Annotated in this window: 112 protein-coding genes and 2 tRNA genes (2 of these 114 only partly in view); 57 read left to right on the top strand and 57 right to left on the bottom strand. The window is 65.1% G+C overall.

The window, feature by feature from the left end; genetic code table 11:
• From ACLB0R_RS07845 to hpnJ, 3 genes are all read right to left on the bottom strand, one after another.
• Positions 1-26, bottom strand: partial view of an alpha/beta hydrolase gene (locus tag ACLB0R_RS07845; RefSeq protein WP_416642710.1) — the 5' portion only. Its footprint begins 949 nt before the window's first position; the window shows 26 of its 975 coding nt (coding positions 1-26); it begins with the start codon at positions 24-26; its stop codon lies off the left edge, out of view.
• Between the two features lie 66 nt (positions 27-92).
• Positions 93-1064, bottom strand: coding sequence for a lysylphosphatidylglycerol synthase domain-containing protein (locus tag ACLB0R_RS07840; RefSeq protein WP_416642709.1), 972 nt, complete (start codon positions 1062-1064; stop codon positions 93-95).
• 206 nt (positions 1065-1270) lie between these two features.
• On the bottom strand, positions 1271-2698 hold the full coding sequence (hpnJ, locus tag ACLB0R_RS07835) for a hopanoid biosynthesis associated radical SAM protein HpnJ (RefSeq protein ID WP_416642708.1): 1428 nt from the start codon (positions 2696-2698) through the stop codon (positions 1271-1273).
• Positions 2699-2890: 192 nt separating this feature from the next.
• On the opposite strand from hpnJ, the gene hpnA reads away from it, so the two are divergent.
• The 7 genes from hpnA to ACLB0R_RS07800 all read left to right on the top strand — a co-directional run bounded on the left by hpnA (position 2891) and on the right by ACLB0R_RS07800 (position 11151).
• Positions 2891-3901: a hopanoid-associated sugar epimerase gene (gene hpnA, locus ACLB0R_RS07830; RefSeq protein WP_416642707.1), complete on the top strand. Its 1011-nt coding sequence runs from the start codon at positions 2891-2893 to the stop codon at positions 3899-3901.
• Positions 3902-4061: 160 nt separating this feature from the next.
• On the top strand, positions 4062-5195 hold the full coding sequence (locus tag ACLB0R_RS07825) for a glycosyltransferase (RefSeq protein ID WP_416642706.1): 1134 nt from the start codon (positions 4062-4064) through the stop codon (positions 5193-5195).
• The gene (hpnC, locus tag ACLB0R_RS07820) at positions 5192-6040 is read left to right on the top strand and encodes a squalene synthase HpnC (RefSeq protein ID WP_416642705.1); all 849 of its coding nucleotides are present in this window, start codon (positions 5192-5194) and stop codon (positions 6038-6040) included. Before ACLB0R_RS07825 ends, hpnC begins: the two co-directional genes overlap by 4 nt.
• Positions 6037-6876, top strand: a complete 840-nt coding sequence (gene hpnD / locus ACLB0R_RS07815) for a presqualene diphosphate synthase HpnD (protein ID WP_416642704.1) — start codon at positions 6037-6039, stop codon at positions 6874-6876. Before hpnC ends, hpnD begins: the two co-directional genes overlap by 4 nt.
• Positions 6873-8123, top strand: a complete 1251-nt coding sequence (gene hpnE / locus ACLB0R_RS07810; protein WP_416642703.1) for a hydroxysqualene dehydroxylase HpnE — start codon at positions 6873-6875, stop codon at positions 8121-8123. The genes hpnD and hpnE overlap by 4 nt, the downstream gene beginning before the upstream one ends.
• A 30-nt stretch (positions 8124-8153) precedes the next feature.
• Complete coding sequence (gene shc, locus ACLB0R_RS07805) at positions 8154-10109, top strand: squalene--hopene cyclase (protein ID WP_416642702.1); 1956 nt, start codon at positions 8154-8156, stop codon at positions 10107-10109.
• A 298-nt stretch (positions 10110-10407) separates the two neighbouring features.
• On the top strand, positions 10408-11151 hold the full coding sequence (locus ACLB0R_RS07800; protein WP_416642701.1) for a phosphorylase family protein: 744 nt from the start codon (positions 10408-10410) through the stop codon (positions 11149-11151).
• Positions 11152-11278: 127 nt separating this feature from the next.
• Here ACLB0R_RS07800 and hpnH read toward each other — a convergent pair whose 3' ends face one another.
• Together hpnH and ispH are read right to left on the bottom strand one after the other, a co-directional pair.
• Complete coding sequence (hpnH, locus tag ACLB0R_RS07795) at positions 11279-12424, bottom strand: adenosyl-hopene transferase HpnH (protein ID WP_416642700.1); 1146 nt, start codon at positions 12422-12424, stop codon at positions 11279-11281.
• An 11-nt stretch (positions 12425-12435) separates the two neighbouring features.
• The gene (gene ispH, locus ACLB0R_RS07790) at positions 12436-13392 is read right to left on the bottom strand and encodes a 4-hydroxy-3-methylbut-2-enyl diphosphate reductase (protein WP_416642699.1); all 957 of its coding nucleotides are present in this window, start codon (positions 13390-13392) and stop codon (positions 12436-12438) included.
• A 404-nt stretch (positions 13393-13796) separates the two neighbouring features.
• Between ispH and ACLB0R_RS07785 the strand changes: the two genes are divergently transcribed.
• Together ACLB0R_RS07785 and ACLB0R_RS07780 are read left to right on the top strand one after the other, a co-directional pair.
• Entirely contained in the window at positions 13797-14402 is a 606-nt protein-coding gene (locus ACLB0R_RS07785; protein WP_416642698.1) for an ABC transporter substrate-binding protein, read from the top strand.
• Between the two features lie 68 nt (positions 14403-14470).
• A complete protein-coding gene (locus ACLB0R_RS07780) occupies positions 14471-15550 on the top strand; it encodes an MlaA family lipoprotein (protein ID WP_434953812.1) in 1080 nt (359 codons plus the stop codon).
• Between the two features lie 4 nt (positions 15551-15554).
• Here ACLB0R_RS07780 and ACLB0R_RS07775 read toward each other — a convergent pair whose 3' ends face one another.
• From ACLB0R_RS07775 to dxs, 3 genes are read right to left on the bottom strand one after another with little or no spacing between them, the layout of a single operon-like run.
• Positions 15555-18155 carry an MMPL family transporter gene (locus ACLB0R_RS07775; RefSeq protein WP_416642696.1) on the bottom strand — a complete coding sequence of 867 codons (2601 nt, stop codon included), beginning with the start codon at positions 18153-18155 and terminating at the stop codon, positions 15555-15557.
• Complete coding sequence (locus ACLB0R_RS07770) at positions 18152-18607, bottom strand: DUF2141 domain-containing protein (protein WP_416642695.1); 456 nt, start codon at positions 18605-18607, stop codon at positions 18152-18154. The genes ACLB0R_RS07775 and ACLB0R_RS07770 overlap by 4 nt, the downstream gene beginning before the upstream one ends.
• 4 nt (positions 18608-18611) lie before the next feature.
• Entirely contained in the window at positions 18612-20537 is a 1926-nt protein-coding gene (gene dxs / locus ACLB0R_RS07765; RefSeq protein WP_416642694.1) for a 1-deoxy-D-xylulose-5-phosphate synthase, read from the bottom strand.
• A 132-nt stretch (positions 20538-20669) separates the two neighbouring features.
• Between dxs and ACLB0R_RS07760 the strand changes: the two genes are divergently transcribed.
• The gene (locus ACLB0R_RS07760; protein WP_416642693.1) at positions 20670-21470 is read left to right on the top strand and encodes a 16S rRNA (uracil(1498)-N(3))-methyltransferase; all 801 of its coding nucleotides are present in this window, start codon (positions 20670-20672) and stop codon (positions 21468-21470) included.
• Positions 21467-22840, top strand: a complete 1374-nt coding sequence (locus ACLB0R_RS07755) for a glutamate--cysteine ligase (protein WP_416642692.1) — start codon at positions 21467-21469, stop codon at positions 22838-22840. Before ACLB0R_RS07760 ends, ACLB0R_RS07755 begins: the two co-directional genes overlap by 4 nt.
• A 20-nt stretch (positions 22841-22860) precedes the next feature.
• Here ACLB0R_RS07755 and ACLB0R_RS07750 read toward each other — a convergent pair whose 3' ends face one another.
• The 3 genes from ACLB0R_RS07750 to ACLB0R_RS07740 form a co-directional block, all read right to left on the bottom strand.
• Positions 22861-23376 (bottom strand): lipocalin-like domain-containing protein, encoded by a 516-nt coding sequence (locus ACLB0R_RS07750; protein ID WP_416642691.1) that lies wholly within the window; start codon positions 23374-23376, stop codon positions 22861-22863.
• 277 nt (positions 23377-23653) lie between these two features.
• Positions 23654-24940, bottom strand: a complete 1287-nt coding sequence (locus ACLB0R_RS07745) for a methyltransferase family protein (protein ID WP_416642690.1) — start codon at positions 24938-24940, stop codon at positions 23654-23656.
• An 85-nt stretch (positions 24941-25025) separates the two neighbouring features.
• Complete coding sequence (locus ACLB0R_RS07740) at positions 25026-25463, bottom strand: nuclear transport factor 2 family protein (protein WP_416642689.1); 438 nt, start codon at positions 25461-25463, stop codon at positions 25026-25028.
• 189 nt (positions 25464-25652) lie between these two features.
• Between ACLB0R_RS07740 and ACLB0R_RS07735 the strand changes: the two genes are divergently transcribed.
• A tRNA-Gly gene (locus ACLB0R_RS07735) sits at positions 25653-25726 on the top strand.
• A 101-nt stretch (positions 25727-25827) separates the two neighbouring features.
• Here the strand turns inward: ACLB0R_RS07735 and ACLB0R_RS07730 are convergent.
• Positions 25828-25902, bottom strand: a tRNA-Gly gene (locus ACLB0R_RS07730).
• A gap of 204 nt (positions 25903-26106) precedes the next feature.
• Here ACLB0R_RS07730 and ACLB0R_RS07725 point away from each other — a divergent pair.
• From ACLB0R_RS07725 to ACLB0R_RS07715, 3 genes are read left to right on the top strand one after another with little or no spacing between them, the layout of a single operon-like run.
• Positions 26107-27003: a tetratricopeptide repeat protein gene (locus tag ACLB0R_RS07725; protein ID WP_416642688.1), complete on the top strand. Its 897-nt coding sequence runs from the start codon at positions 26107-26109 to the stop codon at positions 27001-27003.
• Positions 27003-27644, top strand: a complete 642-nt coding sequence (locus tag ACLB0R_RS07720) for an LON peptidase substrate-binding domain-containing protein (protein ID WP_434953811.1) — start codon at positions 27003-27005, stop codon at positions 27642-27644. The genes ACLB0R_RS07725 and ACLB0R_RS07720 overlap by 1 nt, the downstream gene beginning before the upstream one ends.
• Positions 27641-27823, top strand: a complete 183-nt coding sequence (locus tag ACLB0R_RS07715) for a hypothetical protein (RefSeq protein WP_416642686.1) — start codon at positions 27641-27643, stop codon at positions 27821-27823. Before ACLB0R_RS07720 ends, ACLB0R_RS07715 begins: the two co-directional genes overlap by 4 nt.
• Here the strand turns inward: ACLB0R_RS07715 and ACLB0R_RS07710 are convergent.
• On the bottom strand, positions 27820-29037 hold the full coding sequence (locus ACLB0R_RS07710; RefSeq protein ID WP_416642685.1) for a UbiH/UbiF/VisC/COQ6 family ubiquinone biosynthesis hydroxylase: 1218 nt from the start codon (positions 29035-29037) through the stop codon (positions 27820-27822). The genes ACLB0R_RS07715 and ACLB0R_RS07710 overlap by 4 nt on opposite strands.
• A gap of 138 nt (positions 29038-29175) precedes the next feature.
• Between ACLB0R_RS07710 and ACLB0R_RS07705 the strand changes: the two genes are divergently transcribed.
• From ACLB0R_RS07705 to ribA, 4 genes are all read left to right on the top strand, one after another.
• Positions 29176-31470 (top strand): DNA translocase FtsK, encoded by a 2295-nt coding sequence (locus tag ACLB0R_RS07705; protein WP_416642684.1) that lies wholly within the window; start codon positions 29176-29178, stop codon positions 31468-31470.
• A gap of 78 nt (positions 31471-31548) precedes the next feature.
• A complete protein-coding gene (locus ACLB0R_RS07700) occupies positions 31549-32175 on the top strand; it encodes a LolA family protein (protein ID WP_416642683.1) in 627 nt (208 codons plus the stop codon).
• A gap of 244 nt (positions 32176-32419) precedes the next feature.
• Positions 32420-33214 carry an exodeoxyribonuclease III gene (locus tag ACLB0R_RS07695; protein ID WP_416642682.1) on the top strand — a complete coding sequence of 265 codons (795 nt, stop codon included), beginning with the start codon at positions 32420-32422 and terminating at the stop codon, positions 33212-33214.
• On the top strand, positions 33211-34281 hold the full coding sequence (gene ribA / locus ACLB0R_RS07690; RefSeq protein WP_416642681.1) for a GTP cyclohydrolase II: 1071 nt from the start codon (positions 33211-33213) through the stop codon (positions 34279-34281). The genes ACLB0R_RS07695 and ribA overlap by 4 nt, the downstream gene beginning before the upstream one ends.
• Here the strand turns inward: ribA and ACLB0R_RS07685 are convergent.
• Both ACLB0R_RS07685 and ACLB0R_RS07680 read right to left on the bottom strand, forming a co-directional pair.
• Positions 34278-34958: an HAD family hydrolase gene (locus ACLB0R_RS07685; protein WP_416642680.1), complete on the bottom strand. Its 681-nt coding sequence runs from the start codon at positions 34956-34958 to the stop codon at positions 34278-34280. The two genes, ribA and ACLB0R_RS07685, sit on opposite strands and share 4 nt — an antisense overlap.
• The gene (locus ACLB0R_RS07680) at positions 34955-35623 is read right to left on the bottom strand and encodes a YggS family pyridoxal phosphate-dependent enzyme (RefSeq protein ID WP_416642679.1); all 669 of its coding nucleotides are present in this window, start codon (positions 35621-35623) and stop codon (positions 34955-34957) included. Before ACLB0R_RS07680 ends, ACLB0R_RS07685 begins: the two co-directional genes overlap by 4 nt.
• A 73-nt stretch (positions 35624-35696) precedes the next feature.
• Between ACLB0R_RS07680 and ACLB0R_RS07675 the strand changes: the two genes are divergently transcribed.
• Positions 35697-36188 (top strand): thiamine phosphate synthase, encoded by a 492-nt coding sequence (locus tag ACLB0R_RS07675; protein ID WP_434953810.1) that lies wholly within the window; start codon positions 35697-35699, stop codon positions 36186-36188.
• Between the two features lie 16 nt (positions 36189-36204).
• Here ACLB0R_RS07675 and ACLB0R_RS07670 read toward each other — a convergent pair whose 3' ends face one another.
• Positions 36205-36912 (bottom strand): porin, encoded by a 708-nt coding sequence (locus tag ACLB0R_RS07670; RefSeq protein ID WP_434953809.1) that lies wholly within the window; start codon positions 36910-36912, stop codon positions 36205-36207.
• A gap of 216 nt (positions 36913-37128) precedes the next feature.
• On the opposite strand from ACLB0R_RS07670, the gene ACLB0R_RS07665 reads away from it, so the two are divergent.
• Genes ACLB0R_RS07665 through holA form a run of 4 tightly spaced genes read left to right on the top strand, consistent with a single transcriptional unit; the run spans position 37129 to position 41639 of the window.
• Entirely contained in the window at positions 37129-37566 is a 438-nt protein-coding gene (locus tag ACLB0R_RS07665; RefSeq protein WP_416642676.1) for a DUF3576 domain-containing protein, read from the top strand.
• 16 nt (positions 37567-37582) lie between these two features.
• The gene (gene leuS, locus ACLB0R_RS07660) at positions 37583-40117 is read left to right on the top strand and encodes a leucine--tRNA ligase (protein ID WP_416642675.1); all 2535 of its coding nucleotides are present in this window, start codon (positions 37583-37585) and stop codon (positions 40115-40117) included.
• The gene (gene lptE, locus ACLB0R_RS07655) at positions 40114-40626 is read left to right on the top strand and encodes an LPS assembly lipoprotein LptE (RefSeq protein WP_416642674.1); all 513 of its coding nucleotides are present in this window, start codon (positions 40114-40116) and stop codon (positions 40624-40626) included. The genes leuS and lptE overlap by 4 nt, the downstream gene beginning before the upstream one ends.
• Positions 40623-41639, top strand: coding sequence for a DNA polymerase III subunit delta (holA, locus tag ACLB0R_RS07650; RefSeq protein WP_416642673.1), 1017 nt, complete (start codon positions 40623-40625; stop codon positions 41637-41639). Before lptE ends, holA begins: the two co-directional genes overlap by 4 nt.
• Positions 41640-41655: 16 nt before the next feature.
• Here holA and ACLB0R_RS07645 read toward each other — a convergent pair whose 3' ends face one another.
• From ACLB0R_RS07645 to ACLB0R_RS07620, 6 genes are read right to left on the bottom strand one after another with little or no spacing between them, the layout of a single operon-like run.
• Positions 41656-42555, bottom strand: a complete 900-nt coding sequence (locus ACLB0R_RS07645) for a ParB/RepB/Spo0J family partition protein (protein WP_416642672.1) — start codon at positions 42553-42555, stop codon at positions 41656-41658.
• The gene (locus ACLB0R_RS07640; protein WP_416643039.1) at positions 42552-43346 is read right to left on the bottom strand and encodes a ParA family protein; all 795 of its coding nucleotides are present in this window, start codon (positions 43344-43346) and stop codon (positions 42552-42554) included. Before ACLB0R_RS07640 ends, ACLB0R_RS07645 begins: the two co-directional genes overlap by 4 nt.
• On the bottom strand, positions 43343-43963 hold the full coding sequence (rsmG, locus tag ACLB0R_RS07635; protein WP_416642671.1) for a 16S rRNA (guanine(527)-N(7))-methyltransferase RsmG: 621 nt from the start codon (positions 43961-43963) through the stop codon (positions 43343-43345). The genes ACLB0R_RS07640 and rsmG overlap by 4 nt, the downstream gene beginning before the upstream one ends.
• Entirely contained in the window at positions 43960-45795 is a 1836-nt protein-coding gene (gene mnmG / locus ACLB0R_RS07630) for a tRNA uridine-5-carboxymethylaminomethyl(34) synthesis enzyme MnmG (protein ID WP_416642670.1), read from the bottom strand. Before mnmG ends, rsmG begins: the two co-directional genes overlap by 4 nt.
• Positions 45796-45851: 56 nt before the next feature.
• Positions 45852-47138, bottom strand: a complete 1287-nt coding sequence (mnmE, locus tag ACLB0R_RS07625; RefSeq protein ID WP_434953808.1) for a tRNA uridine-5-carboxymethylaminomethyl(34) synthesis GTPase MnmE — start codon at positions 47136-47138, stop codon at positions 45852-45854.
• An 11-nt stretch (positions 47139-47149) separates the two neighbouring features.
• A complete protein-coding gene (locus tag ACLB0R_RS07620; protein WP_416642669.1) occupies positions 47150-47386 on the bottom strand; it encodes a DUF6489 family protein in 237 nt (78 codons plus the stop codon).
• Between the two features lie 49 nt (positions 47387-47435).
• On the opposite strand from ACLB0R_RS07620, the gene ACLB0R_RS07615 reads away from it, so the two are divergent.
• Entirely contained in the window at positions 47436-47906 is a 471-nt protein-coding gene (locus ACLB0R_RS07615) for a methylated-DNA--[protein]-cysteine S-methyltransferase (RefSeq protein WP_416642668.1), read from the top strand.
• A 30-nt stretch (positions 47907-47936) separates the two neighbouring features.
• Here ACLB0R_RS07615 and ACLB0R_RS07610 read toward each other — a convergent pair whose 3' ends face one another.
• From ACLB0R_RS07610 to hemE, 4 genes are all read right to left on the bottom strand, one after another.
• On the bottom strand, positions 47937-48569 hold the full coding sequence (locus ACLB0R_RS07610) for a YjbE family putative metal transport protein (protein ID WP_416642667.1): 633 nt from the start codon (positions 48567-48569) through the stop codon (positions 47937-47939).
• Positions 48570-48744: 175 nt separating this feature from the next.
• Positions 48745-50001, bottom strand: a complete 1257-nt coding sequence (rho, locus tag ACLB0R_RS07605; protein ID WP_416642666.1) for a transcription termination factor Rho — start codon at positions 49999-50001, stop codon at positions 48745-48747.
• Positions 50002-50216: 215 nt separating this feature from the next.
• Positions 50217-50672, bottom strand: a complete 456-nt coding sequence (locus tag ACLB0R_RS07600; protein ID WP_416642665.1) for a CopD family protein — start codon at positions 50670-50672, stop codon at positions 50217-50219.
• On the bottom strand, positions 50669-51697 hold the full coding sequence (hemE, locus tag ACLB0R_RS07595; RefSeq protein WP_416642664.1) for a uroporphyrinogen decarboxylase: 1029 nt from the start codon (positions 51695-51697) through the stop codon (positions 50669-50671). Before hemE ends, ACLB0R_RS07600 begins: the two co-directional genes overlap by 4 nt.
• Before the next feature lie 303 nt (positions 51698-52000).
• Between hemE and ACLB0R_RS07590 the strand changes: the two genes are divergently transcribed.
• The 11 genes from ACLB0R_RS07590 to ACLB0R_RS07540 all read left to right on the top strand — a co-directional run bounded on the left by ACLB0R_RS07590 (position 52001) and on the right by ACLB0R_RS07540 (position 58945).
• Positions 52001-52816 carry a pyruvate, water dikinase regulatory protein gene (locus tag ACLB0R_RS07590; RefSeq protein ID WP_416642663.1) on the top strand — a complete coding sequence of 272 codons (816 nt, stop codon included), beginning with the start codon at positions 52001-52003 and terminating at the stop codon, positions 52814-52816.
• Positions 52813-53409, top strand: coding sequence for a Maf family protein (locus tag ACLB0R_RS07585; RefSeq protein WP_416642662.1), 597 nt, complete (start codon positions 52813-52815; stop codon positions 53407-53409). The genes ACLB0R_RS07590 and ACLB0R_RS07585 overlap by 4 nt, the downstream gene beginning before the upstream one ends.
• Positions 53406-54218, top strand: a complete 813-nt coding sequence (aroE, locus tag ACLB0R_RS07580; protein WP_416642661.1) for a shikimate dehydrogenase — start codon at positions 53406-53408, stop codon at positions 54216-54218. The genes ACLB0R_RS07585 and aroE overlap by 4 nt, the downstream gene beginning before the upstream one ends.
• Entirely contained in the window at positions 54215-54808 is a 594-nt protein-coding gene (coaE, locus tag ACLB0R_RS07575; protein ID WP_416642660.1) for a dephospho-CoA kinase, read from the top strand. Before aroE ends, coaE begins: the two co-directional genes overlap by 4 nt.
• Before the next feature lie 8 nt (positions 54809-54816).
• On the top strand, positions 54817-55509 hold the full coding sequence (gene dnaQ / locus ACLB0R_RS07570) for a DNA polymerase III subunit epsilon (RefSeq protein WP_416642659.1): 693 nt from the start codon (positions 54817-54819) through the stop codon (positions 55507-55509).
• Positions 55510-55568: 59 nt separating this feature from the next.
• Positions 55569-56186: a ribosome hibernation-promoting factor, HPF/YfiA family gene (hpf, locus tag ACLB0R_RS07565; protein ID WP_416642658.1), complete on the top strand. Its 618-nt coding sequence runs from the start codon at positions 55569-55571 to the stop codon at positions 56184-56186.
• Positions 56187-56326: 140 nt separating this feature from the next.
• Entirely contained in the window at positions 56327-56794 is a 468-nt protein-coding gene (locus ACLB0R_RS07560; RefSeq protein WP_416642657.1) for a PTS sugar transporter subunit IIA, read from the top strand.
• Positions 56769-57254 carry a PaaI family thioesterase gene (locus tag ACLB0R_RS07555; protein WP_416642656.1) on the top strand — a complete coding sequence of 162 codons (486 nt, stop codon included), beginning with the start codon at positions 56769-56771 and terminating at the stop codon, positions 57252-57254. The genes ACLB0R_RS07560 and ACLB0R_RS07555 overlap by 26 nt, the downstream gene beginning before the upstream one ends.
• Positions 57251-57592, top strand: coding sequence for a DUF1491 family protein (locus ACLB0R_RS07550; RefSeq protein WP_416642655.1), 342 nt, complete (start codon positions 57251-57253; stop codon positions 57590-57592). Before ACLB0R_RS07555 ends, ACLB0R_RS07550 begins: the two co-directional genes overlap by 4 nt.
• Before the next feature lie 184 nt (positions 57593-57776).
• Positions 57777-58391 carry a cell wall hydrolase gene (locus ACLB0R_RS07545; RefSeq protein ID WP_416642654.1) on the top strand — a complete coding sequence of 205 codons (615 nt, stop codon included), beginning with the start codon at positions 57777-57779 and terminating at the stop codon, positions 58389-58391.
• Positions 58392-58456: 65 nt separating this feature from the next.
• On the top strand, positions 58457-58945 hold the full coding sequence (locus ACLB0R_RS07540) for an MmcB family DNA repair protein (protein ID WP_416642653.1): 489 nt from the start codon (positions 58457-58459) through the stop codon (positions 58943-58945).
• Here ACLB0R_RS07540 and ACLB0R_RS07535 read toward each other — a convergent pair.
• Positions 58942-59553, bottom strand: coding sequence for an ankyrin repeat domain-containing protein (locus ACLB0R_RS07535; RefSeq protein WP_416642652.1), 612 nt, complete (start codon positions 59551-59553; stop codon positions 58942-58944). The two genes, ACLB0R_RS07540 and ACLB0R_RS07535, sit on opposite strands and share 4 nt — an antisense overlap.
• Before the next feature lie 81 nt (positions 59554-59634).
• Here ACLB0R_RS07535 and ACLB0R_RS07530 point away from each other — a divergent pair, with 81 nt between their 5' ends.
• From ACLB0R_RS07530 to ACLB0R_RS07520, 3 genes are all read left to right on the top strand, one after another.
• Complete coding sequence (locus tag ACLB0R_RS07530; RefSeq protein ID WP_416642651.1) at positions 59635-60231, top strand: SCO family protein; 597 nt, start codon at positions 59635-59637, stop codon at positions 60229-60231.
• Positions 60182-60670 carry a YcgN family cysteine cluster protein gene (locus ACLB0R_RS07525; RefSeq protein ID WP_416642650.1) on the top strand — a complete coding sequence of 163 codons (489 nt, stop codon included), beginning with the start codon at positions 60182-60184 and terminating at the stop codon, positions 60668-60670. The genes ACLB0R_RS07530 and ACLB0R_RS07525 overlap by 50 nt, the downstream gene beginning before the upstream one ends.
• An 80-nt stretch (positions 60671-60750) precedes the next feature.
• A complete protein-coding gene (locus ACLB0R_RS07520) occupies positions 60751-61368 on the top strand; it encodes a M48 family metallopeptidase (protein ID WP_416643037.1) in 618 nt (205 codons plus the stop codon).
• On the opposite strand, the gene ACLB0R_RS07515 is transcribed toward ACLB0R_RS07520, so the two are convergent.
• A complete protein-coding gene (locus ACLB0R_RS07515) occupies positions 61344-63467 on the bottom strand; it encodes a transglycosylase domain-containing protein (protein WP_416642649.1) in 2124 nt (707 codons plus the stop codon). The genes ACLB0R_RS07520 and ACLB0R_RS07515 overlap by 25 nt on opposite strands.
• 69 nt (positions 63468-63536) lie before the next feature.
• Positions 63537-63929 (bottom strand): peptide-methionine (R)-S-oxide reductase MsrB, encoded by a 393-nt coding sequence (gene msrB / locus ACLB0R_RS07510; protein WP_416642648.1) that lies wholly within the window; start codon positions 63927-63929, stop codon positions 63537-63539.
• Positions 63930-64156: 227 nt separating this feature from the next.
• On the opposite strand from msrB, the gene wecB reads away from it, so the two are divergent.
• Entirely contained in the window at positions 64157-65296 is a 1140-nt protein-coding gene (gene wecB / locus ACLB0R_RS07505) for a non-hydrolyzing UDP-N-acetylglucosamine 2-epimerase (RefSeq protein ID WP_416642647.1), read from the top strand.
• Positions 65293-66294, top strand: a complete 1002-nt coding sequence (locus ACLB0R_RS07500; RefSeq protein ID WP_416642646.1) for an SDR family NAD(P)-dependent oxidoreductase — start codon at positions 65293-65295, stop codon at positions 66292-66294. The genes wecB and ACLB0R_RS07500 overlap by 4 nt, the downstream gene beginning before the upstream one ends.
• Here ACLB0R_RS07500 and ruvC read toward each other — a convergent pair.
• The 5 genes from ruvC to ACLB0R_RS07475 all read right to left on the bottom strand — a co-directional run bounded on the left by ruvC (position 66279) and on the right by ACLB0R_RS07475 (position 68721).
• Complete coding sequence (gene ruvC / locus ACLB0R_RS07495; protein WP_416642645.1) at positions 66279-66767, bottom strand: crossover junction endodeoxyribonuclease RuvC; 489 nt, start codon at positions 66765-66767, stop codon at positions 66279-66281. The genes ACLB0R_RS07500 and ruvC overlap by 16 nt on opposite strands.
• Positions 66764-67333, bottom strand: coding sequence for an HXXEE domain-containing protein (locus ACLB0R_RS07490; protein ID WP_416642644.1), 570 nt, complete (start codon positions 67331-67333; stop codon positions 66764-66766). The genes ruvC and ACLB0R_RS07490 overlap by 4 nt, the downstream gene beginning before the upstream one ends.
• Positions 67330-68073 (bottom strand): YebC/PmpR family DNA-binding transcriptional regulator, encoded by a 744-nt coding sequence (locus tag ACLB0R_RS07485; RefSeq protein WP_416642643.1) that lies wholly within the window; start codon positions 68071-68073, stop codon positions 67330-67332. The genes ACLB0R_RS07490 and ACLB0R_RS07485 overlap by 4 nt, the downstream gene beginning before the upstream one ends.
• A gap of 47 nt (positions 68074-68120) precedes the next feature.
• A complete protein-coding gene (locus tag ACLB0R_RS07480) occupies positions 68121-68360 on the bottom strand; it encodes a DUF2312 domain-containing protein (protein ID WP_416642642.1) in 240 nt (79 codons plus the stop codon).
• Between the two features lie 61 nt (positions 68361-68421).
• Complete coding sequence (locus ACLB0R_RS07475; RefSeq protein ID WP_416642641.1) at positions 68422-68721, bottom strand: DUF1244 domain-containing protein; 300 nt, start codon at positions 68719-68721, stop codon at positions 68422-68424.
• 79 nt (positions 68722-68800) lie between these two features.
• Between ACLB0R_RS07475 and pyk the strand changes: the two genes are divergently transcribed.
• Positions 68801-70258 carry a pyruvate kinase gene (gene pyk / locus ACLB0R_RS07470; protein ID WP_416642640.1) on the top strand — a complete coding sequence of 486 codons (1458 nt, stop codon included), beginning with the start codon at positions 68801-68803 and terminating at the stop codon, positions 70256-70258.
• A gap of 303 nt (positions 70259-70561) precedes the next feature.
• Here the strand turns inward: pyk and ykgO are convergent, their stop codons facing one another.
• Positions 70562-70687 carry a type B 50S ribosomal protein L36 gene (gene ykgO, locus ACLB0R_RS07465; protein ID WP_003046794.1) on the bottom strand — a complete coding sequence of 42 codons (126 nt, stop codon included), beginning with the start codon at positions 70685-70687 and terminating at the stop codon, positions 70562-70564.
• Positions 70688-70843: 156 nt separating this feature from the next.
• Here ykgO and ACLB0R_RS07460 point away from each other — a divergent pair, with 156 nt between their 5' ends.
• Both ACLB0R_RS07460 and ACLB0R_RS07455 read left to right on the top strand, forming a co-directional pair.
• Positions 70844-71455 carry a DUF4136 domain-containing protein gene (locus tag ACLB0R_RS07460; RefSeq protein ID WP_416642639.1) on the top strand — a complete coding sequence of 204 codons (612 nt, stop codon included), beginning with the start codon at positions 70844-70846 and terminating at the stop codon, positions 71453-71455.
• The gene (locus ACLB0R_RS07455; RefSeq protein WP_416642638.1) at positions 71452-72570 is read left to right on the top strand and encodes a M14 family metallopeptidase; all 1119 of its coding nucleotides are present in this window, start codon (positions 71452-71454) and stop codon (positions 72568-72570) included. The genes ACLB0R_RS07460 and ACLB0R_RS07455 overlap by 4 nt, the downstream gene beginning before the upstream one ends.
• A gap of 94 nt (positions 72571-72664) precedes the next feature.
• On the opposite strand, the gene ACLB0R_RS07450 is transcribed toward ACLB0R_RS07455, so the two are convergent.
• From ACLB0R_RS07450 to ACLB0R_RS07425, 6 genes are all read right to left on the bottom strand, one after another.
• Entirely contained in the window at positions 72665-73984 is a 1320-nt protein-coding gene (locus ACLB0R_RS07450) for a hypothetical protein (protein WP_416642637.1), read from the bottom strand.
• A complete protein-coding gene (locus ACLB0R_RS07445; RefSeq protein ID WP_434953807.1) occupies positions 73984-74826 on the bottom strand; it encodes a hypothetical protein in 843 nt (280 codons plus the stop codon). The genes ACLB0R_RS07450 and ACLB0R_RS07445 overlap by 1 nt, the downstream gene beginning before the upstream one ends.
• Before the next feature lie 240 nt (positions 74827-75066).
• Positions 75067-77247 (bottom strand): catalase/peroxidase HPI, encoded by a 2181-nt coding sequence (katG, locus tag ACLB0R_RS07440; protein WP_416642635.1) that lies wholly within the window; start codon positions 77245-77247, stop codon positions 75067-75069.
• A gap of 141 nt (positions 77248-77388) precedes the next feature.
• Positions 77389-78171, bottom strand: coding sequence for a hypothetical protein (locus ACLB0R_RS07435; RefSeq protein ID WP_416642634.1), 783 nt, complete (start codon positions 78169-78171; stop codon positions 77389-77391).
• 126 nt (positions 78172-78297) lie between these two features.
• Complete coding sequence (locus tag ACLB0R_RS07430; protein ID WP_416642633.1) at positions 78298-79668, bottom strand: lipopolysaccharide biosynthesis protein; 1371 nt, start codon at positions 79666-79668, stop codon at positions 78298-78300.
• A 30-nt stretch (positions 79669-79698) separates the two neighbouring features.
• Positions 79699-80772 carry a glycosyltransferase gene (locus ACLB0R_RS07425; protein WP_416642632.1) on the bottom strand — a complete coding sequence of 358 codons (1074 nt, stop codon included), beginning with the start codon at positions 80770-80772 and terminating at the stop codon, positions 79699-79701.
• 822 nt (positions 80773-81594) lie between these two features.
• On the opposite strand from ACLB0R_RS07425, the gene ACLB0R_RS07420 reads away from it, so the two are divergent.
• Positions 81595-82188 carry a hypothetical protein gene (locus tag ACLB0R_RS07420; protein ID WP_416642631.1) on the top strand — a complete coding sequence of 198 codons (594 nt, stop codon included), beginning with the start codon at positions 81595-81597 and terminating at the stop codon, positions 82186-82188.
• On the opposite strand, the gene ACLB0R_RS07415 is transcribed toward ACLB0R_RS07420, so the two are convergent.
• The 3 genes from ACLB0R_RS07415 to ACLB0R_RS07405 form a co-directional block, all read right to left on the bottom strand.
• A complete protein-coding gene (locus tag ACLB0R_RS07415; protein ID WP_416642630.1) occupies positions 82160-83365 on the bottom strand; it encodes a glycosyltransferase in 1206 nt (401 codons plus the stop codon). The genes ACLB0R_RS07420 and ACLB0R_RS07415 overlap by 29 nt on opposite strands.
• A 55-nt stretch (positions 83366-83420) precedes the next feature.
• Positions 83421-84203: an SDR family NAD(P)-dependent oxidoreductase gene (locus ACLB0R_RS07410; RefSeq protein ID WP_416642629.1), complete on the bottom strand. Its 783-nt coding sequence runs from the start codon at positions 84201-84203 to the stop codon at positions 83421-83423.
• 120 nt (positions 84204-84323) lie between these two features.
• A complete protein-coding gene (locus ACLB0R_RS07405; protein ID WP_416642628.1) occupies positions 84324-85496 on the bottom strand; it encodes an acetyl-CoA C-acetyltransferase in 1173 nt (390 codons plus the stop codon).
• A 105-nt stretch (positions 85497-85601) separates the two neighbouring features.
• Here ACLB0R_RS07405 and ACLB0R_RS07400 point away from each other — a divergent pair, with 105 nt between their 5' ends.
• On the top strand, positions 85602-86267 hold the full coding sequence (locus ACLB0R_RS07400) for a nitroreductase (protein WP_416642627.1): 666 nt from the start codon (positions 85602-85604) through the stop codon (positions 86265-86267).
• 40 nt (positions 86268-86307) lie between these two features.
• On the opposite strand, the gene ACLB0R_RS07395 is transcribed toward ACLB0R_RS07400, so the two are convergent.
• The gene (locus ACLB0R_RS07395) at positions 86308-88017 is read right to left on the bottom strand and encodes a DEAD/DEAH box helicase (protein ID WP_416642626.1); all 1710 of its coding nucleotides are present in this window, start codon (positions 88015-88017) and stop codon (positions 86308-86310) included.
• Positions 88018-88363: 346 nt separating this feature from the next.
• On the opposite strand from ACLB0R_RS07395, the gene ACLB0R_RS07390 reads away from it, so the two are divergent.
• The gene (locus tag ACLB0R_RS07390; RefSeq protein WP_434953806.1) at positions 88364-90424 is read left to right on the top strand and encodes a S9 family peptidase; all 2061 of its coding nucleotides are present in this window, start codon (positions 88364-88366) and stop codon (positions 90422-90424) included.
• Positions 90425-90461: 37 nt separating this feature from the next.
• On the opposite strand, the gene ACLB0R_RS07385 is transcribed toward ACLB0R_RS07390, so the two are convergent.
• The 5 genes from ACLB0R_RS07385 to ACLB0R_RS07365 form a co-directional block, all read right to left on the bottom strand.
• Positions 90462-91298, bottom strand: a complete 837-nt coding sequence (locus tag ACLB0R_RS07385; RefSeq protein WP_416642624.1) for an alpha/beta fold hydrolase — start codon at positions 91296-91298, stop codon at positions 90462-90464.
• Positions 91299-91459: 161 nt separating this feature from the next.
• A complete protein-coding gene (locus ACLB0R_RS07380) occupies positions 91460-92767 on the bottom strand; it encodes an amidohydrolase family protein (protein WP_416642623.1) in 1308 nt (435 codons plus the stop codon).
• The gene (locus ACLB0R_RS07375) at positions 92764-94215 is read right to left on the bottom strand and encodes an amidohydrolase (RefSeq protein WP_416642622.1); all 1452 of its coding nucleotides are present in this window, start codon (positions 94213-94215) and stop codon (positions 92764-92766) included. The genes ACLB0R_RS07380 and ACLB0R_RS07375 overlap by 4 nt, the downstream gene beginning before the upstream one ends.
• Positions 94216-94419: 204 nt before the next feature.
• Positions 94420-95481 carry a hypothetical protein gene (locus tag ACLB0R_RS07370; protein WP_416642621.1) on the bottom strand — a complete coding sequence of 354 codons (1062 nt, stop codon included), beginning with the start codon at positions 95479-95481 and terminating at the stop codon, positions 94420-94422.
• Between the two features lie 127 nt (positions 95482-95608).
• Complete coding sequence (locus tag ACLB0R_RS07365; protein ID WP_416642620.1) at positions 95609-96892, bottom strand: S8 family serine peptidase; 1284 nt, start codon at positions 96890-96892, stop codon at positions 95609-95611.
• 103 nt (positions 96893-96995) lie between these two features.
• Here ACLB0R_RS07365 and ACLB0R_RS07360 point away from each other — a divergent pair, with 103 nt between their 5' ends.
• The 4 genes from ACLB0R_RS07360 to ACLB0R_RS07345 all read left to right on the top strand — a co-directional run bounded on the left by ACLB0R_RS07360 (position 96996) and on the right by ACLB0R_RS07345 (position 99531).
• Positions 96996-97484: an RNA polymerase sigma factor gene (locus ACLB0R_RS07360; RefSeq protein ID WP_416643036.1), complete on the top strand. Its 489-nt coding sequence runs from the start codon at positions 96996-96998 to the stop codon at positions 97482-97484.
• Positions 97481-98221, top strand: coding sequence for an anti-sigma factor family protein (locus ACLB0R_RS07355; protein ID WP_416642619.1), 741 nt, complete (start codon positions 97481-97483; stop codon positions 98219-98221). Before ACLB0R_RS07360 ends, ACLB0R_RS07355 begins: the two co-directional genes overlap by 4 nt.
• Positions 98222-98291: 70 nt before the next feature.
• On the top strand, positions 98292-99083 hold the full coding sequence (locus ACLB0R_RS07350) for a metallophosphoesterase (protein ID WP_434953805.1): 792 nt from the start codon (positions 98292-98294) through the stop codon (positions 99081-99083).
• A 16-nt stretch (positions 99084-99099) separates the two neighbouring features.
• Entirely contained in the window at positions 99100-99531 is a 432-nt protein-coding gene (locus ACLB0R_RS07345) for an acyl-CoA thioesterase (RefSeq protein ID WP_416642617.1), read from the top strand.
• A 4-nt stretch (positions 99532-99535) separates the two neighbouring features.
• Here ACLB0R_RS07345 and ACLB0R_RS07340 read toward each other — a convergent pair whose 3' ends face one another.
• The 7 genes from ACLB0R_RS07340 to ACLB0R_RS07310 all read right to left on the bottom strand — a co-directional run bounded on the left by ACLB0R_RS07340 (position 99536) and on the right by ACLB0R_RS07310 (position 104722).
• On the bottom strand, positions 99536-100315 hold the full coding sequence (locus ACLB0R_RS07340; RefSeq protein ID WP_416642616.1) for a crotonase/enoyl-CoA hydratase family protein: 780 nt from the start codon (positions 100313-100315) through the stop codon (positions 99536-99538).
• A 91-nt stretch (positions 100316-100406) separates the two neighbouring features.
• Positions 100407-101948 carry an acyl-CoA synthetase gene (locus tag ACLB0R_RS07335; protein ID WP_416642615.1) on the bottom strand — a complete coding sequence of 514 codons (1542 nt, stop codon included), beginning with the start codon at positions 101946-101948 and terminating at the stop codon, positions 100407-100409.
• Positions 101949-102029: 81 nt separating this feature from the next.
• Complete coding sequence (locus ACLB0R_RS07330; RefSeq protein WP_434953804.1) at positions 102030-102347, bottom strand: winged helix-turn-helix domain-containing protein; 318 nt, start codon at positions 102345-102347, stop codon at positions 102030-102032.
• Between the two features lie 51 nt (positions 102348-102398).
• The gene (locus ACLB0R_RS07325; RefSeq protein WP_434953803.1) at positions 102399-102641 is read right to left on the bottom strand and encodes a hypothetical protein; all 243 of its coding nucleotides are present in this window, start codon (positions 102639-102641) and stop codon (positions 102399-102401) included.
• Positions 102641-103621, bottom strand: coding sequence for a transposase (locus ACLB0R_RS07320; RefSeq protein WP_416642612.1), 981 nt, complete (start codon positions 103619-103621; stop codon positions 102641-102643). The genes ACLB0R_RS07325 and ACLB0R_RS07320 overlap by 1 nt, the downstream gene beginning before the upstream one ends.
• Positions 103609-104556, bottom strand: coding sequence for a hypothetical protein (locus ACLB0R_RS07315; protein ID WP_416642611.1), 948 nt, complete (start codon positions 104554-104556; stop codon positions 103609-103611). The genes ACLB0R_RS07320 and ACLB0R_RS07315 overlap by 13 nt, the downstream gene beginning before the upstream one ends.
• Positions 104557-104563: 7 nt before the next feature.
• The gene (locus ACLB0R_RS07310; RefSeq protein ID WP_416642610.1) at positions 104564-104722 is read right to left on the bottom strand and encodes a hypothetical protein; all 159 of its coding nucleotides are present in this window, start codon (positions 104720-104722) and stop codon (positions 104564-104566) included.
• A 134-nt stretch (positions 104723-104856) separates the two neighbouring features.
• Between ACLB0R_RS07310 and ACLB0R_RS07305 the strand changes: the two genes are divergently transcribed.
• The 6 genes from ACLB0R_RS07305 to infB all read left to right on the top strand — a co-directional run.
• Positions 104857-105297 (top strand): PaaI family thioesterase, encoded by a 441-nt coding sequence (locus tag ACLB0R_RS07305; RefSeq protein WP_416642609.1) that lies wholly within the window; start codon positions 104857-104859, stop codon positions 105295-105297.
• The gene (locus ACLB0R_RS07300) at positions 105294-105701 is read left to right on the top strand and encodes a PaaI family thioesterase (RefSeq protein WP_416642608.1); all 408 of its coding nucleotides are present in this window, start codon (positions 105294-105296) and stop codon (positions 105699-105701) included. Before ACLB0R_RS07305 ends, ACLB0R_RS07300 begins: the two co-directional genes overlap by 4 nt.
• A 120-nt stretch (positions 105702-105821) precedes the next feature.
• Entirely contained in the window at positions 105822-106379 is a 558-nt protein-coding gene (rimP, locus tag ACLB0R_RS07295) for a ribosome maturation protein RimP (RefSeq protein ID WP_416642607.1), read from the top strand.
• Positions 106380-106382: 3 nt separating this feature from the next.
• The gene (gene nusA, locus ACLB0R_RS07290; RefSeq protein ID WP_416642606.1) at positions 106383-108005 is read left to right on the top strand and encodes a transcription termination factor NusA; all 1623 of its coding nucleotides are present in this window, start codon (positions 106383-106385) and stop codon (positions 108003-108005) included.
• 116 nt (positions 108006-108121) lie between these two features.
• Entirely contained in the window at positions 108122-108814 is a 693-nt protein-coding gene (locus ACLB0R_RS07285; protein ID WP_416642605.1) for a DUF448 domain-containing protein, read from the top strand.
• A gap of 42 nt (positions 108815-108856) precedes the next feature.
• A protein-coding gene (gene infB / locus ACLB0R_RS07280; RefSeq protein WP_416642604.1) for a translation initiation factor IF-2 crosses the window boundary here: on the top strand, positions 108857-110787 show its 5' portion. 703 nt of this gene lie beyond the right edge of the window; only the first 1931 of its 2634 coding nucleotides appear in the window; it begins with the start codon at positions 108857-108859; its stop codon lies beyond the right edge, outside the window.

The raw sequence follows: 110787 nt of genomic DNA, 5'->3' as shown, positions 1-110787 counted from the left end.
GCGGCCAGCAAGAGCAAGCGACTCAAGGATTATCTCCGGCTATGGCGCCACCATCTAGCGTCGCCGGGCCGCGTGCAAGCGCCAGCGTAACGTTATGCCGGCCGCCCCAGCCCCCGCGCCTCGCTGACCTGCCACGCTACCACCACCGGCACCCCCACCGCGATATCGCGCGCGCGCTTGACAAGGCTGAGCGCAAGGCCTGCCGCCGGCGACAGGCCAAAGAGCGGCCCGAGCAGCGCATAAGCGGCTTCCTGCACGCCGACGCCGCCGGGGATGGCAAAGGCGACAGTGCGCAGGGTGAAGATGAGCGATTCGATCGTCAGCACACTCGTGACGGGCAGGCGGTGCCCCATGATCGCGAGCGCCACCCAAGCGCCAAAGGCCGACAGCACCCAAGCGATGAGGTGAAGCAGGAAAGCGATGATGACGCGCGCCGGGCGGGCATAAATCGCGTCGAGCTCATCGCGCAGCGCCGCCATCGTCGCGATGCTCCCAGGCAGCAGCCGACCGGCGAGCCCCTGCGCCATCTTGAGCACTGGCCGCTGCGCAAAAGCGAAGCCCGCCATGATCGCCGCGAGCACCGCCGTGCCCCCGAGCACCATCGGCAGCATGCTCGGGCCATGGCCACCGCTCGCCAGCGCGACGCTCAGCATCGCGACGCCGAACAGCGTGAAGGCGAGTTGCGCGGCAAGCTCGGTCGTCTGGTCGGCGATCAGCGAGGCATAGACAAGGCTATCGCGAATGCCGCCACTGATCGCCGCCCGCGCGCCGATGACGAGGCCGCCGAATTGCGAGAAGGGCAGCACATCTGTCGCGCCCTCACGCGCCGCCCGCGCCCAGGCGAAGGAGGCGAGCTTTTGACGCGGCACCCCCGGGGCAACCGCGAGCCATGCACCGCCAAGGATGACGAGGCAGGCGGCAGTGAAGCCGATCATCACCGCAAACCCCGCGACGCCGATGCTGGCGACGCCCTGCGCCACCTCGGCAAAGCCCGTGCGGCCGATGAACCACAGCGCGACCGCGAGGCCAATGGCAGTAAGGAGGAGAGCGAGGTATTTCAGCATGGCGGTTATGCGCCGCGCCCTCTCCTCTCCCCTTGAGGGAGAGGAGAGCGCAGCTTGGCGCTGCAAGCGCTTAGCGTAGCTTGGTGAGGGGGACTCACACGGTCGATAGCGCGGGATCCACCCCTCACCCAGCTCCGACTAGGCAGCAAGCTGCCAAGTCTGCGCAACCCTCTCCCGCAAGGGGAGAGGGTTTGGAAGGGCTCCAATTACGCCGCCTCGACGTTGCGGTTCTTGAGGAAGTTGAAGAACTCCACTCCTTCGCGCAGGCGGCGCTTCATCATTTGCGGGCTGGTCGCCATTTCGGCGACGATCGAGCCGACCTTGGAGGGGCGGAAGTAGAATTTCTTGTAGAATTCCGCGACCGCTTCGAAAATCTCGTCGCTGGCCAGATGCGGATACGTCAGCTGCGCGATCTGCCCGCCGCCGTCCGCAACCAGATGGTCGGTGCCGTCGAACCAGCCATTCTCGATCGCCTGCTTGTAGAGGAAGGTGCCGGGATAAGGCGCAGCCAGCGACACTTGAATGGTGTGCGGGTTCACTTCCTTGGCATAAGCGATCGTTTCCTGGATCGTTTCCTTGGTCTCGCCCGGTAGACCCATGATGAAGGTGCCGTGGATCTTGATGCCCAATGCGCGGCAATCCTTGGCGAATTGCTTGGCGGTCTCGATGCGCAAGCCCTTTTTGATATTGTGCAGGATCTGCTGGTTGCCGCTCTCATAGCCGACGAGCAGCAGCCGCAGGCCGTTGTCGCGCAGGATTTTGAGCGTGTCGTAGGGCACATTGGCCTTGGCATTGCACGACCAGGTGACGCCGAGCTTGCCGAGCTCCTTGGCGAGCGCCTCCACGCGCGGGCGATCATCGGTCAGCGTGTCGTCGTCGAAGAACAGTTCCTGCATCTGCGGGAACGCCTTCAGCACATATTTCACTTCCTCGATGACATGGCCGACCGAGCGCGTGCGGTAATTATGCCCGCCCACGGTCTGCGGCCACAGGCAGAAAGTGCAGCGGCTCTTGCAGCCGCGGCCGGTGTAAAAGCTGACATAAGGGTGCTTGAGGTACCCGATGAAGTAATTCTCCATCACCAGGTCGCGCTTGTAGATCGGCGAGACGAAGGGCAGCTGGTCCATGTCGGTCAGGACGTCGCGGTCCTCGTTATGGACGATCACGCCTTCGGAATTGCGGTAGCTGATGCCTTTGATGTCGCTCATCGGCATGTCTTTGGCGACGTCGAGGATGGTGAAGTCGAACTCGTTGCGCGCGACGAAATCCACCGTCGGCGCGTTCTTCATCGCCCAATCGGCATCGACCGCGACGGTCGCGCCGATGAAGCCGACTTTCAGGTTCGGGTTCAGCTCCTTGAGCATACCCGCCACCTTCACATCCTGCTTGAAACCGGGCGTCGAGGTGTGGATCACGCACAAGTCGCGCTCGGTCGCGTGGTGCTTGATGTCGTCGAAGGTCAGGTCGTGCGCGGGCGCGTCGATCAGCTTCGAATCGGGCACCAGTGCTGCGGGCTGGGCCAGCCAGGTCGGATACCAGAAGGACTTGATCTCGCGCCGCGCCTGGTAGCGCGATCCCGCCCCGCCGTCGAAACCGTCGAACGAGGGAGCCTGGAGGAAGAGCGAACGCATCATGGAACCGGAACCTTATCGCCTGACAAAGGATTGACTGCGCCGGTTAGCCGGAATTGTGGCCCTCGCCAAATTCTTTGTCGCAAGGGTGCGTCCGGGATCGGTGCGTTAGCGACTTGTGCGCCAGCATCATGGCGCGATAAAGGCAATCGGGCAGGCTTTGCGTTGCGCCATGCCAGCGGCTAGGGCGCGGCGATGACCTCTGCGGGGATCTTTGCAGGCCAACCGGTGCTGGTGACTGGCGCGTCGGGCTTTGTCGGCTCGGCCGTGGCGCGCGCGCTGATCGGGCGGGGGGCGAAGGTGCGGCTGCTGGTTCGCGCGACCAGCGACCGCACCAATCTGGCCGGCCTGGATGCCGAACTGGCCGAGGGTGACATTCGCGACCAGGCCTCGGTCGAGCGCGCAGCGGCTGGCGCGCGCTACCTGTTCCATGTCGCCGCCGATTATCGGATTTGGGCACCTGACCCGGAAGATATCGTCCGCAACAATCGCGCCGGCACGCTCGCCGTGATGAACGCGGCAAAAAGCGCAGGGGTGGAGCGGATCGTCTACACCTCCTCGGTCGCGACGCTGAAGCCGCTTGACGGCAGCGCTGCCGACGAGACGCGCGCAGCGACCCCCGAACAAGCCGTCGGCGCGTACAAGCGTAGCAAGGTCGTCGCCGAGCGACTGGTCGAGGCGATGGTGGCCGACGGCCTGCCCGCCGTCATCGTCAATCCCTCCACACCCATCGGCCCGCGCGACGTGAAGCCGACGCCGACCGGGCGCATCATCGTCGAGGCGGCGAACGGCAAGATGCCGGCCTTTGTCGACAGCGGCCTCAACCTTGCGCATGTCGACGACGTCGCCCAAGGGCATCTGCTCGCGCTGGAGAATGGCCGGATCGGCGAGCGCTACATCCTGGGCGGCACCGACGTGTCGCTCGGCCAGATGCTTGCCGATATCGCCGCGATCATGGGCCGCAAGCCGCCGACGATCCGCGTGCCCCGCGCGCCGCTGTTCCCGCTGGCGTGGGTCAATGAACAGATCGCGCGGGTGACGGGCAAGGACCCGTTCCTGACGATCGATTCGCTCAAAATGTCGCGGCACAACATGTATTTCACTAGCGCCAAGGCGGAAGCCGAGCTGGGATATCGCGCCCGGCCTTATGTCGAGGCGCTGCAAGACGCGATCGAATGGTTCCGCGCGGAAGGGCGGATCAAGTGAAGGCTGACGCCCTACTCTTCTTGCTTCCCCGGCAAAGGCCGGGGTCCAGTCGGCAGCACATTCTGCGCGACAGCGCAGAGCGCGCTACCGCGCGCCCTTTCCGATGGAGCTGGGCCCCGGCCTTCGCCGGGGAAGCTGGGAAATATGGGGGAGCGCACCCGTGATCTGGCTCGGTGCGCTCACCCTCGCGATCTGGGTCTATCTGATCGCGCTCCACGACGGTTTCTGGCTGACTGGCGAGCGCGACACCAACCCATTGTCCGAGGAACCGCTGCACTGGCCGCCGGTCATCGCGGTCGTCCCCGCGCGTGACGAGGCGGAAGTGATCGCGCGCTCGATCGGCAGCCTGCTCGACCAGGATTATCCCAGCGATTTCCATATCATCCTGGTCGATGACAATTCGAGCGATGACACCGCCCTGCTCGCGCTCAACGAAGCGGCGGGGATGGACCGGCTGACGGTGCTCAGCGGAGCCCCATTACCGCGCGGCTGGACGGGCAAGCTCTGGGCGGTCCATCAGGGGATCGAGGCCGCCGGCGATGCACCACAGTGGCTGTGGCTGACCGACGCCGATATCGCCCACGCGCCCGATACCTTGCGCACCCTGGTCCAGCGCGCCGTCGGCGACCACCGCGTGCTCGTCACGCTGATGGCACGGCTGCGCTGCGACAGCGTCGCGGAACGCGCATTGATCCCCGCGTTCGTCTGGTTTTTCCAGATGCTCTACCCCTTTGCGCGCGTGAACCGGCGGACGAGCAGGCTGGGCGCGGCCGCCGGCGGCTGCATGCTGGTCGAGCGTGAGGCGCTGGAGCGCGCCGGCGGTATCGCCGCGCTCCGGAACGCGCTCATCGACGATTGCACGCTGGGCCAGCTGATGAAGCGACAGGGGTCGGTTTGGCTCGCCCTAACCGATCGCTCGGTGTCCATCCGAGAATATCAGACATGGGAGTCGGTCGCGGCGATGATCTCGCGTTCGGCCTATGCGCAGCTCCATTATTCGCCGCTGCTGTTGGCGGGCACGGTGCTCGGCCTCGCGATCACTTATCTCGCGCCGCCCTTGCTTGCGCTGTTCGCCAGCGGCTATGCGCGCATCGAGGGAGCTTTGGCCTGGCTCATCATGGCAATCGCGTTTCAACCCATGCTGCGTTTCTATCGCCGCTCGCCGCTCTGGGGTGTGGCGCTGCCGCTGATCGCGAGCTTTTACGGCTGGTGTACGGTCGCGTCGGCGCGCGCGCATTGGCAGGGCAAGGGCGGCATGTGGAAAGGCCGCGCGCAGGCGGAGCTGGGCGCATGACCGCGATGGCGGCGGATGCGGCCGCGCTCGCCTCGGGCAAAGGGCATGAGGACGAGAATTTCCCGGTCGCCTCATGGGTGCTGAAGCCTCAGTACCGCGCGCCGATCATGGCGTTCTACCGCTTCGCGCGGGCGGCGGATGACGTCGCCGATAATGCGGCGGCCAGCGCGGATGAGAAGCTGGCGCTACTCGGCGCGATGCGGGCAACCCTCGATGGTTCCACCGACGCCAACCCCGAATCGCTAGCGCTCCGCCAGGTCTGTGCCGAACGCGGGCTGACGCCGCAGCACGGGCTCGATCTGCTGACCGCGTTCGAGCGTGACTGCACGATCCTGCGCTATGCCAGCTGGGACGATCTGATCGATTATTGCCGTTATTCGGCAATGCCGGTCGGCCGCTTCGTCCTCGACGTCCATGGCGAATCGCGCGAGCTGTGGCCCGCCAATGATGCGCTGTGCGCAGCGCTGCAGGTGATCAATCACCTCCAGGATTGCGGCAAGGATTATCGGACGATCAACCGCGTCTATATCCCGACCGACATGCTCGCCGCGGCGGGGGCAACCGTCGAGGATTTGGGCCGCGATCGTGCAACGCCTACCTTGCGCGGCGTGATCGTCGAACTGGCGCGCAAGACGCAGGGCTTGCTCGCGCAATCGGCCTGCTTTGCTGGCTGCATCCATGACAAGCGGCTCGCGGTGGAAGTGGCCGTCATCCAGCGCCTCGCCGAGAGCCTTACCCGCAAGCTGCTGACGCGTGACCCGCTGAGCGAGCGCGTCCACCACAGCAAGCTCGAGACGTTGCTGATCGCGGGCACCGCCGGCGCCGCGCGGATGCTGACGCGATGAACCCCGAAACGACGCCCGCCGCGCTCCAGGCGAAAGTCTCAGGCTCCAGCTTCTATGCCGGCATGCGCGTGCTGCCCCAGGCCGAGCGCGAGGCGATGTACGCGATTTACGGCTTCTGCCGGCTGGTCGACGACATTGCCGACGATCAGGGCCGCGATCCCACAACCCGCCAAGCCGAACTCGACCAGTGGCGCCACGATATCGAAGCACTTTACGCTGGCGCCGACCCCGGCCAGGCAAGCCTCGTCGCGCGCGCGGTGGAGCAGTTCCACCTCGACAAGGCCGATTTCCTCGCGGTGATCGACGGCATGGCGATGGATGTCGAGCAGGACATTCGCTGGCCCGATTTCGCGACGCTCGATCTTTATTGCGATCGCGTCGCCTCGGCGGTCGGGCGGCTGTCAGTCAAGGTGTTCGGGATGACGCCGGCGGAGGGCATCCCGCTCGCCCACCATCTCGGCCGCGCGCTGCAATTCACCAACATATTGCGCGATATCGACGAGGATGCCGAGATCGGCCGCGTCTATCTGGCGCGCGAGTTCCTCGATGATGCCGGCATCACGCTCGGCACGCCGCTGCAAGTGACGCAGGATCCGCGCGTGGACATCGCCGCGCGCCAGCTCGCGGCGCGCGCCAAGACCCATTTCGACGAGGCGCATGCGATCCTGAAGCGGCGACCCAAGGGGCATCTGATCGCCCCGCGGCTCATGGCCGCCGTTTACGCGCCGATCCTGAAACGGATGGAAGCACAAGGGTGGAAGCCGCCGCGCACGCGCCTCAAGGTCAATAAAGCGGCGCTGATCCTGACGGCGGTGAGGCTTTGGGTCTTCAAGTGAAGGCGCATGTCATTGGCGCCGGGCTGGCGGGGCTTTCCGCCGCGATCGAACTGGCGCGCGGCGGCGCCAAGGTGCGGCTGTCGGACAGCGCCCGCCGCGCCGGGGGACGTTGCCGGAGCTATCACGACGCGACGATCGATCGCTTGATCGACAATGGCAATCATTTCGTCTTTTCCGGCAATCAGGCGGTCAATCGCTTCCTCGCGACGATCGGGACGGCGGATCGGCTAGAAGGGCCACCCCACGCCGATTTCGCTTTCCACGATATCCAGAGCGGCGAGCGCTGGACGTTGCGCGTCAATGCTTCGCCGCTGCCCTGGTGGGTGCTCGATCCCCGCCGCCGCACGCCGGGGACAACGCTCGGCCAGCATCTGGCGCTCGGCAAACTCGCCCTTTCACGACGCGGGCCAGCGACGATTGGCGATGTGATGCCGACAAGCGGCCTGTTTTGGGACCGGGTTGTCGACCCGATGATGCTCGCCGTGCTAAACTGCCCGCCGGCAAGTGGATCGGCGTGGCTCGCCGGTCGCTTCCTGCGCGAATCCTTCGCGCGCGGCGGCCGTGCCTGCCGGACGATGGTAGCGATGCCGACGCTCGATGCGGTGTTCATCGACCCCGCGCTTGCCTGGCTCCGCCTGCGCGGCACCGAGCCGCATTTTACCTGCCGCGCCCGCGCGCTGCGCTTCGATGGCGAGCAGGTGACCGGCATCGATTATGGCGATGGCTGGGAAGAGGTGGCGCGGGGTGAGGCCGTCGTCCTCGCCGTGCCGCCCTGGGTCGCTGCCGATCTGGTGCCTGACCTCACGGTGCCGACGGAATTCTGCTCGATCCTCAACGTCCATTACGCCGTCGATCCGCCCGCCGGCGCGCCACCGATCACCGCGTTGATCGGTGCGACTGCGCAATGGGTGGTGTGCCATGGCGACCGCATTTCGATCACGATCAGCGGCGCCGACGAGCTGATCGATCAGGACCGCGACGATCTTGCCCGCCGCATCTGGGCCGATATCCGCGCGACGCTGCCGGTGGCTGAGACCATGCCCCCCTGGCAGATCGTCAAGGAAAAGCGCGCGACCTTCGCCGCAACGCCCGAGCAGGATGCGCGCCGCCCCGGCGCAAAGACGCGCTGGCGCAACCTGTTCCTGGCGGGCGACTGGACGCAGACCGGTCTGCCCGCAACGATCGAAGGCGCGATCCGATCGGGTGTTACGGCGGCGGGCTTGGCGCGGGCGCTGCGAGTCGTGTAAGGGCGCTATCTTGCGACATTGAGGGATTGCATGGCCACCGCCGCCGCCACGATCGACACCGTAACGCTCGCCGACCGCGCCGCGACCCGCGCGGCCGCCGCGCTGCGCGATGTCCAGCGCGAGGACGGGCATTGGGTATTCGAGCTCGAGGCCGATTGCACCATTCCGGCCGAATATATCCTCCTGCGCCATTATCTCGGCGAGCCGCGTGACACGGTGCTCGAGGCGAAGATCGGCGCTTATCTCCGCCGCATCCAGTCCGCCGAGCATGACGGCTGGTCGCTGTTCCACGCCGGCGCTTTCGATGCGTCGGCCAGCGTGAAGGCCTATTATGCGCTGAAGATGATCGGCGACGATATTGACGCCCCGCACATGGCCCGCGCGCGCGCCGCAATCCACAAGGCGGGCGGCGCGGCGGCGGTGAATGTCTTTACTCGCATTCAGCTCGCTTTGTTCGGCGCGGGGTCGTGGTCGGTGGTTCCGACCATGCCGGTCGAACTGATCCTGCTGCCGCGCTGGTTCCCGGTGCATCTCTCCAAGATGAGCTATTGGGCGCGCACCGTTATCGTACCGCTGCTCGTGCTGGCGGTGAAGCAACCGGTGGCGCGCAATCCGCTCGGCGTACACGTCGATGAACTCTACACGCTCAAGGCAGCGCCGCTCAAAAGCCAGGCCGCGGGTACCAAGCGTGGCTGGCAGATCTTCTTCGGCGCGCTCGATGTCTTGCTGAAGCCCGCCGAACCGCTCTGGCCCAAGCGCACCCGCGCCAAGGCGATCCAGGCGTGCGTCGATTTCGTCGTCGAGCGGCTGAACGGCGAGGATGGTCTCGGCGCGATCTACCCGGCGATGGCGAACAGCGTGATGATGTTCGATTGCCTGGGCTATCCGGAGGATCACCCGCACCGTGCGATTGCCCGCCAATCGGTCGAAAAGCTGCTCGTGGTGAAGGACGACGAGGCCTATTGCCAGCCTTGCGTCTCGCCGGTCTGGGACACTGCGCTCGCCGCGCACGCCATGCTGGAGGCGGGCGGCGAAGAGAATGAGGCGCGCGCCAAGGCCGCGCTCGAATGGCTGAAGCCACTGCAGGTGCTCGACGTGAAGGGCGATTGGGCCGAGGTGAAGCCCGATGTCCGCCCCGGCGGCTGGGCGTTCCAATACAACAATGCGCATTACCCCGATCTCGACGACACCGCCGTGGTGGTGATGGCGATGGCGCGCGCGAAGGATAAGCTGGCGCTGGCTGGTGGTTATGATGAAGCCATCGACCGCGGCGTCGAATGGACCGCCGGACTGCAGTCCAAAAACGGCGGCTTCGGCGCATTCGATGCCGACAATACCTATGATTACTTGAACAATATCCCCTTCGCCGATCACGGCGCGCTGCTCGATCCGCCGACCAGCGACGTGACCGCGCGATGCGTGTCGATGTTCGCGCACTTGGGCGACGGGCCGGATACGCCACGCATGGCCGCCGCGCTCGATTTCCTGGCGAAGGAGCAGATGGCCGACGGATCGTGGTTCGGCCGCTGGGGCGTCAATTACATCTACGGCACCTGGTCGGTGATGTGCGCGCTCAACGCCGCAGGATTGGGGGGCGACCACCCGAGCATGGCGCGCGCGGCGGATTGGCTGATCTCGATCCAGAACCCCGATGGCGGCTGGGGCGAGGATTGCGACAGCTATCGGCTCGATTATGCAGGCTATGAGCCCGCGCCCTCCACCGCGTCACAGACCGGATGGGCGCTGCTCGGCCTGATGGCGGCGGGCAAGGTCGATCATCCGGCGGTCGAGCGCGGGGTGCGCTATCTGGTCGAGACGCAAGCCGAAGACGGCCTGTGGGGCCAGGAGCATTACACCGGCGGCGGCTTCCCGCGCGTGTTTTACCTGCGCTACCATGGCTATCCGAAGTACTTTCCGCTGTGGGCGGTCGCGCGGTATCGGAATTTGAAGCGGTCGAACGAACGGCAGGTAGCGTGGGGGATGTGAGCAGCAGCGCCAATATGCTCTGGCTCGCCCATCCACTCCCGCTCACCATCATCGCGTTTAGCTTGGCCCTGCTCGGGCGATTCGTTCTGAAAGTAGATGGCCCGACAATCTGGGCGTTAGCTGCGGCGGCGCCTTTGGCGGCGCTTACCGCTACCATCTGGTGGCGCATTTGGGAGCATGATGCGCTTTTCGCCGTCACTTACACTGTGGCCCTTGCCTGGACGGGCAGCGGCGCGGCGATCGGGGTAGGCCTGGGCATACTGTGCCGCCGCGCTTGGCGAATGCGGACCGACCAACGATGATCCTGATTGCCTGCGGATTGCAGCGTGAGGCCAAGCTACTCGCGGGATCGGGGGTTGTCGCCATTCCTGGCGGTGGGGACGGAGCGCGGCTGGAGGCGACGCTGAACGACCAGATCGCGCGGCCGCCCGCGATAACGCTGATCTTGTCCTGCGGGATCGCCGGCGCGCTCGATCCGACGCTGCGGGTTGGCGACGTCGTGCTCCACCTCTCCGCCTTCCCCGGCGAAGGCCCGCGCCCAGCATCGACCGTCGACGTTGTCGAGGACAAGCATTTGCATCCGACAAACCCGCCACTGGATCCCGGCCTTCGCCGGGGAAGTGCAATGCCGGATGCGCGATTGGAGGCCTTGGTTGAGCAGCTCCCCAATGCCCTGCGCGGTACGATCATTGGTCGCGATCGCATCATGGCCTCGCCCGCCGAAAAGGCCGCGCTTTGCGCCGAAACCGGCGCGCTGGCCGTGGATATGGAATCGCACGTCGCCGCCCGAGTCGCCGCGCGGCACGGGCTGCCCTTCGCGGCGATCCGCGTTATTTCCGATACGGCGCACGACGCCCTGCCGCCCGCCGCGCTGGTCGGCATGAACCCCGATGGATCGATGGCGCTGGGTCGTGTGTTGCTGAGCCTCGCGCGAAACCCCGCGCAACTGCCCGCGTTGATCCGCACCGGGCGCCATGCAGAGGTGGCGTTTCGAACGCTCGGCAAAATTGGTGAGGCTTTGCGTGGTCTTACGCTCCCTTAGCCACTCGCCGTCACCCCAGACTTGATCCGGGGCCCCGCTGCCTCAGCCGTTGCCAGAAAGAGAAGCTGGACCCCGGATCAAGTCCGGGGTGACGATAGAGCGTTAGGCTCCCCGATAAGGGCGATCCTCAAGCAGCGCGCTGCACCCGCTTGAACCCATCCGGATCGGCGTTCTTGATCCGCTCCAGCTCGCGCTCGACATGGCTTGAGTGCACGTCCTGCGCCTTGCGGGCGTGCGACAAGTCGATGTCAGGCGCCATCGGGCCTTCGGTGCGTACGCCCTTGCGTGCGACCGTCCACATTTTCAGCGGGTTGCGGATCGCATCCGCCGCCGCCGTGCCTTCAAAACCGCAATGGACCATGCAGTTCGAGCATTTCTCGTACTTGCCGACGCCGTACTGATCCCAGTCGGTGCCTTCCATCAGCTCGGCAAAGGTATCGACATAACCCTCGCCGACCAGATAGCAGGGCTTCTGCCAGCCAAACACGGTGCGCAGCGGCATCGACCATGGCGTGCATTCATAGGTCTGGTTGCCGGCGAGGAAATCGAGAAACAGCGGCGAGTTGGTGAAGGTCCAATCCTTGCCGCCATTGCCGCGCTTGAACACGTCACGGAAAAAATTCTTGGTGCGCTCACGCGTCAGGAAATGCTCCTGGTCAGCGGCGCGCTCGTACGAATAGCCGGGCGAGATGGTGATCTCGACGCCGCGCTTCTTCATTTCGTCGAAGAACGCGGCGAGCCGGGCGGGGTCGGCACCATCGAACACGGTGCAGTTGACCTGGACGCGGAAGCCACGCGCCTTGGCCATCTCGATCGCCTCGATCGCGACGTCATAGGTACCTTCCTGGTCAACCGCGTGGTCGTGCATGCCTTGGTCGCCATCCAGATGAATCGACCAAGTGAAGAAGGGCGACGGCTTGTACTCGTCGATCTTCTTCTTCAGCAGCAGCGCGTTGGTGCACAGGATGACGAATTTCTTCTTGGCGATGTAGCCTTGGACGATCTTGGGCATGTCGCGGTGCAGCAAGGGCTCGCCACCCGCGATCGAAACCGCCGGGGCGCCGCATTCATCGATCGCGTCCATGCACTGCTGCACGCTCAGGCGCTGGTTCAGAATGGGATCGGGATAGTCGATCTTGCCGCAACCGGGGCACGCCAGATTGCAGCGCAGCAGCGGCTCGAGCATCAGCACCAGCGGATATTTGCCGCCGGCAATCTGCTTGCGCACGGTGTAGCTGCCAATGCGGCCAAGAACGGAAAGCGGTAGACCCATGATGCGTTATCCTATTCGGCGGCCAGCGGTGCGGCGGCGCGAGTTGCGTTCCTTAGCTCGGCTGGCAGGCTGAATTCCAGCGTTTCCTTTATCCCGTCGAGTTCGGTCACCTCAAGAGGGCCCAACCGCCGTAGCGTCGCGATGACGTGGTCGATCAATTCGTCAGGAGCCGAGGCGCCCGCAGTCAGCCCGATCGTCTCGACACCGTCGAGCCAGGCGGGGTCGATCGCGTTGCCGTCGGCGACCAGATAGCTCGGCAGGCCCGCATCCTCACCAATCTCGCGCAGCCGGGTCGAGTTCGAGCTGTTGGCGCTGCCGACGACGAGCAGCAGATCGACACGGCCGCACAAGTCGCGCACGGCCGTCTGGCGATTCTGCGTCGCGTAGCAGATGTCGGACACGTCCGGCCCAATCAAATCGGCAAAACGATTGTGCAATGCCGCAATGATGCCGCGGGTATCATCGACCGACAGCGTCGTCTGGGTGATATAAGCGACAGGGGCATCGGCCGGGAGGTCGAGCGTCGCCACGTCCGCCTCGGACTGGACGAGGTGGATGGGGGCGTCGATCTGGCCGATCGTGCCGTCGACTTCGGCATGGCCGGCATGGCCGATCAGGATAATCGAGCGGCCCATGGCGGCATAGCGACGCCCCTGATTGTGCACCTTGGTAACAAGCGGGCAGGTCGCATCAAGCACGGGCAGGCGCCGGGCTGCGGCTTCCGCCTCGACCGCGCGGGACACGCCATGCGCGCTGAAAATGGTGCGCGCGCCCGCCGGCACTTCGCGCAATTCCTCGACAAACACCGCGCCTTTACGCTTCAGCGTATCGACGACATGGCGGTTATGCACGATCTCGTGGCGGACATAGACCGGCGCGCCATAGAGATCGAGCGCGCGCTCGACGATATCGATCGCCCGCACGACGCCTGCACAAAATCCACGTGGATTGGCCAGGATCAGCTGCAAACCATGGTCCTTTTCGCCTTATCAGCGCGACTGCCGGCCAGAAGGAACCCGATTCGATCCGCCCGAATTCGACCCGCTCCAATCGACCCACTCGAAATCGATCCGCCCCCCATTGACTCGCAATGTGGCGTAATTTTGTACGCGACCCAGCGCCTCGGCAGCCGAATGTTGCGCTACAGCATCTTTTTCCGGCCGCAAAGCCGTGAAAGTCGGGCAATGCGGCCGGAATGGGACGATGCGTGCTTCATCGGTGCCCTGACGTTTCATGCGCTGAGATTTTTGATCCTCGGGGGCTTGCCCGATTTTCGCCCAGAGGCGACATTACAACTGGGGTAGACAGGGGTGGACGGCTGTGGCGCGTGGTTCTAATCGCGTTGCGGCCATCGACCGTGAAAGAGGTTACGATGACAATTCGTTTGATGACGGGCCTTGGCATAGCCACGGCCGTTCTGGCAGCACCCGCGATGGCGCAATCGGTGGACCCCGCCCGCGCGCCGGTTCAGGCGCTGAGCGATGGCTTGATCAAGATCATGAAGGGCGGCAGCCGCCTGGGCTTTCAGGGGCGCGCCAGCGAAATCGCGCCGGTGATCGACCGCGCGTTCGACTTGCCGTTCATGGCGCGCGCCTCGGTGGGCCCTAGCTGGAACAACGCGACGGCGGCCGACCGGGCACAGCTGATCGCGTCGTTCCGCAAGCTCACCATCAACCAATATTCGTCGAATTTCGACAGCTATGCCGGCCAGCAATTCGTCGTCGACCCCAAGGTTGAGACGCGCGGGACGGACAAGCTGGTCAAGACCACGCTCACCCAGCCGCACGGCGAAAGCGTCGCGATCGCCTATCGCCTGCGCCAGGCCGGCGGTGAGTGGAAAATCATCGACGTTTTCTATCGCAATTCGATCAGCCAGCTCGCCACGCGGCGCGATGATTTCCAGGGGATCGTCGGCAAGGGCGGAGTGCGCGCGCTGATCGGTCATGTCAATCAACTGGCGGACAAGGCGGCGAGCTGAAGCAAGGCGATATCCGGCGCGGCGCGGGGGGCGCGCTGCTGATCGCCGCGTTGCTGGCCACAGGGGAGGTGCATGCCGCGCAAACGGCGGCGGCGCCCCCCGAATCGCCTGCCCCGGCGCCGGTGCCACCCTCGGCCGATGCCACCGCGCCCGCGCCGCGCTCACCGGCGGCAGCCCCTCCGGCCGTGGAGGGCGCCGTCGTCACCGCGCGGCCGCGCCATGCCAAGGGCGATCCGCTGGAAAGGCTTAACCGCAAGCTCTATAGCTTCCACCAGCGCGCCGATCATGCCGTGTTCCGGCCGATCGCGCTGTTCTACAAGCATGTTGTGCCGAAATTCCTGCGCACGGCGATGCGGCATATCATCTCCAACCTGACCGAGCCGCTCGTCTTCATGAACGACGTGCTGCAGCTGAAGCCCAAACGGGCAGCGCGGACGCTGTCGCGCTTCGTGATCAACAGCACCGTCGGCGTCGGCGGCATTGGCGATGTGGCGAAGACCGCCGGCCTGCCGCACCATGACAACTCGCTGGGCGACACGCTGGCGCGCTATGGCGTCGGGCCCGGCCCCTATATCTTCATCCCGTTCTTCGGCCCCACCACGCTGCGCGATCTGCTTGGCGGGCAAGTGGAGAATCTGCTTTACCCGGTCGCGATCGGCATGCCGTTCGATCGCGGCGATTATCAGCTGTCGTCGGGCCTCGTTGCGGGGCTCGACCTGCGCGCCGAAAGCGATGCCGATTTCAAGGCGCTGCTCGATGGCGCGGCGGACCCTTATGCGACGCTGCGATCGGTCTATCTCCAGGCGCGGCAGGGCGAGATTGACGACATCAAAGGCGCCAAGCCCAAGGACAGTTTCGATGATCCGCTCGCCGATCCCGAAGCGGGCCTGAAGCCGGGGCCACTGACGCCGACGATCGATCCCAATGCGCCGACGACAGGGGCACCGCCCAAGGATGCGGCCGGCGCAACGGTGCCCGCCACTGGCGCGCCCGCGCCGGGCGAGGCCACGCCCGCTACCGCAGCGCCGGCCTCCCCGCCCGCGCCAGGCGACGCAGCATCGGCGAGCACGGCGCCTGCCCAAGATCAGGCTTCGACGCCGGCACCGACAACGCCGAGTCCGCCAGACGCCCCCAAAGCACTCGACTAAGCGATCAGCCGATCGAGCTGCGGCTCTTGTCCTTGGGCGGCCCTAGCAACGCCGGCTCGAAGATCAGGGCACAAACCAAGGTCCAGGCAAGCGACAGCATCAGGATCTTGCCCATGCTCGCGGTGCCGGGGTGGTCGGAAAGCCACAGCGCACCGAACGCGGTGCCCGTCGCCAGCGCGCTGAACAGTACCGCGCGCGCCAGGCTCGATTGCAAGAGGTCGGTGGCACCCCGCCGCCACGCCATCACGAAATAAATGTGGAACGCCACGCCGACGCCGAACAGCAGGGGGAAGGCGATGATATTGGCGAAATTGATCGGCTGGTCGATCAGCACGCACGTGCCGAGCGTCAGAAAGCCCGACAGCACCACCGGCGCCAGCGTGAAGGCGACTTCCGTAAAGCTCCGCAACACCAGGAACAGCAGCACGCTGACCAGCGCGAGCGCGATGATGCCGGCCTGGATGAAGGCGCCCGCCACGGTGTTGGCGCCTTCCTGCGTCGCGACCGGCAGGCCGGTGGCGGTCGGCGCCACCTTGCGCACCGCGAAGGAGAACAGGCGGAGGATGTGATTGTTGTTGCTGTCGCCCTTGGGGAACGCGTCGACGCGGGCGCGGCCGTCGGCAGCGAGCCAGTCAGCGCGGATTTCGGGCGGCAGCGTCTCGCGATTGACCTCGCTTGCCTGGAGCAGCGCGCGCGCCGAATCGAGCATCACGCCGAGCGGCACACCGAGCGTCTCGCCTGCCTGTTGGCGCAGCGCCGGCGGGCCTTCCGCCAAGCGGGCGAAGGTTTGCGCGAGATGGCGCGCATGGTCGGCGGCAGGACCATTCTCCCTGGCCGCAACCGCTACAAGCTTCGCGCTGGTCGCCTTGAGCGCGGCAATCGTATCGGCATCGCTCGGCGTCGGCGCCACGTCGAACGGGTTGAGCGTCAAGTCGAGCAGCAGCGATGCATCCTGGACCAAAGCGAGCTTGGCCGGCTGATCGTCGGGAATATAGCTATCGATCGAAACAGCCTGCGCCACCTCGGGTAAGGTTGACAGTTTCGCTGCCAGCGCGCGCGCCGCATCGGCATTGGGCGTCACCACCGAGATCACATTGGGCGTGCGCAGCGGATCGCGCATCAGGTCATCCAACGCTTGCATCGCCGGACCATCGGGATCGCGCAAGTGGAGCGGGTTGAAGTCGAAGCGCGTGTACGGGAGTAGCGCGATGCTCCCCAGCATCGACAGGCCGAACGCCCACAACACAAAACGGCGATGGCGGTAGAGCCAATTGTCGACCGGCCGCAGCGCGGCAAAGCCGACTTCCTTCATCGGCGCGCCCGGCTTCATCAGCACGATGAGCGCCGGAAGCAACGTGATCGACAAGGCAAGCGCGATGACCATGCCCAGCCCGGCAATGATGCCAAGTTCCGAAATGCCGACATAATCGGTCGGCAGGAAAGCAGCGAAGCCAAGGAAAATCGCGGCGGCGGCAAGGCCCAACGGCTCGCCGAGCGCGGCCGCGGCATTCTCCATCGCCAACGCGTAATCGGCCCCTTCCAGCCGTTCGGCGTTGAAGCGGACCGACAGCTGGATCGCGAAATCGACCCCCAGCCCGACGAATAGCGGGATGAACGCGACCGAAATCAGGTTGAGCCGCCCGACAGCCAGCAAGCCGACGGCGGTCGAGATGATCAGCCCCGTCACCACGGTGATCACGATCGCCAGCACGATCTTGCCCGATTTGGTCGCAAACCACAGCGTCACCAACATCGCCGCGGCCATCACCAGGCCAACCATGCCGATATTCTCCTCGAGCGAGGCGAATTCCTCATCCGCCAGCGGCACATCGCCGGTAACCTTGACGGTGATGCCATGGGCAGGATCGAGGCCGAGCCTTTGGGCAGTCGCGTAGATGGCATTGACGGCCTCTTCGCCGGGCTTGAGCGAGGAAAAATCGAGCACCGGCTGGGTGAGGATGAGCCGGCGCTTGGGCGGTGCCTCGCTGCCATTGGCGAACAAGGTCTGCCACGAGAAGAAGGTCGGCTTGCCATCGGCAACCTTGGTCAGGGTACCGTCGAGCGCGGTGAGCGGCTTGTCGATATCGGACAGCTTGGCCGCACCGGTATCGACGCCGGTCAGCATGGTGTCGATCGCGCCGGCAACCCCGTGCAGCGAGGGATCGGCAGCAAGTGGCCCGAGGATCGGCTGCGCTTTGATCAACGCCTGGGTCGTCGCGCGGACTTCGGGCACCGACGAAAAGAGGATGCCATTCCTCGCCAGATAATCGCCGCCATCGGGGCGCCGGACGCTTTTGAAATGCGCCGTGTCTTCGGCAAGCGCGGCGGCGAGCTTAGCGGCGCCCAACTCGGCCAGCTCGGGCGTCGCGCCGTCGATCAACACCAGCGCGGTCTGCGTCTGGCCCGGGAACGCCTTGTTGAGCGTCGCTTCATTCTGCCGCCATTCGACCTTGGGCGAGATGAGCTCGCTGGTGTCAGTCGTCATGTCGAAATGGGTCGCGGCATAACCCAACGCGACGGCGGCGATCACCAGACAGACGATCACCATGCGCCACGGTCGCTGGGCGCTGTTCGCGACCGTCTGGAAGATCGATTTCTCGATCATTTGCTCGCGGGCGGGCCGCTCGCTCCGGTGAAATAGCGCAGCCTGAAGGTGATGGTCTTGTCGCCGGTGATGGTGAACTTGGCCTTGTTCCAGCTCGGCGCACTGAACCCGATCGGTGCATCGTTGGAAAAGCCGACGCCTTCCTTGGGGATACCGAACAGGCCCTGGTCGACTTTCTTGTTGTTGTTCTCGTCCTGCGTGCCCTGGACCGCATAGTCGCCGGGCGCGACGTTGTTGATGCGCAGCGTCGTCGATCCCACGACCGACTTCACCTCGGCGGAAATCGCGCAGTCCTTCAGGAATTCCTTCTCCCGGCACAGATCGACATGCACCATGCCACGTGCATTGCGGACATTGGTGACGATGATCGTCAGTGTCGCGGCGGACACCGGCGCGGCGCCGGCGGCGGCCGCAAACATTGCGGCAACCGCCGCCAGTCGCACCATCTTCATGGAATTACGCTCTTACTTCCTCAACGCCGACGCCTTCGTTCCAGCGCAGCGCCTTCAACACCGTGTCGATGATCGCGGCGGCGTCGAGCCCGGCCTGCGCATATTGGATTTCGGGCTTGTCCTGATCCTGGAAGATGTCGGGCAGGCGCATGGTGCGCAGCTTGAGCCCCGCATCGATCAGCCCCGAATCGCTCGCATAGGTCAGCACATGCGCGCCGAGCCCGCCGACCGCGCCTTCCTCGATCGTCACAGCGACTTCATGCGTGGTCAGCAGCTTGCGGATCAGCTCCTCGTCGAGCGGCTTCGCGAAGCGCAAATCGGCGACGGTGGTCGACAACCCCTTAGCCTCGAGCGCGTCGGCGGCCTTGAGCGCCTCGCCTAGCCGCGTGCCGAGCGACAGGATCGCGACCTTCTTGCCTTCGCGCACGATGCGGCCTTTGCCGATCTCGAGCTTCTGGGGAACCTCGGGCAGCGCGACGCCGGTGCCGTTGCCGCGCGGATAGCGCACCGCAATCGGGCCGGAATCATGTTCGGCGGCGGTGTAGGTCATGTGGACCAGCTCGGCCTCGTCGGCTGCCGCCATCACCACCATGTTGGGCAACGTCGCAAGATACGTCACGTCGAAGCTGCCGGCATGCGTCGCGCCATCGGCGCCGACCAATCCCGCGCGGTCGATCGCGAAGCGGACGGGGAGGTTCTGGATGCACACATCATGCACCACCTGGTCGTACGCGCGCTGCAGGAAGGTCGAATAGATCGCACAGAACGGCCGCATCCCTTGCGCCGCGAGCCCCGCCGCGAAAGTAACCGCATGCTGCTCGGCGATGCCGACGTCGAAGGTGCGTGTCGGGTGCGCCTTGGCGAATTTGTCGACACCGGTGCCTGACGGCATCGCGGCAGTGATGGCGACGATGCGCGGATCGTCATTCGCCAGCTTCGCCAGCGTTTCGCCGAACACATTCTGGTAAGCCGGCGGCCCCGGTGGCGCTTTTTGCTGCGCGCCAGTGATCACGTCGAACTTCTGAACGCCGTGATATTTGTCGGCCGCCGCCTCGGCCGGGGCATAGCCCTTGCCCTTCTGCGTGACGACATGGACCAGGATCGGGCCTTGTTCGGCATCGCGGACATTTTCGAGCACCGGGATCAGCTGCTCGAGATTATGGCCGTCGATCGGGCCGACATAATAAAATCCCAGCTCCTCGAACAGCGTGCCGCCCATCGCCATGCCACGCGCGAATTCGTCGGTCTTTTTCAGGCCCTCGGCGATCGAGCGCGGCAGTCTCTTGGCGAGCTTCTTCGCCATGTCGCGCAGGCCGAGGAATTCGCGGCTCGACACGATGCGCGACAGATAGGCCGACAAGCCCCCCACCGGCGGCGCGATCGACATGTCATTGTCGTTAAGGATGACGACCAGCCGGTTGCCCGCCTGCTCGGCATTGTTCATCGCCTCATACGCCATGCCCGCCGACATCGAGCCGTCACCGATGACGGCGATGCCCTTGCCCGGCTTGTCGGAAAGCTTGTTGGCGATCGCGAAGCCGAGCGCGGCTGAAATCGAGGTCGAGCTGTGCGCGGCACCGAACGGATCGTACTCGCTCTCGGCGCGCTTGGTGAAGCCCGACAAGCCGCCACCCTGGCGCAGCGTGCGAATACGATCGCGCCGTCCAGTGATGATCTTGTGCGGGTAGCATTGGTGGCCAACGTCCCACACCAGCCGGTCGTCGGGGGTGTTGAAGACGTAGTGGATCGCGACGGTCAGCTCGACGACACCGAGCCCCGAGCCCAAATGGCCGCCGGTCACCCCGACGGCTGAAATCATCTCCTGGCGCAGCTCGTCAGCGAGCTGGCGCAGGCTCTCTGGCGCCAGCTTGCGCAGGTCCGACGGATACTGGACCTGATCGAGCAAAGGCGTGACAGGGTTGGACGACATGCAAAGCTATTCCCAAGTTTAAGCGGCCGCCCTAGCCGATTGTGCCGCAAAGGGGAACAGGATGCGTCGCACGCTGCCCCGCTTTGGTATCGAGGGTGACTAAACGGACACAGAAGGCTAACGGCCTTCATCATGCCCGCCACGCCCGCCTGGCCGCCGCAATCGACCCCGCGCCTCTATGTCGCGGCGCCGCTGGCGCCGGGGCCGCTCACCATTACCGGCCCGCAGGCGCATTATCTGGCCAGCGTAATGCGGCTGAAATCGGGCGATCCGGTGAAGTTGTTCGACGGCGCGACGGGTGAGTGGCTGGCGACGGTGAACGGCATCGGCAAGCGCGAGGTAGCGCTGACGATCGGCGAGAAACTGCGCGATCGCGAGGTGGTGCCCGACTTGTGGCTATGCGCCGCGCCGCTCAAAAAAGGCCGGATCGACTGGCTGGTCGAAAAGGCGTGCGAGCTGGGCGCCGCGCGCGTGGTGCCGGTGCTGACGCGGCGGACGGTGGTCGACCGGCTCAATCTCGATCGGCTGGCAGCGCACATGATGGAAGCCGCCGAGCAATGCGGGCGCACCGCGGTGCCCGAGCTGGTCGAGCCGGTGAAGCTCGCCGCGTTGATCCGCGATTGGCCCACGGCGCGGGCGCTGTTCTTCGCCGATGAGACCGGCGGCGCGCCGGCGGCGGACGCGATGCGCGCGCACCCCGGCCCGGCCGCGATCCTGATCGGCCCCGAAGGCGGCTTCGACGATGACGAGCGCGCGCTGATCCGCGCGACACCGGGCGCGGTGCCCATCAGCCTGGGCCCCCGCATCCTGCGCGCCGACACTGCGGCCGCGGCCGCGGTGGCGCTTTGGATGGCGATGGCGGGGGATTGGCATGAAGAGGTGGTGACCCCCACTAGCAGAGCTGCATCGGCGACGCTAAAGGGCGCGCCATGAGCACGAAGACCGTTTCGGATAGCAAATCAGCGGTCGTCGAGCATCGCGACCAGCTATTATCGGTCTTCGCCAAAGGCGAAAAGCCGGCGGAGCGTTGGCGGATCGGCACCGAACATGAGAAATTCGTCTATCGCCTGAGCGACCACCGTGCGCCGAGCTATGCCGAACCCGGCGGCATCCGCGACTTGCTGATGGCGCTCACAGAATATGGCTGGGAGCCCGTCATCGAGGGCGGCAACGTTATCGCGCTGTCGGGCGCCGATGGCAGCGTCAGCCTGGAGCCTGCCGGCCAGCTCGAGCTTTCCGGCGCGCCGCTCGACAATCTCCACCAGACCTGCGCCGAGACGGGGCGGCATCTGGAACAAGTGCTCAAGGTGGGCGAGAAGCTTGGCCTCGGCTATCTTGGGCTCGGGCTATGGCCCGACAAGGCGCGCGCCGATCTGCCGATCATGCCCAAGGGCCGTTACGCGATCATGCTTAACCATATGCCGCGCGTCGGCAGCATGGGCCTCGACATGATGCTGCGGACCTGCACGATCCAGGTCAATCTCGACTATAGTTCGGAAGCCGACATGGTGCAGAAGTTCCGCGTCGGCCTGGCGCTGCAGCCGCTGGCGACCGCGCTGTTCGCCAATTCGCCGTTCCTTGAAGGCAAGCCCAACGGTTTCCTGTCGTACCGCAGCCATATCTGGTCGGATACCGATCCCGCGCGCACCGGCATGCTGCCTTTCGTGTTCGAGGACGGCTTCGGCTATGAGCGCTATGCGGATTACGCGCTCGATGTGCCGATGTACTTCGTCTACCGCGACGGTCGCTATATCGACGCGGCCGGCTTGAGCTTCCGCGACTTCCTGAACGGCGAGCTGTCGGTCCTGCCCGGCGAGAAGCCGACGATCGACGACTGGAACGACCATCTCTCCACCGCCTTCCCCGAGGTGCGGCTGAAATCCTTCCTCGAGATGCGCGGCGCCGATGGTGGCCCGTGGAACCGCATCTGCGCGCTGCCGGCCTTCTGGGTCGGCCTGATCTACGCGCAATCCTCGCTCGATGCGGCATGGGATGTCGTGAAGCACTGGACAATGGAGGAGCGCGAAACGCTGCGCTCGTCGGTCCCCAAGCTCGGCCTCGATGCGCCGATCGCTGGAGGCCGTACGCTGCGCCACATCGCTGGCGAAGTGCTCGACATAGCGCATGCCGGGTTGGCGGCCCGCGCCCGGCTCGATGCCGGCGGCAGCAACGAAACCGGCTTCCTCGATCCGCTCCGCGAGATCGTCCGCTCGGGCAAGACGCAAGCGGAACTGCTGCTCGATCGCTACAATGGCGCCTGGGGCGGCGACGTCAGCCGCATCTACGAGGAAATGCGCTTCTAACCGTCGCCGCTAACTGGCCGTCAGCTTCGCCGCCAGGTGAGCACATTGTGGCTCTTGCGCGGTGAATTGGGGTCGTTGATCGTCGTCAGCGTTAGCGTGTCGCCGGCAAGCGCGACCTTGCGGTGATAGACGATCCCGATCTCGCTGGGGTCGAGCGCCGAGACGACATGATGCGTGACCGTCGATGTCGCCGCGTCGAACTCCCATTTTGCGAAATAGGCATAATAGCTGTCGAGATACGCAAGGCGCTGCTCAGCGGGCAGCTTGGTGAAATCAGCATTATGCGCCAGGCCGGCGCGCGGATTGGCGATCTGCACCGCCATGAAACCCGACGGCAGATAAGCGATTAGGCCGGTATAGGGCCCGGCCTTGCCTTCCCACGGGCCGGTCTTGCCATCCTGCTCAACCGTCACCGCGTCGACCAGCGACCAACCGCCGACTAGAGCAGGATGCGGGTTAGCCGTGCCGGCAGCGGCAACTTTGGTCGCGATTGGCAGCGTTGCCGCCGCGATCAGCAGATTTCGACGATTGAGCATTGGTCCCGTCCCCTCCAAATGGCGAGGGCAAGACTATCACGACGACATCACATCGCAACCGAAACGAGTTGAGCGATGTCGGTACTCGCTAGGGGCGAACGCTTGAGAAGGCTGTCCTACACGCGTCGCCCGGATTATCCCGAGGCCCGCTCTTTCACCCTGTCGATGCGCCCGGTTTATCGGCCCACGCTGTTGTGCGAAAACCTTCACATGAGTGGGAACATTGGGGAACATTCGCGCCCGCTCGGCAGGTTCACGGCACGTGTCGGAAGCCGAATTATGCTCGCTCCCGCCCCAATACAAAGGCAAAAAAGCGCGGCACCGGGCCGTTGCGTTCCATCCAGTGCCAATAGGCGGCGTAATCCGGGTCGGCGCCCAAATGCCGCTCCTCGGTCTTGGCGCGCCAGTAATAGACGCCGCTCACCATGCCCATCAAGATCGTCGCGCGCGCCGCGTCGATCACGCTGCCGGTGGTAAACCAAGGCAGGGTTGACAACCACCAGAACAGGTTCTTCGAGAGGTATGCCGGGTGACGCGAGAAGCGGTATGGCCCATGCGTCAGGATGCCGCGATGGGTGAGGTTGGAGAAGCGGAAGCCGAACGCTACCGTCGCCCAGGCGTAGATCGCGGTCAGCGCGACGAGCGTGGCGCCGAACAGCGCCAGCAACACCGGCTCGTCCGCCAGCCAATGAGTCCAGTCGGCGGTGCCGGGATGGTAATCGAGCGGGCCGCCATCGCCCATCAACACGAAAGGCGGGTAGCAAATCAGCGCCGCCAGCCACGCCGCCGCGTAAGGATTGGCGCTACGGATATGCGAATCGAGCGCGCGCATCGTCAGCACATAACCCACGGTCGCGAACGCCACGTCGATGACGAACATGAACGTAATCAGCCAATTGGCGAGCGCGACCGGATTAGAGAGCAGCAGATGCGTGTCGGCGCGGACGAAATCGGCAAAGCCCGGCGGCACGATCGCGAGCATGAACGCCAGGAAAAACGCCTTCACCCCCCAGGCGCGCAGATGCGCGTAGATCATCTCGCGATCGACACCCTCCAGGCTCATCATCCACGCGCCGAGGTGCCAGGCGCCGTCCCGGGGTTCAATGAGCTTGCGGTCGAGCCAAATGACGTAAGGGATCGACGCACCGAACAACACTGGCGCCACGACGGTGAACACCTGCATCGAAAACAGGAAATTACCGCGCCAATAGAACCGCCCGGTGGCGTAAATGAGTGCGATCAGCGCCCAGGTCGCCCACAGCCCGGCAAGCTTGGTGAGGCTTGTGTCGAGCGTTTCCTTAAGCCGCGGCTTGCGCGACCAGTCGATGCCGGTCGAGGGGCGGCGATGGACCTTGTCGACGAACACCGACCACAGCACCATCGGCACGCCGCACGCGAAGATGTTGGTGAGCGCGGCAAGCGGCCCAGCCATGCCGAACCATTTGGCGACCGCGCACCAGACAAGAAGCCCAGCAAGCCCAGCAAGTCCGACGCCGGTACTGACGGCGGACGCCGGGTGCGGATCAGCCTTGGCAGCATGAGCGAGGGCGGGATCGTGCAGCATCGCCCGGCCTGCTTACGCATATAATGGTAAGCAAGCCGTGAAGCATCTGGGCGGGCCACGCGCGACCCGCCCCGGTGCTAAGCGCTTAGCTGCCGACTTTGCCGCCCTGCGTCACCAGCGCCACCCATTTGCCGTTGCGGCGCTGAAACACGTCCAGGAAGCCATAAGTGCCGCTGGTGTCCTTGCCGTCATAGCTCGACTTTTCATCGTCATAACCAGCGACATAGGCGACATCGCCGATCACCTTAACGCGCAGGTCGCGAACGGTGTAGCTCGTCAGCTTTTCCTTGCCCGAAGCGAGGTCGGCCAGCGCCTCGGCGCGGGTCTGCGGCTTGGGGCCGCTGCCTTGGAACGTCCATTCGGGCGCGGTGAAGGTCTTGATCGCATTGGTGTCGGCTTTGACCAGCGCCTTGCCCCAGGCGACTTCGATCGCCTTCAGCTTGGCTTCGTCGCCTGGCGCGGCGGTGGCGGGCACGGCAAGCAGGACAAGCGGGGACGCGAGCAACAGGTGGGAAAGTCGCATTGGGCAGCCTCCATTGGCGTTGTTTCTGATTGGCAAAAACAGCCGGCGCGACCCGAATGCGCGGCGCCGACGCTACGCTACGCAACACGATCGAAATGATTAGCGGTCGCTACGGTGCTTGCCAACCGCTGGCCAGCACTGAACGGGTTGCGCGCAAGCCCGGCCAGCGCTAACCGCTTGGCTTCGGGCGCGGGTATAGCACAATGGTAGTGCAGCAGCCTTCCAAGCTGAATACGCGGGTTCGATTCCCGCTACCCGCTCCACGTTCCCGTTCGAAATCAAGCTCGCCGAGCAGCAAAGCCGTGCCGTGACCGTGCGGGCATATCCTCGCGAAAATAGGGCGTTATCAGCACCGTCGATCGGCTGGAGCGGGCGAAGGGATTCGAACCCTCGACCCCGACCTTGGCAAGGTCGTGCTCTACCCCTGAGCTACGCCCGCTCTGGCGCATCGAACCGCCTGGGCGCTTTCATCAAGGCCGGCGATTGGGTGAGGCGCGGCGGTTAGCATCGCGCCTATGCCTTGGCAAGGGGCAAGTGGCATAGGCAACGCGCGTGCCGAAAAGGCTTGGCTTCGGCCGCAAAGCCACCACATAAGGCACTGGCAATCAGTAGGCATGAGGACCAAGACTTGGCGACGCTAGGGATGAGCAGCACCGACCGCGAGGCCGTCGAGGCGTTCCGCCGCGACGTGGTCGAGCCGTCGATGACTAGCCTCGTCATCATCGATTTTTGGGCCGAATGGTGCGGGCCATGCAAGGCGCTGGGGCCGGTGCTGGAAAAGGTCGCTGCTGCCTATGCCGACAAGGGCGTGGTGCTCGCCAAGATCGACACCGACAAGAACCAGTTCATCGCCGCGCAATTCCAGATCCGCTCGATCCCGACCGTCTATGCGATGTTCCAGGGCCAGCTCGTCGCGGATCTGACCAATGCGCGCACCGAATCGCAGTTGCGCCAATCGCTCGACCAGTTGTTGCGGCAGTTGCCCGTCGGGTCGGCCGACGCCGCCCAGGAAGCCGAGCTTGAGCCGCTGATCGCGATGGGCGAGCAAGTGTTGGCCGAAGGCGATGCAGTGCGTGCGCTGTCGATTTTCGACCAGCTCGCCGAAATGGCGCCGGATCACCCGGCGATTGCCGCCGGCAGGGTGCGCGCGCTGATCGCGGGGGGTCGGGTCGACGAAGCCGACACCGCCTTGGCCGATCTTCCCGACGACGTCGCTACGCTTCCCGAACTGGCGCAGGCCAAGGCTGCGCTGGCTCTGGCGCGGGAAGCAACACCCGTGGGCGATCTTGCCGGACTCGCCCAACGTGCCGCCGCCAACCCGGACGATATGGAGGCGCGCTACGAGCTCGCCGGTGGCCAGATGGCAGCAGGTGATCGCGATGCCGCCGCCCAGACGCTGCTCGACATGATCGCGCATGATCGCGCATGGAACGAGGGCGCCGCGCGCCAACGCCTGCTCAAGCTGTTCGAAGCGGTCGGCATCGAAGACCCGTGGGTCGCGGCACAGCGGCGCAAATTGTCAGCGATCCTGTTCGGATGATGGCGACGCGCGCCACCACGCGGCTCTCCGTCTTTCCCCTGGCCGGGGCGCTGTTGTTTCCGCGCCTCCATTTGCCGCTCCACATTTTCGAACCACGGTATCGCGCGATGATGAGCGATGCCTTGGCGCGGGATCGGCGGATCGGCATGATCCAGCCGCGCCCCGATTTTAGCGGCGATGACGACGCGGCGCCCGCGCTGTTCGACATTGGTTGTGTCGGCAAAATCGGCCAGTTCGAGATGCTTGATGATGGGCGCTACAATCTCGTCCTTGAAGGACAGCGGTTGTTCCGCGTGATCCGCGAGCTCGATGTGACAACGCCGTTCCGCCAGATCGAGGCCGAGCTGCTGCCGCTGCCTGCCGATGACCCGGAGATTTTATCGCTGGGCAATCGTGCGGCGCTCGAGATGGAATCGCGCCGCTTCGCCGATCAGCAAGGCTATGCGGTCGATTGGGAATCGGTGTCACGGCTTGACGACGAGGCGCTGGTCAACGGCGTCGCCCAGATCGCGCCGTTCGATATCGCTGCCAAGCAAGCCCTGCTCGAAGCCCCCGACCTCGACGCGCGCGCCGACTTGCTTGTCCAGCTGATGCAATTTTTCGGTCGCCATGATGGTGATGAACGGGTGACGCTGCAGTGAAGGCGTTGCGCCGGCAAAAAGGACGCGTGCACGGCGGCGCGATGATGGTCTGGCTGTTCTTCGCCAACCTGTTCGACCCGAAACGCGTGGTTGCGATCGAGCAGATCGAAACCGATCGGCGAATTGGCAATCCGGTCATACGCGATGCGGCTACCCCAGCCGCGCCGCCCAGCGACTAAGCCATCGCGCCCTGCAGCAACCGCGGCAAATCGCCGCTTTCGCCCCGTGCCTCGGCCATGAAACGTGCCTTGAGCGGCAGCAGCTTCTCGACCGCTGACAGGCCAAAGCGCCGCACCGCGCTCGCTGCCTTGCCGGGAATGCCGAACAAGCGATTGAGGCCGTCAGTGGCGACCGCGACCATCAGCGTGTCAACGCCGCGCCAGCGCTCATAGCGCGTCAGCACTTGCGGATCGCCGAGGTCGAGCCCCAAGCGCTTGCCCTCAACCAGCACCTCAACCAGCGTCGCGACGTCACGAAAACCGAGGTTGAGGCCCTGCCCCGCAATGGGGTGAATGCCGTGCCCCGCATCGCCGACCAGCGCCAGCCGCCGATCGGTAATGCGCGCGGCATGGTGGAAGCCGAGCGGATAAGTCGAGCGCGGCGCTAGATTGCCGATCTCGCCCAGAAAGCCGCCCATATTGCGGCTCGCCTCGGCCAGAAAGCCGCGATCGGACAATTTGAGCATGCCCGGCGCATCGCGCTCCGACACTGTCCACACCAGTGCCGAGCGGTGGCCGTGCTCGTCATCGAGCAGCGGCAGGATCGCGAATGGCCCGGCGGGATAGAAGATTTCGAACGCCGTCTGCTGATGGTCGCGCTCATGGTTGAACGCGGTGATGATGGCGTTGTGGTGATAATTCCAGGTGGCAATACGGATACCGGCCGCTTCGCGCGTCGGCGATTTGCGCCCTTCCGCTGCGATGAGCAGCGGCGCCCGCACGCTGCTGCCGTCGCTGAGCAGCGCCACGACACCCGCCTCGCCGCGATCCACCGATAGCGCGCGCGTTTTCATGCGCAGATCAATCTGCGCCGCAGCCGACGCGCGGTGATACAAAAGCTGCCGCAGCAGCCGGTTCTCGTACATGATGCCCAGCGCGCCATCGTCGGCAGCCGGGGCAAAATCGAGCGCGCCAGGGTCGAGCCCATCACTCACGCGGATGGCGGTGATCGCGCAGCCCTTGCCCTCAAGATCGGCGCCGAGCCCGATCGCCTCCAGCATCCGCTGCGGCCCCGCCGCAATCGCTGAGGCGCGACCATCGAAGCCCGCGGCCAGCATCGTCTCAGGGTCTGCCGGATCGATGACGATCGAGGAAAGCCCATGCGCGTCGAGTGTGATCGCCAGCGTCGATCCGACCAACCCGCCCCCTAGGATAATGACATCTGCTTCTGCCATGCCCGGCCCTTAGCGCGTTGCCGGCGGGCTGCCAATCGCGGCGCTTGACGGCGGACTCCGGAAAAGCGATTCTGCCCGGCGTAACATCGCAAGCACATTTGGCGGTGAATCGGCGAACGATCGAGCGAGACCTAAGCCATGGCAAGCCAGGCACAACGCCCCTTGTGGCGCGACACCGTACGCGCCGGCGCACGGCGCAGCGGTGCCTTGCTGGCGGCAATCGCGATCTTGGGAATGACCGCGCTAATCGCGCTGGCGGTCGCCACGTACCATTCGGGTGACCCATCGTTCAGCACTGCGTCGGGCGGCCCGGCGAGCAATGCCCTGGGCGGTGGCGGCGCGCTGATCGCCGATGCGCTGCTTGGCTTGCTGGGGTGGCCGGTCGTTCTGCTCCTCGTCCTGGGACCGATGGCAGCGGCGCGACTGTGGCGCGAGGTGGCATTCCAACGCTGGGGCCGCACCGTGGCGCGTGCGACGGGAGGGGTAGCACTGTTGTCAACGGCGCTTGCCCTGATCGCGCCGAATGCGATCAACAGCCTGCCAGCAGGCTATGGCGGCGTGGCTGGGCTGGTGGCAGGCAGCACCCTGCAGGCCGCATTGCATGTGACGGGATCGGCAAGCATCGTCTTGTGGGGTTCGCGCGTGCTCGCGGCACTCGCAGCGCTGGGCGGATTTGTCCTTTACAGCATTGCGATCGAGATCGACTGGCGACAAGCGCCGCAGCGCCTGCGCCTGCCCGACCTTGCCGCGCGTCGCGAGGGGACCAAAGAAGGGCGCGAGGTTGCCGAGGACGAGGCGGCTCGCCCGGCACGCCGCGCCGTCGCCATTCCCGAGTATCGCCCCGGCCCCGTGATCGCCGAGCGCAGCATCGCGCCCGCCCCGCCAAGGCCCAAGGCGAAACAAGCGAGCCTCGATCTGCGCGATAATTACCGATTGCCGCCGATCGATCTGCTCAAAAAGCCCGCCGGCCCCGCATCGACCGCGATCGACAAGGCGGCGCTCGAGCGCAATGCCCGGCTCCTCGAATCGGTGCTCGACGATTTTCATGTCAAAGGCCAGATCGTCGAGGTTCGCCCCGGCCCGGTGGTCACCATGTACGAGCTAGAGCCAGCGAGCGGCATCAAGGCAAGCCGCGTCATCCAGCTTGCCGATGATATCGCGCGGAATATGTCAGCGGTGTCGGCGCGCGTGGCGACGATCCCCGGCCGAAGCGTCATCGGCATCGAGCTGCCCAATGCGCGGCGCGAAACGGTCAATCTTCATGAACTCGTCGCCAGCGCGCAGTTCGAAGACCAGACAGCGCAGTTACCCATCATCCTCGGCAAGAATATCGCCGGCGATCCGGTGATCGCGGACTTGGCGCCGATGCCGCATCTGCTGGTCGCGGGTACGACCGGCTCGGGCAAGTCGGTCGGGCTCAACTGCATGATCCTGTCGCTGCTGTACCGGCTGACGCCCGATCAGTGCCGGATGATCATGATCGACCCCAAGATGCTCGAATTGTCGATGTATGCCGACATTCCGCATCTGCTCGCGCCCGTCGTCACCGAGCCCGGCAAGGCAGTGCGCGCGCTCAAATGGGCGGTCGAGCAGATGGAGGACCGCTACCGCATGCTGGCTTCGGTCAACGTCCGCAGCCTGGCGAGCTTCAACGACAAAGTGCGCGCGGCGCGTGCCAAGGGCCAACCGCTCGGCCGGCGGGTGCAGACGGGCTATCACCCCGACACCGGTCAGCCGGTCTATGAGGAAGAACAGCTCGACTATCAGCCGCTGCCGCAGATCGTAGTGATCGTCGACGAACTCGCCGATTTGATGATGACGGCGGGCAAGGATGTCGAATTCCTGATCCAGCGGCTAGCGCAAAAAGCGCGCGCGGCGGGCATCCACCTCATCATGGCGACACAGCGGCCTTCGGTCGATGTGATCACTGGCGTCATCAAGGCCAATCTACCGACGCGGATCAGCTTCCACGTCACCAGCAAGATCGACTCGCGCACCATTCTCGGCGAGCAAGGCGCCGAGCAGCTGCTCGGCAAGGGCGATATGCTTTACATGCCCGGCGGCAAGCAGATCGCGCGCGTCCACGGCCCGTTCGTCTCCGATGACGAAGTGCAGGCCGTCGCCCAGCATTGGCGCGAGCAGGGCAAGCCCGATTACATCTCGTCGGTCACCGAGGAGCCCGAGGACGGCTTCGCGCTCGACGGCGCGCCAGACGGCGAAGATTCGGCTGAGGACCAGCAATATCGCGCCGCACGGCAGCTCGTTGCCGAAAGCCAGAAGGCATCGACGTCGTGGCTGCAGCGCCAGATGCGCATCGGGTATAATTCTGCTGCACGGCTGATCGAGCGGATGGAGAAGGACGGCCTTGTTTCGCGCCCCGATCATGTCGGCCGCCGCGAAGTGCTGATGGACGAAGACGGTCGACCACTTTAACCGCGCCGTTCAGCCGCGATTAAATGGCGGCAGCACAACCGACGCTGACAATTCCAAAGACTTGAAAGGCATCATCCGGTGAAATTCGCTTTGGCTGGCTGGCTGCTCGCCCCTCTGTCTGCCACGGCGCTCGCAGCCCCAGCCATTGCTGCCGCGCCGGCGCCCGATGCCGATCTTGCCAAGGTACAAGCGCATCTGCGCGGCATCGAGAGCATGGTCGCCGAGTTCTCGCAGACCGATCGCAACGGCAAGGTCGTCACCGGCACGCTGACGATCAAGAAGCCGGGCCGCATTCGCTTCCAATATGAGAAGGGCGTGCCGATTCTGATCGTCGGCGACGGCAAGGCCCTGTGGTTCATCGATTATTCTGTGCGCCAAAAGCAGCGCTGGCCGATCGGCAATTCGCCGCTGGGCGTGTTGATCAACCCCGACAGCGACTTGACCCGATTCGCGCATGTCGTCCCCGGCGCTGATCCGCGACTGCTGTCGGTTGAAGCGCGCGACCTGCGGCACCCCGAATATGGTCGCATCACGCTGACCTTTTCGCGCGGCGGCAATGGCCCTGCGGGCCTGACGCTGCTCGGCTGGGTCGCGCTTGATGCGCAAAACAACCGGACCATCGTAAGACTGAGCAACCCGCGCTTCGGCGTCCCCATCGCCGGCAATGCGTTTGATTGGGTCGATCCGACCCGCCGGGCGCGCTGAACCTTTTGGAAGCTGAACGAACCCCGACAATTTCATTCATGCTGGCGACAGGTTGGCATGGATAAAAACGACACTGCGGAAACGGCCCGTCAGGATTTTCCCCCTGTTGCCTGAAGGTCACCGTTTCCAGCCTGCGTGACGAACGCTAGGTCGGCCCTCGTTCCATGCCCCCGGAGCGAGGGCCTTTCCATGTCTCGAGTAGCGGGGGCTGGCGGGATCGGCGACGCGCGACTACATCGCGGCGATGTCCGAGCCGCTCCGTATCGCTTCGTGGAACATCAATTCGGTTCGCTTTCGCAGCGCCATTGTCGAGAAATTCCTGCGCGAGCACGCGCCGGACATCCTTTGCCTCCAGGAAACCAAGGTCGTCGACAATGACTTTCCGCACGCCGTGTTTCAGCGCCTCGGCTATCGGCATGTCGTGATCCACGGCCAGCGGATGCACCATGGCGTGGCGATCGTCAGCCGCGTGCCGCTGATCGAGGAGCGCCGGCTCGACTGGCAGGCGAATGGTGAGGCGCGGCACATAGGCGTGCGCCTGCCCAATGGGCTCAGGCTTGATAACGTCTATGTGCCCGCTGGCGGCGACATTCCCGATCGCGCGCTCAACCCCAAATTCGGGCAGAAGCTCGATTTCGTCGAACGGATGACGCGCTGGTCAGAGACGCTCGCCGAGCCGACACTGCTGATCGGCGATTTCAACATCGCCCCGCTCGAATCGGACGTGTGGAGCCACAAGCAGCTGATCGATGTCGTCAGCCACACGCCGGTCGAGGTGGAGGCGCTGGGACAATTGCAGGCGGCGCATGGCTGGGTCGATCTCGGCCGGCGCTTCATCCCCGCGCCGCAGCGGCTTTACACTTGGTGGAGCTATCGCGCCAAAGATTGGGCGGCGTCCGATCGTGGCCGGCGGCTCGACCATATGTGGGCAAGCCCCGATGTTGCCGCGGCGGCCGTAGCGCATGAAGTGATCGAGCCGGCGCGGAGTTGGGACAAGCCTTCCGATCACGTCCCCATTATCACAACGCTCGCGCTGTGAGCGACGCGGCCGACCCCCACGCCGCCGCGCGCGCGATCGACGCGCTGCGCCGAGGGTGGCCGATTGCGCTGACCGCGGGTGGCGAGCGCCTAGCGATGCTCGCGGTGGAAACGGCCGACCCGCAGCGGCTAGAGGCGTTCGATCCCGATCGCACCGCGTCGCTGCTGATTTCCGCCGGTCGGGCGGTGACGCTCAAGCTTGCCAATCAGTTAGCCGCGGCCGAACCCGATGCGCCGGTATTGGTGCGGCGGGCAGCGTGGATCGATCTCCCGGTCGCCACGGCGCTCGCCGACCCGCAGCTCGATATGGACACGCCGATGAAAGGGCCGTTCGAGGCAATCGAGCTTTGTGCGCGCGCGCCGGCGCAGGCTGCCTTGAGATTGGCAATGCTCGCCGGCATCCTGCCAGCTTTCTTTGTAATCCCCGGCGGCGACGCCGAAGCGCGCGTTACCGACGCCGATATCGACGCGCATGAAGATGCCGAACGGCTGACGATCGCGGCTCGTGCCCGGTTGCCGGTCGCGGCCGTCGAAGACGCCGAGATCGTCGCGTTCCGCACGCCCGAAATGCCCGGCGAGCATGTCGCGCTGCTGATCGGCCAGCCCAACGGCCAGCCGCCGCTGGTGCGCCTCCACAGCGAATGCCTGACTGGTGATATGCTCAGCAGCCTGAAATGCGATTGCGGGCCGCAGCTCCAGGCCGCGATCAAAGCAATCGCCGACAATGGCTGGGGCATCCTGCTCTATTTGCGGCAGGAAGGGCGCGGCATTGGCCTGATCAACAAGCTGCGCGCTTATGCGCTGCAGGATCAGGGATTCGATACCGTCGACGCCAATACCCGGCTGGGCTTTGCGGTCGACGCGCGCAATTTTCGCGTCGCGGCGCGGATGCTGGCGCTGCTCGGGCAAAGGCGCGTGCGACTGCTGACCAACAATCCCGCCAAGGCAGCGAGTCTTACCACAGCAGGCATCGAAGTGGTCGAGCGCGTGCCACACATCCTGCCGGCCAACCCGCATAACGAGCGTTATCTCGCCACCAAGCGCGACCGGACGGGCCACGAGTTCTAGGCGATCAGCCGCGCAACCTCCTGGAAATTGCGCGCGACGGCGCTGACGCCCTTGGCGAGCAGCACCTCGCCATGATCGGGCGCGCAATGCTGGCCAGCGACAAGGCCGATCACATAACCGCCTGATGCCACCGCACCGGTCGCACCGACCGGCGAATCCTCGATGATCGCGCAATCGCGCGTATCGAGGCCAAGGGCTGCAGCGGCATGGTGGTAGAGATCGGGCGCCGGCTTGCCGTTCACGACATGCTCGCGGCCCGAAAATAGCCGGCCCCCGAATCGATCCGCGAGGCCGATATGGTCCAAGTGCCGAGCAATCCAGCGAGTCGAGCTCGAGGACGCCACCGCGATTGGCAGATCGGCGGGCAATGCCGACACGAAAGCGACGGCGCCGGCCACCGCGCCGATCCCCGCCTCCATCACGCGGGCATCCTCGCGCGCGCGCTCATCGTGGAAATCGGCCGGTAACGGCCCACCGATCCAGCGCTCGATCGCGGCGATAAATTCTTTGCCCGCCAACCCCATGAAATTGGCCATCGATTGCTCTACGCTGGTGGGGTGGCCGATGCGCGTCAGATACTCGGCGATGTGCTTGTTGCCGATATATTCGCTCTCGATGAGCACGCCGTCGAAATCGAAGATGATGCCCGGGAAACGCACCGGCAGTGGCCCGATCATGCGCGATCCCCAAACAACGCCGTGCCGACACGAACGTGCGTGGCACCCAACGTCACCGCCGTTTCATAGTCGCCCGACATCCCCATGCTGAGCCCGGCAAGGCCGTGATCGCGGGCGAGCTTCGCCAACAAAGCAAAATAAGGCGCAGGCTCGACGCCGAGCGGTGGCACCGCCATCAGGCCTGCGATCGGGAGCTCAGCCGCGCGAGCAGCGGCGATCAGTTCGGGGAGTTCCGCGACCACGCACCCGCCCTTTTGCGCCTCATCGCCGATATTGACCTGGAGGAAACAATCGGGGCGCTTGCCCGCTTTATCCATTGACCGCGCGAGGGCCGTGACCAGCGATGGCCGATCGACCGAGTGGATGGCGTTAAACAGCTTAACGGCCGCATCTGCCTTGTTCGACTGCAATTGGCCGACCAGATGCAGCGCCACGTCGGGCGTCTCGGCAAGAAGCGCCGGCCACTTCTCCTGCGCTTCCTGCACGCGATTCTCACCGAACACGCACTGGCCCGCTTGGAGCAATGGGCGGATGGCACCGGGGCCATGCGTTTTGGACACCGCAATCAGCGTCACGTCGGTTGCGGACCGACCCGCCTTGCGCGCGGCGCGATCGATACGGTGGCGGACTTGGGAGAGGTGGTCGGCGGCGTCGCTTGGCGGCATGGGCGCTGCTATAGGGAGGGGGATGCCGCGCCGCTACCCCCGTAAGAACACTAGATTGCCGCGCCTTTGGCTGATGACCGACGAGCGGATGGACGAGCGGCTGTGGGCTGCACTCGAACGGCTCCCACGAGGTGCTGGAATCGTCTTCCGTCACTATTCGCTGGCGCCAGCCGAACGGCGCGCTCTCTTCAAGCGCGTGGCAGCGATTGCCGCGCGACGGCGGCTGGTATTGATCCGCGCCGGTGCCGGTCCGCTCGGGCAACGGGAAGCCGGAACTCATGGTCGCGGGCGCAGATCGGTGCGCGGTTTGCGCACTTGGCCCGCCCATAATCGCCGAGAAGTGATAGCGGGCATTCGGGCCGGCGCTGATCTGATCCTGATCTCGCCGATCTTCGCAACGCAATCGCACCCCGGCGCACGCCCGCTTAGCCGCGTCAGAGCCCTGATGTTGGCGCAGCGGGCATCTGTGCCCGTCATCGCGCTAGGCGGCGTCGATCGCAAACGCGGTAAAGCGCTTATCGCGGCAGGCTTCTACGGATGGGCATCAATCGACGCGTGGCTATGACACCGCACCCGCGCCGTTAGAACCGCAGCGCCGTTCCCACATAGACTGCCTGGCTGTCACGCCGGTCATCGGTCAACCGGTCGAGGCGGAAATTCTGCGACTTATAGCGCACGCCAGCGGTCAGATCGATGCGACGCGAGATCGTGTAAGAGCCGCCGACGTCAACCGAATAGCTCGGCCCGTCGCTGCCCGCCTTGGGCGTATCGGCCAATGGCCGGTCGGCACTCGCGACGACGCGCCCAACGAAGCGCTTGCCCGAATAGCTGACGCCGACATCGGCGGTCTCGCGGCTGCCCGGCACGCCCGACAGATCGATCCGCGTCACGTCACCCGACACGGCGAAGCGCTTCCAACCCACCGCGACGCCCAGATTATAGGCAATCGGCTTCAAGCCAACGGTAGCAGGATTGCCGATATCAGTCCGGACAAGGCGCGCATCCTGCACTGCCGCGACGCTCCGCGCGCGCACCGCTACGGTTACCGCACGCGGGCTTGCTCGATGCGATTGCGCCGGCGTGAAGTGAAAATCCTGCCCGTCCAGCCCCGAGCGCGCGAGCAACGCAGCTAGCTTGGGATCGGCGGCGGCAGGGGTGAAGTGGTTGAAGCTCAGCGCCGCCACCGGCGCATCATTGGCGGCAGCACGGCCCCGCACGGCCTGCTCGGCACCGACTGCAGGCATGGCAAAAGCCGCGCCAACCAGCGCGGGTGCCGCAGCGATCGCCAACGTTTTGCCGGTAAGGCGCACAATTCCACCTTTTTAGGTTCTGAAGTGCCGCTAGCATGATTGGTCATGCCACACCACTCTCTGCCGCATTTTCGTCGCAACTGTTGCACATGATCCACAGCGCTCAGCCGCCGCCGCGCGAGCCTTGCGGCGCGCGTTGGAGCATCTATAGAGGCCAACGGGTCGTCTTGCCCGGGAAAGATCAGGGAAATGCCGATGAACCGCCGCTCGCTGCGTCTCGCGCTGATGGTCACGATCGCCGCGTCGCTGTCGGCTTGCGTGTTCCACAAGCACCACCCCAAGGATACGCAGGCGCCGGCGCGGATCACCTCGATCGGCGTCAATGCCTATCTGTGGCGCGCCGCGCTCGACACGGTGTCGTTCATGCCGCTCGTCCAGACCGACTCGAACGGCGGCGTGATCGTGACCGATTGGTATGCCAATCCCGCCGTGCCCGCTGAGCGCGTGAAGGTGACGGTCTCGATCCTAGACCAGGATCTGCGCGCCGATGCGGTGCGCGTCGCCGTGCAGCGCCAGATCAATCGCAATGGCGAGTGGGTTGGCGCACCGGTCGAGGCCGCCACGTCGCAGCGGATGGAGGATTTGATCCTCACCCGCGCTCGCGATCTGCGCCGCGCCGCCTCGATCAAATAACGAGGCAGCGTATCGCATGGCGTCTCGCTTCAACGCCCTGAAGGCGGACGCGGCCTGGCAGGCGATCTGGGAAGAACGCCAGACCTTTGCCGCGTCAAACGACAGTAACAAGCCGCGCTCCTATGTGCTGGAGATGTTCCCCTATCCATCGGGGCGGATCCATATGGGGCATGTCCGCAATTACACGATGGGCGACGTGCTCGCGCGCTTCCGGCGGATGCAGGGTATGGAAGTGCTCCACCCGATGGGGTGGGACGCGTTCGGCATGCCGGCGGAAAACGCCGCGATGGAAAAGAAGGTGCATCCCGGCACCTGGACGCGCGCCAACATCGCGACGATGCGCGCGCAGTTGAAGCGGCTTGGCTTCGCGCTCGACTGGAGCCGCGAGCTGGCGACGTGCGAGCCTGAGTATTACGGCCACGAGCAAGCGCTGTTTCTCGACCTGTTCGCCGCCGGCCTCGTCTACCGCAAGGAATCGTCGGTCAATTGGGATCCGGTCGACATGACCGTGCTCGCCAATGAGCAAGTGATCGACGGGCGCGGCTGGCGATCGGGCGCTTTGGTCGAGCGGCGCAAGCTCAGCCAATGGTTCCTCAAGATCACCGATTTCGCCGATGAGTTGTTGACCGGGCTCGGCGCGCTCGAGCATTGGCCCGACAAGGTCAAGCTGATGCAGGAGAACTGGATTGGCAAATCGAGCGGCATCACCTTTCGCTTCGCCCCCGTCAGCCCGCTCGACCAGCCGATCGAAGTATTCAGCACGCGGCCCGACACAATTTTCGGCGCGAGTTTTGTCGCGGTCGCCGCAGATCACCCCGTTGCGCAAGCGCTGGCGGCGACCGATGCGGACGCGGCGGCCTTCATCGAGCGGTGCAAGCTGGGCGGCACGACCGCCGCTGAGCTGGAAACCCAGGAGAAGCTCGGCTTCGACACTGGCTATCGCGTGCTGCATCCCTTTGGCGCGGACTGGGAGCTCCCCGTCTACATCGCCAATTTCGTGCTGATGGACTATGGCACCGGCGCGGTGATGGGCGTGCCTGCGCACGACCAACGCGACCTTGATTTCGCGCGCAAATATGGTCTGAAGGTTCAGCGCGTCGTCGCCGAGGGCGATAATGACGCGCCGGTATTTGAGGGCGATGAGGCCTATACCGGGCCGGGCAGGATCGTGAATTCGGGCTTTTTGGATGGCCTGGATGTCGAGGCTGCCAAGCGCGCCGTCATCGCGCGCGCTGAGGCCGAAGGCTGGGGCACCGGATCGACGGTCTATCGCCTCCGCGACTGGGGGGTGAGCCGCCAGCGTTATTGGGGCACGCCGATCCCGATCATCCATTGCGATGAGTGCGGCGCGGTGCCGGTACCGCGCGACCAGCTGCCTGTCGTGCTACCCGAAGATGTGAGCTTCGACATCCCCGGCAACCCGCTCGACCGCCACCCAACGTGGAAGCATGTCGACTGCCCGAGCTGCGGCAAACCGGCGCGGCGCGAGACCGACACGCTCGATACCTTCGTCGATTCCTCCTGGTATTTCATCCGCTTCGCCAGCCAGCCGAGCGACAAGCCGTTCGACCGGGCGGAGGCGGAAAAATGGCTGCCGGTCGCGCAATATATCGGCGGGGTGGAGCATGCGATCCTCCATCTGCTCTACGCGCGCTTCTGGACGCGCGCGCTGCAGCGGATTGGACGGCTCGACATTGCCGAGCCGTTTGCCGGGCTGTTCACGCAGGGCATGGTGACGCACGAGACCTATTATAAAGGCCAAGGCACCGAGCGCGTCTGGTACAATCCTGAAGACCTCGACATTGCGAGCGGTGCCGCGACACTCAAGGCCGATGGTCAACCGGTCCAGGTCGGCCGCGTCGAGAAGATGTCGAAGTCGAAAAAGAACACCGTCGATCCTGAACCGATCGTCGACCAATACGGCGCAGACGCGGTGCGGTGGTTCATGCTCTCCGATTCGCCCCCCGAACGCGACCTCGAATGGTCGGAAAACGGCATCGAGGGGGCGTGGCGCTTCGTCCAACGGCTGTGGCGGCTGTTCGATGGCGCACGCGACGGTGAGCGCGAGGAAGCCGGTGAGGATCGTGCGCTCGACCGCAAGCTCCATCAGACCATCGCCGGCGTCGCTGCCGATATCGAAGCGCTATCGTTCAACAAGGCGGTCGCCAAGCTGTACGAACTCGTTAACGCGATCGAAAAGGCGGCGCCATCAGCCTCGCGCACCGCAGCGATCGAGACGCTGCTCCTGCTGGTGGCGCCGATGACGCCGCATCTTGCCGAGGAAGCCTGGGCTGGCTGGGGCAAGTCCGGCTTGATTGCGGATGCGGCCTGGCCCGAGGTAAACCCGGCATTGCTGGTCGACGATGAGGTAACCGTCGCGATCCAGGTCAATGGCAAGCTACGCGACACCCGGACCGTCGCCAAGGGCACCGCGCGTGAGGCGCTCGAAGAGCTCGCGCTCGCCAGCGCCAATGTGCAGCGCACGCTCGACGGCGCCGCGCCCAAAAAAGTGATTGTGGTGCCCGATCGCTTGGTCAACATCGTCGCATGACGCGCGCGCGCTTCTGGATCGCTCCGGCATTGCTTGGCTTGGCGCTGGGCGGCTGCGGGCTGCGGCCGCTTTATTCAGGCGGCGGCGATGGCCGCGTCGCCGGGCTGCTTACGCATGTGGAAGTCGCGCCAATCGAAGGCAAATCGGGCTGGCTCGTGGCCAATGCCGTCCGCGACCGGCTCGCTGCCGGCGGCAATGGCGTCGCCGCCTATCGACTTGAAATCAAGCTCGACGACAAGATCATCGGGCTGGGCGTCAACAACAACGACGTCGTAACGCGTGAGCGGCGCACCTTGCGGGCGCGCTATCAACTGATCGACTTGTCCAATGGCGCGATTGTCGTCGATGCGACAGCGGGCTCGGACGCCGGCATCGACGTCGTGAGCTCGGAATACGCCACCGTTGCCGCCGAGCAAACCGCGCTCGAGCGGCTATCGGGCATCGTTGCCGACCAGATCGTTGCGCGCGTCGCGCTTTACGCCGAGCGTACCACGCCGCGGACCAAGTGAAGGCAAGCGCCAGCCAGCTCCGCGCCGCGATCGATCGCGCAGACAATGGTGTCCGCCTTTATCTGCTTTACGGCCCCGATGATGCCGGCGCGCGCGAATGGGCGATGCGACTCGGCCGGCGGCTGGGCACGGGGGTTGAACGGATCGATCTGGAAGGCGCGCAGCTTCGCGCTGATCCGGCACGGCTGGCGACCGAGGCCGCGTCAATGTCGCTGTTCGGCGAGCCGCGCTATATCCTGGTCAGCAATACCGGCGAGGAAAGCAATGAGGCAGTCGCCTTGCTGCTTGCCGCCGAGCAAGCCGCCAATCCGGTGGTCGTGATCGCACCGTCTGCGAAAGCGACCAGCAAGCTCGTCAAGGCCGCTCTCGCCGCGCCAACCGCAATGGCGCACGCGTGCTACCAGCCGGTCGGCGAGGAAGCGAACGCGCTGGCCAGCACGATCGCGGCAGAGCATGGCCTGCGCGCCACAGGCCGGGTGGCGGCGCGGTTGGTCGGACTGAGCGGCGGCGACCGCGCCATCCTTACACGCGAGATTGAGAAGCTGGCGCTTTACCTCGACGCTGCGCCGGACCGACCCAAGGCGCTCGATGACGGCGCGATCGACGCTGTCGGCGCCGATCTGGGCGAAGGCGATATCGCCGCGGCGATCGATGCTGCAGTCGAAGGCCGCCCGGAAGCGCTCGGCGACGCACTGGCCCGGTTGAGCGAGTCGGGCACCTCGCCGATTCCCGTGATGCGCGCTACGGTGCGGCGGCTGATGACGCTTGCCGAATTGAGCGCCGACGTTGCGGCGGGCGCCTCGGTCAACGACACGATTGAGCGCCACAACATCTTTTTCCGCGAAAAAGCGAGTATGGCCAAGGCGCTGCGACTTTCGTCGCCTAAAAGACTGTCTGATGCGATCGACCATCTGCGCCGTGCTGAGCGATCATTGATGGCGGCTGCCACGGCTGGTCCGGTCCTCGCCGACGCAGCGATGATCGATATCGCGCGTGCGGCCCGGCGAGGTTAGCGCTTTAGGCCCCGACTTAGTAAGACCGCTCACCGCTCAATCGCTGACAGATCATGTCGAGCTGATCCAGGGTCGAATAGCTCAGCGTCAGCGCGCCGCCCTTAGGCCCATGATTGATCCGCACGTTCAGCCCAAGCAAGTCGCTCAGCTGGTGCTCAAGCGCGGCAATGTCGGCATCGCGGCCGGCAGCCGTGCCGTTCGATTTGGCGCCCTTGGCTCCGCGCGCCAAGCGCTCGGTATCCCGCACCGATAGCCCCTTGGCGACGACTTGTTCGGCCAGGGCCTCGGCATGAGCAGCGCCGATCAGCGCGCGAGCGTGTCCCATATCGAGCGTGCCCTCGATCACCAGCTGCTGCACCTTGGGCGGCAGCTGCAGCAGCCGCATCAAATTGGCGATGTGGCTTCGCGACTTGTGAACGATGCGCGCCAGTTCTTCCTGGCTATGGCCGTAGTCACGGATAAGGCGTTGATAGGCTTGCGCTTCCTCGATCGCGTTGAGGTCCTGGCGTTGGATATTCTCGACAAGCGCGACTTCCATCGTGGCGGCGTCATCGAACTCCTTGACGATGACCGGAACATCATGGAGCCGGGCACGCTGGGCGGCTCGCCAGCGACGTTCGCCCGCGACAATCTGAAAGCCAGTGCCGTGCGGGCGCACGACGATCGGCTGGATCAGCCCGCGAGTCGCGATCGACTGGGCAAGCTCATCAAGCGCCGCGTCATCGAAATGGCGACGCGGCTGGCCGGGATGCGGGCTGAGCGCGCCGACGGGCAGCAGGCGCAATCCAGACGCTGGCCAGGTATCGGCTTCATGACCCACTGGCGCCTCTCGCTCGATATCGCCCATGAGGGCGCTGAGACCACGGCCAAGGCCGGGGCGCGGTTTGCGTGCGATTGTCGGGCTTTGATCGGTCATGCGGCCTGTGCGCTGGTAGTGGAGCGGGGTGGATCGAGCCGGCCGATCAGTTCGCGGGCCAGCGCGATATAGGCTTCCGAGCCCGGGCAACGATAATCGTAGATTAGCGCCGGCAGCCCGTGGCTGGGGGCCTCAGAAAGGCGAACGTTGCGAGGAATCACCGTATCGAAAACGACTTTCCCCAGCACCGCTCGCACATCCTGAGCGACTTGGTCAGTCAGACGATTGCGCCGATCATACATGGTCAGCGCCACGCCCAAAATGGTCAGGCCAGGGTTGAAGCGACTCCGAATCCGCTCGACGGTATTCAGCAACTGGCTCAATCCTTCGAGCGCGAAAAACTCGCATTGGAGCGGGACGAGCAGCGATTCCGCCGCAACCATCGCGTTCATCGTCAGCAAGCCGAGCGACGGGGGACAGTCAATTAACGCGACGTCCCAATTGCCGCTGGCACCCTCGAGCGCGAATTTAAGACGATGCGTTCGCTCGTCGAGCTCAACCAGCTCGATCTCGGCCCCCGACAAATCAACCGTTGCAGGCACGATATCGAGCCGCGGCACCCGCGTTGAAACCACCACGTCCGACAGCAGCGCGCCGTTGATTAGCAGATCGTAAGTCGATCGAGTCCGCTCGGCGCGGTTAATCCCCAGGCCGGTCGAGCAATTACCCTGTGGGTCCATATCGATCAGCAGTACGCGCTTGCCCGTCGCCGCCAGCGCGGTGCCGACATTAATGGCCGTGGTGGTCTTGCCCACCCCCCCTTTTTGATTGGCGATCGCGATGCACTTCATCGTGGTTTGACACCCGTTGCGACGACAATGAGCGAATCCGGCTGCGTGATGCTCGGTTCCACGTGAAACGACCCATGCCACGTCCGCCGCGCTGCCGCCACCTCTTCGCGCGCATTTGGGCCCTTGGGCAGCAGCCACAGCGTTTTTTCTGTGGAAATCGCTCGGCCTGTTTTGAGCAGCTCCGGCAAAGCCGCGACCGCGCGTGCGGATATGACATCGACTTGATCGTCGATAGTCTCGGCACGTGCATGCTTGACGCGGACACGGTGTGTGATGCCCAACGCCCCTGAAGATCTTTGTAGGAACTCTGCTCGCCGGCGCCGCGGCTCAATCAACGAGAAGCGATGGTCACTCAAAATTGCCAACACCATGCCCGGAAAACCCGCGCCTGTGCCGATATCTGCCCAATTCAGGGCACTGCGATCTGCTGGAGCGAGTCCAAGGAGCTGCGCGGAGTCTACGACATGACGCCGCCAAATCTCGCCGATGCTCGATGCGGAGATCAGGTTTTGATCAGCGGACTCGGTGATCAGAAAGTCGAGAAATTGGGCGACGGCTGTTTCACGTGAAACACCAAACCGCGCTCTAATCCATACCCTCGCCTCGGCCTCGGTCATGCCGCGCGCTTGCGGACGTGCAAAAGGATTGCCGACAACGCCGCTGGCGTGATGCCACGGATACGACCCGCGGCGCCGAGCGTCTCCGGTCGCGCCAATTGCAGCCGCTCGACCATCTCGCCCGACAATCCCGGGATTGCGGAATAGTCCAGACCGGCAGCAAGCAGCAGCGCTTCGTCCCGGCGCAGCGCCTCAATCTCCTGCGCCTGGCGGCGCAGATACGGTGCATAATGCGCGTCGGCGACGATTTCGTCGATCACCGCCGGGTCACCGACGAGATTTGGAACAAGCTGGCTAAGCTCGACACCCGGGAAGCGCAGCCAGTCATAAGCGCTCATCTTACTGCCATCCGCCGCCACCGATGCCCCGCCGCTGATCACCTCACTTGCGGTCAGCTCACGCGACAGCCCGGCATGGATCGCTTGACGAGCCTCCTCCCGTCGTAGCTGCGCCGATTCCCGATCAGGCCCGACACATCCAAGCGCCCGAGCAGCCGATCCAAGCCGGGTCTCAGCATTGTCGGCACGCAAATGGAGCCGGAATTCAGCGCGGGCCGTCAACATCCGATAGGGCTCAGTAACTCCTTGCAGCACGAGATCGTCAATCATCACGCCAAGGTAGCTGGTGGCGCGATCGAGCACGGCAGGCTCCAATCCAAGGGCGAGCGCCGCGGCATTCAACCCCGCGACCAGCCCCTGCCCCGCTGCTTCCTCATAGCCGGTCGTCCCGTTGATCTGTCCGGCACAGAAGAGCCCCGGCACCGCCTCGACCTCAAGCGTCCGGCGCAGCGCGCGGGGGTCGATATGGTCATATTCAACCGCATAGCCGGGTACGGCTATCCGGGAGGCTTCGAGGCCCGGCAAGGTTGCGATCATCGCTTGCTGGATATCGGCCGGCAGCGACGTTGAGATACCGTTGGGATAAATAAGATGATCGTCGAGACCCTCCGGCTCCAGAAAGATCTGATGGCTATCGCGATCGGCGAAGCGATGGACCTTGTCCTCGATCGACGGACAGTAACGCGGCCCGCGCGCATCGATCGCCCCCGTGAACATCGGTGAGCGATCTAGATTCGCGCGGATGATATCGTGCGTTGCCGGCGTGGTTCGCGTGATCGCGCAGAACAACTGACGCTGCGGGCGACGGTGCGTCATCGACGACATCGTCCAATGGTCGCTGTCGCTTGGCTGCTCCTCCAAGCCAGCCCAGTCGATGGTCCGGCCATCCAAGCGAGGCGGTGTCCCTGTCTTCAGTCGCGCCATTGGCAGCGCAACCGCGCGGAGCTGCTCGCCAAGCCGCGTCGCCGCCTGCTCGTCAATCCGGCCACCCACGAGGCGCTCCTCACCCCGGAAGATGCGCCCGCCGAGGAATGTACCGGTTGCGAGAACCACTGCGGGCGCGCTCAGAAAAGTTCCGTCGCCAAGGGTGAGCCCAGCTATGCGGCCACCAACAACCTCCAACTGGCCAGCTTCACCCGCAATCACCGTCAGCCTGGCCTGCGCCCCGAGCATCGACTGGATCGCTCGCAAGTAAAGCTTCCGATCCGCCTGGACCCGCGGGCCCTGCACCGCGGCGCCCTTGGAGCGGTTGAGCAAGCGGTAATGGATCCCCGCAGCATCCGCAGCACGCGCAATCAGGCCATCAAAGGCATCGACCTCTCGCACGATATGGCCCTTGCCCAGCCCGCCGATCGACGGGTTGCACGACATCGCGCCGATCCGCTTCGGGTCGAAGCTCACCAGTGCGACACGCGCGCCACGCCGCGCAGCCACGGCCGCAGCCTCGGTGCCGGCGTGCCCGCCTCCGACCACAATGACGTCGAACTGAGCCATGCCGTGCCGCTAAGCGCCGCGCGTGCTTAAGTCAAAACACCGTTCCACGTGAAACATCATTTACCGATGCAAAATCGCCCAAACAACGCATCGAGCATGTCTTCGACGCCCGAGGTCCCCGTGATGCGATCGAGCGCTGCTCGCGCTAACCTGAGCCATTCTGCGCGCAATACGACGTCCCCTTCATGCGCTGCTGCCTCCAATGCCTCGGCAGCCGCCTCAATCAAGGCCCGTTGCCGGCGATTGACCGCGAGCCTGTCTTCGCGGGGCAACAGTGCCTTCGCTCGCTCGCTGATCTGCAGCCAAAGCGCGCTCATGCCGGCACCGGTTAGCGCGGAAACGGCTAGGCGATCCTCACCGCGTGTCTCTCGATCGTCGGCACGTGGAAAAAGCCAAATCGCATCCAAGCTCGGCGGTGGTGGTACGTCATCCAGCCAAAGCACGAGGTCGGCTTCGACCATCGCCTTTCGCGACCGATCAATTCCGACCGCCTCGATTGGGTCATCTGTCGCGTCAGCCAAGCCAGCCGTGTCGATCAGCAAATAGGCGATGCCGTCACGGACAACCGGCGCCTCGATCCGGTCTCGCGTGGTCCCCGCAATCGGTGACACAATCGCCGCATCACGATCAACAAGCACGTTAAATAATGTCGACTTACCGCTGTTCGGTGGGCCAGCGAGCACGACACGGATACCGTCGCGCAGCCGCTCGATCGGTGGCTCGTCGAGCACGGCGCGCATCTCATGCGCGAGCGTCGCGCTATCGCGCGCCACGAGATCGTGATGGCCGAGTTCCGGCTCAACATCATCCTCATCCGCAAAGTCGAGCGCCGCCTCAACGCGCGCAGCTAAAGCAAGAACGCGGCCAGCCCAGCCCGCAACTGCCTTGCTCACCACGCCATCCACCGCCGCCTGGGCGCGCCGGCGTTGGCTTTCGGTCTCGGCCATCAGCAAGTCGCCCAGCCCCTCAGCCTCTGCAAGATCGATCCGCCCTGACGACAGAGCACGCCGGGTGAATTCGCCGGGCTCAGCCGGTCGCAACCCAGGTATCGCTGCCAACGCCCGCTCAACCGCCGCAAGAACCGCGCGGCCGCCGTGCACGTGGAGCTCAGCCACATCCTCCCCAGTCGCGCTCCGCGGCGCCGGGAACCAGAGGATCAGCGCCCTGTCTAGCACTTCACCATTGGCGGGGTCAGCGAGCTTGGCGAGTCTTGCGACGCGTGGTTCCGGCAAAACACCCGCAAGCATTCTAACCGCCCAACCCGCTTCAGGCCCCGATATCCGGAGCACAGCGATCGCGGCTGGCGGGGCGCCGCTCGAAACGGCAAAGACTGTATCTGCCAAGGATGTCTTTCTCAGCTCGAGGTGCCGCCGCTATTCGCGTCGAACAACCGTCGCCAGAAATTCATTCCGGCCTCCCCCATCGGCGCCCAGCTGCGCATCACCGCTTCGAGCATCTCGGGCCGAACGCCATTATCCATGGTTTCCAACAGCATGCCGACATATTTCTCATGCACAGGCGTGAAATCGGGCAGCCCCATCGCGCGCCGCGCTTCCTCGGGCGTGCATTCTATCTCGACATTGATCTTCATTGTCCTACTCCGCTTGAGCGTCGCGCTCGCAACAGGCATAGCCAGCGCCATGTATGCGCCCGATCACGCGGTTATCGCAACGCCCGTTGGCGGCGTACGGGTGGAGGCGAGTAAGGACGAGCTCATCGCGATCAGTATTGCTCAAGGGCTGGCACCGGTCGCCGCCATGACGCCATTGCTCAAGCTGGCTGAGCAGCAGCTGATGGAGTGGTTCGCCGGCACCCGTACCAGCTTCGATCTCCCGTTGCGGCCGACCGCTACCCCGCGCGGCGAAGCTTTGCGCGCTGCAATCGCCAGCATCGGCTATGGCGCGACGATGAGCTACGGCGCGCTGGCCCGTGCGACCGGGTCGGGCGCCCGCGCCATCGGCCAGGCGTGCGCGCGCAACCCCTTCCCGATCGTCATTCCCTGCCACCGGGTGCTTGCCGCCGGCGGGGCGCTGGGCGCTTATTCGGGCGGCGACGGCCCTGTCACCAAGCAATGGCTGCTCGATCACGAGCAGCGGCACCGCCTGGGCTGATCGGCGCGGAACAACCCGAAGGATGGTTCGCTAACCCGGCATCGCCGTCATGACGCCAACCTTGGGATCGGTGATGCCATGATAAACCATTGATCCGGCTACATAAAGGATCATCGCCAAGCCGGCCCAGGCAATCCAGCGATGGCGACCGATGATGCGCGCGATCAAATTAGCGGCAACTGCCATCACCGTTACCGAAAAGCCGAGCCCGATTAGCAGCACGGTGGGGTGATTGCGCGCGGCGCCGGTCAGCGCGAGAACATTGTCCAGGCTCATCGACAAATCCGCCAGCGCGATCTGCACGGCCGCTTGACCGAAACTCTTCGGCGTGCGCGGCGCGACGACGCCGTCGCCAGCATCCCCCTCGCTCACGCGCAATTCGCGGAACAGCTTCCACGCCACCCAGAGCAGCAGCAAGCCGCCCGCCAACAGAAGCCCGACCACCTTGAGCAGCGTGGTCGCGATCAGCGCAAAGCCGATAAGGCAGACGAGCGCGATCGCCGCGCCTAGCGTCAGGGCGCGCCGCCTCTGCGCATCGGGTAACCCCGCCGCGAGCGTGCCGAGCACCATCACGTTATCGCCAGCCAGCATCAGGTCGATCGCGATGACCTGCACAAGCGCCGTCAGGCCGGCGGGAGTCAGGACGTCGGCGAAGTCGAACATGCCGATGTCGGTAGCAGGCGGCCGGTGGCGCCGCTAGGCGGTAGGGTGGATGGCTGACGGTGAGGAGGCCGGGTTGCAGCGGCGCGAAGTAAATTCGCGCCGTCGGTCGGGCGCCTGGGCGCCCGCAGGCCGATCGTTCGCGAGTCTTGGATTAGCTATCGCTAATCCAAGCCTCTCACTGATTCATACTGTCGAAGAAATCGTCGTTGGTCTTGGAATCCTTCATCTTGTCGAGCAGGAATTCCATCGCGTCGATCGTGCCCATCTGCATCAGGATGCGGCGCAGCACCCACATCTTGGTGAGCTTGGATTTATCGACGAGCAACTCTTCCTTGCGCGTGCCCGACTTGCCGACGTCGAGCGCGGGGAAGATGCGTTTGTCGGCCACCTTGCGGTCGAGCACGATTTCGCTGTTGCCGGTGCCCTTGAACTCTTCAAAGATCACTTCGTCCATACGGCTGCCGGTGTCGATCAGCGCGGTCGCGATGATCGAGAGCGATCCGCCCTCCTCGATGTTGCGCGCTGCACCGAAGAAGCGCTTGGGCCGCTGTAGCGCGTTGGCATCGACGCCACCGGTCAGCACCTTGCCCGAGCTCGGCACGACGGTGTTATAGGCGCGGCCAAGCCGCGTGATCGAGTCGAGCAGGATGACCACATCCTTCTTGTGCTCGACCAGACGCTTCGCCTTTTCGATCACCATTTCAGCGACTTGCACGTGACGCTGCGCTGGTTCGTCGAAGGTCGAGCTAATCACTTCACCCTTCACGCTGCGCTGCATGTCGGTGACTTCCTCGGGCCGCTCGTCGATCAGCAGCACGATCAGGAAGACTTCCGGGTGATTGTCGGTGATCGCCTTGGCGATGTTCTGCAGCATCACCGTCTTGCCGACGCGCGGCGGTGCGACGATCAGCGTGCGCTGGCCCTTGCCCTGCGGGCTAACGATATCGATAACGCGCGCAGACTTGTCCTTCTGCGTCGGGTCGAGCTGGTCGAGCGTCAGCTTCTCGTCGGGGTAAAGCGGGGTCAGATTGTCGAAATTGACGCGATGGCGCAGCGCATCAGGGTTGTCGAAATTGACGCTGGTCAGCCGGGTAAGCGCGAAATAGCGCTCGCCCTCTTTGGGGCCGCGGATCTCGCCTTCAACCGTATCACCGGTGCGCAGGCCGAATTTGCGGACCTGGTTGGGCGAGACATAGATATCGTCGGGGCCGGCGAGATAATTCGCCTCAGGGCTGCGCAGAAAGCCAAAGCCGTCGGGCAGCACTTCGATGGTGCCGAGACCCATGATCTGCTCGCCATTATCCGCCTCGACCTTGAGGATGGCGAACATCAAATCCTGTTTGCGCATCGTCGACGCGCCCTCGACGCCCAGCTCCTCGGCCATTTCGACGAGGTCGGCGGGCGTCTTTTTCTTGAGGTCGGCAAGATGCATGTAGAGTGTCCGTTGGAATAAAATATCAGGGATGTTGTTCTTGAGCGCCGGTCTGCAAGCTGGGTCGCGACGGCGCTGGGACGGAGAAATACGGGGCAGGACGCCACCGCAGGACAGATTGGAAACTAGGCACGGTTGAGGAGCAAGTCAAGATTTGGCGGATCGCCCTTAAATCCTCCCCGGCCAGGAGAAGGATTTGACGCTGCAGTCCAACCTTAAAACGGCTGGACGATCACCAGCACCACGATCAGGATCGCCATTACCCCCGGGACTTCGTTGAGCAAACGCAGTTGTTTGCCGGTCAACCGCCGCTCGCCGCGGGCCAACCGCCGCGAATAGGCGACGATATAACCGTGATAGCCGCTTAGCAGCACCACCAGCGCGATTTTGGCGTGAAGCCAGCCCAACCCAGGCGCTCCGGAGAAACCGCCCAGATTGGCCGCCAGCGCCAACCCCAATACCCACACCACGATCAGCGCCGGGGTGAGGATGATCGAGCGCAGCTTATGCTCGCGCTCGACCCAGCGGGCTTCTTCGGGCGAACTAGGCTCGGCTTCCTGATGATAGACGAGGTAGCGCGGCAGCATAAACAGCCCCGCCATCCAGAAAATGACGAAGACGACATGTGCCACCTTCACCCAGGGATAGGCACTGCCGAGAAAGCCGATCATCGTGCCCGACTCCTAATATGCGCGACGAGCTGCTCGACATGCGCGATCGGCGTATCCTGCTGGATACCGTGGCCAAGATTGAAGACATGTGGGCGATCAGCAAAAGCGGCGATGATGCTATCGATCTGCGCGTTGAGCGCCTCGCCGCCGACGATCAGCGCGAGCGGGTCGAGATTGCCCTGCACCGGGATATCCTTGGGCAGGCTGGCATGGGCCCAGGCGGGATCGACCGTTTCGTCGAGCCCAATCGCGTCGGCACCGGTCTCCCGCGCATAAGCCCCGAGCTTGCCACCCGCGCCCTTGGGGAAACCGATGATCGGTGTATCGGGGTGCCGCGCCTTCACGCCGGCGATGATGCGGGCGTTGGGCTCGATCACCCAGCGCTCGAATTGGGCAGGCGACAAGCTGCCCGCCCAGCTATCGAACAGCTGCACCGCTTCGACGCCATCGTCGATCTGACGACCGAGATACTCGATCGTCATCGTCGTAATTGCGTCGATTATCGCGGCAAACGCGCCTGGATCGCGATCGGCATAGCGACGCGTCTCGACTTGGTCGCGACTGCCATGGCCCGCCACCATATAGGTGGCGACCGTCCAAGGGCTGCCGGCAAAGCCCAGAAAAGTCACTTTGGGATCGAGGGCCGCTTTGACCTTGCGCACCGTTGCGTACACCGGATCGAGCCGCTCGGGCACCGCCGCCAGCTGCACCAACGCATGATCAATCAGCGGTGGTGACAATTGCGGGCCTTCACCGGCGCCAAAGGTCAGGAACTGACCCATCGCCGAGGGCACCATCAGAATGTCCGAGAACAGGATGGCGCCATCAAAGCCGAAGCGGCGGAGCGGCTGCAACGTCACTTCGGCAGCCGCATCGCTATCGTTGACAAGATCGAGGAAGCCGCCCTTCTCGGCTCGCAACGCGCGATATTCGGGTAGATAACGCCCCGCCTGGCGCATCAGCCACATTGGCGGCGCCGGCTGGCGCTCCCCCTTCAACGTCGCGAGCAAGGGCTTGGTCGTCATGCGCTCCGGGTCTTTCCAACTTATCTAATAAGAAGAATCTATAAGGATTGTTGTAGTGGTTGGCAGGCGAATAGCCGGGTTAAGCGGGCCGTGCCGATTCAATACACAGCTTGACTTCACGCGCAGCGCGCTGACTGGCGGAGTCGTCATTGCCCGTCCCCATTTTCCACAAACTGTGCATGGCCGGCCCCTTGTTCATGCGCCTGTGGATAGCCGCGCGGTTTATCCACGGCAATCGCCAGCTTGGCGGATGGGGGCGGTTGCGCTAGCCCTCATGGGTATGTTGTCCACAGATTTGCGCGCATGACGCGGCTTCACGTCCATCTCCTGTCCGATTCCACGGGCGAAACATTGGATAACATCGCCAAGGCGGCGCTGGCGCAATATGATGGCGTCGAGACGATCCGCCATTTCTGGCCGATGGTGCGCAGCGAAGCGCATCTCGAGCGGATTCTCCAGGATATCGGCCAGAATCCGGGGCTAGTGCTGTTTACCCTCGTCAATCCCGAGATGCGCCGCGCCTTGGAGGCGCAATGCCGCGTGCTGGGCCTGCCAGCCGTAGCCCCGCTCGATGCGGTGAATGGCGCGCTGTCGGCGCTGCTGGGTCAGCAAGCTAAGGCGCGACCGGGGCGGCAACATGTGCTCGACGCTGCTTATTTCGCGCGCGTCGAGGCGATCCAGTTCACCATCGCGCATGACGATGGCGTCGCGTGGGAAGAGTGGGAGGAAGCCGACATCATCCTCGCCGGCGTATCGCGCTCGTCCAAGACGCCGACCTCGATCTACCTCGCCAATCGCGGCTTCAAGACCGCCAACATCCCGATCGTGGTCGAATCGCCGCCGCCGCCGGCGCTGTTCACGTTGCGACACCCGCTCGTTGTCGGGCTGACGACCAGCGCGGAGCGGTTGATCCAGGTCCGCCGCAATCGGCTGTTGTCGCTCAACCAGGCACCCGAGACAGCCTATGTCGATCAAGAAGCAGTAACGCGCGAAGTCGCTTATGCCCGGCGGTTGTTCGCCGATAATGGCTGGCCGGTGATCGACGTGACGCGTCGCTCGATCGAAGAAACCGCCGCCGCGATCATCGCGCTGGTCAATGAGCGGCAGAGCGACGGATGACGATCATCCTTGCCTCGACAAGTGCTTCGCGCCGCGCAATGTTGGTCGCAGCGGGTGTGCCGCATCGCGCCGTGCCGGCGCTGGTCGATGAAGCGCCGGTGAGGGACGCACTACTCGCCCAAAAAGTTGCGCCGCGCGACATTGCCGACGCTCTCGCCGAGCTCAAGGCGATCAAGGTCTCACAGACTAACCCCGGCGCGCTGGTGTTGGGTGGCGATTCGGTCGTGGCGTTGGCCGACGGGATGCTGCTCGACAAACCGGTCGATCGCGCAGATGCGGCTGCGCATTTGCGGGCGATGGCCGGCACGACCCACCAGCTGATCAGCGCCGCGGTAATCGCGCGCGATGGGCGGCCGATCTGGCGCCACGTCGATATCGCGCGGTTGAGTGTGCGGCCGCTGTTGGACGCGTTCATCGAAAGCTATCTCGACCAGGAATGGCCGGCGATCAGCGGCTGTGTCGGCTGTTACAGGATCGAAGGGCCGGGCATTCAGCTGTTCAGCAAGATCGAGGGCAGCCAGTTCACGATCATGGGCATGCCGCTGTTGCCGATCCTCGACTATCTGCGCGTTCAGGGCGTGCTGACGTCATGACGGTGCCGTTCGCGGAAGTGATAGGCGACCCGATCGCGCATTCCAAATCGCCGCTGATCCACAGCTTTTGGATCAAGGCGCTGGGGATCGAGGCCGATTATCGCACGCATCACGTGACCCCCGGTGGCCTACCCGAGTATATTGCAGAGCGTCGAACCGCCGCTGGCTGGCGGGGGTGTAACGTCACCATTCCACACAAGATTGCGGTGATGGATCTGGTCGACGATCCGGGCGACGTGCGCGGCTCGATCGGTGCGATGAACACGATCCTCCGCCAGCCCAATGGCGCGCTGATTGGCACCAATACCGATGCGGCGGGATTCGCGGGCCCGATTGCCGATCTCGATTTGGCCGACCGACCCGTCGCCGTGATTGGCGCCGGCGGCGCGGCGCGCGCGGTGCTGTTCGCACTGGCGCGGATGGGTGTCGGCCCGGTGACGCTATACAACCGGACGCCGCTCAAAGCGGCCGCTTTGCTCGCGCATTTCGGGTTGAAGGGCGAAGTAAAGCCGCTTGGCGCAGCACTTCCTCCCGCAGCATTGGTCGTCAATGCGAGCGCGCTCGGCATGGCGGGGCAACCCCCGCTCGATCTCGACTTGTCGCCCTTGCACGAGGATGCGGTGGTCTACGACATTGTCTATGCGCCGCTTGAGACGGGGTTGCTCGCTGCGGCGCACGCGCGCGAGCTGGCAACGGTCGACGGGCTGGAGATGCTAATCGGTCAGGCAGCGTTGGCCTTTGAGCTCTTCTTCGGCCAGGCGCCGCCGCGCGAGCGCGACGATGCGTTGCGGGCGTTGCTCCTGAAATGATCAAGCTCGGCCTGACCGGATCGATCGGCATGGGCAAGACGACCGTCGCGGCGATGTTCGCCTATGAAGGTGTGCCCGTTTTCGATGCCGACGCCGCCGTGCGCGCGCTGCAAGGGCCGGGTGGTGCGCTGCTGCCCGCAATCGAGGCGGCATTTCCTGGAACGACGGGCCCTGCTGGCGTCGATCGCGCCGCGCTGGGAGCCGCGGTGTTCGGCGATAATGCGGCGCTCAAGCGGCTTGAGGCAATCGTCCACCCTGCCGTTGCCGCCGAGCGCGCCGCGTTTCTGGCGCGTCATTCGGCGGCGCCGCTCGTGGTGTTCGACGTGCCGTTGCTGTTCGAAACCGGTGGCCACACCCAGGTCGATGCGGTCGCGGTCGTCTCAGCGCCGCATCCGGTCCAGCGCGAGCGTGTGCTGGCGCGCCCGGGGGTCGATGCCGATCGCTTCGCCGCCATCCATGCACGCCAGACGCCCGATACGGAGAAGCGTGCCCGCGCCGATTTCGTGATCGATACCGGCGTCACGCTGGACGAAACGCGCGATCAGGTGCGGCAGGTCATCGCTTGCCTGTTGGCGCGCTCGGGTGGATAAGGCGCAAAATGCGCGAGATTGTGTTCGACACCGAAACCACCGGCCTCAGCTTTTCCAGCGGTGACCGGCTGGTCGAGATCGGGTGTGTGGAACTTATCAACCGAGTCGAGACGGGGCGCAGCTTCCACTGCTATTTCAATCCCGAGCGCGCGATGAACCCGGAAGCGCAGGCGATTCATGGCCTGTCCGACGCGTTTCTGGCCGACAAGCCGCTATTCTCGCAACAAGCCGAAGCATTGCTCGAGTTTCTCGGCGAGGCACCGCTGATCGCGCATAACGCCGCGTTCGACTTCGGCTTCTTGAATGGCGAGCTCGGCCGTTGCGGCCGCGCTGCGATCGGGCTCGATCGCATGGTCGATACGCTGCAGATCGCCCGTGCGACCTTCCCCGGGGCCAAGCATACGCTCGACGCGCTGTGCACCCGCTTTGGCGTCGATCGCAGCCACCGCGTGCTGCACGGCGCGCTGCTCGATGCGCAGCTGCTTGCCCAGGTTTATGTCGAGCTGACAGGCGGCCGCCAGATCGGGCTGACGCTGGTGAGCGATGCGCCTGCCGAGATGGCCGTCGCGCGCCCAGCGGTCGCCTCGATGGCACGGCCGCCGCGCCCTTTTGCTCCCAGCGAGGACGAACTGGCGCGGCATCGCGCGTTCGTCGCCGGGATCAGCAATGCCTTGTGGGGAGAGGCCGGCGCGTCGGGATGACGCCATGCGATGGCCGCAATCGGCCGCCGATCAACGATTTGACGTTAAGGAGCTGAGCCATGGACATCCGGATTTCGGGACATCAGGTCGAAACGGGCAACGCGCTGAAGCTTCACATCCGAACCCGCTTGCAGGGCATTGCCGAGAAATATTTCGCGCGCGCTCTCTCCGCGCATGTCACAATCGGCAAGGGCCCGCATGACAATGGCTTTACTTGCGATATCGTCGCGCATGTGATGCACGGCGTCATCCTGAAAGGCCGCAACGCCGGGATGGATGCGCACGCCGCGTTCGATGGCGCCGCCGAGCGGATCGAAAAGCAGCTGCGCCGTTATGTGCGCCGGCTGAAGGATCGCAGTGGCTCGCCGGCGCCGTCACCAGCCCCCGATGGCGATGCCGGCGCGATCGATGGCGTTGGCGACGAGTCGTTCTACAATGCGCGCTACACGCTGTTCAGCGAGCTCGACGAGGATAGCGAGCCGAGCGACGCGCCGCTGATCATCGCCGAAACCCGCGTTGACGTGCCCGAAGCGAGCGTGTCGGACGCGGTGATGATGCTCGATTTGCGCAACACCGCGGCGCTGATGTTCCTCAACAGCGGCACGGGCGCCTACAACATGGTCTATCGGCGCGGTGATGGCACGATCGGCTGGGTGGAGCCGCAGCGCCCCGGTTGACCGCGTCGCGAGCAAACGGCACGCACGGGGGCTTTCCATGCCCGCCATTCGGGCGTATGGGCGCCGCCATTCCACCATTCGCCACCTTTCGCCGATGCTGGCCCGGGTCGGGGTCGCACTGGCCGTCCCGAAGGACGAACATGACTGATTTCAGCGATTTGCTGCTGCCGACGACCGTTATCGAAGGGCTTGCCGCCAAGACCCGCAAAGCGCTGTTTGCCGATATCGGCAGCGCCATGGTGCGGGCGCATGGGTTGGATGGCGATGCCGTCGCCCGCGCGCTCAGCGAGCGCGAGAAGCTCGGCTCCACCGGCTTCGGCGGTGGCGTGGCGATTCCCCATGGCCGGCTGGCCGGGCTCGATCGCGTCACTGGCGTGTTCGCGAAAATCGCGCCGCCCATTGATTTCGAAGCGGTCGACGGCCTGCCGGTCGATCTGGTCTTCGCGATGATATCGCCGCCTGATGCTGGTGCCGAGCATCTGAAAGCGCTGGCACGTGTGTCGCGGCAGCTGCGCGATCAGGCATTTGTCGCCAAGTTGCGCGGCGCGGGCTCGGCGGATGCGCTTTATGCGCTGTGGACGCATGACCACGCCCGCGACGCCGCCTGACAGCGCCGCGCCGGCCGGTGCCAGCGCGCATTTCCGGGCGCTCGAGGCACTTTATGCCTCCGCGCCGATCAACCAGCTGTTCGAATCGCGGCTGGAAATCACCGGCAGTGGGGCCTCGCGAATCCACTTTCGGCTCGATGAGCGCCATTTCCATGCGGGCGGCGCGGTACATGGCACGAGCTACTTCAAAATGCTCGATGATGCGGCCTTCTATGCGGCGAACAGCCTGGTCACAGACCGTTTTCTGCTGACGACCGCGTTCAACCTGCTGTTTACCCGCCCGCTTGGTGCCGGCGAGGCGGTGGCCGAAGGGCGTTGGCTGAGCGGGCAGCGCCGCGTGTTGATCGCCGAGGCGCGACTGATCGATGCGTCCGGTGAGGAAGTGGCGCGCGGCACCGGCACGTTCATGCGATCGCGCTTCGCGCTGACCTCGCTTCCGGGTTATCGTGTCGCCGTATGAGCGATCGTCTCGCCACCGAGCTGCGGGTTGGCGCGTTGTTGCGGCGGGTGAACGATGCCGGCGGTATTGCTATGGTATTGGCAAAAGGTGACCGCCACGACGGCGCAATCCTGATCCTTACCTATGAAAAGTCGCGGTTTTCCGGGATATTGGAGCCGGTCGCACCAATCGACGGCGCCGCGCGCCTGGAGCGAGTCGGGCCGGATTTGTCGTGCGATTCAACGCAGGTGGCCGATTATTGGCAGCGCCGCCGCCACGCCGATCCCGATCTATGGGTCATTGAACTGGATATCGCATCAGCCGAACGGTTCGCCGCTGAAACGGTTCTCGTTAGTTGACACTCTCGCACCGCAGCATAAAGGCCGTGGCATTGTAGTTTAGCGTTGTGCCAGCGATGTGCGATATCGTTCGGTGACGCAGTCGGGGGGAATCCCGGTCGGCCATTTCCGGGTGACATGCTGAGATATCAGCATCCGGCAACCAGCGCCGCGCCGCGTTCTCACCGCATATTTTGATCGTTTAATGTCGCTTCTTTCTCGTGTCGCCGGTCTGGCGGCACTGTTTTCTGTCATCGGTCTCGCTGGCGCCGGAGCGCCAGGGCGCGCCGACAATCTCGATCGCCCGACGATCGCCACGCCGTCGCTCCCGGTGGATACGACGGTGACCACGCCGACCATCAAGCAAACTGAACCAGCCACCGGCCAGGCTGGCGATGGCGAAGGTTACGCCAGCCTCGCCGAGGCGGTCGATGATCGTCAGATTCCCCCAACGCTCGACGAAGAGCTTCGTTGCCTTGCCGAGGCGGTTTATTTCGAAGCCAAGGGCGAGCCGTTGTCCGGCCAGCTTGCGGTCGCGCAGGTCATTCTCAACCGCAGCCAATCGGGCCGCTTCCCCAAAGGCGTCTGCTCGGTCGTGAAGCAGGCAGGCCAGTTCTCGTTCGTCCATGGCGGTGCTTTGCCGGCACAGCCGCGCATCGCCGGCCAGTTCCGCACGGCGGTGGCCATCGCGATGGTGGCGATGGATGGCGACTGGGACAGCGACGCAGGCGGCGCGCTTTACTTTCATGCTCGGCGCGTATCGCCCGGCTGGCGGATGACGCGCGTCGCCTCGATCGGCAATCACGTCTTCTACCGCTGACGTCGGCTCGGGCGGCTGAGCCGGGCGCCCTTCCCTCCGTTCGACTAATGTTCTAGCTTGTGGGGATGGCAACCAGTCCATCCCCGCTTGTCGACGCCTCGGCACCGATCGCAGCCGATGTTGCGCGCGGCGTCACGCGGCTGCTCGCCAGGCACGATCTGCTGGCGATTGGCGAAGTACCGCTTGAAGGTGGCCGCCGCGTTGACCTGATGGCGATCGATGCGCGCGGGCAGATCGTCATCGTCGAGATCAAGGTATCGCGCGCCGATCTGCTCGGCGACGCGAAATGGACCGACTATCTCGATCATTGCGATCGGTTTTTCTGGGCGGTGCCGGCGGGGTTCGATGTTGCGCCGCTGATGGGCCCAGCGTTCCTGCCCGATCGCTGCGGGATTATCATCGCCGATCGCTATGATGCGTCGATCCTGCGCGAGGCGGCGACCGTGGCTCTACCCGCACCGACCCGGAAGCGTATCACACTCAGCTTTGCGCGCCGCGCCGCGCGGCGGTTGATTCACGCTCAAGACCCCGAATCGGGGGTATTTGGCTTTTAGAGTTTCGGGCCGGCCACTGCCTTGCGCACGCGCTTGGGGGTCGCATCGATCAGCCGCTTGATTTCGGGGCTCCGGGTATCGGCTTGGGCATAGCCGCGCGCGGACTGGCCAGCGAGCGAATCGGCCTGATCGGGATCCGCTCCGGCGGCGAGGAGCACGCGCACCAATTCCAGATCCCGGCGCTGAACGGCGCGGATCAGTGGGGTTTCGCCGCCGTCATTGCCGAGGTTGACGTTCGCCTTATACTCGATGAGTGCGTTGACGACGCCGTCTGCCCCCAGCTCCACCGCCACCATCAACGGCGTATTACCACGCGAATCGCGCAGATTGGGGTCGGCGCCGTGCTGGAGCAGGAAGCGGGTGTAGGTCGCGTCGCTGCGCTTGGCGACGATGTGCAGCGCAGTTTCGCGGCTGTTGATGTCGCGGGTGTTGACGATGGTCGAGCCGGGCTTGTTGAGCGCTTCGGTTACTTCGTCACCCTTGGCATCTTTGACCGCCTGGAGAAATTTATAGCCGGCGGATTCGCCGAATTGCGCGGTTGCCGGAGGGGCAAGCGCCATCAGCGCAACGATGATCGATGATCGGACGGAAAAGCGCGTCTTGATCAATGTCCAAGTCCCCATAATCAATTCAAATGCACGCGGTCAGGCTTGCGTGTGGCGCCCTAACAGATCATGGCTGGCTGCGCCATGAATGACCTGTTCCGTCGCGGCCTGGCGCTGGCTCTGCCGCTTGTGCTCGCCGCCGGCTGCACACCCGCCGCCCAAAAGGTCGATCCGCCGCTGGCGCATGCCTCGATTGGCGGGCCGTTCACGCTCACCGACCAGACCGGCAAGCGCGTCAGCGATCGCGATTTCACGGGCAAATTCAGGCTGATGTATTTCGGCTATACCTATTGCCCCGATGTCTGCCCGGTCGATGTCCAGAACCTGGCACGCGGGCTTAAAGTGCTTGAGAAGCGCGATGCTGCGCTGGCAGCGCGGATCGTGCCAATCTTCATCAGCGTTGATCCCGCGCGCGATACGCCGGCGGTGCTGAAGCAGTTCGTCGGCGCCTTCCACCCGCGCATGGTCGGGCTGACCGGCACGCCGGCGGAAATTGCTCAGGTCGCGCGTGAATTCCGCATCTATTACAAAGCGCAAGCCAAGGATGCGACCGGCGCCTACACGGTTGATCACAGCCGCGTTGCCTATCTGATGGGTCCCGAGGGCCAGCCGCTCGCGCTGGTGCGGCAGGATGGCACCCCGAACGAGATTGCCGACGATCTCGAGCAATGGGCGCGCTAGCGTGCCGGCGGACCGATTCTGGGAAACGACGCCGCTCGAAGCGCTTGATCGCGCGCAATGGGAAGCGCTTTGCGACGGTTGCGGCAAATGCTGCGTCCATAAGCTTGAGGATGAGGATACCGGCGAGCTGCTGCCGACCAACGTCGCCTGCCGCCTGCTTGATCGACGGTTGGGGACCTGCACCGATTATCGTCACCGCCGTGCACTAGTACCCGAATGCGTGCGGCTGACCCCGGCGAGTGTGTTGACGATCGATTGGCTGCCGTCCACCTGCGCCTATCGCTTGCGCGCCGATGGGCTGCCGCTGCCCGACTGGCATTACCTCGTTTGCGGCGACCGCGAGGCGGTGCATCGCGCCGGCATGTCGGTCCGCGGATGGACGGTGTCGGAGACTGATGCCGGCGAGCTTGAGCACCATCTCATCGATCGTGAGCTGTGAGCGCTGCACCCCCGCCTGCCGATCTTGCCGCGACAATCACCGTCGTCCGCCATCCCCGTGCGCGCCGGCTCAAGCTGGCGATGAACCCGGCGAGCGGCGAGCTGAGGCTCACCGTGCCGCCGCGTGTCTCCAAGGCGGAAGCATTGCGCTGGGCAGAGGGGCAGCGCGGCTGGATGGCGGCGCAGCAGCGGCGCTTGCCCCAAGCTCGACCTTTCGTCGAAGGGGCGATGGTGCCGCTGGGCGACGAGGAAATCGTGATTGACTGGCGGGCTGACGCTCCCCGCCGGGTAGCGCGCGAAGGTAACCGGCTGGTCGTCGGCGGGCCGCGCGAATCGGTGGCACGGCGAGTATCGACCTGGCTCAAAGCGGAAGCGCTTCGCGTGTTGAGCGATGAGACCGGCTTTTACGCTGCCCGAGCCGGCGTACCGGTGAGCATGGTATCGGTGGGTGATCCACGCGGGCGCTGGGGCAGCTGCGCAAGCGACGGCGCGATCCGCTATAGCTGGCGGCTGATCCTGGCCCCAGCCTGGGTGCGCCGGGCGACGGTGGCGCATGAAGTCGCACACCGCGTTCACATGAACCACGGCCCGGCGTTCCACGCGCTGGTTGCCGAGCTTTACGGGTCAGACCCAACACCGGCGCGCGCCTGGCTCAAGCGCCACGGCGCAGCGCTTCACTGGTTCGGCCGCGAATCCTGAGGGCGCTGCTCTGCTGAGCGGGGCGCGGGGCGGCCATCGCGTGGCACCGGTTGGCCGTTGCGGTTGAGCACTTTGTCCATCCATGCCTGGTCGAGCTTTTCGGACGGGGGTTGAGCCTGAGGATCGGCGGGAGCTTGATCGCCGCCCTCATTGGGATCGGGCAGTCCCCCCTGCTGGCCTTGCGGACCCTGCTGCACGGGAGCGCCGTTGGGATCGAAATAGATCGTGTTGTCGGGGCTGTTGAAATAGCTCTCATCGTCGAGATTGGGCAGCTCTTGCGGCAGCGTCACTTGCGTGTCGAACTGCTCGACCGGTCGCTTGGCGACCGCCACGGTCATGAACTGGGCGAAAGCCCGCGCCGGCGCGGTGCCGCCGTGCAGGCCGGGGATCGTCTTGGCGTCATCGCGGCCCATCCACACACCGGTGGTGAGCCCGCTCGAAAAGCCGAGGAACCAGCCATCCTTGTTCGACGTCGTCGTGCCGGTCTTGCCCGCGACCGGACGACCGATCTGCGCGGCGCGGCCGGTGCCGGTGTTGACCGCGGTCTGCAGCAGGTCGGTCATCTCAGCGGCGACGAACGGCGCGACGAGAACGTGGCTGCGATCAACCTCATGGCTGTAGATCGTCTCGCCATTGGCTGTCACCTTGGTGATGCCATAGGGCGTTACCGCGACACCCTTGTTGCCGACCGATGCGAAGGCGCGCGTCATGTCGATAAGCCGCACGTCGGAGGTGCCGAGCACCATCGAGGGGTAAGTGGAGATGGGGGTGGTAATGCCGAAGCGGCGCGCCATGTCCGCCACTGTCGCAAAATGGACTTCCTCGCCCAATTTTGCCGCGATGGTGTTGAGCGAATAAGCGAACGCGGTGCGCAGCGACACTGGCCCCGAATTATGCCGTGAATCGTTGCGCGGGCTCCAGCCGTCGATCGTCACTGGCTCGTCGACCAGCACGTCTTCCGGCCGATGCCCCGCTTCGAGTGCGGCCAGATAGACGAACAGCTTGAATGACGAGCCCGGCTGGCGGACTGCCTGCGTCGCCCGGTTATAGATCGACGACACGTAATCGGTGCCGCCGACCATCGCGCGCACCGCGCCGTCGCGATCGATCGAAACGAGCGCGCCTTGGGCACCATTGGGCGCGTTGGCACGGATCGCCGCATCGGCGGCGCGCTGCATGCCAAGATCAAGCGTCGTCCATACTTCAAGCGGGCGCGACGGCTCATCGATGAGCACTTCGAGCTGCGGCAGTGCCCAGTCGGTGAAGTAGCGGACGCTGTTCTGCTTGGGCTCGGGCGCGAGCTTCAGGCCGGCGGGGTTAGCGCTCGCGGCCTGTTCGGCCGTGATCGCGCCCGAATCCTGCATCAGCTTGATGACGACGCCAGCGCGACCGATCGCCGCTTCGGCGTCAGCGGTCGGCGAATAATGCGATGGCGCTTTCACCAAGCCGGCAATCACCGCCGATTCGGGGATCGACAGGGTATCCGCGCCATGGCCGAAAAAGCGTCGCGACGCGGCATCGATGCCGTAAGCGCCGCCGCCGAAATAGACTTTGTTCAAGTACAGCTCAAGGATCTGGTCCTTGCTGAACTTGTGCTCGAGCGCCATCGCCAGGATCGCTTCGCGAAATTTGCGAGTGAACGAGCGGTTCGTGGTCAGGAAGACGTTGCGCGCGAGCTGCTGGGTGATCGTCGAGACCGCGCGCACCCGGCCATGGCCACCCATCGAGCTCAGCAAGCCACGGCCGACGCCGTACCAGTCGACGCCCCAATGCGAATGGAAGCGCCGGTCTTCCACCGACACCATCGCATCCTGCATCACCTTCGGCACGCGATCGATCGGCAGCCATTCGCCATAGCTCGGCCCAAGCGCGACGATCACCGTGCCGTCGGCGGCGTGGACGCGGATCATCTGGCCGTTGGGCGAGGATTTCAGCTGATCGAAACTCGGCAGCTGCGCGGCCGTCACATAAACCGCGACGATCAGCGCAATGACCGCCAGCAGCACCGCGCCGCCGCTCAGCTGCAGCGCCAGAATGACGCGGCGGCGCCAAACCGGCGGCAGGAAATCAAGGCTCAGGAAGGACGATGCGTTGGCCATGCCGTTGCCGCCAGATACAGGGTCGCGCGCGTGCCCACAAGCGGGGCGTGGCGGCGCAGGATCAACCGATCAGCGGGGCTTGAAGTCGAGGCTGACCGAATTGATACAATAACGCTGACCCGTAGGCGGCGGACCATCGGGGAAGACATGACCGAGATGGCCGTCGCACCGTGCGCAGCGCACCTCGACGCGGGTCATGCCGTGGCTCTGGTCGGCATGCTCGGTCACCGCTTCCGGGGTGACTGGCTGGGTGAAGCTCGGCCAGCCCGAACCCGAATCATATTTGTCGGCGCTGTCGAACAAGTCGCTCGCGCAGCCGGCGCAGCGATAAATGCCGTCCGCCTTGTTATTGTCGTAGCGACCGGAAAAGGCGCGCTCGGTGCCGGCCTCGCGCAGCACATGATATTGCTCGGGCGTCAATCGCTTGCGCCACTCGGTTTCGGAAAGCGTGAAGGAGTCCATAGGCGAGGGCTATTCCCTTGATCGCGCGCTGCGTCAATCATTCCATGATTGATCGGATACCATCGGCGCCGCAAGGAAGGCGCGATCAAGACCATATTGGTGCGGTTAACGGTGATTTAAATGCGATGGCGCTACGCGCGTCTGACCTGATCGATCCGGGGGCAAGGGTGACCGAAGCACATTTACCGACCGGAGCTGCTGCCGCCCCCAGCGCGCGGCCGCGGATCATGGTCGTGTTTGGGACCCGGCCTGAGGCAATCAAGCTCTTCCCGCTGATCCATGCGTTACGCGCCGAGCCTGCGCTCGAAACGATCGTTTGCGTAACCGCCCAGCACCGTGAAATGCTCGATCAGGTGCTCGAGTTCAGCGGAATCGTGCCCGATATCGACCTTGACGTCATGCAGCCGGGCCAGTCGCTCGACGCGCTGACCGCGCGGCTGCTGACCGAGCTTGGCGCGGCGTTCGATCGCGCAAAGCCTGATCGCGTGGTTGTTCAGGGGGACACGGCAACTGCGATGTGCGCGGCACTCGCGGCTTATTATCGCCGTATACCCGTCTCGCATGTCGAGGCCGGCCTGCGCAGCTACGACATCTATCACCCCTGGCCCGAGGAAGTGAATCGCAAGGTGATCGGCAGCATCGCCGATCAGCATTTCGCCCCCACCGAAACCGCCGCCGCTGCCTTGCGCGCTGAGGCGGTGCCGGCAGACCGCGTCCATATGGTCGGCAACACCGTGATCGACGCGCTGCACGAGGCGACGCGCCGGCTTGCAGCCGAGCCCGGCCGGACGATGGGGCTCGACGCGCTGGCCGAGCGGTTCAGCGGGCGCCGCATCATCCTCGTCACTACGCATCGCCGCGAGAATTTCGGCGACGGCCTCGCCAACATCGCGACCGCACTGCAGCGGCTGGCGGCGCGCCAAGATGTGGGTATCATCTTTCCGGTCCATCCCAATCCGCAAGTGCGCGGGCTGATGGAAACGGCGCTGTCGGGGCTGAGCAACGTCGCGCTGATCGCGCCGCAGGATTATCCGAATTTCGTTCGGCTGCTTGGGCTGTGCGATCTCGTTCTCACTGATTCGGGCGGTGTGCAGGAGGAGGCGCCAGGGCTGGGCAAACCCGTGCTCGTCATGCGCGAGACGACCGAACGGCCCGAGGGCGTCGCGGCGGGCACGGCGCGGCTGATCGGTGCCGATGCCGACCGGATCGTGGCAGAAGTCGACCGGTTGCTCGATGATGGCGAGGCCTATCGCGCGATGGCGCAAGCGCATAATCCCTTTGGTGACGGACAAAGCAGTGCGCGCATCGTTCGCCTGATTGCGGCGGCACATAGCGTCGGCGCGATGTCCAGCGGGGAGCGGTCATGACGATCCTGGTAACGGGCGCGGCAGGCTTCATCGGCGCGCATGTCGCGCGGCGACTGCTTGATGAGGGCCATGACGTCATCGGCATCGACAGCCTCGATCCCTATTATGACGTCAGCCTGAAGCACGATCGCCTCGCCTGGATCGGCGAACATCCAGAGGCCGCGCGCTTTGCCTTTCGCCAGGCCGATATTGCCGACGAGGTCGCGCTCGACGCGGCGTTGGCGGGCGCGCGCCTCACCGCCATCGTCCACCTCGCCGCTCAGGCTGGGGTGCGTTATTCGCTCAGCAACCCGCGCGCGTATGTCCGCGCCAATCTGGCCGGCCATCTGAACATGCTGGAAATCGCGCGCGCGCTCCCCGGCGTCCATATGGTCTATGCGTCGTCCTCCTCGGTCTATGGCGCCAATACCAGCGTGCCCTTCCGTGTCGAGGATCGGGTCGACCGGCCGATTTCGCTTTATGCCGCCACCAAACGCGCCGACGAATTGATGAGCGAAACCTATGCGCATCTCTACCGTATGCCGCTCACAGGCCTGCGCTTCTTCACCGTCTATGGCCCCTGGGGGCGGCCCGACATGGCGATGTGGCTGTTCACCGACGCGATCCTCGCTGGCCGGCCGATCAGCGTGTTCAACGGCGGCGATATGGCGCGCGACTTCACCTATATCGACGATATTGTGACCGGTGTCGTCGCCACGCTGGCGCGCCCGCCGGTCGATGATGGCGCGGCCAAGCCCGGCGGCAGCGTCAGCCCGCATGCGCTGTACAATATCGGCAACCACAGTCCCGAACGGCTCGACCGGCTGATCGCGCTGATCGAGGCGGCGTGCGGCCGTCCCGCAATCCGCGAGCCCAAGCCGATGCAGCCGGGTGATGTCGCCCAGACCTTCGCCGATGTGTCCGCGCTGACTGCCGCGACGGGCTTCACCCCGGCGACACCGCTCGAGGATGGCGTTGCGCGTTTCGTCGCCTGGTATCGCCATTATCGCGGCATCTGACGCGCGCTGGCGAGATGGTGCGCGTGGCAGATCGCCACCGCTAGCGCATCGGCCGCATCGGCGCCGCTGATCTTGACGCCGGGTAGCAGCCGCTGGACCATGGCATGGACCTGCGCCTTTTCGGCATTGCCGACGCCGACCACGGCTTTCTTGACCAGCCGCGCGGCATATTCGCCGACATCGAGCCCGCCGCGCGCGCAGGCGCAGATCACCACGCCGCGCGCTTGCCCGAGCTTGAGCGTAGACTGCGGGTTGGCGTTGACGAACACTTCCTCGACCGCGGCGCTGTCGGGCGCGTGATCGGCGATCAGCGCGGCCAGCATCGCGTCGAGATGTGCGAGCCGGCGCGGCAGCGGCGCGGCGGCGTCGGTCTTGAGCTGGCCATTGGCGAGATGAGCAAGCCGGTTGCCCTCGGCGCGCATCAAGCCCCAACCGGTGGTGCCGAGGCCGGGATCGAGGCCGAGGATGATCATGCGCGCGCTCGAATGATGATAAACCCGATGATTGCCAGATGGATCAGCACGGCGATCGACAACCCGACGGCATGCGCCGCGAAGCTCGCCGATATCGTCAGCAACGTCACCATCCCCAGCGGCAGGAAGAGCAGCAGCGCCGTCACCAGTCCCGGATTATACCCGAACCGAAGCGCCGCAGCGCCATGCCCGACCGCGTTGACCAGCATCAGATAGGGCGCCACCAGACCGGCATCCTCCCCGAACGTCACGGCTCCATAAAGCGCGGCCAGATTAACGCCCCACACCCCGGGCACATTGATCCACCAGATGGCGTTCGTCGTTAGCGCGTCGCGGCCCCCCAGCACGCGATCGTTGACGAAATGGCGGAAGCGATCGCCCCAATGCTCTTCCACCTGATGCGCCATGTAAGCCGGGCCGCAAAGATAGACTAGCCAAGCTGGCGGGGTCAGTGCGGCGTGCACAAGCGGCGCCATCGCGAGCAGCACCACGCCCAGATAGGCCGCCGCCACCACCCAGCCGCGCACCATCAGCGCGTGCCAGGCGGGCGCGGCGGTGCCCATCATCCCAGCTTTTCCATCACCTCGTCGGGCACTTCGTAATTGCCCCACACGGTCTGGACATCATCATCATCGTCGAGCGTATCAATCAGCTTGAGCAGCAGCCCGGCGTCGGCCTCGCCGACCGTCACCATCGTCTGCGGCCGCCAGGCGAGCTTGGCGCCTTCTGGCTCGCCGAGCACCGGGGTCAGCGCCTTGGCGACTTCGTGGAGATCGCCTTGCGCCGTCCAGATTTCGTGACCATCCTCGTTTGACGTCACATCCTCCGCGCCCGCTTCGAGCGCGGCCTCGAACACGCGGTCCGCATTGCCGGCGCTGGCGGGGTAAGTGATCAGCCCCATCCGGTCGAAGCCGTGGCTGACCGAGCCCGACGCGCCCAGATTGCCGCCATTCTTGGAAACCGCCGTGCGGACATTGGTCGCGGTGCGGTTGCGGTTGTCGGTGAGCGCCTCGATGATCAGCGACACGCCGCCGGGGCCGAAGCCTTCATAGCGGATTTCCTCGTAATTCTCGGTGTCGCCCCTGGCCGCCTTGTCGATCGAGCGCTGGATATTGTCCTTGGGCATCGATTGCGCCTTGGCGGCGTTGATCGCGGCGCGCAGGCGCGGGTTCATGTCGGGATCGGGCAGCCCCATCTTCGCCGCAACGGTGATTTCGCGGCTGAGCTTGGAAAACATGCCCGAGCGCTTTTTGTCCTGCGCACCCTTGCGGTGCATGATGTTCTTGAACTTGGAATGGCCGGCCATCAGGTCCTCTTGAGCAGTATCGGCGACGGTCTAGAACAGCTGGGCGGTTACGCCAAACCGAGCGCCGCCTTATAGGTATCGAGCAGTGCCTCGGCCTCATCGCGGGCATGCTTTTCCATGCGGCGCAGGCGCACGATGGCGCGCATCGTCTTGGTATCATAGCCGTTCGACTTGGCTTCGGCGTAGACGTCCTTCACGTCGTCGGCGATGCCCTTTTTTTCCTCTTCCAGCCGCTCGATCCGTTCGATGAACAGGCGTAGCTGGTCGGCGGCGATAATGTCGCTCATGCGGTCGGGTGCTCCGTTTCTCGGGTAAGGCGCGAGGCTCTAGGCGATCGGAGGCGGCGGCTCAACGGGGGTTTTTGGCAACGCTTTCCGTCATGCGGGCGAGTTGCTCGGGCGTTGCCTCGGTCTGGTGCTTGGCCTTCCACTCGGCATAGGGCATGCCATAGACGAGCGCGCGGCCGGCGTCCTTGTCGAGCGCGCCGCCGGACGCATCGGCCACCCAATCGCCCAGGCAATTGCGGCAAAAGCCGGCCAGGCCCATCAGATCGACATTCTGGGCGTCGCTGCGGTGGCGCAGGTGATGGACCAGCCGGCGGAACGCGGCCGCCGCGATCTGGTCGTCCAGCGTCTCGATTGTCTGCATACGAATGCTCCCGGTTTGATCGCGCCGAGATAGCGGGTAGAGCCCGTTCGGCAACACCCATCAGGGGAATCACGCGCGCATGTCCAAGGCCATCAGCCCCCGTTCGCGCAAGGTGCGCGTGCTTGCGACGCTGGGCCCGGCGAGCAGCACACCCGAGATGATCGAGCGGTTGTTCGCGGCCGGGGCCGATGCCTTTCGCCTCAACATGAGCCATGGCGACCAGGCGGCAAAGGTGGCGCTGATCGAGGCGATCCGGGGGCTGGAGAAGAAAATCGGTCGGCCGACGACGATTCTGGCCGATCTGCAAGGCCCCAAATTGCGCGTCGGTCGCTTTGCCGACGGCAAGGTGGTGCTGGAAACCGGCGCGACTTTCACGCTCGACCGCGACCGGGCGCCGGGCGACGCGACGCGGGTGGAGCTGCCGCACAAGGAGATTTTCGCGGCGATCGCGCCCGGCGCGCGACTGCTGCTCGACGATGGCAAGCTGGTGCTGCGGGTGACGGCGCATGATGATGCGCGGATCGTCACGCGGATCGAAGTCGGCGGGCCGCTCAGCAACAACAAGGGGCTGAACGTGCCCGATGTCGTCGTGCCGATGGCGGCGTTGACCGACAAGGACCGCAGCGATCTCGCGTTCGCGCTCGACCAGAAGGTCGACTGGATCGCGCTGAGCTTTGTCCAGCGGCCCGAAGATCTGGCCGAGGCGCGGCGGCTGATCCAGGGACGTGCGGCGCTGCTCGCCAAGATCGAGAAGCCGTCCGCGATCGACCGGCTCGAGGAAATCGTCGAGCAATGCGACGCGGTGATGGTTGCGCGCGGCGATTTGGGCGTGGAGCTGCCGCCACAATCGGTGCCGCCGCTGCAGAAGCGCATCGTCGAGACCGCGCGGCGCCAGGGCAAGCCGGTGGTGGTCGCGACGCAAATGCTCGAATCCATGATCACCGCGCCCACGCCGACGCGTGCCGAAGTCTCCGATGTCGCGACGGCGGTTTACGATGGCGCCGACGCGATCATGCTGTCGGCGGAAAGCGCAGCGGGCGCGTGGCCCGTCGAATCGGTCGCGATGATGAACGCCATCGGCGAGGCGGTCGAGCGCGACCCGATGCATGGCGACCGCGTCCATTTCACGATTACCCGGCCCGATCCGACCACGGCGGACGCGCTGTCGGAAGCGGCCAAGAACATCGCTCACACCGTCTCCGCAGCGGCGATCATCTGCTACACCACCTCGGGCTCGACCGCGCGGCGCATCGCGCGTGAGCGGCCATCGGTGCCGATCCTGGTGCTGACCCCGAAGCTGGAGACGGCGCGGCGGCTCGGCATTCTCTGGGGCACGCATGCCGTCCACACCAAGGACGTCGAATCGTTCGAGGAAATGGTTGCCAAGGCCAAGCGCATGGCGCTGCGGCACAATATCGCCAAGGCGGGCGACCGGGTGATCGTGATGGCAGGCGTGCCGTTCCGCACGCCGGGCTCGACCAACGTGCTGCACGTGGTGCGCATCGTTGGCGATGAACTGAAGGGCTATGGCGGCTGAAACGTCAACACCCGGCGGGTCCGATCCGGGCCGAGTCGCCGGCGGCGTGGCGCCACCGAAGTTGACGAAGTTTACACTACGTCCCCCCTTTGTTGCCCTCCTCTGCTGGTGGCTGCCGGGGCGGAGGGTGACGGAACGGGGCAGGACGCGCGCCATCGGGAGAGGGTGACAGGGACCCGCGGCGTAGGACAGGGGAGGGTCAGGCGAGGGCGAACCCACCGCTCATCCCCATCGGAATGAGCGACGCTACCGTTCGATCGCTGCAATATTGATTGAGTGCCCGACACGGCCGGGCGGAAATGATCAGCCCTGGCGCGCCTTGAAGCGGCGGTTGGTCTTGTTGATCACGTAAGTGCGACCGCGACGGCGGATGACGCGGTTGTCGCGATGGCGGTCCTTCAGCGACTTCAAGCTATTGCGGATCTTCATGATCGATTCGCTTCTCTGATTTTTTGAGCAATTGCGGAAAGCGCTGCCCGGTATAGGCGGAGGCCGCGCAAGTCAAGATGGCGGCGATTGCCTCAGCGCGCTGCGTTTGGCAGAACCATGCTGGGGGTTCGACGTTTTACGCCTAGGAGACGAGCAGTGACATTCCCCCGCGCCCTTTTGATCGCCGGCCTGGCACTGGCTGCATCCGGCCCCCTCGCCGCCGCGACGCCGATCCGCGTCACCCGCTTCCATCTGCCGCAGGCGATCGTGCCGGGGCCGGTGGCGGTCACGATCGCGCCCGATGCCAGCCCGGCGCAGGAGCTCGAGGCGAAGACCTATGTCGATGCCGTGGCCGCCGCGCTCGTCGCCAATGGCTTTACCCGCGTCGATGATCCCGCCACGGCGCGTTACCGCGTCGTCGTGAGCGTCCATACCGAGCGCGTCGAGCTGCCACCGGCCGAACCGCCCTTCTCGATCGGCCTGGGCGGTGGCGGCGTCAGTGGCGGGCGTGGCGGCGGCGTCGGGTTGGGCGGATCGGTCGAATTCGGCGTTGGCAAGCGCCAGCCGCGGGCAAAGTTGACGACCGAACTTGCCGCGCGCATCGCCGAAGCGACGCCGACCGGCACGGTCGTGTGGGAAGGCCGCGCCAGCCATGCCTTGGTCGAGCAGGGCAAGTTCGTCCAGCCGACGGAAGAGAGCGAGAAATTGGCGCGCGCCTTGTTCAAGGACTTTCCGGGCCAGTCGGGTCGCACTATCAGCGTCAAATGACGATCAGCATCTCCGCCGCTTTCGATAGTGGTAACATCCGTGTTCTGAGCCAGAACGGGCCGGCTGCCGAGCTCGAGATCGTCAAGGATCACGCGTCGGATTTCTACCAGTGGTTCCACTTTCGGGTTGCCGGGGCGAAAGGCCAGCCACTGGTGTTGCGCATTACCAACGCGGCGGGCGCGGCCTATCCGGGCGGGTGGCCGGGTTACCGGGCGCGTGTTTCGGCTGACCGGCAGGATTGGCGGCTGGCGGACACCAGCTATGCCGATGGGGTGCTGGAAATCCGCCATACCCCCGACCACGATCTTGTATGGTTCGCCTATTTCGCGCCCTATTCGATGGAGCGGCATGCCGATCTGATCGCGCGCCATGCATCGATGCCGGGCGTCGGCTATCGCGAGCTTGGCCGGTCGCTTGATGGCCGCGCGATCGACTGTCTGAAGATCGGCGATGGCCCCAAGCCCGTCTGGCTGTACGCACGCCAGCACCCCGGCGAGACGATGGCCGAATGGTGGATGGAAGGCGCGCTCGCGAAGCTTGCCGACCCTGCAGATCCCACGGCGCAGGCATTGCGCGCCAAGGCGATCTTCCACATCGTCCCCAACATGAACCCCGATGGCAGCGCGCGCGGCCATTTGCGCACCAATGCCGCCGGCGTGAACCTCAACCGCGAATGGCACGACCCCACGGCCGAGCGCAGCCCCGAAGTGCTGTGCGTGCGCAACGCCATGGACGCAACCGGCGTGGCTTTCGCGGTGGATGTGCATGGCGACGAAGCGATCCCCGCCAATTTCATCGCCGGGTTTGATGGCATTCCGAGCTGGACCGAAGCGCTCGGCGCCAAATATGCCGCGTTCGAAGCGCGGCTCGCCGCCAACACCGCCGATTTTCAGACCGAGCGGGGCTATGAGAAAGCCGCGCCGGGCAAGGCCAATCTGGCGATGTCGACCAACCAGCTTGCCGAACGCTATGGCGCGGTCGCGATGACGCTGGAAATGCCGTTCAAGGACCATGCGCCGAACCCGGATGCCGACCATGGCTGGTCACCGGCGCGCTGCCGCCGGCTGGCGAACGCTTGCCTCGATACGCTCGCCGAGCTGATCGACGAGATTTAGCCGCTAACTTCCCGATGCTGCCACTGCCGTAGCGCCCGGTTGGGCGAGCGCGTTGCCGTGCGCCATCGCCGCGATCATGTTCTCCAGGCCAGCGTTACGCCGCGAATGCCGGGATCAGTGCGACTTCGCGCGGCGCGAGATTGTCGAAGCCGGTTCCGTTCGCGTGAATGCCATCGCTTTTCAGCCAGCCATTGGCAGTGATTTCCGCATAGCTGGTGAGCGCGCTGTAATCGACCCAGCTCACATTCTGGCGATTGGCCCCGTTCTTCGCCGCCGCGCGATACGACGCCATGTCGTCGACGCTTGCGACCGGGTAACTCGGCACGATCAGGAAGAACAGCTCGCTCAAGTCCCAGCCATTGGTGCGCCAGCCAGTCTCAAGGCGATTGATGATCGCGTCGATATTGTCGGCATAGGCGTTCGGGCCGTTGCCCGGCGTCGTCGCGCGCCAGCCTGCGGATGCGGTGCCGGTGGCGATATTGCGGTCGTTCAAGCCGGTGCAGATGCGCACCACGATGATCGGGCGGTGACCGCGCGCGATCTGCATCGCACGCAGCTTGCCGAACCCCCACATCAGCTTCGACAGGTTGATCGTGCCGGTAATGGTGCCCGAGGAAACATTGCCCTTGGCCCAATTCGCCATATCGAGCGCCGATTTGCCCGCGACGCCGTAGAAGCTGTGGATCGAGATGCCGGCCTCGGCCGACAGATTCTCGACGCGCTGCGCCAGGATCAGCGTTGGGCCAACGCTTGCGGTGCCACCGGGCACGCGCGTCTTGAACCCAAGCTGCGTGGCGGCGCGCGACCCCGCCGCTAGCGAGAGCGTCGTCTCGATCTCGCCGAACGCGCCGGTGTTGGTGGATACCGTGCTGCCCGTCGCCAGGATGGAGTAGGGCGATCCCTCCAGTCGTACCCCCGGCGTCAGCGCGCCGCTGCCGGTGGTAAAGCTACCGTGCCAGATATGATGTTTGAGATTGCCGGTGATGTCGAAACCGCCGGCATTATTGACGATGACGCCGTTGCTCCCACCCATGTCGCCGCTGGCGGTGTAGAGGTAATTGGTATCGGGCAAGCCGAGGCTGTCGAACGACGAGTCCGCGCCCGATGTCGCGCCGGTTGTCCCGGTCACCAGCGCGGAGATATAGCCGCCGGTGGCATAGGCGTTGCCGCTGCTTTGGGCCGGATAAAGCGCCGTCGCCCAGATGGTGTATTTCGCGCCATAGGCGTTGGTGAGCGCGCCCCACCAGCCATAACCATCGATCATCTGCGTGCTGTCACCGATCAGCACCAGATCAACGGGACGAACCGATGCGCGTGACAAGGCGCCGAAAGCATTGCGGGGTTGCGCGGCAAGAATGGCGGCGTTGCTGTTGGCTTTTGCCTGCGCGGCGAGAGCGGCTGAATTAAAGCCCATCACTGCTCTCCCGCGATATAGAGGGTCGAGCCGGCGCCACCGTTCAAGCGGGCATAGCCGCGCCCTTTGATCGTGTAGAGCCCGGCGGCGGTGATCGACGTGACGCTTGCGCCATTCTGGTCGAACACCGTGACGCTCGCCCAGGTGCTGCCATCAAGGCTGCGCTGCGGGGTGTAGGCGGTCGACGGGGTGCCGATCACCTGGAATTCCAGCCCCGAATAAGCGCGGCCGTCAAACGATGCGCCGTTCCACGAGGCAGGGGCGGCATAAGCGGTTTGCACGGCCAGCGTGCCGGCGAGCAGGGCGCGCACGGCCTCCACCTTGGCATCGGTCGCAGCACCGCTCGGCAAGGGCAACGATGCAGCGCTGACAGCCAGGGTTCCCGCCAGCAGTGCCCGGATGGCTTCCGATTTCGCGTCCGTCGCGGCGCCGGCAGGGAGCGGCAGCGACGCCGCTGAAATGCCCAGCGTTCCCGCAAGGAGTGCGCGGATGGTTTCCAGCTTTGCGTCGGTGGCAGCCCCGGCGGGAAGCGGAAGCGATGCGGCGCTGACGGCCACGGTGCCGGCCAACAGCGCACGGATCGCTTCGGCTTTCGCCTCGCTCGCGGCGCCGGTCGGCAGCGGCAGCGCCTGCGCGTTGACCGATAGCACCCCGGCGAGGAGCGTGCGGATCGTCTCAAGCTTGGCGTCAGTGGCAGCGCCCGCCGGTAATGGCATTGACGTTGCGCTCACGGGCAACGGGTGCGTCGCATCGACCGCAACGGCCTGTGCTCCTACCGATCCATATGCCAAGGCGACCTGCGCAACCGAGTAGCTGCCCGGCGACTCCACAATAGCACTCATCCAATGCCTCGCGATGTTCTTGAAATGTTCGCTCGGCTATATGCCTAGGGTCTTGGTGTAGGACAGGGTTATTTGGCGAGGGGTGACAGCTGGCGAAATGATGGCGCGCTGAATTGTCGGCGCCGTAAATATCAGTGGGGGATAAGGAACCCCACGCGCAAATAGGGGGGGCGACGCAGCTGGCGTCGCCCCCCCTTGTTATGTCAGCCGGAAAAACGATCGCCCGGCGATCGGCTCCCGTTACGCCAGATCGAACCGGCCGGCGTTCATCACCTTGGTCCACGCCGCGACGAAATCGCGGGCGAACTTCTCTTCATTGCCGCGCTCGGCATAGACCTCGGCAGTGGCGCGGAGCTGGCTGTCCGAGCCGAAGATCAGATCGGCACGCGTTGCCCGCCACTTCTCGCTCTTGGTCGCGCGATCATGGCCGACAAATTCTTCCTCGTCCGCGTCAACCGCTTCCCAGAAGGTGTTGTTGTCGAGCAGGTTGACGAAGAAGTCGTTGGTGAGCGTGCCGACACGCTTGGTGAACACGCCATGCGGATGGCCGCCATAATTGGCGCCGAGCACGCGCAAGCCGCCGAGCAGAACGGTCATTTCGGGTGCCGACAAGCCGAGCAGCGAGGCGCGGTCGACCAGCAGCTCCTCGGTCCGCACCGAATGCTTGGCGCGCAGGTAATTGCGGAAGCCATCGGCAGCCGGCTCCATCACCTCGAAGCTCTCGACATCGGTCCATTCCTGCGTCGCGTCACCGCGACCGCCGGAGAAAGGCACGGCAATATCGAAGCCAGCGTCCTTTGCGGCTTTCTCGACCGCAGCCGTGCCGGCGAGCACGATTGCATCGGCGATCGACAAGTCACCACGCAGCTCGTCGATCTTGGCGAGCACGCGCGCCAGCTCGGCAGGCTCGTTGACTGCCCAGTCCTTTTGCGGTGCCAGCCGCACGCGCGCACCGTTGGTGCCGCCGCGGAAATCCGACTTGCGATAAGTCGAAGCCGACGCCCAGGCCGCCTTGACCAGCTCGCCAATGGTGAGGCCCGAGCCAAGGATCTCCTGCTTGAACGCGGCAACCGCGCCTTCGGTCGGCACCGTGCCGGCGGGCACCGGATCCTGCCAGATCAGGTCTTCGGCCGGTACTTCGGGTCCGAGGTAACGCTGCTTGGGGCCCATGTCGCGGTGGGTGAGCTTGAACCAGGCGCGCGCGAATGCGTCCTTGAACGCTTCGTGATCGTTGCGGAACTTCTCCGAAATCACCCGGAATTCCGGATCGACCTTCAGCGCCATGTCAGCCGTGGTCATCATCGTCGGCACGCGCTTCGACGGATCATGCGCGGCGGGCGCCATGTCCTCGGGCTTCTGGTTGATCGGCTGCCACTGCTGCGCGCCGGCGGGCGAGCGGACCAGCTCATATTCATAATCGAGCAGCAGCCGGAAATAATTCTCCGACCAGCTCGTCGGCGTATTGACCCACGATCCTTCGATGCCGCTGGTGATGGCGTCACCGCCCACGCCGGTACCGTGCGTGCTCAGCCAGCCAAAGCCTTGCGCCGCGATGCTGCCGCCTTCCGGCGCAACGCCGACCAGGCTCGCATCGCCCGCGCCATGCGCCTTGCCGAAGGTGTGGCCGCCGGCGGTGAGCGCCACCGTCTCTTCATGGTTCATCGCCATGCGCTCGAAGGTGACCTTCATGTCGCGTGCCGATTGCAGCGGATCGGGATTGCCGCCCGGGCCTTCGGGATTGACGTAGATCAGCCCCATCTGAATCGCGGCGAGCGGATTTTCGAGATCGGCCTGGTCCTCGGGGCGGATGCGCGTCTTGGCGCCTTCGTTGACCCAAAGGTCTTCCTCGCCCCAATAGATGTCCCGCTCGGGCTCGAACACGTCGGGGCGGCCGCCGCCGAAACCGAACACCGGACCGCCCATCGACTCGATCGCGACATTGCCGGCCAGGATGAACAAGTCAGCCCAGCTGATGTGCTTGCCGTATTTCTGCTTGATCGGCCACAACAGGCGGCGCGCCTTGTCGAGATTGCCATTGTCCGGCCACGAATTGAGCGGGGCAAAGCGCTGCTGGCCGCTGTTCGCGCCACCGCGACCGTCCGCGGTGCGATAGGTGCCGGCGGCGTGCCACGCCATACGGATGAAGAAGGGGCCGTAATGCCCGTAATCGGCCGGCCACCAGGGCTGGCTGTCGGTCATCAGCGCGGTGAGGTCGGCCTTCAGCGCGTTATAGTCGAGCGCCTTGAACGCTTCGGCATAATCATAGTCCGGGCCCATCGGGTCGGGCGACACGCCGCCTTGATGGAGAATATCGACCGGCAGCGCATTGGGCCACCAATCGCGATTGGTGCGGCCGAGCAGCGAACGCGTTTCGCCGTGGAACGGGCATCCGCCCTCCGGCTTGCTGGTTTTCATGTCCATCGTGACCATCTCCTACGTGGGTTTGATCGCCGCCTATACGCGCGCCATGCTACGGCAAAATGATGTTTCCCGATTTCTGTGATCGATTGGCCCGCCAAGTACGGCGAGCGATCGTCCAGTCGGGGAATTGTCCGGTAGCGGTCAGTGTAGCGAAGGCTGAGTGCCGTTGCCAGCCGGCGGAACGGCGATGGCGGGCAATATGGCGGGCGCGGATTCCCCAGGCACCTCGGCTGCCGGCAGGGGTGTGGCAGGTGCCACTGCCCCGTCGTTCTCGATGGCGGTTGCCGCTGGCGCGCCGGTCTTGCCCTGCATCGAGCGCGAATATTTCAGCATGGGCTGCAGCGCGCGCGTGCTGAAATAGGCAATCGATGCGTTGCGCAGCGCGCTGGCGCGGCGCGATTTGATCGCGCGAATCAGCTGGAAGGTTGCGATCGCGCTGCTGATCAGCCGCAACCGCGCGGCCGGCGCGAACCACACCTCATTCTGGTGCTTGTGCCGGAAGAAGCGGGCGCTGCGCGCGGCGATCTTGAGCAGAACGAGCGCGCCGAACACCTCGAGCGCAACCTTGAACGGTCGCAGCTTCATCATCTTCATGTGCGCATTGTCGAGTTGCTTCTGAGCAGCGGTTTCGACCGACTCGAAGCTCATCCCGGTCGGCGCGCTTGGCTCTGCCGCGTGCTCGCCGTTGGCGGCATGCGCGTCATAGACGTGCTTTTCATGAACCAGCAGACGTTCGACGAGAAACCCCGCGCCGATGCCGACCAGATTGGGGTGATTGCGGCACACCGCCGCCACAGTCTCCACGATGGCCCGGCCGGTATGGCCATGCGTCCCCATATGCTGCTGATAGGTCTCCTGAGCGAGCCTCGAGGCCTGACCCCATTCGGTCTTGGCCAAATCGCTAATCCGATCGAACATGCTCATGTCGTGCCTGCGGGCTTTGGGGTGTGGACGCCCTAATGTAGGGGCTTCGGAGCGTTGCTGCGACCTTAATTGTTGGCGGCCTGCTGATCCCATGCCCTATCACGGCACGCGCGCCTTCCGGTCGAGCTACGGCGCGCGCCGGCCGAATTGCGCCAGCCGGCGCGGCATGGCCTGACTCTCGCGCCACAAGCTCTCGATCGCGCCGCCAAGTTGCCGGGGCGTGAAGATGGAATGGAGCACGAACAGCCCGAGCGTCATCGCCATGCCTGCGTCGACCAGCGCCAGACCAAGCGCGCCGGCGGCGCTGCCGATCAGCGGGCTCAGCAAATAACTCGTCGCGACGCCGAGCGCGCTCAGGATGAGCAGCGACAGGCTCAGGACTTTCTGGCGATTCGTCACCACCAGCAAGTCGCCGACGGGGTTCCACAAATTGCTGCCAAGGATCGAGACCGCCATCAGCGCCAGCATCAGCCCCCCGGGCACGACCGTGCCATGCGTCCACCAGCCGATCACCTTGTCACCGAGCAGGAAAAATGCCGCCGAATAGGGGATGCCGACGACAAGCCCCCAGACCACGATCAACCCGAACAACCGTGCCCCCAGCGCGCTATTGCCCTGCGCTTGCGCCAGCGCAAATTCGGGCGTGACCGCTCGGCCGACGGTCCATGTCGCCTGGGTGGACAAGCGCGCGAGTGTCCGCGCCACCGAAAATGCCGGCACTGCCGCCGGTCCGGCGCCAAGGCCCAGCGCCAGCGCGGTTCCTTGCAGGATCACAGCATTGCCCAGCGGTACCGCCAGATTGGCTGTCGCGGGCGCCAGGAGCCGGCGGACATCGGCGATATTGGCCCCGGCGAGCGTTAGCGTTGCCCAGGGCGCCAGCCGCTGCATGATCCAGGCGGAGCCGGCAAAGCTGATCGACCGGCACAGCAGATAGGTTAGCGCCAACCCGACGATGTCGACGCCACTGATCGCCGCGGACAGGGCGGCGACGCCTTCGAACAGGCTCGCCGCTGCCCATGACCAGGCCTGGGTCGCGAAATGACCGGCAGGCTGGAAGCCGCAGGCGAGCAGCGCATGGGCCAGCGCGGCTGCGCCATAGGCCGTGACCAGCAGGACCGCCAGCCGCACCTCGGCGGCGGTAACGCCCGCGCTGGGGAGCGCGCTGTCCGGCACCAGAAACAGGCCGATTAAGAGCACGCCAGCGATCACCAGCACCAAGCCGGCGACCGTGGCGATGACCGAATGGAACGTCCTTTGGGTGCCGGCAATGTCACCTTTGGCGATCCGGACCATCAGGTCGGAAAGGGCGGCCTTGCCCACCCCGGCGTCGCTGATCGCGAGATAGGAGGGGATGGTGAACAGCAGCAGCCACAGGCCATATTTGGCGACGCCCCAATGGCCGATCAGCACGGGGACCAGCAACAGCTGGACGACAATGGGGACCAGCTGCGCCGCAGATGCCGCGACCACGCCGGCCAGGATCCTCCGTTTCAACATGATCGGTTCACGATTGTGGCGGTTTCCGATTTAGCGTTGGCCGTTCAGATAAGTCGCAACGCCGTCCAGGATTTCGGTCGCGGCGGCGTCGGGCGTATAATTGCCGATCAGCTCGAGCCGGCGTTCGACCAGCTCCGGGGCGCCATAATTCTTCTCCACCTCCACGAGCCGGGCGGCAAGGCCGGGCACATCATGGGGGTCGAACACCACCCCGGAGACGCGCGGTAGCACAAGTTCCGGCACACACCCACAAAGATCGCTGACCACAACAGGACAGCCGAACGCCAACGCCTCGTTGACAACCAGTCCCCAGGGCTCGCGCAGGCTCGGCAGGATCAGCGCCGTTGCTGCCAGATATTCGGCGCTGATGGCGTCCATCGCCATCCCGCCCAGAAAGTGCACGGAGGATGCGACTCCCATCTTTTCGGCGTGCGCGATGAGTTCGTCCCTCAGCGGCCCGTTGCCCACGACGCGAAGCTCAGCGGTGTCGAGATCGCGACGCGCGAGCGCAAACGCCTCGATCAACCGGAACAAGTTCTTCTCGGCCGCAAGACGCCCGACATAAAGGAAGCGGGGCGCGGCTGGTCGCGCCGCTGCGCGCTGTCGCGGCACGGCGGTCGGATCATAACCGTGCGGGAGCGCGGCGCTCTGGCAGCGCCGGACGATCTGGTTCGGCCGGGCACCGAAATGGGCCGCCATGTCGCTGGCCCGCTCACCATAGCAGAAGATCAGATCGCACCGGCTGAAAAATAGTCGTTTCGCCAGCCTGATGAGCGGGTTTGCCGAGCTTTCGTTGAGCGTGGAATCGCAGAACACTCCGCGCGGCGTCCCCCCCAATATCAGCCCCGCCAGCTGCGCCCAGTTGCGTAGCTCGGCATAGCCCTGCACGATCACGAAATCGGCCCGGGATGCCCATCCGCGGCGGAAATGCGTCACCAGCGATGCGAGCAACGGCACGTGGTCCAGCGATCCGCGATACAGCAGCTCATAAGGGTAGCGATGGTAGGACAGGTCGACCTTGCCGAGGCCGACGCGCTGGCCTTCGGATTCCGCTACCTGGATGACATCGACCGACCAGCCGCGCCGCGTCGCTTCTTGGTACATGGAGGAAAAAACTGCCCCCTTGTAGCTTGACCACAATATATTATGCCAAACTTCCAGAGCGGGGTGCTTCCTCATCGGCGCTTGGTATATCTCGGTGCCGTCAAGCGCGTCTACGTTGGAAAGGGCAATATGAGCACCTCCCCTGCGCTGGACACCATCAATGAGGTAGGGGCACCACCGGCTGAGGTGCGACCCGCGCGGTTGCGATTCTCTCAAAATTCGGCGCTGTTAAAGTGGGGCTTGGTCGCACTCTTCATGTCCGCAGCTTTTAAGCCGCGGACAATCGACGAACTAATAGATGGAGGGGCAACTACCCTACCGGATTATGTTTTATACGTCCAAAGCTATAGTATCATATTTGGCTTGTTGGCTATAATCCTATTTTTCCTATCCGTCGTCCGTAACGTTCGCCCGAGTAGCCTAGCCGACCCCGTACTGATCATATTGATCACGTTGCAGACGCTCGCCGTCATCAGGCTATTTTTTATAGACATTGACTTGGCTATCGCGACCCTTCCTACGCTATTGGTTACGATATCACTGTGGCTAGCAGTTGCTTCTTCCATATCTCGATATGGATATAAATCCACCTCGATCTCAATCCTGGCGATACTCGACGTATGTTCAATCGTATATTTAGTCCAAAATATCCTACTCTTACTATCTGGCTATGGCACAAACGATTATGTCAATCGTTTCTATGGGGATACCGCACACCCAAACTTTCTTGCCGTCCAGCTAGCATTCATAATCTGCCTTCAGACCTACCTCATAATTCGACGCAGCCGAGTGATCGCTCGCTCTGTGCTCATTGCGGCGACAATGTACATCATCGTGATGTGCGGCTCTCGTACAGGATTAGTTGCCGCCTTCGTTGGAGCATTCATCGTTTGGTTGAAGTCGAAACCGTCGCCGGGCTCAATGATATTGATGGCGTATTTTGGCTCAGTGGCCGTCTTATTGATCTACATCGCCTTTATCTATAACCCGGATATATTCTCGGGTTTCGAAAGAGGCTTGCATTATGAGGACAGAGACATTGTTTGGTTGAATATGTGGCGAGAAATCCAATCAAGTCCATTTTTCGGCGATGGTGTCGAAACCAGCAACAGCGAAAACAGTTTTCTCCGAGGATGGGCTAAATATGGCTTCCTATTCCCAGTTGGTTGGGGATTTATCTATCTACGAATGTTATTGAAATCCCAATATTCGAATCTAATGAATTCGCCGACGATGCCGCTCTGGCTAGGGATGATCGCATGTTCATTCGCGGCGAGTCTGTTTGAGGGGATACTGGCAGAACGGTTTAGTTTGCAGCTTATCCTTACAATGCTCGCCATCTTGATGGTCGAAAAAGACAGTGGAGCAGATGGTCGTCCACCAGCCATTAAGAGCGCTGTGCCTTTGATGCAGTGACCTCGTGCCGCAGGTAATCAATAAATTGATGCCCCGTAATCTCGATATCGAAATGAGTCTTGAAGGTATTTAGGGCTCGGTGTCTGAACTCCATTTTTTCCTGCGGACTTAACTGCAACCATTGCCGCAATAGATCGGTGAAATCAGAGATGTTGTCATTGGCAACAAGCCCCCCGCCGCTATCCTGGATCTCTCGATAGATATTCACCCGATTACTGATCAATACCGGCGTGCCACATCCCAACGCTTCTGCGACGGCGATGCCGAAATTCTCCTGATGGGACGGCAGGGCGAACGCCTCTGCCTGACGTAGTGCAGCCCACTTCATCGTATCGAACAGCGGGCCCGGGAAAAAGACGCGGTCTGCGAGGCCCAGTTGTGCGGCGAGCCGCTGCAATTCGCCCTGAAGATTTCCGCCACTGGGTCCGGCAATCACGAGTTTGAGGGGGTTATCGGCCGGGATCGCCCGCGCAAACGCCTCAATGAGAATATCACAGCCCTTCTTTTCGTGAATCCTTCCAAGAAATACGATAAAAGGAGAGGGCCCAAGGCCGGGGATCAACTGCTCGAGGACCAGCCGCTCATTTTCTGCCTCAGCCGGCGGCATTGCGGTGCCGAACTTGATGACTTTCTCCCGGTACCGATGACCCAAGAAGGCTTGGCCCGCGAGTGCTCTTTCGGTTTCTGCAGTGAAGAGAAGGCTCCGCGCTTTGCTCGCCAGCCGTCCCTCGGCAACAAACCACAGCAGCTGCTTTACGACATGCTTATGGGGATAGCGCTTGCCAAACCACGGATCCATCATCCCATGCGGCATCAGGAAATAGGGCGTTTTAACCTTGGGCAAAACCTGGCTCGCGCCACTCGAGGAATAGGTCCATAGCCCGTGAACGATAACGGTATCGTACCTACTCAGGTTTTGCGCGAGCCAATCGACATATCCTGCCGTGTAGCGGTACCGGTTTGCCGGCGCCCGCCACCATTCGGCGTTCAACCTGCGGTCGCCCAGGGCATATATCGGGATGGGCGCCGCTGATACCCACGGGTCGTCTCGGTGATCGAGCGACACGATCTCGTGCTCGACTCCCCACGGACGGCTGACTGCGTGTAACCGGAAGATGCTTTCGATCGGCCCACCGCCTGCTGCATCAACACTCGGAATGCAGTGCAGGATTCTCATGTGCCTACTCACCTGTCCGTGAGGGTGGTGCGCCGCTCGCTAGGTACCCCACATGTCAGCGCGGCGCCATGCGGATCGCGCCGTCCAGCCGCACATCCTCGCCGTTGAAATAGCCGCACTCGATCATGGTGAGCGCCAGCTGGGCATATTCCTCCGGATTGCCGAGCCGCTTGGGGAAGGGCACCGAGGCGGCGAGCGCATCCTTCACTTGCTGCGGCGCGCCCTGCATCAGCGGCGTGTTGAAAATGCCGGGCAGGATGGTGTTGATGCGGATGCCTTCGCCCATCAGGTCGCGCGCGATGGGGAGCGTCATGCCGACCACGCCGCCTTTTGAGGCAGAGTAAGCCGCCTGGCCGATCTGGCCGTCCTCGGCGGCGACCGATGCGGTCATCACCATCGCGCCGCGCTCGCCATCTTGCAGCGGGTCGAGCGTGAGCATGCCGGCGGCGGATTTCGCCACGCAGCGGAAGGTGCCGACCAAGTTGATCTGGATCAGCCAGTTGAACGCTTCCAGGCTGAAATGCTTGATGCTGCCGTCTTCCTTCGATCGGCTGGCGGTTTTCATTGCATTGCCGGTGCCGGCGCAAGCGACCAGAATGCGCTCCTGCCCGTGCGCGGCGCGCGCCTTGGCGAAGCCGGCATCGACCGATTCATCGCTCGTCACGTTCACTTCGCAAAAGATGCCGCCAATCTCGGCCGCGAGCGCTTCGCCCTTATCCGCCTGCAGGTCGAAGATCGCGACCTTGGCGCCCTTCGCAGCGAGCGCGCGCGCGGTGGCGGCACCGAGGCCCGAGGCGCCGCCAGTGACGACGGCGGCAGTGGTGGAATCGATGATCATGAAAACGCCCTCTCGAAATCTATGCCGTCACCCCAGCGCGTGATCGGGTCGCCGGCGAATGTAGGATTCTATAACCACGCGGTCCCAGCTTTCGCCGGGACGACGGTGACGGTCGAAAGCTCAAACCCGTTCGATGATCGTCACGTTGGCGATGCCACCGCCTTCGCACATCGTCTGCAGGCCGTACTTGCCGCCGCGCGCTTCAAGCGCGTTGAGCAACGTCGCCATCAGCTTGGTGCCCGAGGCGCCGAGTGGGTGGCCGAGCGCGATCGCGCCGCCGTTGACGTTGAGGCGATCATGGCTGCCGCCGGTGTGCTTCATCCACGCCATCGGCACCGGCGCGAACGCTTCGTTCACTTCATAAAGGTCGATATCGTCGATCTTCAGGCCAGCGCGGGCGAGGGCCTTGTCGGTCGCGAACAGCGGCTCTTCGAGCATGATCACCGGATCGCCGCCGGTCACCGTCAGATTGACGATGCGGGCGCGCGGCGTGAGGTTGTAGCGCTTCAGCGCCTCTTCGCTCACGATCATCACCGCGCTGGCACCATCGCAAATCTGGCTGGCATTGGCGGCCGAGATCACCCCGCCTTCCTGCAGCAGCTTGACCGAGGAAATTCCCTCCAGCGTCGCGTCGAAGCGGATGCCCTCGTCGGTATGGTGACTTTCGCTCCCATCGGGCGTCTCGATATCGAGCGCGACGATTTCGTTGGCAAAGGCGCCTGCCTGGGTCGCCGCGGCGGCGCGACGGTGGCTTTCATAGGCGAAGGCGTCGAGCTGCTCGCGGTTGAAGCCATGCTTCTTGGCGATCATCTCCGCGCCCATGAACTGGCTGAACATGATGCCGGGATATTTCTCGTCGAGGCGGGGGGACTTATAGTTGCCCAGCCCTTCCTTCATGAACAGCATCGCGGTCGAGCCCATCGGCACCCGCGTCATGCTCTCGACGCCGGCGGCAATCACCACGTCCTGCGTGCCCGACATCACCGCTTGCGCAGCGAACTGCATCGATTGCTGTGACGAGCCGCACTGCCGGTCGATCGAGACGGCGGGCACGCTGTCGGGCAGGTTCTTCGCGGCGAGCACGGCATTGCGGCCGACTTGACCGGCCTGTTGGCCGCCCTGCATCACGCAGCCCATGACGACGTCATCAACCGCCGCGCCGTCGATCCCGGTGCGCGCGACGATCGCGTCCAGAACGCTCGCCGCCATGTCGACCGGGTGCCACCCGGCCAGCTTGCCGTTGCGCTTGCCGCCTGCGGTGCGAACCGCGTCGACGATATATGCCTCTGCCATGCCCGACTCTCCATCTCGGTTCGATTTGCGCGGCGTTGTTGCGCAAAGCCGGCGGGTGAGCAAGAGTGGCGGCACATACCGCGAAATCGAAAAACGGGGATCGGCATGAATGTCTCGGATGCCGTAGCGGCAAGGCGATCGGTGCGCGGGTTCCTGCCCGATCCGGTCGATTCGGTGGTGCTGCGCGATATCGTCACCAAGGCGGCGCGCGCGGCGACGGGCGGCAATCTCCAGCCCTGGCATATCGATGTGCTGACGGGCGACGCGCTCGCTCGACTCAAGGCCGATATTGCCGCCAAGCTGATGGCCGGCCACCGCGAGACGCCGGCTTATGACATTTATCCGCGCGAGTTGTCGGCGCCTTACACCGATCGCCGGTTCGCGGTGGGCGAGGCGCTTTATGGCGAGCTCGGCATCCCGCGCGAGAACAAGGCCGGGCGGCGGCTATGGTTCGCGCGCAACTTCGCCTTTTTCGGCGCGCCTGCCGCACTGTTCTGCACCGTCGATCGCGCCATGGGCCCGCCGCAATGGGCGGATCTGGGCATGTATTTGCAGAATGTGATGCTGCTGGCGGTCGAGGCCGGGCTCGCGACCTGCGCGCAGGAATGCTGGGCAATGTATCCGGAGACAGTCGCTGCGCATGTGCCGATCCCGCCCGAGCGCATGCTGTTCTGCGGGATGGCGATCGGGCTCGAGGACAAGGCGGACCCGGCCAATCGGCTGCGCACGACGCGTGCCGAGTCGGGCGAGTGGCTGAGGTTTCAAAGCTAGCCCCCTCCCGCTTTCGCAAGAGAGGGCTGAGCTTGGTCCGTTAGCCGGCGAAAGCGCGCGGGCCGGAGCGACCGCGACCGCCGCCGTTACCGCCACGTTGCGGGCCGCGATTGCCGCCGGGCTGATGGCCGTTGCCGGCCGGGCGATGCCCGGTCTGGCCTGGGCGCTCCTGACGATCACCCTGCGGGCGATCAGCGCGCGGACGGTCACCATAGGGGCGGTCGCCTTGGGGACGGTCGGTGCGGGGGCGATCGGCGCGGGGCCGATCATCACGCAGCCGGTCACCATGCGGGCGGTCCGTGCGCGGGCGGTCGCCATAAGGGCGATCGGTGCGGGGCTGGCGATCGTTCGGCCGCAGCGCGCGCTGGTCGCCGTGCCGTGCTTCCCCCTGCCGTGCCTCACCCTGGCGCGGCTCGCCCTGGCGATAAGGCCGAGCGTCGGCTGACATGGCCTGGCGGTCGTCGCCGCCGCGATAGCCGCGGCCATCGGTCGGTCGGGCGTGGTGCGTTGCGCGCGGTCGTGCCGGAGCGCGGTTGTTGCCAATGTCGCGACGCGGGCGATCGACCGGGTCGGCGCCCATTTCGCGCACCCGCTGGCTCTTGATCGCACCGGCACGTGCCAGGAAGCCCTCGGGCAGCGGCACCACCGGCACTTTCTGCCGCGTCAGCTTCTCGATGTCGCGCAGATAGCTACGCTCGTCATCGGCGCAGAAGGCGATCGCCTCGCCGCTCGCCCCGGCGCGCGCGGTGCGGCCGATGCGATGGACATATTGCTCGGGCACATTGGGCAGCTCGAAGTTGAACACATGGCTCACGCCCGACACGTCGATGCCGCGCGCGGCGATGTCGGTCGCGACCAGAATCTTGACGCGGCCCGACTTGAAGTCGCCCAGCGCGCGCTCGCGCTGCACCTGGCTCTTGTTGCCATGGATCGCATTGGCGCGGATGCCGTTGCCACCCAGCAGCTTCACAACGCGGTCGGCGCCGTGCTTGGTGCGGGTGAAGACCAGTGCGCGCTCGATCGGCAGGTCCTGGATCATCATCGTCAGCAGCGCCTGCTTTTCGGCCTGCTGGACGAACATCACCGACTGGTCGACGCGCTCGGCCGTGCTGGCGACCGGCGTGACGCTGACGGTGACTGGATCGGTGAGGAACTGATTGGCCAGCTCGCGGATCGCCTTGGGCATCGTTGCCGAGAAGAACAGGCTCTGGCGGTTGGCCGGCACCAGCGAGTGGATGCGGCGCAGCGCGTGGATGAAACCGAGGTCGAGCATCTGGTCGGCTTCGTCGAGCACCAGGATTTCCAGCTCTTTCAGGCTCAGCAGGCACTGATCGATCAGGTCGAGCAGCCGGCCCGGCGTCGCGACGAGAATGTCGAGGCCGCGGCTCAGCGTCTGCCGGTCCTTGCCGATCGAAACGCCGCCGAACACCGTGCCGACCGACAAGCGGCTGTAGCGACCATAGACGCGCGCGCTCTCGGCGATCTGGCTGGCCAGTTCGCGCGTCGGCGCCAGCACCAGCATGCGGCAGGTGTGAGGGCGCGGGCGAAGATTGGCAGCGACGAGCAGCTGGATCGAGGGCAGCATGAATGCCGCCGTCTTGCCGGTGCCGGTCTGGGCAATGCCGAGCAAATCGCCGCCTTCGAGCAGTACGGGGATCGCCTGCTCCTGGATCGGGGTGGCGGTGGTATAATTCTTTTCCGCCAAAGCGCGGCGGAGGGACTCGGTGAGTCCAAGATTGTCGAATGACATTGAAATAACTCTCAAATGCCAGCGATCCCGGTTGCACGATGCAAAACCAGGGCGGCGGCGGGGGCTAGGATCGCGCCCCGCGTGATGTGGGAAGCAAAGTCGATAAACGGCCGAGGCCAGAGCCAGGCGCTTGGGGCGCCAGATCACGCTGCGAACAGCCTCGATAGCGGTGCAAATGCATGCTGCGACGCAAAAAGTCAAGGTCGGTCGGGCAATACCCCGGCGAGACCGGCTTGCGCGGCATCTCAAATCCTCGCAGTCTTGGGCTCGGAGCGGCACTGGTCATCGGGCCGCGCCGGTCAATTTGGGGGATTTCATGCGCCTTGCCTTGCTTGCCGCCACGTCCATGCTTGTCGCCGCCGCGCCCGCGCCGCACCCGATGACGCCTGCTGATCTCGACAAGCTCCGCACGGTCGGCGCACCGGCGGTCGATCCGGCCGGGCAATGGGTCGCCTATGCCGTGCGCGAGACCGATGCGGCAGCCGACAAGAGCTTTTCGCATATCTGGATGACGCGCTGGGATGGCAGCCGCACGGTGCAGGTCACCAGCCGCAAGGGCGAGAGCGAATCGTCGCCGCGCTTCAGCCCGGATGGGCAATGGCTCGCCTTTATCTCGGGCCGCAAGGACGGCGCCGACGACAAGGGTGGCGATGGCGCGGTGTGGCTGCTCGATCGGGCCGGCGGCGAGGGGATGAAGCTTCCCGGCATCAAGGGCTCGGTCGAGGATATTGCCTGGTCGCCCGATTCGCGCACCCTCGCGCTGATCGTCACTGATCCCGAGCCTGAGGGGAAGCCCGCCGCGCCCGAGGCGAAGCCCGGCGATCCCAAGCCCGCCGAAGCGAAACCCGGCGACGTGAAGGCGCCGGAAGACGCCGCCAAACCCGACGACAAGCGCCCCAAGCCGATCGTGATCGATCGCTTCCAGTTCAAGAGCGACGCGGTTGGCTATCTCGGCAAGCAGCACAGCCGGCTGTGGCTCTACGACCTCGCCACCAAAACCGCGCGACGGCTCACGACCGGCGATTATGACGAGGCGCTGCCGGCCTGGTCGCCCGATGGCAAAACGATCGCCTTCACCTCCAACCGCACGGCTGATCCCGACCGCAATTACGACAGCAACCTGTTCGTCGTCGCCGTCGCTGCCAATCCCACCGAGCCGCGCACGCTGACCAGCTATGCCGGCGAGGACAATGCCGAGGGGTGGAACAGCTATCCGGCCTGGTCGCCCGACGGCAAATTGATCGCGTACCTCGAAGGCGGCCCGGTCGAGCTGATCGGCTATGGCGTCCGCAAGCTGGCGGTGGTGCCGGCAGCGGGCGGCCCGCGCCGGGTGCTGACGCCGACGCTCGATCGCAACGTGTCGCAGCCGATCTGGACGCGCGATGGCAAGGCGATCCGGGTGATCGTCGAGGATGACGAGACCGAGCGCCTCGCCGAAGTCTCTGCCGCTGATGGCACAATCCGCGATGTCGCGAGCGGCTTTCGGGTTTTCGCCTTCCCCACCGCTGCGGGCGGCGATGCGCTTGCCGTGGTGATGAGCGACCCTGCTCACCCCGGCGAAATCTATGCGTTTGACGGCAAGGGCGCGCTCCGCCAGCTCTCGCACCAGAATGACGCGTGGCTGAAAACGGTGAGCCTCGGCGCCGTCACCCGCACCAGCTTCAAGTCCAAGGACGGCACCGAAGTCCATGGCTTCCTCATCCTGCCGCCCGGCAAGGCAGCGCAAAAGCTGCCGACGGTGCTCTACAATCATGGCGGCCCGCAATCGCAGTTCGACGCTGGCTTCAGTCCGATCTGGCAGATCTTCGCCGGCCATGGCTTCGCCGTCGTCTCGACCAATCCGAGGGGCGGCACTGGGCGCGGCCAGGATTATGCCAAGGCGCTCTATGCCGATTGGGGAGGGCCAGCGGTGCCCGACGCACTCGCCGGCGTCGATGACGCGGTCGCCAAGGGCATCGCCGATCCGGCGCGGCTTTATGTGGGCGGCTGGTCCTATGGCGGCATGCTGACCAATTACCTGATCGCCAGCGACGCGCGCTTCAAGGCGGCGGTTTCCGGCGCCAGCATCGCCAACATCCTCGCCGGCTATGGCACCGATCAATATATCCGCGATTACGAGATCGAGCTTGGCCGCCCCTGGGAGCACATGGATGTGTGGCTGCGGAACAGCTACCCCTTCTACCATAACGAGCGCATCGTCACGCCGACGCTGTTCATGGCGGGCGACAAGGATTTCAACGTGCCGCTGCTCAATTCCGAGCAGATGTATCAAGCGCTGTCGAGCCGGGGCATCCGCAGTGGCCTGATCATCTACCCCGGCGAGCATCATGGCCTGCGCCGGCCAAGCTTCCTCAAGGACCGGATGGAGCGTTGGCTCGCCTGGTATGACAAGCAAGCGGCGCCTTGATCGCGCCGGGGCAATGGCCTGGTTGGGCGGCGGGCGTCTATGACCCCGCCGACGCAGGCTCCTGAATAAAGGCGAGCAGATCCTGGTTCACCCGATCGGGATCGGTGATCGCGATGCCGTGATTGCCGCCGGGATAGACGAGCAACCGGGCATTGGCGATGATTTCCGCCGCGCGGCGCCCGCCAGCGTCGATCGGCACGATCTGGTCATCATCGCCATGGATGACCAATGTCGGCACGTCGATCTTGCGCGCGTCTTCGGTGTAATCGAGTTGCCAGCTGAACGAGGTTTCATATTCAGCGAGAACGCTGCCCTGGAGGCCAAGATACCAGAACAAGTCGCGCATGCCCTGCGTTACCTTCGACCCGTCACGATTGGCGCTGAAAAAGGGCGTCGTGATGTCCTGGAAGAATTGCGACCGGTTGGAGGCGGTGCCGGCGCGGATCTGGTCGATCGCCTCGATCGGCACGCCGGCGGGGTTGTCCGGGGCCTGCAGCATCCGGGGCACGATCGAATCGAGCAGCACGACCTTGGCGACACGGCTGGTGCCGTGCCGACCGATATAGCGCGCGACTTCGCCGCCGCCGGTCGAGTGGCCGACGAGGACGATATCGTTGAGGTCGAGATGTGTGATCAGGTCGGCGAGGTCATCGGCCCAGCTATCGACGTTGTTGCCGAAATCGGGCTGATCCGACCGGCCATTGCCGCGCCGGTCATGCGCGATGACGCGATAGCCATGGGCGCGCAGGAACATCATCTGCGGGTCCCAGGCATCGCCGGTCAGCGGCCAGCCATGGCTGAACAGCACGGGCTGGCCCTTGCCCCAGTCCCGATAATAGATCTGCGTTCCGTCGCGTGTGGTGAGGATCGGCATTTCACGTCTCCATATCGAGGCGCGCAGGCGGCGCCGGCCAGCCATCGCGAGCCACGCGCCCGGGCTCACCGGCGATGGGCGACGGTGATCGAGACTCGCTTTTCGGACAGTCGCTCTGGTCTATCACGAAAACGCTGACCGCGCGTTGGAAACTTGTGCCCCTACCGCTCGTAGGCTTTGGGCAGCGCCCCTTCCTGCGGCTGGGTGTAGCGCTTCAACAGCTCGTCCTGGCGGGTGTGGAGCGGCTGCTTGACGCCGTCGATATAGACCGCCGCGACGCTGGTGCCGAGTTCGAGCGGGTCGCCGTCCCAGATGACGACGTCACCATGTGTGCCGGGCTTGAGTGAGCCTAGATCATTGCCCAGGCCAATCGCTTCGGCCGGCTTGGAGGTGATCGCGGCGAACGCCTCGTCCCAGCTCAGCCCCGTCGCGCCCGGCACGCGGCCGATACCGACGAGATTGCCGGCATATTGCTTTTCCAGCCGCGCTTGGCGCGCATCATTGTCGTTGATCGTCCCGATGCCGACCAGCACGCCGGCCGCTTTCATTCGCCCGACATTGCTTTCGGTCGCGGCGAGCTGCTCGAAACTCACCGGCAAATCGCCAAGAGCGGACGCGATCACCGGAATGTGCGCGGCAGCGAGATCCTTGGCGATCGTCCAGCCTTCGGCAGCGCCCACAAACACCATGCGCAGCTGCGGCATGTCACGCCGGATCGCGATCAGCGCCAGCATGTCGGAGGCGCGCTCGACATGGATGAGCAGTGGCATGCGGCCATTGACGACGGGCTCGAGCGCGACCGCGTCAGCCCGGGTAAGCAACGCGTCGCGCCCCTGATCGGGCCAGGTGCCGCCGCGCTTAGCGAACTCGCGCGCCTCGAGCAGCGCCTGCTTGAACGCCACGATCGCCGCCGCGCGGCTGCCGCCCGCATTGCGCGCGCCGGTTTCACCATATTCCATGAACTGGAACGCGCGCGGCACGGTGACGGCGTTGCGATCCGCGCCGAGGTCGATCACCGCGCCTTGTCCGGCCCAGATCGAGCCGCCGGCTTCGGGTGCGACGATGGCGCGCGTGATGCCTTCGGCGCGGTTCAACGGTATCGAGCTCGACAGCGGGTTGACCGCCGGCGCGATGTCGATCGATGCGTGGAACGGGCTGTTACGCGCGTTGGTGTCATTGGTCTGCTCGACACCGTCAACCTCGACGATGCCGAGTCGCGTGAAGCCGGCGACGATGCCGGGGGTGACATAGCGCCCGCCGGCATCGACTACCTCGGCCCCGGCGGGCACCTTTACCGATTTGCCGGCAGCCGCGACGCGACCATCTTTGACAACGACCGTACCGCCGTCGACCGGCGGTGACCCATCGCCGATGACGAGCTTGGCATTGGTGATCGCGACCGTCTGCGCTATTGCCGGGGCGGCGGCGAGCGCGAGCGGGGCGGCGGCGAGGAGGACCAGGCGCTTCACTTCACGTCTCCCGATCCGGGCTGGCCAAGTTCAAAGTCGGATACGGGCCGTCGCCCCGAGTCATGCGCGTCGTACATCAGCGCGCCATCGATCCACACCATGTCGGGCCGGGTATAGACGCTGAACGGGTTGCCGTTCCACAGCACGACGTCGGCCATCTTGCCGGGCTTCAGGCTGCCGGTCTTGTCATCGATGCCGAGCGCCTTGGCGGGATTGATCGTCAGCCATTTCCACGCCTCTGCGTCCGATATCTCGATGCCCGCCCGGCGGCCAGCAGCGAGCGCCTTGGCGACTTCCTGGTTCAGGCGCTGAATGCCGTTCTCGTCGTCGGAATGGATCATCGCGCAGGCGCCCGCCTTGGTGAGCAGCGCGAGATTTTCCTTGATCGCGTCATAGGCTTCCATCTTGAAGCCCCACCAATCAGCCCACACTGCCGCGCAGGTGCCGTTGGCCTTCAGCAGATCGGCGATCTTGTAGGCCTCGACCGCGTGGTGGAAGGCCGAAACATGGTAGCCGAATTCCTTGGCCATATCGAGGACGATGCCCATCTCATCGGCGCGGTAGCAATGGTTCTGGACGAGGATTTCGCCCGATAGCACGCCCGCCAGCGTATCCATGCCGATGTCACGCGCCGGAGGCTCGCCGCCCGAATTCTCGTACTTGTCCCAGCGGCGCTTATATTCGACCGCGCGTGCCCAGGTTTGCCGATCGACCGCGATATTGCCCATGCGGGTGGAAGGCTCGCGACCCTTGCTGCCATAAACGCGCTTGGGATTCTCGCCGCACGCCATTTTCAGCCCATATTTGGCGCCGGGGAATTTCATCCCCTGCTCGGTGCGGGCATAGACGTTCTTGATGACGACCGAGCGCCCCCCCATCAGATTGGCCGAGCCGGGCAGGATTTCGAGCGTCGTCACGCCACCATTGGCCAGCGCGCGGCTGAAGCCGGGGTCTTGCGGCCAGACGCTGTGTTCGGCCCACACATCGGGCGTGGTGGGGCTGGTCGCCTCATTGCCGTCCGAATTGGCTTGGACGGCGGGCGAGGGATAGTCGCCCAAATGGCTGTGGATATCGATGACGCCGGGCGACACCGTCTTGCCGGTGCCGTCGATCACCTTGGCGCCAGCGGGTGCGGAAAGCTGCTGACCAACCGCGACGATCTTGCCATCGGCGAACAGCACCTGGCCGCCGTCGATCCGCCCGCCTTCGCCATCGAACACGGTGACGTTGGTGATCAGCGTCGGCACGCCGGGATAGGGGTGGTAGGTCGAGGGATAAGGATCGTGGCTATAGCCCTTGCCGGCACCGGGGCCCTTGGCGGCAGGCGGAGCGGCGGCCGCCGACTTGGGCTTGGCGCCGCCGTCGGTCGCGCAGCCGGCGAGAAGCGCGGCACTGGCGAGCAGCGCGAAAACGGTGCGGCTGGAGCGTGAGTGCGCGGCGCTGGCCATGCTGGATCCCCCATTAAATCGGCGCGGCTGAACCCCCTCGCCCGGTGCGCCAACATTTCCCGACTGCCGCGCGCTGTCAATCCAGCTGGACAGAGCAAATGTCACTATTTCGGGCGCATAGGGGAAAGCCCCCGGTGCCAGGGCAAGCACCGGGGGCGGCTGGCCGGCAAATTGGGGGAGCCGGCGCAGCGTTGATGATCGAGCTTACTGGTTGGTGTTGGTGGGCTCGTTGTCAGCCTTGGCGGCGTGCTTCACTTCGCCCTTGCCCATTGCCGAGACCAGCACATTGCCGTTGCCCGAGAAGTTGGACGCGGGCAGCGTCGCCAGCTTGTCGCCAACCTTCATCCGCACCTGCTGAACCCGGCCGCGGGCATTGTTGCTGACCGACTGGACCGTGCCGATGACATGGCCCTTGGCATCGGTGACGGGCATGCCCGGCATCACCGCGAAGTTGCCCTGGCCATTGGCGCTGCCATTGCCGGCGAGCGACAACATGCCGAGCGCGCCACTGCCATTGGCCGCACCGCTCGCCGAGCCGTTGCCCTGCGCCGTGGCGGCGCCATTGGCATAGCTGGTCGCGCCGTTCAGCGCTCCCTGGCCGTTAGCCGCGGCGTTGCCCGCCACGGTGCCGGCACGGGTGCGGACGGCACCAGCGGTGTTGGTCGCCCGATCCCGAACAGTACCCGCCGTGGTCAACGCCCGATCCTTGGCGGCGGCGGTGGTCGTGAGCGCCCGGTCACGCGCGGTGCCGACCGTATTGACCGCGCGATCCTTGGCCGCCGTCGTCGTGGTCAGCGCTCGGTCCCGAGCGATCCCCGCGTCGTTGCGCGCCGTGCCGACGGCCTGGCTCGTGGCCGAGCGCACCGCATCGGTGCCGATCAGCTGCGCATCGGCGCTGCCATTGGCCGAGCCCTGCGCATTGCCGGTCAGGTTGGCGGTAGGGCCCGTCGACGAGGTGCTGGTGATGCTGTCGGTCAGCGAGCCATCGACCGAGCGGCTGGCCGAGACATGGCCCTTGCGCGTATCGACATGACGCTCGCCCTGCGTCGACAGCGTGCCCGAGCTGGAGCTGTTCACCGAGCGATCGACGCTGTTCGGCAGGTCGGGGAGCGAAGGCCCACGGCTTACGGCGCCGCCCAGACCACCACCGAGGCCGCCGCCCAAGCCGCCGCCAAGGCCACCGCCGCCACCCAGGATCTGCGCCTGAGCCGGGATCGCCGCCATGGCAACCGCGATGGCCGCCGTACCGATCAGAAACTTTTTCATGATGTCCGTCCTTTCCCTTGGTTCCGTTGCCTTGATGTCGAAGTCCGGATCGTTTCACCGGACTTGCTGCGACAACGACGGACGGCGGAACTTTAATCCCGCGGGCACGAAAATTTTTAACATCAGCCTATTTCAGCGGTGTACGGCACGCGCTGCACAGCAATCCGCGACCGATGCGGCTCGACGGCGACCGTCCATCGGCGCGGGCTGCAGCGTTGAGTGCTTGGATCAGCGACGCCACGCGGCTCGGGTCGGGCGTCGTGTAATGGCGTGCGGCAAGCGCGGCGACGAGCGGCGCGGCGAAGGACGTGCCCCGCACCGGCATGGCATTGCCGCGCGCGTCGGCTGCGAGCATGTCGGCGCCGGGCGCGGCATAATCGAGGTGCAGCGCGCGGCCCGCTTCGATCAGCACCCGGTCATGGCCGTCGACCGCCGTCACCGCGATCACGCCCGGATAGGAAGCGGGGTAGGCGGGCGGCGCCGCCGGCCCGTCATTGCCCACCGCCGCGACGATCACCATGCCGCGCGCCTGTGCTGCTGATACCGCGCGGGCGAGCAGCGGATTGCTGGGGCCGACCAGACTGATGACCGTGACCGGCACGCGCGCCTCGACAAGCCAGCCGAGCGCGCGGGCAATGGCCAGCGCGTTGCCGCCGGCGGGATCGTCGCCATAGACATCCGCTGCCCATAACGCGCTTCCCGGCGCTGCGCCGCGGATGCGGGCCGTGCCCAGCATCAGCGAGGCAACCGCGCTGCCATGGTTGCTCGGCTGGCCGGCGCCGCGCGCGAAACCGGCGTGCGTGACCGTGCCGTTGAGACCGGCCGCGCTGCTCGGTGCGCCATCGATCATGCCGATTCGCGCGGGCGCCGCGCCACGTTCCGGCGCGGGTGCCTCGCTGCTGCCATGTCCAGCCGCGACCCCGCCCGCCGGGAAATGAAGCACGTCGGCCGACACCGCCTTGCCGCTCGCCAGTTTGCGAATCGCCTTGATCGCGGCCGCCAGCGATTTGCCCGGCGGCGGTCGAAAGCGGGCATAGCCGATGTCGAGCCCGGCAATGCGGCTCTGTTCGATCAGCGTGAAGCCGGCCTTGGTCGCGGCGTTGACGGTTGCGGCGTCGGCATCCTGAACGATTACCTCGTCGGCGCGCGCCGCATCGCCATGGTCGTCGCGCGCGATGTCGCCGGGATGCGCGCGGACCAAGCTATCGATCCGGTCGAGCCGTTCCTGCGCCAGCCGCGCCACCGCTTGCGGGACCTCCGCAACGCGATCGACGGTCGCGTCCAGCCGTTCGGCCACTTGCCCCACCGAAGGCACGCCGGGCACCGCCGGCAAGCCAGGACCACCCGGCAGCAATTGCGCCAGCGCCGCGACCGGCAGCATCGCAGCGGCAAGAGCGGTGAGCCATTTCATGCGTTTGTTTCTAGCCATCGCAAAAATTCCTGTCATGCCTGGGATGAAACGGCTGATCCCGCTCGTTTCATCCCGCGAAGGCACGAAGGAGGCGATTGCGGTCGTGGCGTTCGAAGACGAGTTGCTGGCGGTGTTGCCGCGCTTGCGGCGCTTTGCCCATGCGCTCGCCCGCAGCTCGGCCGACGCCGATGATTTGTGCCAGGCCGCCGTGGAGCGCGCGCTCAAGGCGCGCGATCAATGGCAGCCAGGGACGAGGATTGATAGCTGGATGTACCGGATCATGCGCAACAGCTGGATCGACACCACGCGCGCTCGGGCGCGCCAGGCGGAGACTTTTGTCAACGAGGAAGCCGGCGCCGCGGTCGGCGATCGCGGCGATCAGGCGATCGAAGCGACGGTCGAGCTCGGCAATGTCGGGCGTGCGATGCAGAAATTGCCCGATGAGCAGCGCGAGGCGGTTGCGCTCGTGCTGGTCGAGGGCTTAGCCTACAAAGACGCCGCTGCGATTCTCGACATCCCGATGGGCACGCTCACATCGCGATTGGTGCGCGGGCGCGCGGCGTTGATGGAAATGCTGGGAGAAGCGGCATGACCAAGCGCGTCGATATCGATGCAGAAATGCTGATGGCTTATGCCGATGGCGAATTGTCGCCGATCGACGCCAAGCGCGTGGAGCGCGCCATGGCCGCCGATCCTGACTTGCGCCAACAGGTCGATGCGCATCGCAAGCTGCGCGGCATGCTTGCCAACGGGTTCGCGCCTTTGGCCCAAGCGCCGGTGCCTGAGCGGCTGTCGCGATTGCTCGCGGCACCGGCACCTGCGCCCGTGGTGCGGCTCGAGGATTTCCGGCTGAAGCGCCGGCCCTCGCCGGTGCGCTGGCAGCGGTGGGGAATGGGCGTAGCGGCGGCGGCAAGCCTGGTGGTCGGCCTGATGCTCGGCCAGGCGATCCCCGGCTCGGGCAGCGATGGCTTGGTGACCAGCCATGGCGGCGCGCTCGTCGCCTCGGGTGGTCTCGCCCAGGCGCTCGATACCCAGCTTGCCGCGACCCAGACCAGCGGCGCCCCGACCCGCGTGATCGTCACTTTCCGCGATCGCCAGGGCGGTCTGTGCCGGGCGTTCTCGGGGACGCAGCTCTCCGGCATTGCCTGCCGCACCGACAATGGCTGGCAATTGCGCGAAACCCGCGCCGGCAATGCCCGCGCGACGACGGCTTATGCGCAAGCCGGCTCGGCCGATGGCGCGTTGCTCGCCGACGCGCAGGCGATGATGGCGGGCGAGCCGCTCGATGCGGCGGCCGAAGCCGGCGCCAAGGCGAAGGGCTGGCGCTGAGCCGCCCGAAGCGCCGCTATTTGAGCGCCGGCCAAAGCGCGTATAGGCTCAACCGTTGAGCCCGCGCACCGTGCGCGGTGCCACCGGGATGCGCATGGCCTTCAATCCCTTCCGTCGAAACCGAAGTACCGGCGCCGCGCCCGCGCGCTATCGGCTGCCGGCGGGGTTGCGGGTCTATGCGATCGGCGACGTCCATGGTCGCTTCGATTGCCTGCTCCAGATCGAGCGCGCCATCGCTCGCGACCATGGTCTGCGCGCGCCGGTCGAGCAGGCGCTGGTCATTTTCCTGGGCGACTATGTTGATCGTGGGCTCAGCTCGCGCGAGGTGCTTGAACGCCTCACCCAGCCGGGTTTTGCCGGCCTCCCCGCGCGCTACCTGATCGGCAATCATGAAGACGCGATGCTGCGCTTCCTGGCCGAGCCGCGCGATACGGCGGCGTGGCTCAACTGGGGCGGCGCTGCGACGCTGGCAAGCTATGGCATCGCCATTTCACCGACGCCGACGCCCGCGCAATTGACCGCTGCCGGCCGCGCGCTCGCCGCCGCGCTGCCCAAGGCGCACCATGATTTCCTCGTCAGGCTCGAACTTGCGATCGAGCTCGGCGACTTCGCGTTCGTCCATGCCGGCATTCGCCCCGGCATCGCGCTCAACCGCCAGCGCCGCGCCGATCTGCTCGAAATCCGCGAGCCATTCCTGTCGAGCGAGGCGCTGCATCCGCGCCGCATCGTCCACGGCCACACCGTCACCGCCGATCCCGTCATCTTCGCCAACCGCATTTCGATCGACACCGGCGCTTATGCAACCGGGCGGCTGACCGCGGCGGTGATCGAAGACGACCGCGTCGATATCCTCACCAACTGACCTGTCCGGAGAAGCCATGCCCCGCCCCGCGCCCGAGCGGCTGTCGCCCGATCATTATCCCCATCACGACATCATCCAGACGCGGTTTCAGGACCTCGACATATTGGGCCATATCAACAACGTCGCGATGGCGGTGCTGTTCGAAAGCGCGCGCGTGCGCTTCAACCGCGCGATCGGGCTGTTGCGGCCGAGCGGCCATCGCTTTCTGGTCGCGCGCGTCGAGGTCAATTATCTTGCCGAGGGCGGCTTTCCCGATGACGTCGCGGCCTATCACGGTATCGGCCGCATTGGCACGCGCAGCTGGGAGATATTGGGCCTGCTCGCCCAGAACGGCACCCCGATCGCCACCGCCGACGTGACTTTGGTGATGAGCGCAGAGACGGGCGCGACCGAGTTGCCGGAGGACTTGCGGGCGACGCTGGGGGAATGGCGGGTGCGCGCGGTTTAGGCGCTCAATCCACAAACACCGCCGCGCGTTTCTGCATGTTGGCGGCGACTTGTTCCATCATGTTGGGCTTGCCGATCACCGCCATCTGCTCAAGCGTTTCGGTTTCAAGGATCGTGCGTGGGTCGGCGTCGTGCGCCATGTTGGCGAGGCGCTTGATGCCGCGGATCGCGTGCGGGCTCTTGGTAGCGATGTCGCGGGCGAGCGCCATCGCGGCGGCGTGCGGTTCCTCGGCGATGCGGGTGATGAAGCCGTGGCCCAGCGCCTCGTCGGCATCGAATTCGCGCGCGGTATAGGCGAGTTCGCGCAGCACATCGTCGCGCACCAGCCCGCGCCATACTGCCCAGCCCGCCATGTCGGGCACCAGCCCCCAATAGCTCTCGCGGATGGCAAAGCGCGTGCCCGGCGCGGCGATCCGGATGTCGGCCCCCGACATGATCTGAAAGCCGCCGCCGAACGCGACGCCGTGAACCGCCGCGATGACGGGCATCGGCAGTTCGTGCCAGCCCCAGGTCACATGCTGCGGCAAGATGCTGCCCTGGGCGTTGCGCGTCGCGCCGGTGCCCGATCCGCCCGCTGCCATGCTCGCCATGTCGAGCCCGGCGCAGAAAGCGCGGCCCTCGCCCGAGAGCACGACGCAGCGTATGTCGGTGCGGCCGTGCAACTCATCGATCGCTGCGCCGATGGCCCTGAACATGTCCGGGTCGAGCGCGTTCATCTTGTCCGCGCGGGTCAAGCGGACATCGGCGATCTGGTCGGTGACGGTAATCGAGACGCGGTCGGTCATGAAGAAGTCCTTTGTATATCAGTCACCCCAGCGGAAGCTGGGGTCTTAAGCCGCAAGCGACCCCAGCTTCCGCTGGGGTGACGGCAAAAAATCAAACAATCCGGCTCTCGCTATTGCCCCAATAGCGATCCCGCAGCAGGCGCTTGTAGAGCTTGCCGGTCGGGTGGCGGGGCAATTCGGGCGTGAAGTCGATCTGGCGCGGTGTCTTTACACCGGAGAGTTCGGCGCGGCACCAGGCGGTCAGCTCATCGGCGAGCGCGGGCCCGGCTTCGGCCATGTCGACCGGCTGCACCACCGCGACGACGCGCTCGCCCATTTCGGGGCAGGGTGCGCCGATCACCGCGACGTCCGCCACGCGGGGATGCGTCACCAGCCGGTTCTCGATTTCCTGCGGGTAGATGTTCACCCCGCCCGAGATGATCATGAAGCTCTTGCGGTCGGTGAGGTAGAGATAGCCCTCCTCATCCATCCGCCCGATATCTCCTAAAGTCGTCCAGCCTTGCGGGTGCTTGGCCTCGGCGGTCTTGGCCGGGTCGTTGTGATATTCGAACACGCCGCCGCCGCCGAAATAGACAAGGCCCTCGCTGCCCGGCGGCAACTCGTTGCCTGCCTCGTCGCAGATATGGAGCTCGCCATAGGCAGCCTTGCCGACCGAGCCCTTGTGGCTGAGCCATTGCTCCGAATTGATCGTCGTCAGGCCATTGCCTTCCGACCCCGCATAATATTCCTGGATCACCGGACCCCACCACGCGATCATCGCTGCCTTGACCGGGATGGGGCAGGGTGCTGCGGCATGGATTGCGCATTTCAGCGTCGAATGGTCGTATCTGGCGCGCACATCCTCGGGCAGTTTCAGCATCCGGACGAAATGCGTCGGCACCCATTGGCTGTGCGTGACCCGGTAGCGCTCGATCGCGGCGAGCGCGGCCTCGGGCTCGAAATGCTGCATCATGACGACCGTCATCCCCAGCCGCATTGCCGTCATCGACCAACGCAAGGGCGCGGCGTGGTAGAGCGGCGCGGGCGAGAGATAGATGCCATCAGCCGTGAAGCCGTACAGCGCCTGCGCCAGCATCACCAACACGTTCGGCGCGGTGATCGCCGGGTCCTCGGGCAGTGCCACGCGCACGCCTTTGGGGCGGCCAGTCGTGCCCGAGGAATAGAGCATATCCACGCCGGCCCGTTCATCAGCGATGGGTTGGGCAGGCATGGCGGCGACAGCGTCGTCCCAGCTTGCCCAGCCAGCAAGAGCGCCGCCCTGCACATAGCGGCGCACATCAGGCAGCAGCGTGGTCAGCTTCTCCGCAACTCCCGCCAGCCTCGCCGACACGATCAACAATTTCGCCCCCGAATCGCGGACGATATAGTCGACCTCGGGCGCGGTCAGCTTCGACGAGATGCAGACATAGAACAGCCCCGACCGCTGCGCGCCCCAGGCAATGCCATAGAATTGCGGTACATTCTCCATGAACAGGGCGATCGTGTCGCCGATCTGGAGCCCGAGCGAGCGGTAAAGCTGCGCGGCGCGGTTGGACGCGGCATCAAGCGCGGCATAGGTCAACGCCTCACCGGTTTCCGCGACGATCAGCGCGGGTTTGTCGGGCATTGCTTGGGCATGGACGCTGGGGTGCATCCGCCTCTCCTCGATTATCGTTCTAAGGCTTACGCTATCGGCGCGGATGAAGAGGGGCAATCGCCAAATCGCGATCCACTCTTAGCCGACCAGCATATAGCCACGCCCTTTTTCGGTGCGCAGCACCGGCTCGGCAAAACCGCGATCGAGCCGCGCGCGCAGCCGCGAGACATGGACCTCGACGACGTTGGTGCCCGGGTCGAACGGCAGATTCCACACCTGGCGCAGCAGCTCGCCGCGACCGACTGGTCGCCCCGCTTGCTCTGCAAGGTAACGCAGCAAGCGATATTCGCGCGGCAACAGCGCAATCGGTTGCCCTTCGCGGGTGACGCGCTGAGCCAGCCGATCGATGCGGATCGGTCCGACGCACAAGGTGGACGGGCTGGATCGGCGCGCCAATGCGGCAAGGCGGGCAGCGACAAGCGCATCGCTCGCGGTGGCGTCGATCGCTTAGTCAGCGCCGGCGTCGAGGGCGGCGATCACCGCACGGTCATCGGCAGGCGCGACCAGAAGCGCAATCGGCCCCATCGACCTTGCCGCCGCATCGGCGGGCAGCGGCGCGTCCATCAGCAATATGCCGTTGCCGGGGTCGACCGCAGCAAGATGTTCATGGCGTATCAGGTCAAGGCCACGAGCCGCCAGCGCGCTATCCAGCCCCGGCCGGTCGATCGCTATGCCATGGACGCAATACATCAAATGCGGAGGGTAGCGTCCTCCATTGCGTCCAGGCCGCGAGATACCTCGGTTTCGGAGCTTGTTGCGCGCGCCTTTGTTGCCTCGATGCGTTGGCAGAGGAGGGCGGCATGACCGGAGACGTACCGATCAGGATCGTGCGTTGCGGCGGCGTACCATCGGTGGCGCTCGGCAGCGGTCTCCAGCGTTGCGGCAACCGCACCCAGAGCAGTGACGCGCATGCGCGGGGCGGGGTGGCGACGCGCAAATTCGTGCGCCAGGTCGACGCCGTTTGCCGACCCGAAGGCGGCGGCGAGCGTCAGCAGCGCTTCGGACGCGGTCGTCGTCAGGCCCTGGGCGATCGTGCCCTTGGCGATGTCGAAGCGGAACTGCTCGGCCCAGGGTTGCGCGGCGTCATAGCCAAGGATGTTGAGCGACACCGAGAAGCTGTCGGGCGGCAACTGGACATGAACGTCGCGCCGCGCCCGGTACAGCATCAGCCGATCGGGCTCGAGCCGCGCCCGCTCGACGAAGCGCAAGCCGGCATGCTCCCCCGGCACGCCGAGCACCGCCGCGCCATCATACTCGTAATAATCGCTCCAATAGCCCGGCCCGAGATAGCCATAGGTCAGGAACGGGAAATTATGGTCGTGCGGCATGTCGTAGAAGAAGGGCGCGGTGCCGCTCGCGCGAACGATGGCGTCGTCGCGCGCCGGCCAGCAATTGGCGCGCAGCACATAGTTACCGTTGGGCGGGGCGAGCAGGATTGCTTGGGCGCCATAGGCCGCACTGCCGTTCGCATCGGCGGTGCGGCGCTGCTTGAGCGTGTCGATTGCAAGATCGCCGAGGAAATCGCGGTTGCGCCCCAATCGCGCGAGCAGCGACCCGAGCGCGGCAAAGGCGTCTTCATCGCGCGCGTCGATGGTTGCTTGGTCGAGCAGCTCGATCAGCGTCGCGACATCGATCGCGTCGCCGCTGCCGGCGTCGATCAGGCGGGGCATGCGATCCCGGCCTCAGCGAGCATCGGCAATGTCGCGGTGGCGGCGGCACGAACTTCCGGATGAGGATCGAACGACGCCATTTCAGCGAGACGCGGCGCCGCGCTCGCGGCATCGAGCGCAAGCCATTCGCGCATCGCCGACCAGCGGCGGAAAAAGGCGGCATCGTGCGTCGCGGCCGCCAGGCAATCGCCGGCATCGCCCCGCCCCATCACGCGCAGCATCGTCAGTAGCATGTCACTGCGCGCGCCGCCTTCGTCGATCATCGCGACGCGGCGCAATCGACCATCGGCCGTCGCATAATCGCGCATGAAGGGCGCGGCGCGGTCGCGAAAGATCGCGGTCAGCGTCGCGACATCGCTGGTCGCCGCCCCCATCAGCGTGCCCTGGTGCCGCCCGTCCTGCACCAGCACCGCGCCATCGGCGGGGCAGACCGGCGCAATCTCACGCGCGGGTGGGGCTGTGGCGATGGAGAAATCGTGGGCGATCGGCGGCGCTTGCCAGCGCCGCAAGCGGACGCCGCCGGCGCGGTGATAGCGCACGATCGTCAACCGCCCGGCCATCAGCACCCCATCGGGCGGCGGCAGCGCAGCAAGCTTATCGGCGCGCGTGACGCTCGCGCTCAGCCGCAGCAATGGATGGTCGATCAGCTGCGCCCCGATCCGCAGGCCATCGCGACTGACGCGAAGCGGCGGCGTCAGCCAGGGTTCGTCCCGCAGGGCATCGACCAGTGGCGCGAGCAGCCGGGCAGCAAGGTCATCGTCGCTGAGCAGATCGGCAACGGCGTCAATGGCCTGAGGCTCGGCAAGCTCCTGAATGGCGTCGAGGCGCGCGAGGAGATCGGTTACTTGAGCACTGCGGCGCCAAGCTCGCGCGGCATCAGCGGATCGCGCCGCCGCTGCGGCCAACGCTTCGGGATCCGGCGCCGCCGCTGCCATTATCGGCTCAGTTGCCCGGGCCGGGCTCAATCTCGTAGATCAACAGCGCAATCGCGATGATAAGATCGAACAGCCCGTCATCAACCATGTCCGCGATGCGCACGGCACCGGCCGTGGCGACCTGGGTGGTAAGATCGGCAATCTGGCCGATATCGAGTCCGATCATCTTATGGTTCCCCGCTGGCGTTTCATGGTTGCGCGTCGCTTAGCTTGATCGCGCCTGCCCAGGCTCGCCAGTTACAAGCCTGTAATGTCGCGCCGCGCTTGCGCGCCGCCGCCGCCACGGTAAGGGGACCGGCCATGGATGTGTCCGCGCTCCCGCCGTTCGACCCTGCCCGCTTCCTCGCGCGCGGCATTGGCGGCCATGGCGGCGCGCTCGGCATCGTCTATCGCGCGCACGGGCCCGACTGGGCGGAACTCGCGCTGCCCTATAAGCCCGAACTGGTCGGCGATACCGATCGCGGCATCATCGCCTCGGGCCCGATCATCACGATGATGGACATGGCGACGAGCATGGCGGCCTGGCTGAAATATGGCCGCTTCCGTCCGCATGCGACGCTCGATCTGCGCATCGATTACCTCCGCCCCGCCACGCCTGGAATGGCGGTGATCGGGCGCGGCGAATGCTATCGGCTGACGCGCCAGATCGCGTTCGTGCGGGGGCAAGCGCATGATGGCGACCCCGATGATCCAATCGCGCATGTTGCCGGCACTTTCATGGCGACCGAGGTTCCGGCATGAACTTGCCGCCTTATGCCGAACTGTTGGGATTGAGCCTCGACGCGGATGTAGAAGGCGCGCCGGTGCTGGTCATGCCGTTTCGCGGCGAAGTGATGGGGCGGCCGGGCTTTCTGCATGGCGGCGCGATCAGCGGGTTGATGGAAATCGCCGCCATCGCTGCGCTGCGCCAGGCGATCGAGGCAGAGGGCAAAGACTCGGCTGCCCGGATCAAGCCGATCAACGTGACGGTCGATTTCATGCGCGGCGGCCGCGACAAGGATACGCGCGCCATCGGCCTCATCACCCGGCTCGGCAACCGCGTCGCCAATGTCGACGCGATCGCCTGGCAGGATGACCGCGCCAGGCCGATCGCGCGGGCGCGGATGAATTATCTGCTCGTGCGCGGCGAAGAAGCCGGCCGCTAAGCGCTTGCACGACTGGCGCGACCGGCCTATATCGCCGCTGCGCATTCTCTACATCGGTAACGCTGCGGAGGGTCGGGACCAACGGTTCCGGCGGCGCGCGAACTTGTGTGGAATCGAAGATTGGCCGAACTGATCGACACGTTGACCCGATTGATCGAGCCCGAGGCGAAAGCGCTCGGTTTCGATCTCGTGCGCGTGAGCGTTTTCGGCGGCACCAGCGATCCGACGCTGCAGGTGATGGCCGAGCGGCCCGATACGCGCCAGCTGACGATCGATGATTGCGCGGCGCTCTCGCGGCGCCTGTCGGAGCTGCTCGACGCGCTCGAAGCGCAGGGGCGGGACCCGATCGACCACGCTTATCGCCTGGAAGTCAGCTCGCCCGGCATCGACCGGCCGCTCACGCGCCTGAAGGACTATGCCGATTGGGCGGGGCATGAGGCGCGGATCATGCTGGCGGAAAAGCTCAACGGCCAGAAGCAGTTCAAGGGCGCGCTGGTCGGCGTCGAGGGCGATCAGGTGTCGATCCGGGCGCGCGACGGCGCGGTCCATACGCTGCCCTTCGCCGCGATCGAGGACGCCAAGCTGGTGCTCACCGACAAGCTGATCGCCGCCACCGCGCCGCTCGCGACCGAGGGCGCCGAAGAATTTCAAACCGATACCGAGGACATGGAAGGGTAAGTTATGGCCAGTGCAGCCAGCGCCGTTTCGGCGAACAAGGCCGAGCTGATCGCGATTGCCGACGCGGTCGCCAAGGAAAAGCTGATCGATCGCGGCATCGTGATCGAGGCAATGGAAGACGCCATTCAGCGCGCCGCCCGCGCGCGCTACGGCGCCGAGAACGACATCCGCGCCAAGCTCGATCCGCAGACCGGCGATTTGCGGCTGTGGCGCGTCGTCGAAGTGGTCGAGGCGGTTGACGATTATTTCAAGCAGGTCGACGTCAAGCAGGCCGAAAAGCTGCAGCCGGGTGCGCAGGTCGGCGACTTCATCGTCGATCCGCTGCCCCCCATTGAATTCGGCCGCATCGCCGCGCAGGCCGCCAAGCAGGTGATCTTCCAGAAGGTCCGCGATGCCGAGCGCGAGCGGCAATATGAGGAATTCAAGGACCGCCAAGGTGAGATCATCACCGGCGTGGTCAAGCGCGTGGAATTCGGCCATGTCGTCGTCGATCTGGGGCGGGCCGAAGGCGTCATACGCCGCGACGCGCAGATCCCGCGCGAAGTGGTGCGCGTTAATGATCGTATCCGTAGCCTGATCCTGAACGTCCGGCGCGAGAATCGCGGGCCGCAGATTTTCCTCAGCCGCGCACACCCCGATTTCATGAAGAAGCTGTTCGCGCAGGAAGTGCCCGAAATTTACGACGGCATCATCGAGATCAAGGCGGCTGCGCGCGATCCGGGTAGCCGCGCGAAAATCGGCGTGATTTCGCACGATTCCAGCATCGATCCGGTCGGCGCGTGCGTCGGCATGAAGGGCAGCCGCGTCCAGGCGGTGGTGCAGGAAATGCAGGGTGAGAAGATCGACATCATCCCCTGGTCGCCCGACACCGCGACATTCGTGGTCAATGCGCTGCAGCCGGCCAATGTCAGCCGCGTGGTGATCGACGAGGAAGATGACCGCATCGAGGTGGTTGTGCCCGACGATCAGCTGAGCCTTGCGATCGGCCGTCGCGGCCAGAATGTGCGCCTCGCCAGCCAGTTGACCGGCAAGGCGATCGACATCCTGACCGAAGCCGACGCGAGCGAGAAGCGCCAGCGCGAATTCGTCGAGCGCTCGGAAATGTTCCAGAACGAGCTCGACGTCGACGAGACGCTGGCGCAGCTGCTCGTCGCCGAAGGGTTCAGCGAGCTCGAGGAAGTCGCCTATGTCGAGCCCGAGGAACTGGCCGGCATCGAGGGCTTTGACGAAGACCTTGCTGCCGAGTTGCAGAACCGCGCCCAGGAAGCGCTGGAGCGCCGCGAGCAGGCTGCGCGCGAAGAGCGCCAGGCGCTCGGCGTGTCGGACGAGCTGGCGACGATGCCGCATCTGACCGAAGCGATGCTCGTCACGCTCGGCAAGGCGGGTATCAAGACGCTCGACGATCTCGCCGATCTCGCCACCGACGAGCTGATCCAGAAGCGCCGCAGCGAGCCGCGCCGTCGCAACGACGCCGATGCCAAGCGGAGCGAGCGCAGCGAAGACAAGGGCGGCATTCTCGCGACCTATGGCCTGAGCGAAGACCAGGGCAACGAAATCATCATGGCGGCGCGCGCGCATTGGTTCGATGACGAGCCGGTGACCGCCGACGAGGAAGCCGCTGGCTGATGCGCGCTTTCTCCCTCCAGCCCCACAGGGAGGACGCGTATGCGGCTCTCCCGACATGGTAAGCGCCCGGCAAGCCTGAGCGTGCTGCCCCGCTCTTCCCACCGGGAGAGCGGGCGATGAGCGACGCCATCCGCACCTGCGTGCTGTCGCGCGAGGAAGCGCCGCGCGAGGGGTTGATCCGGCTGGCGCTGGCGCCCGACGGCGCGGTGCTGCCCGATGTGCGCGCGAAAGCGCCAGGGCGCGGCGCGTGGATTGGCGTCAATCGTGCCGAGCTGGAGGTGGCGATCGCCAAGGGCCGCTTGAAGGGCGCGCTGGCGCGGGCGTTCAAGGGCGCGCCGCTCGCCATCCCCGATGATTTGCCGGCGCGGATTGCGGAAGCGCTGGAGCGCGCGGTGCTCGACCGGCTGGGGCTTGAGCTGCGCGCCGGCATGCTGGCCACGGGCTCTGACCGGATCGAGGAAGCCGCGCGCGCCGGTCGGCTGCATCTGCTGCTTCATGCGGCCGATGCGGGCACCGACGGCAATCGCCGGCTCGATCAGGCCTGGCGCGTCGGGCGCGATGCGGAAGGATCGGGCGAGCGGGGGTTGGTAATCCCACTGTCGCGCGCCATATTATCGGTGGCGCTGGGGCGCGAAAACCTGGTCCATTTGGGGGTCACGGATCGTGCTGCGGCCGGGCGCATCCGCTCGGCGATCGACCGATGGTTGCATTTTACCGGCCCGGCCCGGGCAGGAGAGCCTTGCGAAACCGCGTCGCAGGGCGCATCGGCGTTCCGCGCATCGGGCGTGGATGCCGCCGGGCCACAATGATCTTGGCCGACATGAATTTTTTGAGGACGTTGAGCAAGCCTGATGAGTGATGAGAACGACAAGCCGAAGCTGGGAATGCGCGCGCCGCTGGGCGTGAAGCGCACGGTTGAGACCGGCAAGGTAAAGCAGAGCTTCAGCCACGGCCGCTCGAACACGGTGATCGTGGAAACGAAGAAGGCGCGCGTGCTGCGTCGCCCGGGCGATCCGATGCCAGCCGCGCCTGCTGCCCCCGAGCCCGCGCCGGCGCCCGCGCCCCAAGCGCGTGCCCCCGAGCCGCCGCGGGCGCCTACGCCTGCGCCGGCAAGCGCGCTGTCGCGCAAGGAGCTTCAGGAAAAGCTGTTGCGTGAGGCCGAGGAAGCCCGGCTCTCAGCGCTTGAGGAAGCGCGCCGTCGCGAAGAGCGCGAAAAGGCCGAAGCCGCCGAGGAAGAGCGCCGTCGCGCCGAGGAAGCGCGTGCGGCTGCCAGGGCCGATGCCGAAACCGATGCGCCGGCCCCTGAACCCGACGTCGAGCGCGTGCCGGAGCCGGTCGGCGCCGAGGCTGATGCGGATGACGACGCCCCGATTGCGCTGGCCCGCGACCCCAATCTGCCGGCACCGCGTCGCTTCACGCCGGTGCAGCGCCCCGCGCCGCCGCCGCGCCGTGCCGAACCGGTCGCTGCACCTGCTCCGACCGCGCCTGCTGCGCCGAGCGGCGGCGGTCCATCGCCCGCACCGCGTCGCCCCGGCCCCGCCTCGCTGCCCGAGCGCCCCTCGCGCGATCGCAAAGGCGGCGACGATCGTCGCCAGTCGGGCAAGCTTACCGTCAACCGCGCGCTGAGCGACGATGGCGGCGCCCGCGCGCGCAGTCTTGCGGCGTTGAAGCGCGCGCGCGAGAAGGAACACCGCCGCCACTTGGGTCCGCGTGAGGCGCAGGCCAAGCAGGTCCGCGACGTGGTGGTGCCCGAGGCGATCACCGTGCAGGAACTCGCCAACCGCATGGCTGAAAAGGGCGCGGATCTGGTGAAGGCGCTGTTCAAGATGGGCATGATGGTCACCGTCAACCAGACGCTCGACCAGGACACGGCCGAGCTCCTCGTCACCGAATTCGGCCACAACATCCAGCGCGTCAGCGAATCGGACGTCGATATTCAGGTCGATACCGCCGAGGATGCGCCAGAGCTGCTCAAGCCGCGCCCGCCGGTGGTGGCGGTGATGGGTCATGTCGATCATGGCAAGACCAGCCTGCTCGACGCGCTGCGCGGCACCGATGTGGTGCGCGGTGAAGCCGGCGGCATCACTCAGCATATCGGTGCTTATCAGGTGACGCTGAAGGACAAGTCGAAGATCACTTTCCTCGACACGCCCGGCCACGAAGCCTTCACCGAAATGCGCGCGCGCGGCGCCAACGTTACCGATATCGTCGTGCTGGTCGTCGCCGCGAATGACGGGCTGATGCCGCAGACGATCGAGGCGATCAACCATACCAAAGCGGCCGGCGTGCCCATGGTGGTGGCGATCAACAAGGTCGATCTCGACAGCGCCAATCCGCAGCGCGTGCGCGAGCGCCTGCTCGAGCATGAAGTGATGGTCGAGGAAATGGGCGGCGAGGTCCAGGACGTCGAAGTCTCGGCGCTCAAGAAGACCGGGCTCGATACGCTGATCGAGAAGATTCAGCTCCAGGCCGAACTGATGGAGCTCGGTGCCAATCCCGATCGCGCGGCGGAAGGCAGCGTGATCGAGGCCAAGCTCGACAAGGGCCGCGGCCCCGTTGCGACGATCCTCGTCAAGCGCGGCACGCTGCGCGTCGGCGATACCTTCGTGGTCGGCGCGGAAAGCGGCAAGGTCCGTGCGCTGGTCAACGACAAGGGCCAGCAGGTCAAGGAGGCCGGCCCGTCGGTGCCGGTCGAGGTACTCGGGCTTTCCGGCGTGCCGATGGCGGGCGATCTGCTTCAGGTCGTCGAAGATGAAGCGCGGGCGCGTGAAGTCGCTGAATA

Source organism: Sphingomonas sp. GlSt437 (genome assembly GCF_048015635.2).
GTDB lineage: Bacteria > Pseudomonadota > Alphaproteobacteria > Sphingomonadales > Sphingomonadaceae > Sphingomonas.
Note: the sequence above shows the minus strand (reverse complement) of the source record. Positions and strands in the feature narration are given on the sequence as shown.

Excerpts from the sequence above, each read along its gene's own strand:
- ACLB0R_RS07840 (WP_416642709.1), bottom strand. The coding sequence starts at position 1,064 with ATGCTGAAATACCTCGCTCTCCTCCTTACTGCCATTGGCCTCGCGGTC.
- hpnJ (WP_416642708.1), bottom strand. The coding sequence starts at position 2,698 with ATGATGCGTTCGCTCTTCCTCCAGGCTCCCTCGTTCGACGGTTTCGAC.
- hpnA (WP_416642707.1), top strand. The coding sequence starts at position 2,891 with ATGACCTCTGCGGGGATCTTTGCAGGCCAACCGGTGCTGGTGACTGGC.
- hpnC (WP_416642705.1), top strand. The coding sequence starts at position 5,192 with ATGACCGCGATGGCGGCGGATGCGGCCGCGCTCGCCTCGGGCAAAGGG.
- hpnD (WP_416642704.1), top strand. The coding sequence starts at position 6,037 with ATGAACCCCGAAACGACGCCCGCCGCGCTCCAGGCGAAAGTCTCAGGC.
- shc (WP_416642702.1), top strand. The coding sequence starts at position 8,154 with ATGGCCACCGCCGCCGCCACGATCGACACCGTAACGCTCGCCGACCGC.
- ACLB0R_RS07800 (WP_416642701.1), top strand. The coding sequence starts at position 10,408 with ATGATCCTGATTGCCTGCGGATTGCAGCGTGAGGCCAAGCTACTCGCG.
- hpnH (WP_416642700.1), bottom strand. The coding sequence starts at position 12,424 with ATGGGTCTACCGCTTTCCGTTCTTGGCCGCATTGGCAGCTACACCGTG.
- ACLB0R_RS07785 (WP_416642698.1), top strand. The coding sequence starts at position 13,797 with ATGACAATTCGTTTGATGACGGGCCTTGGCATAGCCACGGCCGTTCTG.
- ACLB0R_RS07775 (WP_416642696.1), bottom strand. The coding sequence starts at position 18,155 with ATGATCGAGAAATCGATCTTCCAGACGGTCGCGAACAGCGCCCAGCGA.
- ACLB0R_RS07770 (WP_416642695.1), bottom strand. The coding sequence starts at position 18,607 with ATGAAGATGGTGCGACTGGCGGCGGTTGCCGCAATGTTTGCGGCCGCC.
- dxs (WP_416642694.1), bottom strand. The coding sequence starts at position 20,537 with ATGTCGTCCAACCCTGTCACGCCTTTGCTCGATCAGGTCCAGTATCCG.
- ACLB0R_RS07760 (WP_416642693.1), top strand. The coding sequence starts at position 20,670 with ATGCCCGCCACGCCCGCCTGGCCGCCGCAATCGACCCCGCGCCTCTAT.
- ACLB0R_RS07755 (WP_416642692.1), top strand. The coding sequence starts at position 21,467 with ATGAGCACGAAGACCGTTTCGGATAGCAAATCAGCGGTCGTCGAGCAT.
- ACLB0R_RS07750 (WP_416642691.1), bottom strand. The coding sequence starts at position 23,376 with ATGCTCAATCGTCGAAATCTGCTGATCGCGGCGGCAACGCTGCCAATC.
- ACLB0R_RS07745 (WP_416642690.1), bottom strand. The coding sequence starts at position 24,940 with ATGCTGCACGATCCCGCCCTCGCTCATGCTGCCAAGGCTGATCCGCAC.
- ACLB0R_RS07740 (WP_416642689.1), bottom strand. The coding sequence starts at position 25,463 with ATGCGACTTTCCCACCTGTTGCTCGCGTCCCCGCTTGTCCTGCTTGCC.
- ACLB0R_RS07725 (WP_416642688.1), top strand. The coding sequence starts at position 26,107 with ATGAGCAGCACCGACCGCGAGGCCGTCGAGGCGTTCCGCCGCGACGTG.
- ACLB0R_RS07720 (WP_434953811.1), top strand. The coding sequence starts at position 27,003 with ATGGCGACGCGCGCCACCACGCGGCTCTCCGTCTTTCCCCTGGCCGGG.
- ACLB0R_RS07710 (WP_416642685.1), bottom strand. The coding sequence starts at position 29,037 with ATGGCAGAAGCAGATGTCATTATCCTAGGGGGCGGGTTGGTCGGATCG.
- ACLB0R_RS07705 (WP_416642684.1), top strand. The coding sequence starts at position 29,176 with ATGGCAAGCCAGGCACAACGCCCCTTGTGGCGCGACACCGTACGCGCC.
- ACLB0R_RS07695 (WP_416642682.1), top strand. The coding sequence starts at position 32,420 with ATGTCCGAGCCGCTCCGTATCGCTTCGTGGAACATCAATTCGGTTCGC.
- ACLB0R_RS07685 (WP_416642680.1), bottom strand. The coding sequence starts at position 34,958 with ATGATCGGGCCACTGCCGGTGCGTTTCCCGGGCATCATCTTCGATTTC.
- ACLB0R_RS07680 (WP_416642679.1), bottom strand. The coding sequence starts at position 35,623 with ATGCCGCCAAGCGACGCCGCCGACCACCTCTCCCAAGTCCGCCACCGT.
- ACLB0R_RS07675 (WP_434953810.1), top strand. The coding sequence starts at position 35,697 with ATGACCGACGAGCGGATGGACGAGCGGCTGTGGGCTGCACTCGAACGG.
- ACLB0R_RS07665 (WP_416642676.1), top strand. The coding sequence starts at position 37,129 with ATGAACCGCCGCTCGCTGCGTCTCGCGCTGATGGTCACGATCGCCGCG.
- leuS (WP_416642675.1), top strand. The coding sequence starts at position 37,583 with ATGGCGTCTCGCTTCAACGCCCTGAAGGCGGACGCGGCCTGGCAGGCG.
- lptE (WP_416642674.1), top strand. The coding sequence starts at position 40,114 with ATGACGCGCGCGCGCTTCTGGATCGCTCCGGCATTGCTTGGCTTGGCG.
- ACLB0R_RS07645 (WP_416642672.1), bottom strand. The coding sequence starts at position 42,555 with ATGACCGATCAAAGCCCGACAATCGCACGCAAACCGCGCCCCGGCCTT.
- ACLB0R_RS07640 (WP_416643039.1), bottom strand. The coding sequence starts at position 43,346 with ATGAAGTGCATCGCGATCGCCAATCAAAAAGGGGGGGTGGGCAAGACC.
- rsmG (WP_416642671.1), bottom strand. The coding sequence starts at position 43,963 with ATGACCGAGGCCGAGGCGAGGGTATGGATTAGAGCGCGGTTTGGTGTT.
- mnmG (WP_416642670.1), bottom strand. The coding sequence starts at position 45,795 with ATGGCTCAGTTCGACGTCATTGTGGTCGGAGGCGGGCACGCCGGCACC.
- ACLB0R_RS07620 (WP_416642669.1), bottom strand. The coding sequence starts at position 47,386 with ATGAAGATCAATGTCGAGATAGAATGCACGCCCGAGGAAGCGCGGCGC.
- ACLB0R_RS07615 (WP_416642668.1), top strand. The coding sequence starts at position 47,436 with ATGTATGCGCCCGATCACGCGGTTATCGCAACGCCCGTTGGCGGCGTA.
- ACLB0R_RS07610 (WP_416642667.1), bottom strand. The coding sequence starts at position 48,569 with ATGTTCGACTTCGCCGACGTCCTGACTCCCGCCGGCCTGACGGCGCTT.
- rho (WP_416642666.1), bottom strand. The coding sequence starts at position 50,001 with ATGCATCTTGCCGACCTCAAGAAAAAGACGCCCGCCGACCTCGTCGAA.
- ACLB0R_RS07600 (WP_416642665.1), bottom strand. The coding sequence starts at position 50,672 with ATGATCGGCTTTCTCGGCAGTGCCTATCCCTGGGTGAAGGTGGCACAT.
- hemE (WP_416642664.1), bottom strand. The coding sequence starts at position 51,697 with ATGACGACCAAGCCCTTGCTCGCGACGTTGAAGGGGGAGCGCCAGCCG.
- ACLB0R_RS07590 (WP_416642663.1), top strand. The coding sequence starts at position 52,001 with ATGACGCGGCTTCACGTCCATCTCCTGTCCGATTCCACGGGCGAAACA.
- ACLB0R_RS07585 (WP_416642662.1), top strand. The coding sequence starts at position 52,813 with ATGACGATCATCCTTGCCTCGACAAGTGCTTCGCGCCGCGCAATGTTG.
- aroE (WP_416642661.1), top strand. The coding sequence starts at position 53,406 with ATGACGGTGCCGTTCGCGGAAGTGATAGGCGACCCGATCGCGCATTCC.
- coaE (WP_416642660.1), top strand. The coding sequence starts at position 54,215 with ATGATCAAGCTCGGCCTGACCGGATCGATCGGCATGGGCAAGACGACC.
- dnaQ (WP_416642659.1), top strand. The coding sequence starts at position 54,817 with ATGCGCGAGATTGTGTTCGACACCGAAACCACCGGCCTCAGCTTTTCC.
- hpf (WP_416642658.1), top strand. The coding sequence starts at position 55,569 with ATGGACATCCGGATTTCGGGACATCAGGTCGAAACGGGCAACGCGCTG.
- ACLB0R_RS07560 (WP_416642657.1), top strand. The coding sequence starts at position 56,327 with ATGACTGATTTCAGCGATTTGCTGCTGCCGACGACCGTTATCGAAGGG.
- ACLB0R_RS07555 (WP_416642656.1), top strand. The coding sequence starts at position 56,769 with ATGACCACGCCCGCGACGCCGCCTGACAGCGCCGCGCCGGCCGGTGCC.
- ACLB0R_RS07550 (WP_416642655.1), top strand. The coding sequence starts at position 57,251 with ATGAGCGATCGTCTCGCCACCGAGCTGCGGGTTGGCGCGTTGTTGCGG.
- ACLB0R_RS07545 (WP_416642654.1), top strand. The coding sequence starts at position 57,777 with ATGTCGCTTCTTTCTCGTGTCGCCGGTCTGGCGGCACTGTTTTCTGTC.
- ACLB0R_RS07540 (WP_416642653.1), top strand. The coding sequence starts at position 58,457 with ATGGCAACCAGTCCATCCCCGCTTGTCGACGCCTCGGCACCGATCGCA.
- ACLB0R_RS07530 (WP_416642651.1), top strand. The coding sequence starts at position 59,635 with ATGAATGACCTGTTCCGTCGCGGCCTGGCGCTGGCTCTGCCGCTTGTG.
- ACLB0R_RS07525 (WP_416642650.1), top strand. The coding sequence starts at position 60,182 with ATGGCACCCCGAACGAGATTGCCGACGATCTCGAGCAATGGGCGCGCT.
- ACLB0R_RS07520 (WP_416643037.1), top strand. The coding sequence starts at position 60,751 with ATGAACCCGGCGAGCGGCGAGCTGAGGCTCACCGTGCCGCCGCGTGTC.
- ACLB0R_RS07515 (WP_416642649.1), bottom strand. The coding sequence starts at position 63,467 with ATGGCCAACGCATCGTCCTTCCTGAGCCTTGATTTCCTGCCGCCGGTT.
- msrB (WP_416642648.1), bottom strand. The coding sequence starts at position 63,929 with ATGGACTCCTTCACGCTTTCCGAAACCGAGTGGCGCAAGCGATTGACG.
- wecB (WP_416642647.1), top strand. The coding sequence starts at position 64,157 with ATGGTCGTGTTTGGGACCCGGCCTGAGGCAATCAAGCTCTTCCCGCTG.
- ACLB0R_RS07500 (WP_416642646.1), top strand. The coding sequence starts at position 65,293 with ATGACGATCCTGGTAACGGGCGCGGCAGGCTTCATCGGCGCGCATGTC.
- ruvC (WP_416642645.1), bottom strand. The coding sequence starts at position 66,767 with ATGATCATCCTCGGCCTCGATCCCGGCCTCGGCACCACCGGTTGGGGC.
- ACLB0R_RS07490 (WP_416642644.1), bottom strand. The coding sequence starts at position 67,333 with ATGATGGGCACCGCCGCGCCCGCCTGGCACGCGCTGATGGTGCGCGGC.
- ACLB0R_RS07485 (WP_416642643.1), bottom strand. The coding sequence starts at position 68,073 with ATGGCCGGCCATTCCAAGTTCAAGAACATCATGCACCGCAAGGGTGCG.
- ACLB0R_RS07480 (WP_416642642.1), bottom strand. The coding sequence starts at position 68,360 with ATGAGCGACATTATCGCCGCCGACCAGCTACGCCTGTTCATCGAACGG.
- ACLB0R_RS07475 (WP_416642641.1), bottom strand. The coding sequence starts at position 68,721 with ATGCAGACAATCGAGACGCTGGACGACCAGATCGCGGCGGCCGCGTTC.
- pyk (WP_416642640.1), top strand. The coding sequence starts at position 68,801 with ATGTCCAAGGCCATCAGCCCCCGTTCGCGCAAGGTGCGCGTGCTTGCG.
- ykgO (WP_003046794.1), bottom strand. The coding sequence starts at position 70,687 with ATGAAGATCCGCAATAGCTTGAAGTCGCTGAAGGACCGCCATCGCGAC.
- ACLB0R_RS07455 (WP_416642638.1), top strand. The coding sequence starts at position 71,452 with ATGACGATCAGCATCTCCGCCGCTTTCGATAGTGGTAACATCCGTGTT.
- ACLB0R_RS07450 (WP_416642637.1), bottom strand. The coding sequence starts at position 73,984 with ATGGGCTTTAATTCAGCCGCTCTCGCCGCGCAGGCAAAAGCCAACAGC.
- ACLB0R_RS07445 (WP_434953807.1), bottom strand. The coding sequence starts at position 74,826 with ATGAGTGCTATTGTGGAGTCGCCGGGCAGCTACTCGGTTGCGCAGGTC.
- katG (WP_416642635.1), bottom strand. The coding sequence starts at position 77,247 with ATGGACATGAAAACCAGCAAGCCGGAGGGCGGATGCCCGTTCCACGGC.
- ACLB0R_RS07435 (WP_416642634.1), bottom strand. The coding sequence starts at position 78,171 with ATGAGCATGTTCGATCGGATTAGCGATTTGGCCAAGACCGAATGGGGT.
- ACLB0R_RS07430 (WP_416642633.1), bottom strand. The coding sequence starts at position 79,668 with ATGTTGAAACGGAGGATCCTGGCCGGCGTGGTCGCGGCATCTGCGGCG.
- ACLB0R_RS07425 (WP_416642632.1), bottom strand. The coding sequence starts at position 80,772 with ATGTACCAAGAAGCGACGCGGCGCGGCTGGTCGGTCGATGTCATCCAG.
- ACLB0R_RS07420 (WP_416642631.1), top strand. The coding sequence starts at position 81,595 with ATGTACATCATCGTGATGTGCGGCTCTCGTACAGGATTAGTTGCCGCC.
- ACLB0R_RS07415 (WP_416642630.1), bottom strand. The coding sequence starts at position 83,365 with ATGAGAATCCTGCACTGCATTCCGAGTGTTGATGCAGCAGGCGGTGGG.
- ACLB0R_RS07410 (WP_416642629.1), bottom strand. The coding sequence starts at position 84,203 with ATGATCATCGATTCCACCACTGCCGCCGTCGTCACTGGCGGCGCCTCG.
- ACLB0R_RS07405 (WP_416642628.1), bottom strand. The coding sequence starts at position 85,496 with ATGGCAGAGGCATATATCGTCGACGCGGTTCGCACCGCAGGCGGCAAG.
- ACLB0R_RS07400 (WP_416642627.1), top strand. The coding sequence starts at position 85,602 with ATGAATGTCTCGGATGCCGTAGCGGCAAGGCGATCGGTGCGCGGGTTC.
- ACLB0R_RS07395 (WP_416642626.1), bottom strand. The coding sequence starts at position 88,017 with ATGTCATTCGACAATCTTGGACTCACCGAGTCCCTCCGCCGCGCTTTG.
- ACLB0R_RS07390 (WP_434953806.1), top strand. The coding sequence starts at position 88,364 with ATGCTTGTCGCCGCCGCGCCCGCGCCGCACCCGATGACGCCTGCTGAT.
- ACLB0R_RS07385 (WP_416642624.1), bottom strand. The coding sequence starts at position 91,298 with ATGCCGATCCTCACCACACGCGACGGAACGCAGATCTATTATCGGGAC.
- ACLB0R_RS07375 (WP_416642622.1), bottom strand. The coding sequence starts at position 94,215 with ATGGCCAGCGCCGCGCACTCACGCTCCAGCCGCACCGTTTTCGCGCTG.
- ACLB0R_RS07370 (WP_416642621.1), bottom strand. The coding sequence starts at position 95,481 with ATGAAAAAGTTTCTGATCGGTACGGCGGCCATCGCGGTTGCCATGGCG.
- ACLB0R_RS07365 (WP_416642620.1), bottom strand. The coding sequence starts at position 96,892 with ATGAAATGGCTCACCGCTCTTGCCGCTGCGATGCTGCCGGTCGCGGCG.
- ACLB0R_RS07355 (WP_416642619.1), top strand. The coding sequence starts at position 97,481 with ATGACCAAGCGCGTCGATATCGATGCAGAAATGCTGATGGCTTATGCC.
- ACLB0R_RS07345 (WP_416642617.1), top strand. The coding sequence starts at position 99,100 with ATGCCCCGCCCCGCGCCCGAGCGGCTGTCGCCCGATCATTATCCCCAT.
- ACLB0R_RS07340 (WP_416642616.1), bottom strand. The coding sequence starts at position 100,315 with ATGACCGACCGCGTCTCGATTACCGTCACCGACCAGATCGCCGATGTC.
- ACLB0R_RS07335 (WP_416642615.1), bottom strand. The coding sequence starts at position 101,948 with ATGCACCCCAGCGTCCATGCCCAAGCAATGCCCGACAAACCCGCGCTG.
- ACLB0R_RS07325 (WP_434953803.1), bottom strand. The coding sequence starts at position 102,641 with ATGTATTGCGTCCATGGCATAGCGATCGACCGGCCGGGGCTGGATAGC.
- ACLB0R_RS07320 (WP_416642612.1), bottom strand. The coding sequence starts at position 103,621 with ATGCCCCGCCTGATCGACGCCGGCAGCGGCGACGCGATCGATGTCGCG.
- ACLB0R_RS07315 (WP_416642611.1), bottom strand. The coding sequence starts at position 104,556 with ATGGCAGCGGCGGCGCCGGATCCCGAAGCGTTGGCCGCAGCGGCGGCG.
- ACLB0R_RS07310 (WP_416642610.1), bottom strand. The coding sequence starts at position 104,722 with ATGATCGGACTCGATATCGGCCAGATTGCCGATCTTACCACCCAGGTC.
- ACLB0R_RS07305 (WP_416642609.1), top strand. The coding sequence starts at position 104,857 with ATGGATGTGTCCGCGCTCCCGCCGTTCGACCCTGCCCGCTTCCTCGCG.
- ACLB0R_RS07300 (WP_416642608.1), top strand. The coding sequence starts at position 105,294 with ATGAACTTGCCGCCTTATGCCGAACTGTTGGGATTGAGCCTCGACGCG.
- nusA (WP_416642606.1), top strand. The coding sequence starts at position 106,383 with ATGGCCAGTGCAGCCAGCGCCGTTTCGGCGAACAAGGCCGAGCTGATC.
- ACLB0R_RS07285 (WP_416642605.1), top strand. The coding sequence starts at position 108,122 with ATGAGCGACGCCATCCGCACCTGCGTGCTGTCGCGCGAGGAAGCGCCG.